This is a genomic window from Geomesophilobacter sediminis (assembly GCF_016458275.1).
In the GTDB taxonomy this organism is placed as follows: Bacteria; Desulfobacterota; Desulfuromonadia; order Geobacterales; family Geobacteraceae; genus Geomesophilobacter; species Geomesophilobacter sediminis.
In genome coordinates, this window is record NZ_JAEMHM010000013.1 from 1 (window position 1) to 115,343 (window position 115,343).

The 115,343-nt window shown below is 62.4% G+C and carries 89 protein-coding genes and 4 tRNA genes (1 of these 93 running past the window's edge); 55 read left to right on the forward strand and 38 right to left on the reverse strand.

Annotation, left to right across the window (positions count from 1 at the left end; translation table 11 throughout):
- Positions 1-508: 508 nt before the first annotated feature.
- A complete protein-coding gene (locus JFN93_RS15885) occupies positions 509-1,357 on the reverse strand; it encodes an SDR family oxidoreductase (RefSeq protein ID WP_199385089.1) in 849 nt (282 codons plus the stop codon).
- Positions 1,358-1,452: 95 nt separating this feature from the next.
- Between JFN93_RS15885 and JFN93_RS15890 the strand changes: the two genes are divergently transcribed.
- Both JFN93_RS15890 and JFN93_RS15895 read left to right on the forward strand, forming a co-directional pair.
- Entirely contained in the window at positions 1,453-1,836 is a 384-nt protein-coding gene (locus JFN93_RS15890; RefSeq protein ID WP_199385090.1) for a winged helix-turn-helix transcriptional regulator, read from the forward strand.
- Positions 1,837-2,293: 457 nt separating this feature from the next.
- The gene (locus JFN93_RS15895) at positions 2,294-2,932 is read left to right on the forward strand and encodes a hypothetical protein (protein WP_199385091.1); all 639 of its coding nucleotides are present in this window, start codon (positions 2,294-2,296) and stop codon (positions 2,930-2,932) included.
- A gap of 498 nt (positions 2,933-3,430) precedes the next feature.
- On the opposite strand, the gene JFN93_RS15900 is transcribed toward JFN93_RS15895, so the two are convergent.
- Positions 3,431-4,627 carry an N-acetylmuramoyl-L-alanine amidase gene (locus tag JFN93_RS15900; RefSeq protein ID WP_199385092.1) on the reverse strand — a complete coding sequence of 399 codons (1,197 nt, stop codon included), beginning with the start codon at positions 4,625-4,627 and terminating at the stop codon, positions 3,431-3,433.
- A 2-nt stretch (positions 4,628-4,629) separates the two neighbouring features.
- Positions 4,630-7,239 (reverse strand): DNA mismatch repair protein MutS, encoded by a 2,610-nt coding sequence (mutS, locus tag JFN93_RS15905; protein ID WP_199385093.1) that lies wholly within the window; start codon positions 7,237-7,239, stop codon positions 4,630-4,632.
- Positions 7,240-7,573: 334 nt separating this feature from the next.
- Here mutS and JFN93_RS25605 point away from each other — a divergent pair, with 334 nt between their 5' ends.
- The 4 genes from JFN93_RS25605 to JFN93_RS15925 all read left to right on the forward strand — a co-directional run bounded on the left by JFN93_RS25605 (position 7,574) and on the right by JFN93_RS15925 (position 12,460).
- Positions 7,574-8,896: a sensor histidine kinase gene (locus JFN93_RS25605; RefSeq protein WP_236021770.1), complete on the forward strand. Its 1,323-nt coding sequence runs from the start codon at positions 7,574-7,576 to the stop codon at positions 8,894-8,896.
- 3 nt (positions 8,897-8,899) lie between these two features.
- Complete coding sequence (locus JFN93_RS15915; protein ID WP_199385094.1) at positions 8,900-9,352, forward strand: response regulator; 453 nt, start codon at positions 8,900-8,902, stop codon at positions 9,350-9,352.
- Positions 9,352-10,890: a SpoIIE family protein phosphatase gene (locus JFN93_RS15920; RefSeq protein WP_236021771.1), complete on the forward strand. Its 1,539-nt coding sequence runs from the start codon at positions 9,352-9,354 to the stop codon at positions 10,888-10,890. Before JFN93_RS15915 ends, JFN93_RS15920 begins: the two co-directional genes overlap by 1 nt.
- Positions 10,891-11,098: 208 nt before the next feature.
- Positions 11,099-12,460, forward strand: a complete 1,362-nt coding sequence (locus JFN93_RS15925; protein WP_199385095.1) for a putative sensor domain DACNV-containing protein — start codon at positions 11,099-11,101, stop codon at positions 12,458-12,460.
- Positions 12,461-12,463: 3 nt separating this feature from the next.
- On the opposite strand, the gene dinB is transcribed toward JFN93_RS15925, so the two are convergent.
- Genes dinB through lexA form a run of 3 tightly spaced genes read right to left on the reverse strand, consistent with a single transcriptional unit; the run spans position 12,464 to position 14,548 of the window.
- Entirely contained in the window at positions 12,464-13,699 is a 1,236-nt protein-coding gene (gene dinB / locus JFN93_RS15930) for a DNA polymerase IV (protein WP_328754144.1), read from the reverse strand.
- Positions 13,692-13,937 carry a hypothetical protein gene (locus JFN93_RS15935; protein ID WP_199385096.1) on the reverse strand — a complete coding sequence of 82 codons (246 nt, stop codon included), beginning with the start codon at positions 13,935-13,937 and terminating at the stop codon, positions 13,692-13,694. Before JFN93_RS15935 ends, dinB begins: the two co-directional genes overlap by 8 nt.
- A gap of 5 nt (positions 13,938-13,942) precedes the next feature.
- The gene (gene lexA / locus JFN93_RS15940; RefSeq protein WP_199385097.1) at positions 13,943-14,548 is read right to left on the reverse strand and encodes a transcriptional repressor LexA; all 606 of its coding nucleotides are present in this window, start codon (positions 14,546-14,548) and stop codon (positions 13,943-13,945) included.
- Between the two features lie 219 nt (positions 14,549-14,767).
- Here lexA and JFN93_RS15945 point away from each other — a divergent pair, with 219 nt between their 5' ends.
- A complete protein-coding gene (locus tag JFN93_RS15945) occupies positions 14,768-16,069 on the forward strand; it encodes a porin (protein ID WP_199385098.1) in 1,302 nt (433 codons plus the stop codon).
- Between the two features lie 274 nt (positions 16,070-16,343).
- Complete coding sequence (locus JFN93_RS15950) at positions 16,344-16,958, forward strand: flavodoxin family protein (protein ID WP_199385099.1); 615 nt, start codon at positions 16,344-16,346, stop codon at positions 16,956-16,958.
- Between the two features lie 104 nt (positions 16,959-17,062).
- On the opposite strand, the gene JFN93_RS15955 is transcribed toward JFN93_RS15950, so the two are convergent.
- On the reverse strand, positions 17,063-18,148 hold the full coding sequence (locus JFN93_RS15955; RefSeq protein ID WP_199385100.1) for a class I SAM-dependent methyltransferase: 1,086 nt from the start codon (positions 18,146-18,148) through the stop codon (positions 17,063-17,065).
- Positions 18,149-18,733: 585 nt separating this feature from the next.
- Here JFN93_RS15955 and JFN93_RS15960 point away from each other — a divergent pair.
- The 7 genes from JFN93_RS15960 (at position 18,734) to JFN93_RS15990 (ending at position 26,116) form a co-directional block, all read left to right on the forward strand.
- Positions 18,734-19,669: a diguanylate cyclase gene (locus JFN93_RS15960; RefSeq protein WP_199385265.1), complete on the forward strand. Its 936-nt coding sequence runs from the start codon at positions 18,734-18,736 to the stop codon at positions 19,667-19,669.
- Between the two features lie 221 nt (positions 19,670-19,890).
- Positions 19,891-20,079, forward strand: a complete 189-nt coding sequence (locus JFN93_RS15965; protein WP_199385101.1) for a hypothetical protein — start codon at positions 19,891-19,893, stop codon at positions 20,077-20,079.
- Between the two features lie 200 nt (positions 20,080-20,279).
- A complete protein-coding gene (locus JFN93_RS15970) occupies positions 20,280-21,455 on the forward strand; it encodes a thiolase family protein (protein ID WP_199385102.1) in 1,176 nt (391 codons plus the stop codon).
- Positions 21,456-21,535: 80 nt separating this feature from the next.
- Positions 21,536-22,381 carry a 3-hydroxybutyryl-CoA dehydrogenase gene (locus tag JFN93_RS15975; protein ID WP_199385103.1) on the forward strand — a complete coding sequence of 282 codons (846 nt, stop codon included), beginning with the start codon at positions 21,536-21,538 and terminating at the stop codon, positions 22,379-22,381.
- A 13-nt stretch (positions 22,382-22,394) separates the two neighbouring features.
- Positions 22,395-23,177 carry an enoyl-CoA hydratase-related protein gene (locus JFN93_RS15980; RefSeq protein WP_199385104.1) on the forward strand — a complete coding sequence of 261 codons (783 nt, stop codon included), beginning with the start codon at positions 22,395-22,397 and terminating at the stop codon, positions 23,175-23,177.
- Positions 23,178-23,417: 240 nt separating this feature from the next.
- Positions 23,418-24,557, forward strand: coding sequence for an acyl-CoA dehydrogenase (locus tag JFN93_RS15985; RefSeq protein WP_199385105.1), 1,140 nt, complete (start codon positions 23,418-23,420; stop codon positions 24,555-24,557).
- 395 nt (positions 24,558-24,952) lie between these two features.
- Positions 24,953-26,116 (forward strand): acyl-CoA dehydrogenase family protein, encoded by a 1,164-nt coding sequence (locus tag JFN93_RS15990; protein ID WP_199385106.1) that lies wholly within the window; start codon positions 24,953-24,955, stop codon positions 26,114-26,116.
- 80 nt (positions 26,117-26,196) lie between these two features.
- Here JFN93_RS15990 and JFN93_RS15995 read toward each other — a convergent pair.
- The 11 genes from JFN93_RS15995 to gap all read right to left on the reverse strand — a co-directional run bounded on the left by JFN93_RS15995 (position 26,197) and on the right by gap (position 33,731).
- Positions 26,197-26,283 (reverse strand) — tRNA-Leu (locus tag JFN93_RS15995).
- A gap of 652 nt (positions 26,284-26,935) precedes the next feature.
- Positions 26,936-27,022, reverse strand: a tRNA-Leu gene (locus JFN93_RS16000).
- Positions 27,023-27,080: 58 nt separating this feature from the next.
- Positions 27,081-27,569: a ferritin-like domain-containing protein gene (locus JFN93_RS16005; protein ID WP_199385107.1), complete on the reverse strand. Its 489-nt coding sequence runs from the start codon at positions 27,567-27,569 to the stop codon at positions 27,081-27,083.
- 191 nt (positions 27,570-27,760) lie between these two features.
- Positions 27,761-28,135, reverse strand: a complete 375-nt coding sequence (locus tag JFN93_RS16010) for a response regulator transcription factor (protein ID WP_199385108.1) — start codon at positions 28,133-28,135, stop codon at positions 27,761-27,763.
- Positions 28,132-28,968 carry a sensor histidine kinase gene (locus JFN93_RS16015; RefSeq protein ID WP_199385109.1) on the reverse strand — a complete coding sequence of 279 codons (837 nt, stop codon included), beginning with the start codon at positions 28,966-28,968 and terminating at the stop codon, positions 28,132-28,134. Before JFN93_RS16015 ends, JFN93_RS16010 begins: the two co-directional genes overlap by 4 nt.
- Before the next feature lie 371 nt (positions 28,969-29,339).
- A tRNA-Leu gene (locus JFN93_RS16020) sits at positions 29,340-29,426 on the reverse strand.
- Positions 29,427-29,825: 399 nt separating this feature from the next.
- Positions 29,826-29,912, reverse strand: a tRNA-Leu gene (locus JFN93_RS16025).
- A gap of 55 nt (positions 29,913-29,967) precedes the next feature.
- Entirely contained in the window at positions 29,968-30,387 is a 420-nt protein-coding gene (gene secG, locus JFN93_RS16030) for a preprotein translocase subunit SecG (RefSeq protein ID WP_199385110.1), read from the reverse strand.
- Between the two features lie 79 nt (positions 30,388-30,466).
- A complete protein-coding gene (gene tpiA, locus JFN93_RS16035) occupies positions 30,467-31,222 on the reverse strand; it encodes a triose-phosphate isomerase (RefSeq protein WP_199385111.1) in 756 nt (251 codons plus the stop codon).
- 161 nt (positions 31,223-31,383) lie between these two features.
- The gene (locus JFN93_RS16040; protein WP_199385112.1) at positions 31,384-32,580 is read right to left on the reverse strand and encodes a phosphoglycerate kinase; all 1,197 of its coding nucleotides are present in this window, start codon (positions 32,578-32,580) and stop codon (positions 31,384-31,386) included.
- Between the two features lie 155 nt (positions 32,581-32,735).
- Positions 32,736-33,731 (reverse strand): type I glyceraldehyde-3-phosphate dehydrogenase, encoded by a 996-nt coding sequence (gap, locus tag JFN93_RS16045; protein WP_199385113.1) that lies wholly within the window; start codon positions 33,729-33,731, stop codon positions 32,736-32,738.
- A gap of 246 nt (positions 33,732-33,977) precedes the next feature.
- Between gap and JFN93_RS16050 the strand changes: the two genes are divergently transcribed.
- From JFN93_RS16050 to JFN93_RS16120, 15 genes are all read left to right on the forward strand, one after another.
- Entirely contained in the window at positions 33,978-36,035 is a 2,058-nt protein-coding gene (locus tag JFN93_RS16050; protein WP_199385114.1) for an ATP-binding protein, read from the forward strand.
- 249 nt (positions 36,036-36,284) lie between these two features.
- A complete protein-coding gene (locus JFN93_RS16055) occupies positions 36,285-37,055 on the forward strand; it encodes an MBL fold metallo-hydrolase (protein WP_199385115.1) in 771 nt (256 codons plus the stop codon).
- 84 nt (positions 37,056-37,139) lie between these two features.
- A complete protein-coding gene (purB, locus tag JFN93_RS16060) occupies positions 37,140-38,435 on the forward strand; it encodes an adenylosuccinate lyase (RefSeq protein ID WP_199385116.1) in 1,296 nt (431 codons plus the stop codon).
- Positions 38,428-39,510 (forward strand): mechanosensitive ion channel family protein, encoded by a 1,083-nt coding sequence (locus tag JFN93_RS16065; RefSeq protein ID WP_199385117.1) that lies wholly within the window; start codon positions 38,428-38,430, stop codon positions 39,508-39,510. Before purB ends, JFN93_RS16065 begins: the two co-directional genes overlap by 8 nt.
- Positions 39,494-42,484, forward strand: coding sequence for a phosphoribosylformylglycinamidine synthase subunit PurS (locus tag JFN93_RS16070; RefSeq protein WP_199385118.1), 2,991 nt, complete (start codon positions 39,494-39,496; stop codon positions 42,482-42,484). Before JFN93_RS16065 ends, JFN93_RS16070 begins: the two co-directional genes overlap by 17 nt.
- 139 nt (positions 42,485-42,623) lie before the next feature.
- Complete coding sequence (locus JFN93_RS16075) at positions 42,624-43,448, forward strand: phosphoribosylformylglycinamidine synthase subunit PurQ (RefSeq protein WP_199385119.1); 825 nt, start codon at positions 42,624-42,626, stop codon at positions 43,446-43,448.
- A gap of 113 nt (positions 43,449-43,561) precedes the next feature.
- A complete protein-coding gene (purF, locus tag JFN93_RS16080) occupies positions 43,562-44,986 on the forward strand; it encodes an amidophosphoribosyltransferase (protein WP_215907790.1) in 1,425 nt (474 codons plus the stop codon).
- Entirely contained in the window at positions 44,983-45,531 is a 549-nt protein-coding gene (gene pyrE / locus JFN93_RS16085) for an orotate phosphoribosyltransferase (protein WP_199385121.1), read from the forward strand. The genes purF and pyrE overlap by 4 nt, the downstream gene beginning before the upstream one ends.
- Positions 45,532-45,999: 468 nt before the next feature.
- The gene (locus tag JFN93_RS16090) at positions 46,000-46,668 is read left to right on the forward strand and encodes a corrinoid protein (protein WP_199385122.1); all 669 of its coding nucleotides are present in this window, start codon (positions 46,000-46,002) and stop codon (positions 46,666-46,668) included.
- Positions 46,669-46,680: 12 nt separating this feature from the next.
- A complete protein-coding gene (locus tag JFN93_RS16095) occupies positions 46,681-47,739 on the forward strand; it encodes a uroporphyrinogen decarboxylase family protein (RefSeq protein ID WP_199385123.1) in 1,059 nt (352 codons plus the stop codon).
- The gene (locus tag JFN93_RS16100) at positions 47,732-48,667 is read left to right on the forward strand and encodes a CobW family GTP-binding protein (RefSeq protein ID WP_199385124.1); all 936 of its coding nucleotides are present in this window, start codon (positions 47,732-47,734) and stop codon (positions 48,665-48,667) included. Before JFN93_RS16095 ends, JFN93_RS16100 begins: the two co-directional genes overlap by 8 nt.
- Entirely contained in the window at positions 48,664-49,677 is a 1,014-nt protein-coding gene (locus JFN93_RS16105) for a uroporphyrinogen decarboxylase family protein (RefSeq protein WP_199385125.1), read from the forward strand. Before JFN93_RS16100 ends, JFN93_RS16105 begins: the two co-directional genes overlap by 4 nt.
- Positions 49,678-49,680: 3 nt before the next feature.
- The gene (locus JFN93_RS16110) at positions 49,681-51,387 is read left to right on the forward strand and encodes an ASKHA domain-containing protein (RefSeq protein ID WP_199385126.1); all 1,707 of its coding nucleotides are present in this window, start codon (positions 49,681-49,683) and stop codon (positions 51,385-51,387) included.
- On the forward strand, positions 51,384-53,336 hold the full coding sequence (locus JFN93_RS16115; protein WP_199385127.1) for a hydantoinase/oxoprolinase family protein: 1,953 nt from the start codon (positions 51,384-51,386) through the stop codon (positions 53,334-53,336). The genes JFN93_RS16110 and JFN93_RS16115 overlap by 4 nt, the downstream gene beginning before the upstream one ends.
- A gap of 18 nt (positions 53,337-53,354) precedes the next feature.
- Positions 53,355-53,972 (forward strand): DUF1638 domain-containing protein, encoded by a 618-nt coding sequence (locus JFN93_RS16120; RefSeq protein ID WP_199385128.1) that lies wholly within the window; start codon positions 53,355-53,357, stop codon positions 53,970-53,972.
- A gap of 313 nt (positions 53,973-54,285) precedes the next feature.
- Here the strand turns inward: JFN93_RS16120 and JFN93_RS16125 are convergent, their stop codons facing one another.
- Positions 54,286-55,701, reverse strand: a complete 1,416-nt coding sequence (locus tag JFN93_RS16125) for a lipase maturation factor family protein (protein ID WP_199385129.1) — start codon at positions 55,699-55,701, stop codon at positions 54,286-54,288.
- A 286-nt stretch (positions 55,702-55,987) separates the two neighbouring features.
- Between JFN93_RS16125 and polX the strand changes: the two genes are divergently transcribed.
- Positions 55,988-57,715, forward strand: coding sequence for a DNA polymerase/3'-5' exonuclease PolX (polX, locus tag JFN93_RS16130; protein WP_199385130.1), 1,728 nt, complete (start codon positions 55,988-55,990; stop codon positions 57,713-57,715).
- A gap of 316 nt (positions 57,716-58,031) precedes the next feature.
- Here polX and JFN93_RS16135 read toward each other — a convergent pair whose 3' ends face one another.
- On the reverse strand, positions 58,032-60,935 hold the full coding sequence (locus JFN93_RS16135) for a protease pro-enzyme activation domain-containing protein (protein WP_199385131.1): 2,904 nt from the start codon (positions 60,933-60,935) through the stop codon (positions 58,032-58,034).
- A 534-nt stretch (positions 60,936-61,469) separates the two neighbouring features.
- Here JFN93_RS16135 and JFN93_RS16140 point away from each other — a divergent pair.
- Positions 61,470-62,009 carry a THUMP domain-containing protein gene (locus tag JFN93_RS16140; RefSeq protein WP_199385132.1) on the forward strand — a complete coding sequence of 180 codons (540 nt, stop codon included), beginning with the start codon at positions 61,470-61,472 and terminating at the stop codon, positions 62,007-62,009.
- A gap of 96 nt (positions 62,010-62,105) precedes the next feature.
- On the opposite strand, the gene JFN93_RS16145 is transcribed toward JFN93_RS16140, so the two are convergent.
- Entirely contained in the window at positions 62,106-62,612 is a 507-nt protein-coding gene (locus tag JFN93_RS16145; RefSeq protein WP_215907786.1) for a VOC family protein, read from the reverse strand.
- A 161-nt stretch (positions 62,613-62,773) separates the two neighbouring features.
- Here JFN93_RS16145 and JFN93_RS16150 point away from each other — a divergent pair, with 161 nt between their 5' ends.
- The 13 genes from JFN93_RS16150 (at position 62,774) to JFN93_RS16210 (ending at position 76,702) form a co-directional block, all read left to right on the forward strand.
- A complete protein-coding gene (locus tag JFN93_RS16150) occupies positions 62,774-63,079 on the forward strand; it encodes a hypothetical protein (protein WP_199385133.1) in 306 nt (101 codons plus the stop codon).
- Positions 63,073-63,447: an HVO_A0114 family putative DNA-binding protein gene (locus tag JFN93_RS16155; RefSeq protein WP_199385134.1), complete on the forward strand. Its 375-nt coding sequence runs from the start codon at positions 63,073-63,075 to the stop codon at positions 63,445-63,447. The genes JFN93_RS16150 and JFN93_RS16155 overlap by 7 nt, the downstream gene beginning before the upstream one ends.
- Before the next feature lie 91 nt (positions 63,448-63,538).
- Positions 63,539-63,883: an HIT domain-containing protein gene (locus JFN93_RS16160; RefSeq protein WP_199385135.1), complete on the forward strand. Its 345-nt coding sequence runs from the start codon at positions 63,539-63,541 to the stop codon at positions 63,881-63,883.
- 10 nt (positions 63,884-63,893) lie between these two features.
- A complete protein-coding gene (locus JFN93_RS16165) occupies positions 63,894-65,306 on the forward strand; it encodes a tetratricopeptide repeat protein (RefSeq protein WP_328754157.1) in 1,413 nt (470 codons plus the stop codon).
- Positions 65,307-65,682: 376 nt separating this feature from the next.
- Positions 65,683-66,837: a homocitrate synthase gene (gene nifV / locus JFN93_RS16170; RefSeq protein WP_199385136.1), complete on the forward strand. Its 1,155-nt coding sequence runs from the start codon at positions 65,683-65,685 to the stop codon at positions 66,835-66,837.
- Between the two features lie 385 nt (positions 66,838-67,222).
- On the forward strand, positions 67,223-68,092 hold the full coding sequence (nifH, locus tag JFN93_RS16175) for a nitrogenase iron protein (RefSeq protein WP_199385137.1): 870 nt from the start codon (positions 67,223-67,225) through the stop codon (positions 68,090-68,092).
- 92 nt (positions 68,093-68,184) lie between these two features.
- Entirely contained in the window at positions 68,185-69,630 is a 1,446-nt protein-coding gene (gene nifD, locus JFN93_RS16180; RefSeq protein WP_199385138.1) for a nitrogenase molybdenum-iron protein alpha chain, read from the forward strand.
- Positions 69,631-69,786: 156 nt separating this feature from the next.
- Positions 69,787-71,256: a nitrogenase molybdenum-iron protein subunit beta gene (gene nifK / locus JFN93_RS16185; protein WP_199385139.1), complete on the forward strand. Its 1,470-nt coding sequence runs from the start codon at positions 69,787-69,789 to the stop codon at positions 71,254-71,256.
- A 261-nt stretch (positions 71,257-71,517) separates the two neighbouring features.
- The gene (locus tag JFN93_RS16190; protein ID WP_199385140.1) at positions 71,518-74,274 is read left to right on the forward strand and encodes a bifunctional nitrogenase iron-molybdenum cofactor biosynthesis protein NifEN; all 2,757 of its coding nucleotides are present in this window, start codon (positions 71,518-71,520) and stop codon (positions 74,272-74,274) included.
- Between the two features lie 259 nt (positions 74,275-74,533).
- The gene (gene nifX / locus JFN93_RS16195; protein ID WP_199385141.1) at positions 74,534-74,920 is read left to right on the forward strand and encodes a nitrogen fixation protein NifX; all 387 of its coding nucleotides are present in this window, start codon (positions 74,534-74,536) and stop codon (positions 74,918-74,920) included.
- A 219-nt stretch (positions 74,921-75,139) separates the two neighbouring features.
- Positions 75,140-75,403: a ferredoxin III, nif-specific gene (gene fdxB, locus JFN93_RS16200; protein WP_199385142.1), complete on the forward strand. Its 264-nt coding sequence runs from the start codon at positions 75,140-75,142 to the stop codon at positions 75,401-75,403.
- Positions 75,404-75,527: 124 nt separating this feature from the next.
- The gene (locus tag JFN93_RS16205; protein WP_199385143.1) at positions 75,528-75,857 is read left to right on the forward strand and encodes a NifB/NifX family molybdenum-iron cluster-binding protein; all 330 of its coding nucleotides are present in this window, start codon (positions 75,528-75,530) and stop codon (positions 75,855-75,857) included.
- Positions 75,858-75,910: 53 nt separating this feature from the next.
- The gene (locus tag JFN93_RS16210) at positions 75,911-76,702 is read left to right on the forward strand and encodes an NAD(+)--dinitrogen-reductase ADP-D-ribosyltransferase (protein ID WP_199385144.1); all 792 of its coding nucleotides are present in this window, start codon (positions 75,911-75,913) and stop codon (positions 76,700-76,702) included.
- A gap of 46 nt (positions 76,703-76,748) precedes the next feature.
- Here the strand turns inward: JFN93_RS16210 and draG are convergent, their stop codons facing one another.
- Positions 76,749-77,645 (reverse strand): ADP-ribosyl-[dinitrogen reductase] hydrolase, encoded by an 897-nt coding sequence (gene draG / locus JFN93_RS16215; protein ID WP_199385145.1) that lies wholly within the window; start codon positions 77,643-77,645, stop codon positions 76,749-76,751.
- Between the two features lie 444 nt (positions 77,646-78,089).
- Between draG and JFN93_RS16220 the strand changes: the two genes are divergently transcribed.
- The 5 genes from JFN93_RS16220 (at position 78,090) to JFN93_RS16240 (ending at position 84,461) form a co-directional block, all read left to right on the forward strand.
- Positions 78,090-78,944, forward strand: coding sequence for a radical SAM protein (locus JFN93_RS16220; RefSeq protein ID WP_199385146.1), 855 nt, complete (start codon positions 78,090-78,092; stop codon positions 78,942-78,944).
- Position 78,945: 1 nt separating this feature from the next.
- Positions 78,946-79,749: a GNAT family N-acetyltransferase gene (locus JFN93_RS16225; RefSeq protein ID WP_199385147.1), complete on the forward strand. Its 804-nt coding sequence runs from the start codon at positions 78,946-78,948 to the stop codon at positions 79,747-79,749.
- A gap of 208 nt (positions 79,750-79,957) precedes the next feature.
- Positions 79,958-80,770 carry an electron transfer flavoprotein subunit beta/FixA family protein gene (locus JFN93_RS16230; protein ID WP_199385148.1) on the forward strand — a complete coding sequence of 271 codons (813 nt, stop codon included), beginning with the start codon at positions 79,958-79,960 and terminating at the stop codon, positions 80,768-80,770.
- A 190-nt stretch (positions 80,771-80,960) separates the two neighbouring features.
- Positions 80,961-82,274 carry an electron transfer flavoprotein subunit alpha gene (locus JFN93_RS16235; protein ID WP_199385149.1) on the forward strand — a complete coding sequence of 438 codons (1,314 nt, stop codon included), beginning with the start codon at positions 80,961-80,963 and terminating at the stop codon, positions 82,272-82,274.
- Between the two features lie 246 nt (positions 82,275-82,520).
- The gene (locus tag JFN93_RS16240; protein ID WP_199385150.1) at positions 82,521-84,461 is read left to right on the forward strand and encodes a (Fe-S)-binding protein; all 1,941 of its coding nucleotides are present in this window, start codon (positions 82,521-82,523) and stop codon (positions 84,459-84,461) included.
- A 236-nt stretch (positions 84,462-84,697) separates the two neighbouring features.
- On the opposite strand, the gene JFN93_RS16245 is transcribed toward JFN93_RS16240, so the two are convergent.
- On the reverse strand, positions 84,698-85,267 hold the full coding sequence (locus JFN93_RS16245) for a DinB family protein (RefSeq protein ID WP_199385151.1): 570 nt from the start codon (positions 85,265-85,267) through the stop codon (positions 84,698-84,700).
- 95 nt (positions 85,268-85,362) lie between these two features.
- Here JFN93_RS16245 and JFN93_RS16250 point away from each other — a divergent pair, with 95 nt between their 5' ends.
- Together JFN93_RS16250 and JFN93_RS16255 are read left to right on the forward strand one after the other, a co-directional pair.
- Entirely contained in the window at positions 85,363-85,551 is a 189-nt protein-coding gene (locus JFN93_RS16250; RefSeq protein ID WP_199385152.1) for a hypothetical protein, read from the forward strand.
- Positions 85,539-85,841 (forward strand): type II toxin-antitoxin system RelE/ParE family toxin, encoded by a 303-nt coding sequence (locus tag JFN93_RS16255; protein WP_199385153.1) that lies wholly within the window; start codon positions 85,539-85,541, stop codon positions 85,839-85,841. The genes JFN93_RS16250 and JFN93_RS16255 overlap by 13 nt, the downstream gene beginning before the upstream one ends.
- A 12-nt stretch (positions 85,842-85,853) precedes the next feature.
- Here the strand turns inward: JFN93_RS16255 and JFN93_RS16260 are convergent, their stop codons facing one another.
- The 4 genes from JFN93_RS16260 to JFN93_RS16275 all read right to left on the reverse strand — a co-directional run bounded on the left by JFN93_RS16260 (position 85,854) and on the right by JFN93_RS16275 (position 90,495).
- Positions 85,854-87,416 carry a S10 family peptidase gene (locus tag JFN93_RS16260; protein WP_199385154.1) on the reverse strand — a complete coding sequence of 521 codons (1,563 nt, stop codon included), beginning with the start codon at positions 87,414-87,416 and terminating at the stop codon, positions 85,854-85,856.
- A 264-nt stretch (positions 87,417-87,680) separates the two neighbouring features.
- Positions 87,681-89,141 carry a DUF3443 family protein gene (locus JFN93_RS16265; RefSeq protein WP_199385155.1) on the reverse strand — a complete coding sequence of 487 codons (1,461 nt, stop codon included), beginning with the start codon at positions 89,139-89,141 and terminating at the stop codon, positions 87,681-87,683.
- The gene (locus JFN93_RS16270) at positions 89,128-89,661 is read right to left on the reverse strand and encodes a DUF2844 domain-containing protein (RefSeq protein WP_199385156.1); all 534 of its coding nucleotides are present in this window, start codon (positions 89,659-89,661) and stop codon (positions 89,128-89,130) included. Before JFN93_RS16270 ends, JFN93_RS16265 begins: the two co-directional genes overlap by 14 nt.
- A 132-nt stretch (positions 89,662-89,793) precedes the next feature.
- Positions 89,794-90,495 carry an OmpH family outer membrane protein gene (locus tag JFN93_RS16275; protein ID WP_236021772.1) on the reverse strand — a complete coding sequence of 234 codons (702 nt, stop codon included), beginning with the start codon at positions 90,493-90,495 and terminating at the stop codon, positions 89,794-89,796.
- 133 nt (positions 90,496-90,628) lie between these two features.
- On the opposite strand from JFN93_RS16275, the gene JFN93_RS16280 reads away from it, so the two are divergent.
- Both JFN93_RS16280 and JFN93_RS16285 read left to right on the forward strand, forming a co-directional pair.
- Positions 90,629-90,922: a hypothetical protein gene (locus JFN93_RS16280; protein WP_199385157.1), complete on the forward strand. Its 294-nt coding sequence runs from the start codon at positions 90,629-90,631 to the stop codon at positions 90,920-90,922.
- Between the two features lie 23 nt (positions 90,923-90,945).
- The gene (locus tag JFN93_RS16285; RefSeq protein ID WP_199385158.1) at positions 90,946-91,212 is read left to right on the forward strand and encodes a hypothetical protein; all 267 of its coding nucleotides are present in this window, start codon (positions 90,946-90,948) and stop codon (positions 91,210-91,212) included.
- 232 nt (positions 91,213-91,444) lie between these two features.
- On the opposite strand, the gene JFN93_RS16290 is transcribed toward JFN93_RS16285, so the two are convergent.
- From JFN93_RS16290 to JFN93_RS16340, 11 genes are all read right to left on the reverse strand, one after another.
- The gene (locus tag JFN93_RS16290; RefSeq protein WP_328754165.1) at positions 91,445-92,122 is read right to left on the reverse strand and encodes a 4'-phosphopantetheinyl transferase family protein; all 678 of its coding nucleotides are present in this window, start codon (positions 92,120-92,122) and stop codon (positions 91,445-91,447) included.
- 29 nt (positions 92,123-92,151) lie between these two features.
- Positions 92,152-93,147 (reverse strand): NAD-dependent epimerase/dehydratase family protein, encoded by a 996-nt coding sequence (locus tag JFN93_RS16295; protein ID WP_199385160.1) that lies wholly within the window; start codon positions 93,145-93,147, stop codon positions 92,152-92,154.
- Complete coding sequence (locus JFN93_RS16300) at positions 93,144-94,784, reverse strand: fatty acid CoA ligase family protein (RefSeq protein WP_199385161.1); 1,641 nt, start codon at positions 94,782-94,784, stop codon at positions 93,144-93,146. Before JFN93_RS16300 ends, JFN93_RS16295 begins: the two co-directional genes overlap by 4 nt.
- Positions 94,775-95,722, reverse strand: coding sequence for an alpha/beta fold hydrolase (locus tag JFN93_RS16305; protein WP_199385162.1), 948 nt, complete (start codon positions 95,720-95,722; stop codon positions 94,775-94,777). The genes JFN93_RS16300 and JFN93_RS16305 overlap by 10 nt, the downstream gene beginning before the upstream one ends.
- A gap of 64 nt (positions 95,723-95,786) precedes the next feature.
- A complete protein-coding gene (locus JFN93_RS16310) occupies positions 95,787-96,053 on the reverse strand; it encodes a Txe/YoeB family addiction module toxin (RefSeq protein ID WP_199385163.1) in 267 nt (88 codons plus the stop codon).
- Entirely contained in the window at positions 96,047-96,289 is a 243-nt protein-coding gene (locus JFN93_RS16315) for a type II toxin-antitoxin system Phd/YefM family antitoxin (protein ID WP_199385165.1), read from the reverse strand. Before JFN93_RS16315 ends, JFN93_RS16310 begins: the two co-directional genes overlap by 7 nt.
- A gap of 55 nt (positions 96,290-96,344) precedes the next feature.
- Entirely contained in the window at positions 96,345-97,388 is a 1,044-nt protein-coding gene (locus JFN93_RS16320) for a 3-oxoacyl-ACP synthase III (protein ID WP_199385167.1), read from the reverse strand.
- A 129-nt stretch (positions 97,389-97,517) separates the two neighbouring features.
- Positions 97,518-105,053, reverse strand: coding sequence for a polyketide synthase (locus JFN93_RS16325; protein ID WP_199385168.1), 7,536 nt, complete (start codon positions 105,051-105,053; stop codon positions 97,518-97,520).
- Between the two features lie 2 nt (positions 105,054-105,055).
- Positions 105,056-112,306 (reverse strand): type I polyketide synthase, encoded by a 7,251-nt coding sequence (locus tag JFN93_RS16330; protein WP_199385169.1) that lies wholly within the window; start codon positions 112,304-112,306, stop codon positions 105,056-105,058.
- On the reverse strand, positions 112,303-113,967 hold the full coding sequence (locus JFN93_RS16335; protein WP_199385171.1) for a PfaD family polyunsaturated fatty acid/polyketide biosynthesis protein: 1,665 nt from the start codon (positions 113,965-113,967) through the stop codon (positions 112,303-112,305). Before JFN93_RS16335 ends, JFN93_RS16330 begins: the two co-directional genes overlap by 4 nt.
- Positions 113,968-114,227: 260 nt before the next feature.
- Positions 114,228-114,893, reverse strand: coding sequence for an arylesterase (locus tag JFN93_RS16340; protein ID WP_199385173.1), 666 nt, complete (start codon positions 114,891-114,893; stop codon positions 114,228-114,230).
- Between the two features lie 444 nt (positions 114,894-115,337).
- On the opposite strand from JFN93_RS16340, the gene JFN93_RS16345 reads away from it, so the two are divergent.
- On the forward strand, positions 115,338-115,343 hold the beginning of the coding sequence (locus JFN93_RS16345) for a DegQ family serine endoprotease (protein ID WP_199385175.1). Its footprint extends 1,416 nt past the window's final position; the window shows 6 of its 1,422 coding nt (coding positions 1-6); it begins with the start codon at positions 115,338-115,340; its stop codon lies beyond the right edge, outside the window.

The window sequence follows — 115,343 nt, forward strand, 5'->3', positions numbered from 1 at the left end:
CGTTTTCTTCCTCTATGCCTTGCGACGGGTCAACTGTCCCAGTTGCGGGGTGAAAGTCGAACGGATTCCTTGGACAGGAGAGGGGCCGAAGTGTCAGGTCTGGACATGGACAAAAGGGAGGGGGTGCAGGGGAGGGGCAGGATTCTCTCCCATTCATATAGAAACGTGAGATCACACATCACTTGGGCTTTCAACAAAAACGGCCGACCAGGGTTGCAACCTTGGTCGGCCTTCCGTTTTCCAGTCCTCAATCAGAAGCGGCGGCACACTGAAAAGCTCGAACCGCAGGTGACGCGGGGGACACGGAGAAAAAAGGTTTTCTGGTATGAAAGGGGATGAAAGTCGGGCCTGTCAATCTGATTGTGTAAATGACTTTTCGGTTTTCTGAAGTTCAGCATTATTCCAACGTGCATGAAGTTGACCGGGCCGGTTTACGGCCCGGTCTAACTTTCTGGTTGGAATCATTCCTTTTAAATCTGATTCCAGAAAAAATGTTCTTGGTTCGATCCTACATCACCGCCGCAATTGCTGTTGCCAATGATGTCGTGGGCCTACCGATCAGTGTGCTGAGCTGACGGCTGTCATCAAACAAAGCGTCTTTGGAAGCTCCCGTGTCAGAATTGGCAAGCAATTCGGCGATAACTTCCGGCAGCCCCACCTTAATAAGAACGCCTTTGTACTCGGCTTCCGGCAGGTTCACATACCCTATGGTCTTGCCGGACTGGCGTGAGATTTCTGCGGCCAGCTCTGCCAGGGTGTAGGAGGTGTCGCCAGCCAGTTCATACACACGGCCCGCCTGGTTGTCCGAGGACAACACCGCAGCCGCAGCTTCTGCGTAGTCGGCACGCGCAGCAGATGAGATGCGGCCATCGCCGGCACAGCCATACACGCCACCGTGAGCCAGTGCGGCAGGTACCCCGGCGGTGTAGTTCTCGGTATACCAGCCATTGCGCAACAGCACAAAAGGAACTCCGGAAGCGCTGAGTAATGCTTCGGTTTCCCTATGCTCGGCAGCAAGTCCAAGCGGTGATGTCCCGGCGTGCAGTACGCTGGTGTACGCCAGCAACTTCACTCCGGCACGTTTAGCCGCGTCGATGACGGTACGATGCTGGTTCACACGCTGCCCGATCTCGCTGGAAGAAATCAGCAGCACCTTGTCAGCGCCTTTGAGCGCTTCATCCCACGAAGCAGGCTGGCTGTAGTCTGCATAACGCACCTGTATACCCGACTCTGCAAGCTCTTTAGCTTTCTCCACATTGCGCACTGCTGCGACGATTGCTGCGGCGGGTACTTTTTTCAGCAGCGCTGCGATGACCAAGCGACCCAATTGTCCTGTCGCTCCTGTTACGACGATCATGATAAAACTCCTTTCAAACCTGATTGAGATGTTGTGTAAAAAAACCATATCAGCTATGCTTACAAAAAGTAAGTACGCACAAAAAGGTAAGTGTAATGCCCAACACCAAAGCAGCAACATTATCCGAGCTAATGCGCCGCGGGGAACTATTTTCAGTTAAATGTCCATCGCGAGAGATACTCAAGCATGTTACCAGCCGCTGGGGAGTGCTTGTCCTGGTGGCCCTGATGGAAGGGACGCACCGCTTCAGCGATTTGCGGCGCAAGGTTGGCGGGGTCAGCGAGAAAATGCTGGCGCAAACGCTGCAATGTCTGGAGAAAGATGGTTTCGTCAATCGGGTGTCATTGCCGGTTGTGCCGCCGCATGTGGAATACACTCTGACACCGTTGGGAGAAGAGGTCGGCCATAAAGTCGAGTCGTTGGCTGATTGGATAGAAGATAATTTGCCCAGGATCATGAAGGTGCAGCAGAAAAGTTAACTCGTTATTGACCGGTCAGCTCAAGAAGAAGGCCGAAGTGTCAGGTCTGGACATGGACAAAAGGGAGGGGTTGCAGGGGAGGGGGGGCAGGATTCTCTCCCATTAATATAGGAACGTGAGCTCACACATCACTTGGGCTTTCAACGAAGAACGGCCGACCAGGGTTTGCAACCTTGGCCGGCCTTTCGTTTTCCAGTCCTCAATCAGAAGCGGCGGCACACTGAAACGCTCGAACCGCTGGTGACGCGGGGGACACGAGGAAAAAAGGTTTTCTGGTATGAAAGGGGATGAAAGTCGGGGCGAAATCTTAGATTTTTGAAAATACTGCGACGTAGAGCCTTCCTCTTCGACTCGAGAGCGATCTCTCTTCGGCTTCAGAATCTCCCTCTGCTGCTTCAGATCCACCCTCTGCGGCTTGAGAGCCACCCTCTGCGGCTTCGGAGCCACCCTCTGCGGCTTGAGAGCCACCCTCTGCGGTTTCGGAGCCACCCTCTGCGGCTTCGGAACCACCCTCTGCAGCTTCGGAGCCACCCTCTGCGGCTTCGGAGCCACCCTCTGCGGCTTCGGAGCCACCCTCTGCGGCTTCGGAGCCACCTTCTGCGGCTTTGGAGCCACCCTCTGCAGCTTCGGAGCCACCCTCTGCGGCTTCGGAGCCACCCTCTGCAGCTTCGGAGCCACCCTCTGCGGCTTCGTAGCCACCCTCTGCGGCTTCGGAACCACCCTCCACAGCTTCGGAACCACCCTCCGCAGCTTCGGAACGACCCTCCGCGGCTTCGGAACCACCCTCTGCGGCTTCGGAGCCACCCTCTGCGGCTTCGGAGCCACCCTCTGCGGCTTCGGAGCCACCCTCCGCGGCTTCGGAGCCACCCTCCGCGGCTTGAGAGCCACCCTCTGCGGCTTCGGAGCCACCCTCTGCGGCTTCGGAACCACCCTCTGCGGCTTCGGAGCCACCCTCTGCAGCTTCGGAGCCACCCTCCGCGGCTTGAGAGCCATCCTCTGCCGCCTTAAGGGCTTCCATTTTAGCCCTCGTTCCCAAGGTTCACCTTGGGAACTCAATTATTGTCAAAGCTCAAGCTTTGGAACCAACGGTGGGTGAAGCGGGAGCTTCGGGAGGTCTTAACGTTCCCAAGCTGGAGCTAGGGAACGAGATGGAACGTTACCGCCTCCGGCGGATCGCGCCTGGAAAGGCGCTCCTACAGTGAAGATGACCTCCATCTGTAATGCCAGGTGGGCCCTTCGCGATTCTGCCTGCCCGAATGCAAAGGGGACAGGCACCGCAGTGCCCGTCCCACTTTCAGCCTCGTTCCCAAGGTCCGCCTTGGGAACGCAATGATTGTCAAAGCTCCAGCTTTGGAACCAACGGTGGGTGAAGCTGGTGCTTGGGAACGAGATGGAACGTTGCCGCCTCCGGCGGATCGCGCCTGGAAAGGCGCTCCCACAGTAAAAAGAACCTTCATCCGTAATGCCAGTCGGTCCTTTTCTTTTGGGATTATGCTTGGCCCAACGCAAAAGGGACTGGCAGCTGCGGCGCCAGTCCCTTGGAAAAAAGAGGGGGACAGGCACCTGCGGAGCCAGTCCCCTTCAGCTACTTCTGCTACTTCAGCGAGGAGATGTATGCCTTGATCCCCTGCATCACACCTTCCGCCGTCGCCTCCTGGTAAGTCCCGTCCTTCAGCTTCTGCTCGTCCTTTTCATTGGTGACAAAAGCCGTCTCCACCAGGATGCTCGGCATGGTCGCCCCCACCAGCACGTAGAACGGTCCCTGCTTCACCCCGAGGTTCTTCAGCCCCGGGTATTCCGCCTTCGCCCGCTTGTACACCGCCTTCTGGACGAAGTCGGCGAGGTGCGCCGAGTCGTTGAGCTTGTAGTTCGCCATCAGGTCGAAGAGAACCGCCTGGAGCACGCTCACCTTTTCGATCGAGGTCCCGTTCTCCTTGGCCGCGAGCTGGGCCACCTTCTCGGTCTTGGCCAGGTTCAGATAATAGGTCTCGACCCCGCTGGCCCCCCGGTTGAGCGAGGCGTTGGCGTGAATGGAGACGAAGAGATCGGCGCCCACCTTGTTGGCCAGGGCGGTCCGCTCCTGCAGCTCCAGGAAGACGTCGGTGGAGCGGGTCATCACCACCTCGATCCCCAACTCCTCGCGGATCTTCTGGGCCAGCTTCAGCCCGATGGCGAGCACCACGTCTTTTTCGCGGGTACCGGAGACGCTCATCGCGCCGGGATCGTGTCCGCCGTGCCCCGGGTCCACCACGATGCGCCGGATTCGGCCCGGTTTGAAGGTGGTGGCCGGCTTCTCCTTGACCACCTCCGGTTTCGGCTTGGACGGCTCGGCCGCTTTCGGTTCCGGCTTGGCGGTCTCGATCACTTCCTTCACCGCCGAGATCTCCTCGCGGCGCTGCCCCTTCACGTCGACGATGATGCGGAAGGGATCGGAGAAGGTGAAGACCTTGTAGTCCTTGATGCTGTCCAGGTCGAGCACCACCCGCACTGTCGCGGCGGAGAACTGCGCCACCCGGACGCTCTTCAAAAGGCCGTCGCCGACCGGAAAATCCTTGATCCCCGGCCTGAGGTGGCCGCCGGAAATGTCGATGTACAGGCGGTTGGGAAGCTTGTGGTACTCGAACTTGGCTTCCTTTTCCAAGGTGATGGCAACCCGCGTGTAGTCCGGGGTGGACCAGTGCTTGAGCTCGGTCACCCCGATCTGTCCCTCGCGGGCCAGCGAGAGCTGCGGCAGGCCGAGCAGCGGGATCGCCAGGAAAAGGAGCAGGGATAGATATTTCCTTAGGGACATTGCTAAAGCATCCTCTTGAGTTGGTCCAACACGTTCAGCGCTTCCAGCGGGGTGAGGGTGCTCACCTCGATGTCGCGCAGCCGCTGCCGGATCTGGTCGTCGTCACCGGCAAAGAGGGAGAGCTGGGGGGAGGGGGCCTGCGCCTTCTTGCCGCGCGAGATGCGCGGTACTCCCCCCTCGGAGTACTCCCCTTTCTCCAGGTTGAGCAGGATCTCCTTGGCGCGGTCGATCACCTCGACCGGAAGCCCGGCCAGCCGCGCCACCTGGATCCCGTAGGAGTGCGAGGCGCCCCCCGGGACGATCTTGCGCAAGAAGATGATCCGGTCGTTCCACTCGCGGACCGCGATGTTGAAGTTCTTGACTCCGGGGCGGGTCACCGCGAGCTCGGTGAGCTCGTGGTAGTGGGTGGCAAAGAGGGTCTTGGCCGCATGGAGCTTGTTGTCGTGGAGGAATTCGGCGACCGCCCAGGCGATGGAGACCCCGTCGAAGGTCGAGGTGCCGCGGCCGATCTCGTCCAGGACCACCAGGCTCTTGGGCGTCGCTCCGCGCAGGATCGCGGCGCTTTCCATCATCTCCACCATGAAGGTCGACTGGCCCCGGGCGAGGTTGTCGGAGGCCCCGACCCGGGTGAAGATCCGGTCCACCAGCGGGATCCGCGCCTGGGACGCCGGGACGAAGCTTCCCATCTGGGCCATCAGGGTGATGAGCGCCACCTGGCGCATGAAGGTCGATTTACCGGCCATGTTCGGGCCGGTGATGATGACGAGCTGGTTCTCGCCGTTGTCGAGCAGGGTGTCGTTGGGGACGAAGCGCTCGGTGGCGTAGATCTCCTCGATGACCGGGTGGCGCCCCTCGGTGATCGAGAGCTCGTCCCCTTCGTGGATCTCGGGGCGGCAGTAGGCACGGTCGTGGGCCAGTTCCGCCAGAGACGCCAGGACGTCGAGGGTGGCCAGACGGTCCGCGCTGCGGGCGATCCGCTCCCCTTCGGCGGCGGCCGCTTCGCGCACCTTCTGGAACAGGGAGAACTCGATCTCGCGGATCCGGTCCTCGGCCCCCAGCACCTTCTCCTCGTACTCCTTGAGCTCCGGGGTGACGTAGCGCTCGGCGTTGGCGAGCGTCTGGCGCCGGATGTAGTCCTCGGGGATCATGGCGACGTTCGCCTTGGTCACCTCGATGTAGTAGCCGAACACCTTGTTGTAGCGGATCTTGAGGGAGCTGATCCCGGTGCGCGCCTTTTCCTGGGCCTCGAGCCGGGCGATGAACCCTTTCCCCTCGCGGCTGATCGAGCGCAGTTCATCGAGTTCGGGATCGTAGCCGTCGGCGATGATGCCGCCGTCGCGCAGCACGAAGGGGGGATCCTCTACGATGGCGGCCGCGATCAGGTCGCGGATCTCCTCCAGCGGATCGATACCGCCGTCCAGGTCCGCGAGCAGCCCCGAGCCGAGCAGGCTCACCTGCTCCTTGATGGCCGGGATGCGGGAGAGGGATCCCTTGAGCGCGACCAGGTCCTTGGCCGAGGCCGAGGCGAGACTGATCCGGCCGTTCAACCGCTCCAGGTCGTAGACGCCGGAGAGGAGCGCCCGGATTTCGGTGCGCACCCCCGGATCGCGCATGAGCGCCTCCACGGCGTCCTGGCGCTCCACGATCCGCTTTTGGTCCATGAGCGGATAGTTGATCCACTGGCGGAGCTTTCTTCCCCCCATGGCGGTGACGGTCCGGTCCATGAGCCCCAAAAGCGATCCCTTGCGCTTGCCGTCGGCGATGGTGGCGGTCAGTTCCAGGTTGCGCCGGGTCGACTCGTCCAGGACCAGGTGCTCGGTCTGGGCGTAGGGGGTGAGCGAGGTGACGTGGGGGGCCTGCCCCTTCTGCGTTTCCAAAAGGTAATGGAGCACCGCGCCGGCGGCCAAAACGGCGAACGGGAGACCGTCGCAGCCAAGGGTTGCCGGGGTGGCGCCGTTGAACTGGTTGCCGATCAGGCGCTTGCAGTAGTCGGCATCGTAAACCCACTCCTCGAAATAGGTGACGGTGCGGTCGCTGGTGACCGCGGCCAGTGCCTTGGCCTGGGCCGGGTCCCGGAACGCGGCGGGGAGGATGATCTCCCGCGGTGCGATGCAGGCGGTCTCGGCGACCGCGGCCTGCAGGTCGGCCAGCTCGGTCACCCGGAACTCTCCGGTGGAGAGGTCCAGGTAGGAAAGACCCCAGCGCCCGCCGTCGGTGAAAAGGGCGAGGAGGTAGTTGTTTTCCTTCGGCGAAAGGGAGGCGTCGTCGATCACGAGGCCTGGGGTGACCACCTTCACCACCTCGCGCTTGACGATCCCCTTCACCAGCTTGGGATCCTCGACCTGCTCGCAGATGGCGACCTTTTCCCCCGCCTCGACGAGTTTCGCGAGGTACGGGGCGCTCGAGTGGTAGGGGATGCCGCAGAGCGGGACCTCGTTGCCATCGGCGTTCTTGTTGCGGGAGGTGAGCGTGATGCCGAGGATGCGGGAGGCCTTCACCGCATCGTCGAGGAACATTTCATAGAAGTCGCCGAGCCTGAAGAAGAGGATCGTGTCCGGGTAGTCGGCCTTGATCTCCAGGTACTGGCGCATCATCGGGGTGATTTCTGACATGTATCTAAAAGCCCTTCTTTCCTGGGGATAAGCGGCGGCCATCTTAACAAAATCGGCCCCCCCTGTAAAGCAATCCGCAGGTTCCGAGGCGGCCGAAAGGTCGGAATTCTGCGTCAGTAAACGGCTATGAGAGTGCTTTCATGATGCGGCAGCCTCAGGGCGTTTTTTGAGAGACATTTCCCGGCAAAAGGTGTCCAATAAATGAGACCCTTTGTCTGACACAGGGGTGGTTTTCTTGCCGGTGCGACAAAAAATGATATGGTTTTACCCGTCCTTTTAATCAGAAAGGATGCCCCTGAATCCTCAGGGAATGCCAGCCGAGTGGGGCCTGCGGATGGGAGAGAAGAAAAAGATCGAGGAACTTGAGACCCAACTGGCCCAGAGCAAGCTCTCCGACGAGCAGGCACGCCGGAAAGTGGTGCTTCTTTCGGCCATGATCAGGATTTTTCGCGAGACCGCTTCCTGCGAGACCGAAGAAGACGTGGCTCAGGTCTGCCTGAAGGTGGCCCAGGAACTTACCGGAAGCGCCTATGGATTCATCGGCGAGCTCAACGCCGAAGGGCGCTTTGATACCACGACGCTGAGCCGGTCGGGATGGGATGCCTGCCAGGTCCCGATGCCGGGCGCGGCGCAGCTTCTCAAGAGCATGCCCAACCGGGGGATCAACCGCGCCGGCCTCAGGGACCGCAAGTCCTGGATCATCAACGACCCGGAACATCACCCGGACCGGGTGCAAAAGCCGGAGGGACACCCGCCGATCACCTCCTTTCTGGGGGTGCCGATCCGTTACGCGGGCGGAATCACCGGGATGATCGCCCTGGCGAGCAAGGAGTCGGGGTACACCCGTGACGACCAGGACGACGTCGAGGCCCTTTCGGTGGCATTCGTGGAGTCGCTCAACCGCCGTCGTGCCGAGCGCCGGATCAACGAACTGAACCTGGAGCTCAACCGGCACGTCCTGCAGCTGGAGAGCGCCAACAAGGAGCTGGAGGCGTTCAGTTACACCGTCTCCCACGACCTGAGAGCGCCGATCCGGCACATCACCGGCTACGTGGAGCTTCTGGAAAAACGGGACCTATCCGGTCTGGACGAAAAGAGTCTCCATTACCTGCAGGTGATCTCGGAGGCGGCCCAACGGATGGGGGTGCTGATCGACGACCTGCTCTCCTTCTCCCGGATGGGGCGGGCCGAGATGACCAGGTCGCCGGTCGACATGGCGGCGCTGGTGCGGGAGGTGGTAAACGAGCTGACCGCGGACCTGCCGGAGCGCGACGTTGCGGTCGAGGTCGCGCCGCTGCCGGTGGTGACCGGCGACCGGGCCATGCTGCGCCAGGTGCTGGTAAACCTGATCGGAAACGCAGTGAAGTTCACCCAGCCCCGCCCGCAAAGCCGCATTCAGGTCGGGGCGGTTGCCGAGACCGGGGAAACCGCCTTTTTCGTCCGGGACAACGGGGTGGGTTTCGATATGCGGTACCAGGACAAGCTTTTCGGCCTCTTCCAGAGGCTCCACTCCCTGGAGGAGTTCGAGGGGACCGGGGTGGGGCTCGCCAACGTGCAGCGGATCGTGCACCGGCACGGTGGCAGGGTGTGGGCCGAAGGGGAGCTGGAGCACGGGGCCACCTTCTGGTTCACGCTCCCCAGGCACGAGGAGGTGTAATTCATGTTGCAGCTTAAACGGATTCTCCTGGTGGAGGACAACCCAAACGACGCCGAGCTCACCATGGAGGCCCTTTCCGAACATAACCTCGCCAACGAGGTGGATTTGGTTCGCGACGGTGCCGAGGCCCTCGACTACCTGAAACGCCAGGGCGCCTGGGCCGGCAGGGACAACGGCAACCTTGCCGTGATCCTCCTGGACCTGAAGCTTCCCAAGGTGGACGGGCTCGAGGTGCTGCGCATCATCAAGTCCGACCCGCACCTGCGCTTCATCCCCGTGGTGGTCCTCACCTCCTCGCGCGAGGAGAAGGACCTGATCGAGAGCTACCGGCTCGGGGTCAACGCCTACGTGGTCAAGCCGGTCAATTTCGGCGAATTCATCGATGCCGTGAAGGAACTCGGCGTTTTCTGGGCCATCGTCAACGAGCCGCCACCGGCCAACAAGGGTGCTTACTGATGCAGCGACTGCGCATTCTCCACCTCGAAGACGACCCGATGGACGCCGAACTGGTCCTGGCGACCCTGTCGGCCGCAGGGCTCGAGGTCGACGTGCATCTGGTCTCCCAGCGGGAGGAATTCGTCCTGGCCCTTTCCCGCGGCGGCATCGACCTCATCCTCGCCGACTTCGCGCTCCCTTCCTTCGACGGGATGAGCGCGCTCCTGATCGTCCGGGGGCAGTATCCGGACCTGCCGTTCGTCTTCGTTTCCGGGAAACTGGGGGAGGAGGCGGCCATCGAATCGCTGAAAAGCGGCGCCACCGACTACGTCCTGAAAAACCGGCTTTCCCGGCTGGTGCCGGCGGTGCAGCGGGCCCTGACCGAAGCTAAGGAGCGGGCCAAGCAGCGCAAGATGGAAAAGGAGCTGGAACGCGCCTACACCGAGATCCAGAAACGGGCCGAGGACTACCGAAACCTCTTCAACAGTATCCGGGACGTCATCGTGGTCACCGACCACAAGGGGAAGATCCTCCACGTGAACCAGCCCGCGCTGCAGGAGACCTTCGGCTATCTCCCCGAGGAGGTCGTCGAACAGAACATCGGGATCCTCTTTACCGACGACGACCGGGCCATCGGGCTGGAGCTCTTCGAATCGAAGGGGGGGGCGCAGGGACGTCTGATCGAACTGGACTTCCGGCGTAAAAACGGTGAGAGCTATGATGGCGAGCTCTACGCGTTGAAGCGGCTGGACCGCAACGGGGTCCCTACCGGCAACATCGGCATCTTCCGCGATATCAGCGAGCGCAAGAAAACGGAGGAGGCGCTGCGGGAAAGCGAGCTGCGCCACTACCAGTTCCAGCTGGAGCTGAAATACGCCGCCGAGATCCAGGCCCGGCTTTTGCCGCGCAGCTATCCCCAGATCCCCTGCTTCGACATCGCCGCCCGCTGCATACCGGCCAAGCAGGTGGGGGGGGACTTCTTCGACTGGCAGGTGGTCTCGCCGACCGTGGTGAACCTGACTTTAGGGGACGTGATGGGGAAGGGGATGGCGGCCGCGATGCTGATGGCGACGGTCCGTGCCTCGCTGCATGCGGTGACCATGTACAACGCGCCCGCCCAGGCGGTGCGCCTGGCCGAGCAGGCCCTGGGGCTCGACCTGGAGAATTCCGAGAGCTTCGTGACCCTTTTCCACGGGCAGCTCAACGCGGTGCGGCGCTCCTTGACCTTCGTCGACTGCGGGCACGGCTTCGTTTTCGTAAGGCGGGCCGACGGCACCGTGGAAGACCTTTCACCGCGCGGGCTGCCGCTTGGGGTCCCCGGGGACAAGCTCTACCAGGAAGGGGTGGTCGATTTCGGCAAGGACGACGCCCTGATCCTTTTCAGCGACGGTCTGATCGACGCGCGTCCCGAGCTCTCCCTGAACAACCAGCGCATCGCCCAGCAGATCGCCGAACTCCCCAGCGCCGAAGCCATGGTGGAGCGGCTGGTGGCCCTGACCGCCCAGACCGATCCGCAGCCGGACGACATCACCATCCTCGTGGTTCGCTGTACCGCCTGATCGCGCCTCGCCGTCTCCGGACGCACTCATTCCCGCCGATCCTGTTGCACCGCCTCCGCGTGGTTCCCTTGCCTTGCCGATCCCGGATCGGGTCGTTGACCGGTGGTTCAACCCGCTGAATCATTTGGGGATTGACATTAAACCGGTCGGCGGGCGATCATGGACGAAAGGCTTCAGGTAGGCCGGCCGGAGCCGGTGGAGTTCCCTCATGAGCAAGATGACTGGATGCAAAAAAAGCGACCGACATGCCTATCCCCGGGAGTTGGTCGATTTCATCTATGAGCAGTGGCAAAATCCCTCCTTTCTGGAGAAGATCGGCGGCGAGGGGGATACCGCATCCCTGCAGCTCCCGGAATGCCGCCAGTTGGAGCAGGTAATCTCCATCTGCTACCAGGCAAGCCTGATGCGCGAGGAAGAACGTCCGGTGATGTTCCGCCTCATCATCAGGGAGCCGCGGCTTTTCCCCGCCGAAGACGGTCCCCCCACCGGTCTGCACCGTCTTCTCTTCACCCGGCCCCGCCCGTTCAACGAGTACGAGCTGCATCGCCTGGCCCCTGCCGCCGATTTTTACCGGACCCTGATCGGGCTCACCATCGATCCGGTGCACGGCACCCAGATCTGGGGTCTGGTCCACTCGGGTACCCGCTGGATGCACTCGGTGTACGGGGGGCGCAAGACCTTTCCCCCGCTCCCCCGAAGCCTGGTGGTGTACGTAACCGGCCCGGGCCAGATCTCGGTCTGTCTCGGGGAGGAGATCATCGCGTCGCTCAACGGCGGCGACATCAACTGTCCTACCCTCGACGTCTTCAACTCCAGCTGGATCGCCCACAGTCTCGCGGCGGTGCGGACCGAAACCTGGGAGTTGCACCAGGCGGCCCGGGCGCGGGCCGAAAAACCGTGGGCCCTGCTCGACCCGGAGTTCGGAAAAAGCGTCGGGCAGCAGGTGATGCGCCGGTTGATCAGCGTGATCCGCAACGCCGGCCACGGCGGGATGCTGGTGTATCTGCCGACCGAGATGACCGAGGAGATCCTGGCGGAAAACCGGTACATGACCATCAAGTACCAGTTCTTGGAGTACGAGTCGCGGCAGCGCTTCAGAAACCTCACCCTGCGCATCATGAACACCCTCGCCGAGATCTACGGTGATCCGGAGGATCCGCACAAGCGGGTAGGGTGGCTGGAGTACGTCAACAGCAAGCACGAGGCGATTGCCCTTTTAGACGAGGCGATCTTCGACGTGGCCCATCTGCTGGCGGTTCTGGCCGGGATCGACGGTGCGGTGGTGTTGACCAAAAGGCAGGAACTGCTGGGGTTCGGCGGGGTGATCCTGGGGGACATCGACAACGTCGGGATGGTCGCCCATGCGCTCGACACCGAGGGGACCCGGACCGAGCCGGTGTTAAGCGAAGGGGTCGGGACCCGGCATCGGGCCGCGTATCGTCTCTGCCAGAAGCTGCACGACGCCATCGCCATCGTGATCTCGCAGGACAAGTCGGTGCAGATCGTCAAGTGGCACAACGGCTTTGTCACCTATTGGGACCAGGTGCCCACCGGGGTGCCCGGGTTTTGACCCTTACTCCACATCCACGTTGCGCAGCCCCTCCGGACGCCAGGCGGGGGAGATGACCTTCGCCCCGCTCGCAGTTCCCACCAGCGTGCCAAAAGTCACCGAAAATTCCCCGAAACGGTCGTTCACCTGGTCCATCGCCCCGGCCAGGAGCGCCTTCTTGCGGTCCTGCTCCAAAAGCGACAACTGTTCCCCCTGTTGGCTGAGCTTGCTGAGCCGCACCCCCAAAAGGCGCACCGGCTGTTCGAGCTCGATGCCGTCCAGGATGCGCACCGCGTCCTGGTAGATCTCCTCGGAGCTGTTGGTTGCCGAAGCGCGGGATTCCTGCCGGGAAAAGGTCGTGAAGTCGGGGTAGCGGACCGTCACGGTGATCGTTTTCCCGGCGACGCCGTAGCGCCGGGCGCGCCGTCCCACCATTTCGGAGAGCTGCAGCATGATCTTCAGGATTTCGCCGCGGTCGCTCAGGTCCTTGTCCAGGGTGGTGCTGTGGCCGACGGTCTTGACCTCGTCGGCCTCCTCCTCGGGGACCACCGGTGAGTCGTCCTCCCCAAGCCCCATGTAATGGAGCTTTTCTCCCACCACGCCAAACTTCCGCTTCAGGATCGGTACCGGAAAACGCCCCAGGTCGCCGCAGCTGCGGATCCCCAGGGTGGTGAGCTGCTTTTGCAGCTTGGGCCCGATACCGCAGAGGTCCTTGATCGGCACCCGTTCCAGGACGGTCGCAACCTCCTCGGGACGAATCACGGTGAGTCCGTCCGGCTTTTGCATGTCCGAGGCGAGTTTGGCCAAAAGCTTGTTCGGCGCGACCCCGACCGAGCAGGTAAGCCCGAAGCGTTCCCGGATGCGCTGCTTGATCTGGCGGGCGATTTCTTCCGGGGGGCCGAAAAGGGCGCGGCTGCCGGTTACGTCCAAAAAGGCCTCGTCGATGGAGAACACCTCGACCTGCGGGGTGAACTCCCGCATGATTCCGATGATCTGGGTCGAGGTCCAGGTGTACTTGCGGTTGTTGCCGACCACGAAGATGAGCTGGGGGCACATCTTCTGCGCCTCCCAGCTGTTCATGCCGGTCCGGACTCCGAAGGCGCGCGCCTCGTAGGAGCAGGTGGTCACCACGGTCCGCTTGGCCGCGCCAATCACCGCAATCGGCTTGCCGCGCAGCTCCGGGTTGGCCTGCTGCTCCACCGAGGCAAAAAAGGCATTCATGTCGATATGCATGATGGTGCGCGAAGCGCCCCTAGTCACCGTCGATCCCTCCCAGGGTCCAGTTCTGGTCCCGTACGTGATAGATGAGCTCGAAAAGGTTGTTGCCGTCGCTGACCGCAAAGTGCAGGCGCGGCGCGTTCCCCACCTGGTCCTGCCAAACGTAGGAAAGTTCCCGAACCGCGTGCTTCTCCCGGCGCCATTCGAACCAGACCGGCTTGACGCCCTGGCCGGGAGCGAAAATCGCCGCCACTCTGACCTGTTCCGTAGCCGTGGGCATCTCTTTTACTCCAATTGCCGGTAGATGCCAACGACTTTTCCGACGATCGTGACGTCCGCCTCGCCGCTGCGGACGATGATGGCATCGTAGTTGGGATTTTCCGGCTGGAGCCGGATCCGGTCCTTTTCCCGGTAGAACCTTTTCAGGGTGGCCTCGCCCCCCACCATGGCCACCACGATGTCGCGGTTCTCCGCGGTCGGCTGGGGACGGACCAGGGCCAGGTCCCCCTCGGCGATGAGGGCGTGGATCATGGAATCGCCCCGCACCCGCAGAAAAAACATCCCCTCGGAGCGGAGCTGCGACCGGTCGATGCTGAAATGCCCCTCGATGTCCTCCATGGCATGGGTAAGGACGCCCGCCCGGACCACGCCGACGATGGGGAGACTCGCCCCTTCCGCCTGGTGCACCAGGGTTATCCCGCGGGAGCTCCCCTCGCTGCGCCGCAGATACCCCTTCTTTTCCAGAGCGTCCAGGTGCTTTAACACCCCCAGGGTCCCCTTCACCTTGAGCCGGCCGCCGATCTCCCTGAGGCTCGGGGGATAGCCGTGATCCCGGATGTAGCTGCTGACGATCTCCAGGACCTCTCTTTGCCGCTCGGTTAGCTCTTCCATAATGCCTCCATAGGTTATCGTATGAAAACTTTATCAAATGGTAACCATGGCCTGTCAAGCGGGATTTGAAGAAATCTCCGGACCAGTCTTTCCCCGGTACGGCAATGAGAAAAGAAAGGGCACCGGCCGTGAATTGGAAAACCCACATTATAATTGGTGCTGCTTTTCCGGCCCCAAAGCTGTGGGCCACCGATTCCGCTGTCCGAAAGGACCGACGCCATGCCCACGTTGCGCCTCTTCCTTGCCTGGCTTGTTCTGGCCCAGCTCCTGCCGGCGGTAGCAACCGGTCCCGCTCGGGCCGAGGGGCCCCCCACCGGGATTCAGGTGGCGCCGGCCGTCCCGGCCCCGTTTGCCGAGACCCCGGGGACCCCCATGGCCGGAGCGCCGGGGCGCAAGGTCATCTTCGGGCACGAGGTGGAGATCCCGGCCTGGGACCGGAGCCGGGTGACCGCGCTCACCTTCGGGGGGAGCGGGTTCTTCCCGCCGCAGGGGCGCACCGACCTCTTCCCCCTCGCCGCGCTCTATTTCCGAAGGGGATCGGAAGAGGGGCGGGGGCGAGGCATCGTTGCGATCTTCATGAATGAACTGGAGTTCGACCGTTATTGGCATCCCTGGGAATGGATCGCCACCTTCGACAGTTCCACGCTTCCCTACGGCCAAACGGTGGTGACCGACGGTCGTGAGATCGGCAAGACGGCGGTCTTTTGGGGGACGGCGCTGGGGGGGCTCGGGCTCGGGTACCGGATCCCGGTCGCCCCCTTGGAGGTGGACAACGATCTGCGGCTGCAGCTTATGGGGCGGGCCGGCTATTTCTTCGCCCGCCGCAACGATTCCACCGGTGCCAGCCAAATCATCCCTCCGGACACCCCGCTGTACGGGGCCAGGTTGCGCGGTCGTTACGACGGCTTGCGCCGCAACATCCTTGAGCTGCCGCACCGCGGCATCGCCGCCGGCTTTGATCTCGACTACCTGCACCGCTCCCATTGGCGCGCCGTCTCCGACGAGGCGAGGGCCAACCGGGACTTCTTGCAGGGCACCGGGTATCTGGTCACGGCGGCGGACCTGCCGGGGCTGTCCGAAAAGAACCGGCTGTTGCTGGGAGGCTACGCCGGAACCACCCTGGGAGAGGGGCGCGGCGACCGCTATAACGCCTTTCGGATCAACGGCAGCCCGTTGCCGGGGGAGTCCGACGAACTGGCTCATCCCCGCTTCCAGGCCGCAGTGTTCGATGATGCCCTGGTTACCGACTATCTGCTCGCGTCCATCGCCTACCGCAGGGAGCTCCTCTTTTTCCTGTACCTGACCCTGGAAGGGTCCTTTATCCGCGCCAACCGGGCCACCATTGCCGGAGACGACCAGGTGGTGTTTCGCCGCACCGATGCCTTTGCCGGAACCATCGCCCTGGACAGCGCCTTCTTCTGGAATTCCGCCCTCTATCTGGCCTACGCATGGGATTCCGGGTTCATCCGCGGCGGAAAGCCCGGAAGCGGCGTCATTCTGACCTGGACCTTCGCTTTTTGAGGTCCACCTGCCGCGACGGGAGCGGCTGCCCCTCCGTGACCGCGAACCTGCGCTTATGTTAAAAACGTCGAATCAGCCGTGAGGATGTGGTATCACTGCGAGCGTGGGAGGATGGTGTGATCGATACTGCGGCGGTCGCCCTGGCCGCGGTCGACGTCATTTAGGTAAGCACGAGAACCATCGCCCCGGTATACCTGCTCGATGCTCTGGTCGAGGCGGTCCTGGCGGGGGGGTGGGCGATCGGCCTGGCTTTTCTAGGCAACGGGGGGAGAGGATGAAGATTACCGCAGTCGTCGGGAGTTACCGCAAGGGTGGGATCGTCGAGCAGACCGTAGATGAACTGCTGGCGGCCGCTGCCGCGGGCGGGGCCGAGGTGAGGAAGGTCTGGCTGCCGGACCGGCATCTGGAATTTTGCAACAATTGCCGCAGCTGCACCCAGAGCCGGGAGGGGCGCCGCGGCGTCTGTCCCATCGAGGACGATCTGGCGGCGCTTTTGGATGAGCTCGAAGCCTGCGACGCGATCATCCTCGCCTCCCCGGTAAACTTCGGCACCGTTACCGCGGTGATGAAGCGGTTCCTGGAGCGCTTCGTCTGCTACGCCTACTGGCCCTGGGGAGCCCGCGGCCCTGCGGCACGCGCCGGTCGGAAAACGGCGTCGGCGGTGCTGATCGCCGCCGCATCTCCTCCCTCACTGCTGGCCCGGCTCTTTTTCCCGGTTTTCAAGCCGATGCAAGCCGCGGCCGACGCCTTCGGGGCAAAGGTCGTCGGGACCGTTATGGTGGGGGGGGCGTCCGCTGCGCCGGACCAGAGGTTGGACGCCGGGAGCGCTGCCAAGGCCCGCCGTCTGGGAAAACGCCTGGCTGCCGGGGACGTCGGGGGAAAGCGCTGAAACGATTGGCTCGATGTGGGCGCTGAAAGGAAAGGGAAGGGCGGTTTCCGCGGGGAAGCGGAAGACCGCCCTTTTGCGTTGGGAACCAGGGGAGGCTTATGGCATCAGAGCGGGCGGTGGCGCAGCAGGAACAGCCGCTCGGCGTACCGATCGGCGCGCTCCAGATCCGTTCCCGAGAGCTCCGTGGCGGGAACGCCTTTCCGGAAGCGGCGCAGGAAGCAGCGTTCCTCCCGGTCCAGCGGAGGATTGGGCGACCCCAGGCGTCCGGCGATCCGGACCGGTCCTCTCCGAAAGAAGGAAACCGCTTGCCCGAGGCAGGGATTGAGGGTGAAGACGGCGGTGCCTTCCGGGCAGGGGCCGTGCACCCCCTTGCCGAGATAGACGACGAAATTTCCCGGCGCGCTCCGTCGGGTCTCGAGTTCCCGGATCCGCTCCACCTCCTGGTTCACCTCGGCAAGCGCCCCCGGGTGCGCGAAGAGCAGCGGTTCCAGCCCGCTGGAGCGGACCAGCTCCAGAAACGGCTCGATCCGGTACGTCTGCACGCAGGGATGGAGCAGGGCGTCGGCAATCCCGGCGCGAAAGCTCATCTCGTCGGAGGCGTCGAAAAAGCGGCGCAGCCGTGAGCCGGGCTTGCTGCGGCGGACCAGGTCCCGCACCTGTTCCGGCCGGTCGATCTTGAGCAGGCGCAGGGCGCGCCGGATCGACTCCTCCTCGCTGCGGGCATACCTGCTGTAGACCATCACCCTGAGAATCCCACCTTCGGTCAGCCGCGCCGCCAGCGCCCGCAATCCCACCTCCGGGTGCTCCAGGTGGTGCAGCACCCCATAGGCATCGATGAAACCATAGGGGCCGGGAGCAACCGTCTGGTCCAAAAGGTCGCCGGGGACGAACTCCACCGAACTGAGCCGGTGCAGCAGGCAGTGCAGCCGCGCCCGGCGCAGGCTGCGCTGGGAAAGGTCCAAGGCGGTGATCGGAGTGCCGGCGTTGGCCAGCGCGAAAGGGTAGGGGGAGAAGCTGCCGCAGCCGGCAATGAGCATGCGCCGTGCCGGCCCGGCCGGAAGCTCACCGTTGAACCGGGCCCAGAGCGCGGAGAGGTTCAGGGCATAGGTGTCGCACCGGCGCACCGAGGCGAGGAGCGGGTAGCTCGGGTAGGGGTACAGTTCGTAGTGCTGGCGGACCGTTGCGGGCATGGCGCCACCTTAGCAGGTAAAGCGGTGCCATGGCAAGGCGCGTTAGGGGGCAACCGCCACCGGGTGGGCGGGGTCGGCTCGGCCGGTACGGAAACGTGGCCGTCGGTGCTACGTGAAATAGCGATGCGTCCGAACGTGTGATCGCGTATTTAGCCCCACATGGTGCGTGAAATGACTTGGTGGTGCCGGAGGCGAATGCTTCGTCACCTGAATTTAGCTGGACAAAATCGACGCCATTTGGGTACTATCCGCCCATGAGTAAACCAGCCGCCTACCTGATGATCGTATACGTCCTTTCGGTAATAACCTTCGGCACTTGGCAGATGTTTGCCGGAAACCTCGAAGCGGCGTTTTCTTCCTTCCCATTTCTGCTAATTGCCTATGTCTTCGCAAGAAATGTCCGAAACAAACGCAGTTAGCCCGCTTTAGCCAAAGGGCGGAATTCCGGTCTTCCCGCGACCGCGGAAAACCGCTTTTTTCGCACCGGCACCGCTTCCCGACGGAGTGTGGTACGTGTGTTGCAGCGGGTGAGGCATGCAATGCAGGGGATCTTCCCCTTACATCTTGGGTCCACGGAGATCGATGATGTCTGCCAGTGTGCTTGTCATAGACGATTCACCGAAAGTTCGCGACAAGGTTATCCGCACCCTCAAGGATGTCAGCCTCTTCAGTCACTACCGCGAGGCCAACGACGGGTTGGAGGGTTTCAAGTCGCTGATGGATTCTCCCTCGGACCTGGTGCTGTGCGACGTGGAAATGCCGCGCATGGACGGATTCCGCTTTCTGCAGATGGTGAACTCCCGCCAGGAGCTCCAGGGGATCCCGATCATCATGCTGACCGGGATCCTGGACTTCGGGTCCAAGATCAAGGGACTGAACCTCGGCGCCATCGACTACCTCACCAAGCCTTTCGATGCGGGAGAGCTGGTGGCCCGGGTCAGGGTCCAACTCAAGATCAAGACGCTGCAGGATGAGCTGCGACGGGCCAACGAGCAGTTGACCCGGCTTACCAACACCGACGATCTGACCGGCCTTTTCAACCGCCGCTACCTCACCGATTCCCTCTCCAACGAGTTCATCCGCGCCCAGCGCTACCAGGACAACCTGACCCTGGTCATCTTCGATATCGACCACTTCAAGGTGATCAACGACAACTACGGGCACCAAAACGGAGACCACGTCCTGGCGGCGGTCGCCGCGGCGGCCCAGCAGGGGCTGCGTCCCTATGACGTGGCGGCGCGCTACGGCGGCGAGGAGTTCGTCATGGTCATTCCCGGCGCGACCCTGGCCGAAGGGGTGGCCGTTGCCGAGCGGCTGCGGGTTGCGGTGCAGAACCTGAGCTTTCCCGCTCCCATGGAGGGGGTGAAGGTCACCATCAGCCTCGGTGTGGCGAACTATCCCGCAGCGCCGGTCAGCGACATCGCTTCCCTGTTCCATCTTGCGGACCAGGCCCTCTACCGCGCCAAGCAGACCGGGCGCAACCGCGTCGAGGTGATGGCCCACTCCGATTACTCCTGCTGATCCCGCCAACTCCCTGCCGTTCGCCCTGGCAGCGCTCCCGATGCGGCGCCTTGGGCGCCGTTTTCTTTTCCTTCTCCTGCCATCTTTCCCGCCGCTTCGACCCGTGTGCCCCCCCTGCGTCCAGTAACCGCTTCAGGATAAATTAAGTTGAAAAAAATTTAATTTGCATTTATAAATGAGCCCGTCGTCCGCTCGCGCCGGACCCCAAAAAGGAGCTCGCCATGTCAGAATTCGACACCGTCTACCACGAATACCAGCGCGTCCTGGCGCAGTTGAGCAACGCCGGGGACATCCGCACCAAGAACGAACTTTTCCAACAATTGACTGACCTTTTGTCACGCATGGAAGAACTGATCGTTTCCCAGACTCCGGGCAAAATCCTGAGCGGACGGCATGACATGGGATCGTGAACGATGCATCGGCGCCGGTCCGGTCTCCATGGAATGGGTTGTGGGTCTCCCACAACCCTTTTTTGTTGCCTTTTTTCGCCGCTAAAGGAAGAAATAGAGGGATAACTCTGGTATGATGGATGATAATATAAAACCGTTTTAAAAGAAGTTGACTTGAACGTAAGGCGCCACTAAGATGCACGGCCAAGGAGCATGCAGCCATGAAAGAGGTCCTGATCATAGACGCACTGAGAACCCCCATCGGTTCCCTTAACGGGGTGCTGGCCGACCAGCCGGCGCACCGCCTCGCCGCCACGATCATCAAGCGGCTTGTGGCCGAGCACGGTCTTGCCGGTGACGCCATCGACGAGGTCATCATCGGCCAGGTGTTGTCCGGAGGCTGCGGCCAGGCACCGGCCCGGCAGGCGATGCGGGAGGCGGGACTTCCCGACGCGGTGCATGCCATGACCATCAACAAGGTATGCGGCAGCGGGCTGAAGGCCATCATGCTCGGGGCCGACAGCATCCGGCTCGACGAGTCCTCGCTGGTCCTTGCCGGGGGGATGGAGAGCATGTCCCAGGCCCCCTATATCATCAAGAAGGCCCGCACCGGGCTGCGGATGGGGCACGGGGAGCTCCTGGACCTGATGATCTACGACGGGCTCCAGGATCCTTACACCGGTCGTCACATGGGGATGATCGGCGACGACAGTGCGCGGCGCAACGGGATCAGCCGCGAGGAACAGGACGAATTTGCCGGCCGCTCCTACCGGCTCGCCCAGAATGCGGTGCGGGAAGGGATCTTCGCCGGCGAGATCGTTCCGGTGGTCAAGCAGGGGCGCAAAGGGGAGGAGCGCGTCGAGCAGGACGAGGAGCCGTTCAAGGCCGACTACACCAAGCTCGCCCAGCTGCGTCCGGTTTTCAGCGCCGACGGCACGGTCACCGCCGGGAACGCCTCGACGATCAACGACGGCGCTGCCATGGCGCTTTTGGCCGGCCCGGAGGCGGCGCAACGCTTCGGATTGGCCCCCAAGGCGCGCCTGGTGGCCCATGCCACGGCGAGCTTTCACCCGGATCACTTTCCCGAGGCCCCAGTTGCGGCGATCGAGGCGGTCTGCCGCCGGGCCGACGTACCCATCGACCGGATCGACCTTTTCGAAATCAACGAGGCGTTCGCGAACGTGCCGCTCATCGCCATCAAGAAGCTCGCTCTTCCCCTGGAGAAGGTGAACGTCAACGGCGGTGCCTGTGCCATCGGGCATCCGATCGGCGCGAGCGGAGCCCGGCTGTTGGCGACCCTGGTGCGCGAGCTGGGGCGGCGCCAGGCCCGGTACGGTCTTGCCACGCTCTGCATCGGCGGCGGTGAGGCGGTTGCGGCCATTATCGAGCGGATCTGAACCGTGGGATTTGAACCGGTGGCATTTCGAAGGAGTGACGATCGCGACCGGAAGGTGGCTTTTCCGGGCCAGGAGGGAACATGATCAGAAATATCGGCGTCCTCGGAGCAGGGCAGATGGGAAACGGCATCGCCCATGTTTTCGCCCAAAAGGGGTACCACGTCTCGCTCTACGACATCTCGGAGCCCCAGTTGAGAAAGGCGGTGGCAACGGTCCGGCAAAACCTGGAGCGCCAGGCGAAGAAAGGCGCTTTCCCGGAGAACGAAATCGACTCCACCGTGGCGCGGATCGTCCCCACCCGGGAGTTTTCCCGGCTCGGTTCCTGCGATTTTCTCATCGAGGCCGTGGCCGAGAACGAGACCGTGAAACTCGAACTTTTCCGGCAACTCGATGAGGTCGCGCCGGCCGGAGCCATTCTGGCTTCGAACACCTCATCCATCCCCATTACCAAGATCGCTTCGGCTACCCGACGGCCGGAACAGGTCATCGGCATGCACTTCATGAACCCGGTACCGGTGATGAAGCTGGCCGAGGTGATCCGCGGTCACGCGACCAGCGACGACACGTTCCGCCAGACTGCGGCGCTGGTCGCCGAATTGGACAAGGAGTTCGCGGTTTCCCAGGACTATCCCGGCTTCATCGTGAACCGGATCTTGATCCCGATGATCAACGAAGCGATCTTCGCTTTGTACGAGGGGGTTGCTTCGGCGGAGGACATCGACCGGGGGATGAAACTGGGGACCAACCAGCCGATGGGGCCGCTTACCCTTGCCGATTTCATCGGCCTGGACACCCTCCTCGCCATCGTCAACGTGCTGTACGACGGATTCAAGGACCCGAAGTACCGTCCCTGTCCGCTGTTGGTGAAGATGGTGAACGCCGGGCACCTGGGGCGCAAGTCCGGAAGAGGGTTCTACAGCTATTAAACGGGAGGGGACAATGGCATATCGGCATCTTCTGGTGGAAACCAACGAAGGGGTGGCAACGCTTACGGTGAACCGTCCGCAGAGCCTGAACGCGCTGAACAGCGAGGTTCTCGATGAGCTGCAGGCGGCACTGGACACCTTGGAGGCGGACCGTACCGTGAAAGCGGTGGTCCTGACCGGGGCCGGAGAAAAGGCGTTCGTCGCCGGTGCGGATATCAAGGAGATGGCGGCGATGACTTCCCACCAGGCCCACACCTTTGCCGCGAAGGGGCAGAAGGTGATGCTGACCCTGGAGCGGATGACGACGCCGGTGATCGCCGCGGTGAACGGCTTTGCCCTCGGGGGTGGTCTGGAACTTGCCCTGGGTTGCGATTTCATCTATGCGTCCGAAAAGGCGAAGGTCGGTTTTCCCGAGGTGACCCTGGGCATCATGCCCGGTTTCGGTGGCACCCAGAACTTGTCCCGGCTGATCGGCGCCAACAAGGCCAAGGAGTTGATCTTCACCGGCAAGATGATCGCCGCGGATCAGGCCCTGGCCTGGGGGATCGTCAACCAGCTCTGCGCCGCAGAAGATTTGGTTCCCAAGGCACTGGAGACCGCCCGGGGTATCGCCCGGGTGGGAACCCTCGGGGTCGCCTATGCCAAGGATGCCATCGGGAGCGGTCTCGACATGAGCCGCGAGGACGGGTTTCGCTACGAGGCTTCCCTCTTCGGCGTCCTGTTCGCAACCCAGGACCAGCGTGAGGGGATGGCCGCCTTCGTCGAGAAGCGCAAGGCGGAGTTCAAAGGAGCGTAGCGGGAGCCGTTCTCATAGCCGGAAACGTCGCTCCTTGCAGCTGCCGGGGACCGTTTTACTGTGGGAGCGCCTTTCCAGGCGCGATCCGCCGATTGCGGTGACGACGATCGCGGTAAAATCGCGCCCGGGGAGGCGCTCCCACAGGGTAAGCGCCTCCCGGGTTTTTCAAAGAGACTCGGCTGCGGCATGATTCACTCCCCAGATGATGTGGGCTGCAGAGTAGCAAGTCAGGAGGACGGTATGGACTTCGAACTGAGCCAGGACCACAAGGTATTGCGGGACAGCGTGCGGGATTTCGTGGAGAAGGAGATCAAGCCGATCGCGCGCAAGATCGACGAGGAGCACATGATCCCGGACGCCCTGGTCGCCAAGATGGGGGAGATGGGGCTTTTGGGGAGTTATTTCCCCGATGAATACGGCGGGGCCGGTCTGGACATGCTTTCTTATGCCATCGTCGTTGAGGAGGTGTCCAAGGCGTGCGGTTCGTCGGGGGTGCTGATTTCCGCCCATACCTCGCTTTGCTGCGGGCCGATCTACACCTTCGGGAGCGAGGAGCAGAAAAAGAAATGGCTCCCCGATCTGAATACCGGCAAGATCCTCGGTTGTTTCCTCCTCACCGAACCGGAGGCGGGCAGCGATGCCGGCTCTCTTACCACGAGCTATCGCAAAGAGGGGGATGAATACGTCATCAACGGCTCGAAGATATTCATTACCAACGGCGGTTATCGCGGCACCGGCGTCATCTTCGCCACCTCCGACCGGAGTTTGAAACATAAGGGGATCTCCGCCTTCATCGTCGACCTCAAGAGTCCGGGGGTGGAGATCCTCAGAAACGAAAACAAGATGGGGATCCGCGGCAGCTACACTACGGCTTTTGCCTTTGACGGGGTGCGGGTGCCGGCAGAAAACCTCCTGGGGAAGGAAGGGGAGGGATTCAAGATCGCTATGGATACCCTGAACGGGGGCAGGATCGGCATCGCCGCCCAAGCGCTGGGAATCGCCGAGGGTGCCTTCGAGCGGGCCCTGGCCTACTCCCGGGAGCGGAAGCAGTTCGGGCATCCCATCTGCGAGAACCAGGCGATCCAGTTCAAGCTGGCCGACATGTACGCCAAGATCGAGACCAGCAAGTTGATGACCTACAAGGCGGCCTGCCTGAAGGACCAGAAGAAGAGCTACACCATGGAGAGCGCCCTGTGCAAGATGCTTGCTTCCGAGGCGGCGACCTACGTCACCAAGGAGGCGCTGCAGATCCACGGAGGGTACGGCTTCATCTGCGACTACGAGGTGGAACGGATGTACCGGGATGCGAAGATCACCGAGATCTACGAGGGGACCAACGAGGTGCAGCGGGTGATCATCTCGAAGATGTTGCTGCAGTAAGGGGTTGTGGTTACCCCGGCTGCGCCGGGGTTCGCGCCAGGAATGGCGCTCCCACAGTAAATGGTGCACTCACAGTTAGATAGTGCTTCCACAGTAACTGGTGCTTCCACAGTAACTGGTGCATTCATAGTAACTGGTGCATTCATAGTAACTGGTGCATTCATAGTAGTTGGTGCTTCCACAGTAGTTGGTGCCGGTTTTCTATCTGCACTGCGGCCTGACCCTGTGGGAGCGCCATTCCTGGCGCGAATGAGCAGCCGGTTATCTGAGCGGGAGGCGCCACCCCTGGTAGGAGCGGCATTCCTGCCGCGATTGTCGAGCGCTGATCGCGACAAGAATGTCGCTCCTACGGGGAGAGAACGACTGCACCCAACCACGGGGATCTGAGAGTAGCCATGGATTTCGAGCTGTCTCAAGAACAGAAACTGATCCGGGATACCGCGCGGGCCTTCGCCCGGGAACACCTGGAGCCGGTGGCGGCCCGGCTGGATAGGGAAGGGGATCGCTCCGCCTTTCTGGCCAATCTCAAGAGCCTGGCGCAGCTTGGTTTCATGGGGTTGAACGTGCCCGATGGCTGCGGCGGCGCTGGGGCGGGAGTCGTCGCCTTCGCGCTTGCCATCACCGAGATCGCTCGCGCCTGCGCCTCCACCGCGGTCACGGTTTCGGTCACTAACATGGTGAACGAGGTCATTCTCGCCGTCGGTTCGGAGGAGCAGAAGTCGAGATACCTTCCCTTGCTCTGTTCGGGCGAGTATTCCGCCGGAGCTTTTGCCCTTACCGAGGCCGCAGCCGGCTCCGACCCCTCCGCCATGACCACCCGGGCAGTCCGCGATCAGGATGGGTGGCTGCTGAACGGCTCGAAGGTCTTCATCACCAGCGCCCCCTATGCCGGAGTTTTCGTGGTCTGGGCGGTAACCGATCCGGCCGCTCCCAAAGGGAAGGGGATCAGTTGCTTTCTGGTGGAGGCGGGGACCCCCGGCCTGATCGTCGGCAAGGAAGAGCACAAGACCGGGCAGCGCGGTTCGGCAACGAACGAGGTGCTCTTTCAGGACTGCCGGATTCCGGAAGCGGCGCTGATGGGGAAATTAAATGACGGTTTCCGGGTCGCCGTCGGAGAGCTCGCGGGCGGCCGGATCGGCATCGCCGCCCTGGCCCTGGGGGTCGGGCTCGCGGCGATGAACTATGCCACTGCTTACGCCGCTGAGCGGGTGCAGTTCGGCCAGAAGATCGCTGCATTCGAAGGGGTGCAATGGAAGATCGCCGATGCCTACACCGAGCTGGAGGCCGCGCGGCTGTTGACCCTCTCGGCAGCGGCCCGAAAGGAGCAGGGAAAGCCATACGCCAAGCAAGCCTCCATGGCCAAGATGTTTGCCAGCGAAGCGGCCAACCGTGCCTGCTACAGCGCCGTCCAGATCCTCGGCGGCTACGGCTATCTGCAGGACTTCCCCGTCGAACGCTATGCCCGGGACGCACGGGTGACCACCATCTATGAGGGAACCAACGAAATCCAGAGGGTTATTGTCGCGAGGGAGATACTTAAAGCCTTCGGAAGTGACTAGGTCGGTCGTTGCCACCTCTCTATCAGGCGTCAGACGCAAAAAAGGGTTACGGTGTAAACCGTAACCCTTTTGCTTTCAAGTGGTGCCGAAGACTGGAATCGAACCAGCACACCCTTGCGAGTACTAGAACCTGAATCTAGCGCGTCTACCAATTCCGCCACTTCGGCAATTGAGACCCAATATCTAGCATCGAATTGATCCGATTGCAAGCAAAAAGTGTATGCCGGCTGTCTGAGACTTTGACTGACTCATCAACCGCAGGTAAAAGAAAGGTCCCGCCTCCTTCTTGTGTGACTGAAGCGGAGGTGGGACCTTATTCTTCTTTGGCTGATACAGTGTCGCTAGACGTTAGTCCATGTCGGGCCCTTCAGCAGGGTCGCGCCAGTAGGTCCCCTGTTCCCATCGTTCATGGGTCGGCGTACCCATGTCCAGGGCCGGCCCTTCCGCGGGTGCCCGACCTGGTGCTCTCGGTGCATCGAATCCAGCTTGCCGTTGCCGCTCGCTCTTACTTTCCTTTTGAACCTTGCCGTGTTGTTCCTGTCTGTGTTTGCTCATAACCACATCCCCTTGTATGGCCATAACCGCCGCCGATGAGGTGTGGCAGCGGGAATCCTGGCGGGATCATCGATTGAGAAGGAATAACTCCTGTCGTTTCAATCATTTTACTCCCATTCGGAGTTCCGGGTTCCGCCAATTGTCACCTTGGCGCAGGAGGATATTACGGCGGGCACGGTTTTGATCGCGACAGGAATGTCGCTCCAAGGGGGGATGAGGAAACAAAAAAGGGTTACGGTCTGGACCGTAACCCTTTTGATCTTGTGGTGCCGAAGACTGGAATCGAACCAGCACACCCTTTCGAGTACTAGAACCTGAATCTAGCGCGTCTACCAATTCCGCCACTTCGGCAGCGAGACACCTTTTATAGCATCTTCAGGCCGGATTGACAACCAGTTTTAGCGAAAAATCACTCTCTGACGTAGGTGTCCATGTCGGACTCGTCGACCATCGCCATCACCCGGGCGTACTCGGCCTCGATGGTCAGGTAGTGGTTGCGGGTTTCCCGAGCGTTGAGATCGAAAACTTCCTTGACCGCGGGATCGCTGAGACGGTTGGCGGTCTCGATCAGCTTTTTCTCCAGTTCTCCTTCTTTCTGAAGGGCCGCTTCCAGCGCCGTCTGCTCGTTGAAGTCGGCGAGAATGAGTCCTTCGAGGGTTCCTACCCAGGTTGCTCCTTCAAGATTCGGTGCGGCCATGAACTCTTCGAAAGTTCCTACGTCGGCACGATTGTAAGCCTTGAAGAAGTGCATCGCATGCTCTCTTTCTTCTTTGGCCAACTGTTGAAACAGTTTCTTTGCACCAGGATCTGTCATCTTGGAGGCGCCCAGCTCATAAAACTTCATTGCGTCCTTTTCCGTCTGCATAGCTACCTTGATCGCTTCCTGAACGTCGCCCATTTCCCCCCTCCTTTTGCTGCCTTAGACAATATATGTTTTGTTAGGGGATATGGTACATACTCTCTGCTGCTTGTCAATGAGAGGAGGTTTGGACTGTTGCATTATAGTTTTATAGTGTCAATTTTATGGCAACAGGTGTTGTGAACGTCTAATACACTGCGAGGTATAACATCTTGTTTCTGCGCTGTTTGCTACTTCTGAAGGATGTCGTTGAGCGCGGAGAATATGTCGGACAGGTTCACTGGCTTCGTGAAGTAGTGGTCGAAGGAAACAGGGCGGATGCCGGAAGAGGTGGTCAGCCGCTCCAGGTTTGCGCTCATCGCGATCAGGCGCGTCTCCGGACTGAGGGCGCCGATGCGGTGGGCCATCTGGAGCCCGTTCATTTCCGGCATGGTGATGTCGGTAATGACCACCTCGGGGAAGAACTGGAGGAATGCCTCAAGCCCTTTGCGCCCGTTGGCTGCGGAATAGACCGAGGTGGCGGGATACCTGCGCGATATCATTCGGGCCAGCAGGCCGCTGGCGTCCCGGTCGTCTTCGACGATGAGGATGCCGTTGCCTTTCATGTCCCCACCTCGATCCGGAACTCAGCGCCGTCACTGGTGTTGCGCACGGTCAGCCGGCCCCCCATGTTGCGTTCGATGCTGGTCTTGGACATGAACAGACCGACGCCGGTCCCGGCTTGGGCTCCCTTGGTCGTGAAGTAGGGGGCGAAGATGCGCCCCATGATTTCCGGAGCGATACCGCCGGCGTTGTCCGTGATCTTCACCGTGGCGCGGCTGCCCGATCCGGAGGAGGCGATCCGGACCCACGGCCTGCGGATCTTGCGTTCCACCAAGGCATCCCGGGCATTGAGGAGGATATTGAGCAGCACCTGGGAAAATTCGTTGCGGTAGCCATGGAGCGCCGGCTGTCCCCGCAATTTCACCTCGATCGCGATGCATTGCTGGGCGAAACCACCCTCGATCAGCTGCAGGGTCCTTTGCACCTCGTCGTGGACCTTAAAGGTGGCTTTCTCCGTGTCCGGTTGAAAATAGTTCTTGAAGTCGTCGATGGTCCGCGACAGGTACCGGATGATCTCCATCGACTTCGCCACGTTATCGCCCAGAAAGTCGCGGTTGAAGTCGCCCATGTCGTAGAAAAGGGGTAGTTGCTGGATGGTAAGCCCCAAGCGGTTCAGAGGCTGGCGCCACTGATGGGCGATGGTCCGGATCATCTCCCCCATCGCCGCAATACGGCTGTGGTGGATGAGCAGGTGTTCCTGCTGGCGCAGCGTTTCCAGCGTGCGGAGCCGCTCGGCATGCTCTCCGCGCAGTTTGCCATCAACATCCCGGCGCCGGGCCTCCTGTTCCAGCCCCCCCAGGATCAGCGAAAGGTCGTCGGAAAGTTGCTCCAGCAAGTGGGCGTGTGCCGGATCGCACGCAAGGCAGCGGTGCCCTCGGAGTCGGTGTACGCTTCTTTGCGCGCTCCTAAGTCTTAACCGGAGCTGCTGACTCTCATTGATGACCATTCCGCGGTACCTCCCACGATTGGGATTGGCATAGGGGCCGGGAGCAGACTTGCTGTGAGTATGATGTGAGGCGGTTAATTTGTATCACATAATTTTAGAAAGTCATAATTTTTTTACTGCTGACATAAAAAATGAAGGAGAAGCTGTCAGAATGGGCCAAGAGAGGGGAGAACTGTCACAGGGGAGGAAATGATGCGGGGAGGCGGTCAGAGATGAAAAAAGGCGACCAGCCATGAGGCGGTCGCCTTTTATATTGATTGTGGTGCCGAAGACGAGACTCGAACTCGTACAGGCTGTCGCCCGCCACCCCCTCAAGATGGTGTGTCTACCAATTCCACCACTTCGGCAAAGAGACAAACCTTATAACATCGACTGTATCTTCTGTCAAGAATTTTGGCCCTTTGACTGTGTGTAATGGAATCTGTGAGTGAATGAGCTTGTCAGGATCAAGGCCTACCTGTATCTGACCAAGGCCTACCTGTATCTGACCAAGGCCATTTACTGTAGGCGGTCACTATCGAACGTTATCTGTGTGGGGTTTTGCGTCGGCTTACACTGTGGGAACATCGATTAAACCCGTTGGCACCGCCTTCGGCGGATCGCGCCAGGGATGGCGCTCCCACAGGGAAAACGGCTTCCTTCCGCGGCGGCATTTTCACTCACGGACGGTTCGGTGGAGGTGAGGGGGGCTTGCAAAACGAAAAAAGCGCCCGGTCCGGAAGGACGGGCGCTTTTTCAAATTTGCTTGGTGCCGAAGACGAGACTCGAACTCGTACAGGCTGTCGCCCGCCACCCCCTCAAGATGGTGTGTCTACCAATTCCACCACTTCGGCAAGAAGAACCACTCTTTTAGCATGTGGCTTTCTGAAGGTCAACAGAATTCTTCAACTATTTTTTCGCCGGAGCCGCCGGTGCAGCCGGTGCAGCACCCTGCGGACCCGGAGCCACGTCCTTCGGTGCGGCCGGAGTGGAGGGGCTGAACCCGCCGACCTTGCCCGGGGCCTGCAGCGGCATGCCGCCCATCGGGGCCGGTTTGCCTGCCTTGGGACGCTTCGAGGACATGATGGAGGAGCCGCCACCCTTGCTGGATACGAAGGCCAGGGAGAGCGAGGTGAGCATGAAGATGATCGCCGCGCTGGTGGTGAGTTTGCTCATGAAGGTATTGCCGCCGCCTGCGCCGAAGACCGACTGGCTGCCGCTGGCACCGAAGGAGGCACCCATCTCGGCACCTTTGCCGGACTGGAGCAGGACCACGATGATGAGCGCGATGCAGACGAGGACGTGCAGGGTTACCAATAGGATAGTCATTACAGCAGTTACCTCCGAAAATGTTCAAAGCGCATCTTTTACCACATTCCGTATCAAAAACAAAGCTATTAATTAGCTCCTACGCGCCGAAGCGGACGATGGAGGCGAAGGAGTCCGCCTTGAGGCTCGCGCCCCCTACCAGGGCGCCGTCGATGTCCGGGCGGGACATGAGTCCCTTGACGTTGTCGGGCTTGACGCTGCCGCCGTAGAGGATGCGGGTGCGCTCTGCGGTCCCCTGGTCGAACATCTTGGCCAGGACGCCGCGCACGAAGGCGTGTGCTTCCTGCGCCTGGTCGTCGGTCGCGGTCTTGCCGGTCCCGATCGCCCAGACCGGCTCGTAGGCGACGATCAGCGGGCCGAGCTGGTCCGAGGTGAACCCTTCCAGACCGCCGCGCACCTGGCGCTCCAGGACGTCGAAGGTCTTGCCGGCTTCGCGCTCGGCGAGGGTCTCTCCGATGCAGAAGATCGGTACCAGTTCGCCGTTCAAAGCCGCGCGGATCTTGCGGTTGACGGTGGTGTCGGTCTCCCCGAAGTACTGGCGGCGCTCCGAGTGCCCGATGATGACGTGGCTGCAGCCGACGTCGAGGAGCATCCGCGGCGAGACCTCGCCGGTGAAGGCACCTTCCTCTTCCCAGAAGACGTTCTGGGCGGCCAGGGAGATGTTGGTGCCGGCGATGGCACGCTGCACGGAGGAAAGGACGGTGAAGACCGGCGCCACGACGATTTCGACGTTGTCGACGGTGCCGACCAGCGGGGCGAGTTCGGTAACGAGGGCGATGGCCTCGGTGGTGGTCTTGAAAAGCTTCCAGTTTCCGGCGATGACCGGTTTGCGCATGGGTAACCTCCTTTTAGATCTGGGGTCGGGGGTCTGGGGTCGGGGATCGGGGGAAAAACAAAAGGGATTGGAGATCGGGGAGGGGTGCCGCGGCAAAGGGCGGTTCAGAAAAAATACCGACCTTTGCCCCAGGCCCCGGCCCCCCGACCCCAGATCCCGGTTTATTTGCCCCTCTCCTCCAAGGCCTTGACGCCGGGGAGCTTCTTACCTTCGAGGAGTTCCAGGAAGGCGCCGCCGCCGGTGGAGATGTAGCTCATCTTGTCGGCCTTGCCGGCCTTGTTGACCGCCACGTCGGTGTCGCCGCCGCCCAGGATGGTCAGCGCGTTGGAGCTCGCCACCGCATCGCACAGGCCGAAGGTCCCCTTGGCGTAGGCGTCCATCTCGAAAACTCCCATCGGCCCGTTCCAGACGATGGTCTTGGCGTCGGTGAGCGCGTCGGCGAAGAGCTTCACCGACTGCGGCCCGATGTCGAGCGCCATCCAGTCGGCCGGGATCTCCTTGATGCTCACGGTCTTGGTGGCCGCGGTCGCGCTGAACTGGTCGGCAACGATGCAGTCGACCGGGAGGTAGAATTTCACCCCTTTCGCTTCGGCCTTCTTGAGGGTCTTGGTCGCGGTCTCGATCAGGTCGTCCTCGACCAGGGATTTCCCCACGTTGTACCCCTGGGCCTTGAGGAAGGTGAAAGCCATGCCGCCGCCGACGATGATCTTGTCGACCTTGTCGACGAACGCCTCGAGGACCTCGATCTTGCCGGAGACCTTGGCGCCGCCCAGGATCGCCACCAGCGGGCGGACCGGGTTGGTCATCGACTTGTCGAAGTAGTTCATCTCGTTTTTCATCAAGAAGCCGGCAGCCACCACCGGGAAGAGCTTGGTAATCGCCTCAACGGAGGCGTGGGCGCGGTGGGAGACGGCGAAGGCGTCGTTTACGTAGATCTCGCAGCCGTTCACCAGCCCCTTGGCGAACTCCGCGTCGTTTTTCTCCTCACCGGGGTAGAAACGGACGTTCTCCAGCATGACGATCTGGCCCGGGGCCATCGCGTCGATCATCTTCTTTACCTCGTCGCCGAGGCAATCCGGGGCGAGCTTCACTTCCTTGCCGAGGAGCTCGGAGAGACGCTTGGCCGCCGGGGCCATGGAGTATTTCGGCTTCTTCTCACCCTTGGGGCGCCCCAGGTGCGAGGCGAGGACCAGCTTCGCCCCTTTTTCCAGGGCGTAATTGATGGTCGGGAGCACCGCGCGGATGCGGGTGTCTTCGGTGATGTTCTGGTTGTCGTCCAGCGGCACGTTGAAATCCACCCGCATGAAGAGCTTCTTGCCGGATAGATTCTCAATTTCATCGATGTAGCGAATTGCCATGGTACTCCTCCTTGCTTCAGTGCATTTAATAAATAGCAGGCTGGTGCCGCTTATTTTTCTAATGACAGATCGTTACTTGAGAGAAACACCGGGGAACGGCAAAAAGACGGCGGGAGTACCGCTTCCCGCCGTCTTGTTCCGTATGTCGGATGGTGTTAGAGAAGTTTCTTGATCAGGCCGACCACCCTCTGGGAGAAACCGGTCTCGTTGTCGTACCAGGAGATGACCTTCACCATGTTGCCGTCGATCACCTTGGTGGAGGGGGCGTCGACGATGGAGGAAAGCGGGTTGCCGTTGAAGTCGATGGAGACGAGCTGCTCGGTGCAGAACCCGAGGATCCCCTTGAGCGGGCCTTCGGCGGCCGCCTTCAGCGCGGCGTTGACTTCCTCGGCGCTGGTCTTCTTGTTCAGGGTCGCGACGAGGTCGACCACCGAGACGTTCGGGGTCGGGACCCGGATCGCCATCCCGTCCAGTTTCCCCTTCAGCTCCGGGAGGACCAGGGCGACCGCCTTGGCGGCGCCGGTGGTGGTCGGGATCATGGAGAGGGCGGCGGCGCGGGCGCGGCGCAGGTCGCGGTGCGGCAGGTCGAGGATGTTCTGGTCGTTGGTGTAGGAGTGAACCGTGGTGACCAGGCCGCGCTCGATGCCGAAGCTGTCGTGGAGCACCTTGGCGACCGGGGCCAGGCAGTTCGTGGTGCACGACGCGTTGGAGATGATGTGGTGCTTTTCCTTGTCGTAGGCGGCGTCGTTGACGCCGAGAACGATGGTCAGGTCCGGGTCGGTCGCCGGCGCGGAGATGATGACCTTGGAGGCGCCGGCCTGGAGGTGCAGCGCCGCCTTATCGCGGGCGGTGAAAAGGCCGGTGGCCTCGAGGACCACGTTCACGTTGAGGGATTTCCAGGGAAGTTCGGCCGGATTCTTGATCGCCAGGATCTTGATCGCCTTGCCGTCGATGACGATTTCGTCGCCACGGGCCTCGACTTCACTGGGATAGATGCCGTGAACCGAATCGTACTTCAACAGATGGGCCAACGTCTTGGCGTCGGTCAGATCATTGATCGCCACGAATTCGATCGACGGGTCTTTCGCCGCTGCTCTAAGTACCGAACGACCGATTCTGCCGAACCCATTAATCGCTACTCTTAAAGCCATGGTTCTCCCTCCTAAAGAATAAGATTTTGTTCACGAACGGCATAGTAACGGACTGCCCAAGCATCGTCAACATTTTTATTTAAGGTTTGTGTTTCCGCGCCGATACGGGATTTAGCTAGGCTGGCGGGGGGCGTGCGCCTCCTTTTTTTGCGTCGATCATTAAAACGATTGACTTGCCTTCGCCCCTATATTAATGCTGTGCTCGCGTTTATTTTCCCTGTGTCCCGAGGCTGGAATCACCCTTTGATGAAGATGACCCTCGAAAAACGGATCACCCTGTTTTCCTTCCTCATCCTGTTCGTCACGATGTTCGCCGGCTCCGGCATGGACATCATGGCGTTGCAGAGGGACCACGTCAATTCGCTGAACCTCCGTTCCCAAAGCCTCGCCACCGCGCTTAAAGCCAGCATCGAAAAGGTCCTCAACCTCGGCCTCGAATTGAAGGACATGGGGGGGCTCTCCGAAAAGTGCCGCGAGATCATGGAGGGGAACCCCGACATCGCCTACTGCGTCGTGACCGATGCCAACGGCGTCCCCATCTTCGCCAGCGATCCCCGCTTCCAGAACTTCCCGATCCGCTCCATCGCCGGGCCTGACGTCGCCCGCAACCGGATGGATCTCAAGGAGCCGCGCGGCACCAGCTACTTCTACGACACCTCGGTGCTGATCAAGACGCCGGACGGGCGCAACGTCGGGCGCGCCCACATCGGGTTTGCCGAGGCGGTGGTCACCGAGAAGGTGAGGGGGATGATCTTCAAGAACCTCTCCCTCCTCATCCTGGCGCTGATCCTCTCCTTCTCCCTGGTGGTCTTCTTCGTGAAGCGCTACGTGATGCGGCCGATTTCCACGCTGTTGACGGGGGTGAAGCAGATCTCGGAAGGGGGCTTCGACATCCAGATCGGCGAGGTCGACGTGTTCGAGTTTAATGAACTTGCGCGGAACGTCAACCTCATGGCGCGATTTTTAAAAAACCGCGACGAGGAAATCAAGAACAACTACCAGGAGATGCAGCGCACCCTCGACGAGCTGCACGACTCCTACCTGAAGCTGGAGCGGCTGAGTTCCGACCTGGAGCGCTCGGAGAACCTCTACAAGTCGCTCATGGAAGACGCAAGCGACGCCATCGTGGTGATCGGCTCCGACGAGTCGGTCCGCATGGTGAACAAGATGGCGGAGGAGTTCTTCGGCTACGAGGCGAAGGAACTGCTCGGGCTGCCGCTCACCAAGATGCTCCTTTTGCTGAACATCGGCAACATCCCGAAGCTGCAGCGGATCTTCCAGAACGCGGCGGGGGGGGCCCACATGGCCGACGAGATGCAGCTCCTCAAGAAGGGGGGCGGGATCATGGTCGCCCTGGTGCACGCTTCGAGCATCCGGAGCGGCGACGAGGTGCTGGTGCAGGCGATCTTCCGCGACGTCACCCGGGAGCGCGAGATCATCGCCAACCTGGAGAAGAGCTCCGCCGACCTGGCCCGGCTGAACCGGATGAAGGACTCCTTCCTGGGGCTCGCCTCCCACGAACTCAAGACCCCGCTCACCGTCATCATGGGCTACTCCGAGCTGATCACCTCCGACATGGCGGACAAGGTCGATCCCACCGTCCTGGAGATGGTCTCCAACATCGCCAACGCCGCCGCGCGGCTGGACAACATCGTCAAGGACATGGTCGACGTCTCGATGATCGACGAGAAAAGGCTCCAGCTCAAGATGGAGGAGGTGCAGTTGAACCGCCTGATCGAGGCGACCGTGAACGAGATGCGCTTTTTCTTCTCCATGCGCAAGCAAGAGGTGGAGGTCCATCTCGACGAGTCGATCCCCCCGGTCCGCGGCGACTCGGTCCGCCTGATGCAGCTTCTTTCCAACATCGTGGGAAACGCGATCAAGTTCACCCCCGACGGCGGCAAGATCACCATCTCAAGCTCGGCCAAGTACCTCTTGCGCGGCATTCCGTCCGGAACCGGGAGCTCCGAGCAGGCCAAGGAGCACCACCTGTTTCTCGAGATCACCGTCGCCGACACCGGCATCGGCATCGATCGCGAGGATCAGCTCCGCATCTTCGATAAGTTCTACGAGGTCGGCAACATCCAGGAACACTCCTCAGGCAAGGTCGCCTTCAAGGCGAAGGGGGCGGGGCTCGGCCTTTCCATCGCCAAGGGGATCGTCGACATGCACGGCGGCGAGATCTGGGTCGAGTCGACCGGCTACAATCCGGAGCGCTTCCCCGGCTCCATTTTCCACATTCTCCTTCCGGTAAACCCGGTCCTCAGCGAGACTCTCACCGACTACGCCCGACTCCTTCGTTAACCTAAACTCACTTGAATCTCCCCGGCTATTCCTGTATAAAAGTCGGGTTTTACCGGCGCCCGAATGGGCGTGTTCAACGTTCCAGGCCCGACGTTTCCCGTTGAAACCCAAAATGTTGAAGTTATCACTGTTTTCTGTGTCAGTCTCTCTTGCATAGGCCCGGGCTTTTGAAGAGAGATCTTAGTTTCTGGCCTCAACGTTGAACCTTGAACGTGGCACGTTGAACCGGTTTTTCACGGAGGGATCACAATGAAGCTCTGTCTTCTTGCCAGTGGCAGCAAGGGGAACTCCCTCTACGTTGAGGCGGGCGACTGCAAGCTTCTGATCGATTCCGGGCTTTCGGCGCGCGAGACCCAGCTCCGGCTGGCCGGCATCGGGGTGAAAGGGGAGGAGCTGGACGGCATCCTGGTCACCCACGAGCACTCCGACCACGTCGGCGGCGTGGGCCCCCTGGCCCGCAAACTCAAGATACCGGTCTTCGCTTCCGCCAAGACCCACCGCGCCGCGGCGCACCAGGTGAAGAAGGTGGAGGCGGTCGAATTCGAACCGGGCACTCCGTTCACCCTGAAGGGGGTCCACATCGACCCTTTCCCGGTCACCCACGATGCCTGCGATCCCTGTGGCTTCCGGATCCGGGCCGGGGAAGGGGACATCGGTTTTGCCACCGACCTCGGCATCGTGACCCGGCTGGTCCTGGAGAAGCTCAAAGGGTGCCGCGCCCTGGTGCTGGAGTTCAACCACGACGAGGAGATGCTGCAAAACGGCCCCTATCCCTGGCACCTCAAGCAGCGCATCCGGAGCCGTCACGGACATCTCTCCAATGCCGAAGCGACCGTGCTTCTGGAGGAACTCCTCCACGACCGGCTCGACGGCGTATTTCTTTCTCACCTCTCCGAGGTCAACAACGCACCCGATCTGGCTTTGGCCTCCGCGCAAGGGCTGATCGGCGGGCAGAACAGCTGCGCTCCCTCCATCTTCGTGGGGAACCAGTACGTGGCCAGCGGCGTACTCGACATCTAAAGCGGATTCCTGTAGCATGAGGGGTTGCTCCGCGCATCAATAATTAAATCAACGCGAACAGCAAGATAGTTAAGGGGGAAAGTCGTGATCGAACGTTACAGCCGTCCTGAAATGGCCCGCATCTGGGAGCCGCAAAACCGCTATGCCAAGTGGCTCGAGATCGAGATCTACGCCTGCGAGGCGCACGCCGAAATGGGGCGCATCCCCGCCGACGCGGTGGATCGCATCAAGGCCAAGGCCTCCTTCGACGTCGAGCGCATCGACGAGATCGAACGGACCGTCAAGCACGACGTCATCGCCTTTCTGACCTCGGTCGCCGACTACATCGGGGAAGACTCCCGTCACATGCACCTGGGCCTTACCTCCTCGGACGTCCTGGACACCTCCTTTGCCATGCTCCTGAAGGAAGCCGGCGAGCTGATCATCGCCGACGTGAAGCGCCTGATGGAAGTCATCAAGAAGCGCGCCTACGAGCACAAGATGACCCCGATGATGGGGCGCTCCCACGGCATCCACGCCGAGCCGGTCACCTTCGGGATCAAGATGGCCCTCTGGTACGACGAGATGGCCAGAAACCTCAAGCGCCTTCAGGCGGCGCTTGAAACCATCTCCTACGGCAAGCTCTCCGGCGCGGTCGGGACCTTCGCCAACATCGACCCCAAGGTCGAGGCCTACGTCTGCAAGAAGGCCGGGCTGAAGCCGGCTCCCTGCTCCACCCAGGTCCTGCAGCGCGACCGTCACGCCGAATACTTCTCCACCCTGGCCATCGTCGCCTCCTCCATCGAGAAGTTCGCCGTCGAGATCCGCCACCTGCAGCGCACCGAGGTGCTCGAGGCCGAGGAATTCTTCAGCAAGGGGCAGAAGGGCTCTTCCGCCATGCCGCACAAGAGAAACCCGGTCCTCTCGGAGAACCTCACCGGCCTGGCCCGCCTGATCCGCGGCTACGCCGTCTCCGCCATGGAGAACCTCGCCCTTTGGCACGAGCGTGACATCTCGCACTCCTCGGTGGAGCGCATCATCGGGCCGGACGCCACCATCCTGATGGACTTCATGCTCAACCGCGCCATCGGCCTGATCGAGAACCTGGTCGTCTACCCGGAAAACATGATGCGCAACCTGAACCAGATGCGCGGGCTGATCTTCTCGCAGCGGGTGCTCCTGAAGCTCGCCGAAGCCGGCGCTTCCCGCGAGGCGGCCTACGCCATGGTGCAGAGAAACGCGATGAAGGTCTGGGAAGAAGGGAAGGACTTCCTCACCGAGGTTCTGGCCGACGCCGACGTCACCGCGCTCCTTCCGGAGGCGGAGATCCGCGAGGCGTTCGACCTGGGGTACCACCTCAAACACGTAGACACCATCTTCACGAGGGTCTTTGGTGGATAGACTGCTGTATTACCTGGAGCTGGGGGAGGAGGACGGGTTCCTCCTCTTCTGGTCCAAGGAAATCATCGTCGCGACCGCGATCATCCTGCTCTGCTACGCGCTGTCGCAGGTTCTCGGTCGCGCCCTGCTCCGGATCGCCGGGAGGCTCAATGCCTCCCGTGCGTTCGACAGCCGGATGCTCGAGCGCTCCACCCCGCCGATCCAGTTCCTGGTGAACTGCACCGGCTGGTACCTGGCCATCAGCCGGCTGCACATCCCGGAAAAACTCCACCTGGTCGCCTCGGGGGCGCTTTTCGTGGCGATCGTGGTGGTCCTCACCAACATCGCCTACCGGATCGCCGACGAGGCCCTTTTGCGTTACGGGGCCCGGGTGGCCGGCGAAGAGATGAGCCGCCAGCTCATGCCGCTGGTGCAGAAGCTGGTGAGCATCTTCTTGATCGGCACCGCCCTGATCATCACCCTCAAGCATTTCAACTACGACATCCTCTCCCTGGTCACCGCCTTGGGGGTCGGCTCCCTCGCCATCGGGCTTGCCGCCAAGGACACCCTTGCCAACATGGTTTCCGGCTTCACCTTGATGCTGGACCGGCCGTTTCGGATCGGGGACGTGATCGAGCTCGGCAACAAGAGCGGCGAGGTGATCGACATCGGCCTGCGCTCCACCAAGATCAAGGGGGCGGACAGCACCTACCTGATCATCCCGAACTCCGAGCTTTGCAATACCACCTTGGTCAACATGGCCCTTCCCGACAGCAGGGTGAAGGTCAAGGTCCCCCTCGGGGTGGCCTACGGGACCGACGTCGCCGCGGCCAAGGAGCTCCTGGTGCAAACCGCGCTTGCGGTACCCGGGGTGGTCGCCGAGCCGGGGCCGGAAGTCTACTTCACGAACTTTGGCGAGAGCGCGCTCAATTTGAACCTCTTCTTCTGGGTCGCCGACTACCGGCAGCAGGCGGTGGTTGTGGACCGGATCAACAGCGCCATCGCCGGCGCGTTTATCACCCACGGAATAATCATGCCGTTCCCCACCCGGACGGTCTTCATCGAAAAGGACGCCAACCATGCCCCACAGGATTGAAATCACCCTCAAGGACCAGGTCCGCGACCCGCGCGGCGAGCGTATCAAAAGGGAAATCGAGCACTTCCTCCACCTGGAGGTCGCCGAGGTCCGCACCATCGACGTCTACACCGTCGACGCGGCGCTCACCGCCGAGCAGCTGGAAGCCGCCGCGGCGGGACCGTTCTGCGACCCGGTGATCCAGGAATACTCCATCGACCAGGCCGCCGCCAAGGATTTCGACTACGTGATCGAAGTCGGCTTCCGTCCCGGCGTCACCGATAACGTCGGCCGCACCGCCGCCGAGGCGATCGGCTACCTGATCGGCAAGCCGCTTGCCGCCGGCGAGGCGGTCTACACCTCGGTGCAGTACCTCTTGAAGGGGGCGCTCTCCGAGGCGGACGCGAAGAAGATCGCCACCGGGCTTCTGTGCAACACGCTGATCCAGCGCTACCAGATCGTCGATGCCGCCACCTTCGCCGCCCAGGGCGGGATTGCCGCTTTTGTCCCCAAGGTCTCCGGAGAAACCAAGGCCGCGGTGAACGAGATCGAGCTGGAGGTGTCCGACGAGGAACTGATGCGGATCAGCCGCGACGGCGTGCTGGCGCTCACCCTCGACGAGATGAAGATCATCCAGGCGCACTACCGCGACCCGGAGGTCCGCAAGGTCCGTGCTGAAGTCGGCCTGGGTGCCCGTCCCACCGACGTGGAACTCGAGGCGCTGGCCCAGACCTGGTCCGAGCACTGCAAGCACAAGATCTTCTCCGCCGACGTCGAGTACGTCGACGAGAACGGGAACAAGGAAGAGATCAAGTCGCTCTTCAAAAGCTTCATCCAGCGCACCACTGCCGACGTCCGCAAGGCGCTCGGGGAGAAGGATTACTGCCTCTCCGTCTTCAAGGACAACGCCGGGGTCATCCGCTTCAACGACGACTGGTCGCTCGTTTTCAAGGTCGAGACCCACAACTCACCCTCCGCGCTCGATCCCTACGGCGGGGCGCTCACCGGCATCGTCGGGGTCAACCGCGATCCGTTCGGCACCGGCATGGGGGCGAAGCTCATCTTCAACACCGACGTCTTCTGCTTCGCCGACCCGTTCTATGACAAGGAACTCCCGTCCCGCCTGCTGCACCCGCGCCGCATCTACGAAGGTGTCGTCGAAGGGGTCGAGCACGGCGGCAACAAGAGCGGCATCCCGACCGTGAACGGCTCGCTGGTTTTTGACGAGCGTTTCGCCGGCAAGCCCCTGGTCTTCTGTGGCACCGCCGGGATCATGCCCGCCAAGATCCAGGGCGAGCCGTCCCACGAGAAGAAGATCCTCCCCGGGGACGTCATCGTCATGACCGGCGGCCGGATCGGCAAGGACGGCATCCACGGTGCCACCTTCTCCTCCGAGGAGCTGAACGAGAACTCCCCGGTCTCCGCGGTCCAGATCGGCGACCCGATCACCCAGAAGCGGATGTTCGACTTTTTGATCCGGGCCCGCGACAAGCGGCTCTATCGCTTCATCACCGACAACGGGGCCGGGGGCCTTTCCTCCTCCATCGGCGAGATGAGCGAGGAGTGCGGCGGCTGCAAGCTCGACCTCGCCCTGGCGCCGCTCAAGTACCCGGGGCTCAATCCCTGGGAGATCCTGATCTCCGAGGCGCAGGAGCGGATGAGCCTTGCCATTCCGCCCGCGTGTCTGGACGAGTTTTTGGCGATGGCCAAGCGCTTCGGCGTCGAGGCGACCGTGCTCGGTACCTTCACCGATTCCGGCGTCTTCCACATCCTTTACGGCGACAAGACCGTGGCCTACCTGCCGCTTTCCTTCATGCATGCGGGGCTGCCGCCGATGCGGATCCCGGCACGCTGGGAGCCGCCCAAAAACGCCGAGCCGAAATTGGAACCCGCCGCCGACTACACCGGCGACCTGAACGCGCTCCTCTCCTCGCTCAACATCTGCTCCAAGGAGAGCGTGGTGCGCCGCTACGACCACGAGGTCCAGGGGGGGAGCGTGGTGAAGCCGTTCACCGGCGTTGCCAACGACGGCCCGTCCGATGCGGCGGTGCACCGTCCGATCCTCGACTCCTTCGAGGCGGTGGTGGTGGGGCACGGCATCGTGCCGCGCTACAGCGACATCGACGCCTACCACATGGCGGCCAATGCCATCGACGAGGGGCTGCGTAACTACGTCGCCGTGGGGGGCTCGCTGGATCTGGTCGCCGGTCTGGACAACTTCTGCTGGTGCGATCCGGTCCTCTCCGAGCGCACCCCGGACGGTCCCTACAAGATGGCGCAGCTGGTCCGCGCCAACAAGGCGCTCTACGACTACTGCCTCGCGTTTTCCCTGCCGCTCATCTCCGGCAAGGACTCGATGAAGAACGACTTCTACGACGGCAACGTCAAGATCTCCATCCCCCCCACGCTGCTTTTCTCGGTGATCGGCAAGATGGAAGACGCCCGCAAGGCGGTCACCATGGACGTCAAGCGCCCGGGCGACCTGGTCTACCTCCTCGGCGCCACTGCCGACGAGCTGGGGGGCTCCGAATACTACGCGCTCAAGGGGGCGGTGGGGAACCACGTCCCGAAGGTCGACGCCCAGGCGGCGCTGGCCACCTACAGTGGGTACCACGCCGCCCTGGAACAGGGTCTGGTGGCATCCTGCCACGACCTCTCCGACGGCGGCCTGGCGGTTGCCGCGGCCGAGTCCGCCTTTGCCGGCGGCTTTGGTGTTGCCATTGACCTGTGCCAGGTGCCGTTCAAAGGCGACAAGGCCGGGCGCAGCGATGCGGTGCTCCTCTTCTCCGAGTCCGCCTCCCGTCTTTTGGTCACCGTCCGCCCGGAAAAAGCGGCCTCCTTCGAGGCCTGCCTGAAGGGGACCACCTTCGCCAAGATCGGCGAGGTGAGCGTCGACCCGATCGTGACCATGGAAGGGATCAACGGTGGCATCGTGGTGAGCGCGGACCTCGACCAGCTGAAGGAAAGCTGGCAGTCCCCGCTGCGGGAGCTGTGAGGCGGCCTTCGATCCGACGGATCGGACCGATCGGACCGATCCGTCGGAATGTAACTTCTCCGTGATTTTTTCAACGGGTTCGTGTCATAATGTGGCGATTGCCTCTCATGAGGGGCCAACTACTGCAAAGGATTGATTGATGACAAAGGCTAAAGCTCTGGTCATAACCGGAAACGGCACCAACTGCGAGAACGAGGCGGCGCACGCCTGCCGGCTCGGCGGCTTCGACGAGGCCCGCATCGCGCATATCTCGGAACTCATGTCGGGCGAGGTGCGGCTGGACGACTACCACTTCTTGAACCTCACCGGCGGCTTTTTGGACGGCGACGACTTGGGCAGCGCCAAGGCCCAGGCGAACCGCCTGAAAAATGCGACCGTAGAAGGGAAAAGCGAACGGCTGGTCGAGCAGATCTCCCGCTTCATCGCCGACGGCAAGCTGATCCTCGGGGTATGCAACGGCTTCCAGCTCCTGGTCAAGATGGGGATGCTCCCGGCCCTGGGCGGCGACTACCTCAAGCAGAGCGTGACCCTCACCTACAACAACGCCGGGCGCTTCCAGGACCGCTGGTGCTACCTCAAGTGCGACGCCTCCTCCCCCTCCCTCTACACCGCGGGCATCTCCCAGGGGATCTACCTTCCGGTCCGCCACGGGGAAGGGAAGTTCCTGGTCGATACCCAGGCCACCCTCGACGCCATCGAATCCAAGCACCTTGCCTGCCTGAAATATTCCGACAGCCAGTACACCGCCCCCACCATGGAATTCCCGGAAAACCCGAACGGGTCGGTGAACGCCATCGCCGGCATCTGCGACGAGACCGGGCGCATCATGGGGCTCATGCCGCACCCGGAGGCGTTCGTGCACCGCACCCAGCACCCCCGCTGGACCCGCGAGGAACTCCCGGAAGAAGGTGACGGCCTGATCTTCTTCCGAAACGCGGCTCAGTACATCAAGAAGACGTTCTAACTGCCGTTCGGCGTTCGACGTTGAACCCACGGTTTCGGCGACTCGATTGGCTGAGCTCTGATCCACCACCTCCTGGCCGCCAGTCTTTTAACAAGGAGCAATTTGTGGAAGAAATGCATCTCCATAGACCTGAAGAAGAGTGTGGGATTTTCGGTGTCTTCAATCACCCGGAGGCATCCAACCTCACCTACCTCGGGCTCTACGCCCTGCAGCACCGCGGGCAGGAAAGCTGCGGCATCGTCTCCTCGGACGGCAGCACCCTGCACGCCCACAAGAGCATGGGGCTCGTCGCCGACGTCTTCGGCAACCAGGAAATCTTCAAATCCCTCCCGGGTAAATCCGCCATCGGGCACGTCCGCTACTCCACCACCGGCTCCTCGGTGATCAAGAACGTGCAGCCGATCATGGTCGACTACTCCCGCGGCTCCATCGCCGTCGCCCACAACGGCAACATCGTCAACGCCCAGATCATCAAGGACGAGCTCGAGGCCTACGGTTCCATCTTCCAGACCACGATGGACACCGAGATCATCGTGCACCTTCTGGCCACTTCCAAGGCGAACTCGCTCCTGGACCGGCTCACCGACGCGCTGAACCGGATCATGGGGGCCTACTGCCTCCTCTTCCTTACCGAGACCCGGATGGTCGCGGTCCGCGATCCCAACGGTTTCCGTCCCTTGTGCCTGGGCCGCCTGGGCGGTGCCTACGTGATCGCCTCGGAAAGCTGCGCGCTGGACCTGATCGATGCCGAGTTCATCCGCGAGGTCGAGCCGGGCGAGGTGATCGTCATCGACAAGAACGGGATGAGCTCCTACTTCCCCTTCAAGCGGGTCGATCCCACCCCCTGCATCTTCGAATTCGTCTATTTCGCCCGTCCCGATTCCCATATCTTCGGCAAAAACGTCTACCAGGTCCGCAAGGAGCAGGGGCGTCAGTTGGCCCGCGAGCACCGGGTCGATGCGGACATCGTGATTCCGATCCCGGATTCCGGCGTTCCCGCGGCAATCGGCTACGCCGAGGAATCGGGGATCCCGTTCGAGCTGGGGCTGATCCGCAACCACTACGTCGGCCGGACCTTCATCGAACCGCAGCAGGCGATCCGCCACTTCGGGGTGAAGATCAAGCTGAACCCGGTCCGCGAAGTCCTCAAAGGGAAAAGGGTCGTGGTCATCGACGACTCCATCGTCCGCGGCACCACCTCGCGCAAGATCGTCAAGATGGTGCGCAACGCCGGCGCCGCCGAGGTCCACGTCCGGATTTCCTCGCCGCCGACCAGCTACCCCTGCTACTACGGCATCGACACCCCCAACCGCAAGGAGCTGATCTCCTCGTCCCATTCCGTCGACGAGATCCGGCGCTACATCACCGCGGACTCGCTCGGCTATCTCTCCGAGGAGGGCCTGATGCGCTCGGTCGGCGCCTCTACCGGCGGATTCTGCACGGCCTGTTTCACCGGGGGGTACCCCGTTAAATTTCCGCGTCTCAGTGTTGATGAGCCGCAAATGGACTTATTTGATAAGGAGGTTGTGCAGAAATGACGGAGCGCGACAGGCTGAAAAAGATCATCATCGAGCTTTCCTACGAGAAGAGGAAGGTCACCCTTGCTTCCGGGCGGGAGAGCGACTTCTACTTCGACGGCAAGCAGACCACGCTGCACCCGGAAGGGGGCTACCTCACCGGCAAGCTCTTCTTTGACGCGATCAAGGACGTGGAAAACGTGGAAGGGGTAGGGGGGCTCACCCTGGGCGCCGATCCGATCGCCACCGCAACCTCCGTGGTGAGCTTTCTGGAAGGGCGTCCCATCCCCGGCTTCATCATCCGCAAGGAGCCCAAGGGGCACGGCACCGGCGCCTGGCTGGAAGGGCGCAAGAACCTGAAGCCCGGCTCCCGCGTGGTCATCGTGGAAGACGTCGTCACCTCCGGCGGCTCATCCATGAAGGCGATCAAGCGCGCCGAAGAGGAAGGGCTGAAGGTCCTCGGCGTGGTGACCCTGGTGGACCGCGAAGAAGGCGGCCGCGAGAACATCGAGAAGGAAGGCTACTGGCTCCGCTCCATCTTCACCAAGTCGCAGATCCTGGCCTAGGGAGATACTGGCCTAGCAATAGCGGTAACCGTTAGAGACCAAAAAGGCGGCAACGTGCATTCACGTTGCCGCCTTTTCTGTTTTAGATAGTGGGGTATCAGCTCCCGCTCAACCCTTGCCTTGAGCCGGTGCCCCTCCCTCGTACCAGGAGGTTGTAGAGACCAGCGCAAGTGGCAACGTGCATCCCGTTGCCGCCGGTTCTTGTTCCGACGGATGAGTAGCTGCCTACCCTGTGGTAACACCTTTCCCTGCCAATTTCCCGCTGCCCGTGGTCCGACTTCGGCGGATCGCGCCTGGTAAGGCGCTCCCACCGGGTGACCTCGCCCATTTTGAACGTGTAATCGGTTTTAGCGATTTGTTCCAGTCAAATCATCAATATTATCAATTTGACGGTCCGTCCCCCGTCAGGCATATTCGTCCGGCTCTAAGCTTATGGAATTACATTGGTAAATGTTCAAGGGAGATGCTATGGCGCGCGAGAGAGAGGAGATCCTTCAGGACCTGGCGAACGGAGTCCTGAATCTGGACGAGGAGTTGGCGGTAAGTGCGGCCCACGAGGCAATCGCGGTGGGGCTGAATGCCTTCGACGCGATCAGTAACGGCCTCGTCGTCGGGATGAACCAGGCTGGCGAGCTCTACGACCAGGAGGAGTACTTCGTTCCGGAACTGCTCATCTGCTCGGACGCGATGTACGCCGCGCTGGAGATCCTCCGGCCCCACCTGCAGAAATCCGACGTCACCGAAAAAATTGCCTGCGTCATCGGGGTGGTGGAGGGTGACACCCATGATATCGGGAAAAACCTGGTGAAGATCCTGCTCGATGTCGCCGGCTTCGAGATGCACGACCTCGGGCGCAACGTCCCGCTGGCGGATTTCGTGGAGAAGGCCAAGGAGGTGAACGCCCGGCTGATCTGCCTCTCCACCCTGATGACGACCACCATGGACGGCATGGCCTCGGTAATCGAAATGCTCAAGGAGGAAGGGATCCGGGACCGGTTTCGGGTGCTCATCGGCGGCGGCCCCATTTCCAAGGCTTTCGCCGATCGGATCGGTGCCGATGGCTATGCCGACAACGCCGCCAGCGCGGTCAAGGTGGCCAAGGAACTCTGCGCCGGCTTTGCCGCCGCTCGCGCCTGAAAGGAGAAGACCATGCCGGCATCTGACATTCCGCAGGATACCCAGACCTCCCTGGAGCGTGTCCTTAGTTACCTCCAGGGCGTAAACCCGCAGCGGGTTGCCTGCTTTCCCCTGATTCTCAACCACGCCGCCCGCGTGCTCGGCGTTCCGGTCGGCAAGTACAACCGAAACGGTGAAACCATGGGCAAGGCGCATGTGGCGGCCTTTCGCCGCTACGGCAACGACCTCGTCTCCATCTTCTCCACCACCTCCACCCTCGCCGAGGCGATGGGGACCACCATGGAATTTTTCGACGAGGACGCCCCGCAGATCGCCGGACAGCCGATCCAGGAGTACGACGACATCAAGAAGATCAACGTCCCGGATTTCCGGCGGGACGGGCGGCTTCCGGTCTACCTCGATGCGACCGAACTGGCCGTCTCCGAAGTCGGCAGCGAGGTGGTCGTGGGGACAATTCTGGCCGGGCCTTTCACGACGGCGGCGGCACTGCGCCCGCTCGACTTCTTTGTCAAGGACCTCTACAAGAACCCCGAGTGGGTTCACCAGCTCCTGGAAATCTGCTGCCAGGCCGGGATCGCCTTCATCGACCAGATCCTGGCGCGCCGGGCGTTGCCGATCATCGTCGAGCCGATCGGATCGGGGAGCCTGGTAAGCCCGCGCCACTTCAAGACCTTCGTCGCCCCGTACCTCAAACGGATGGCGGCGCATATTCATGAAAACGGGGGAGGGCTTCCGGCCGCCCTGCACATCTGCGGCAAGACCAAGCCCAACCTGGAGGCGATGCTCGGGGCGGATTTCGACCTCTGGAGCCTCGACGCCGTGGACCTTGGTGAGGCGCGGCAGATCGCAGGGGAGCGGGTCACCCTGATCGGGAACGTCTCCCCGGCGAACCTGCTGAAAAACAGTCCCGAAGAGATTGATGCCGAGGCGCGGGAGGTCTGCGCCAAGGCGATGGGAAATCCGCGCGGCTTCATCCTCGGTTCCGGGTGCGAAGTCCCGATCAACACCCCGCCGGCGAACATCGATGCCCTGATCAACGCCGCCCGGAAGTACGGCAGATTCGATGGCTGAGCAAGGGCCTGCTACCGATAGACAACCGGTGCGGACCTGGCTGATCGGAGGTTTCCTGGGCGCCGGCAAGACGACCTTCATCCTGGAGCATCTGCGCCATGCACCGGGAAAAGTCGCCGTCCTGGTGAACGAGTTCGGCAAACTGGGACTGGACGGGGACCTGATCCGGCTGGAAGGGGGACTCGAGGTCGTCGAGCTGCCGGGAGGGTGCATCTGTTGCAGCCAAAAGGAAGGGCTCAGGGAGCGGGTCCGGGACATCGCGCGGCGGCTTGCCCCCGACCTGCTCCTGATCGAGCCGAGCGGCGTGGCGGAAACCTCGGAGCTGATGCAGGCGCTTGAGGACCCGGCGCGGGAAGGGGTGATCCGGATCGAACTTGCGATCACCCTGCTCGATGCCGAGACCTTCCTCGAGTATGCCGAGCCGGATGCGTTCGGCCTCTTTTTCCTGGACCAGGTAAGCTGTGCCGATCTGATCCTGATCAACAAAAGCGACCTGGTTTCGCCCGACCTTCTCCGGCGGATCGAGGAGCGGGTCGACGCGATCCACCCCGGGGTGCCGGTCTTCCGTACCGAGCACGGCCGGCTCCCGGCGGTCCTTCCGGAACCCGGCTCCTCGCGGGGAGCCGGCGCCCCGGTTTCCTCACGCGGCTTCCGGGTCGAGGCGGCCAGTTGTGTGCCCGCACCGATTACCCGGGAAGGGCTCGCCCAGTTCCTGGGAGAGGTCCGGATCGGCGCGTTCGGGAAGGTACTGCGCGGGAAGGGGGTTCTTGCCGTGTCCGAACTGGGTCCGATGAATCTTCAGATCGTGGGGCCGAAGGTGAACCTGACCCCCGTGACCGGGGAGCTGGCGCCGCGGCTGACCCTGCTCGGGTTCGGGCTGAACCACGACCGGATCCACCGGTTTTTCGAGGAGAGGGGTGGCGTATGATGCAACGTGAACGTCTGCTGCGCAGCCTGGCGCGCGAGAGCGTCGACCGGCCTCCGTTCATCTGCCCCGGCGGGATGATGTCCATGATCGTCACCGAGGTGATGGATCGCTGCGGCTGTTCCTGGCCCGAAGCGCACTCCGATGCGGCCCTGATGGCCCGGCTGACCGCTCAAACCAGCCTGGTCGCCGGGGTGGAGAACGTCGGGGTCCCCTTCTGCATGACGGTGGAAGCGGAGGGAATGGGGGGGACCGTCGACCTGGGGAGCCGGGAGAACGAACCGCGCATCGTCGCCTATGCCATGGAAAAGCTCTCCGACCTGGACCGGATCACGGCGCTCAATCCCGCTGAGGGGCGGGCCAAGGTCTGTGTCGACGCCGTACGGCTTTTGAAACGGGAGGTGCCCCAGCTCCCGATCGTCGCCAACCTGACCGGCCCGGTCAGTCTCGCCACCTCCCTGGTAGACCCGCTCCTTTATTACCGGGCCTTGCGGCGCGACCCGGAGGGTGCCCGCAGACTTACCGAAATCGCGACCGAAAATGCCATCGTCTTCGGGGACGCACTCATCGAGGCCGGCGCGGACGCCGTCTGTATTGCAGATCCGAGCGCTACCGGCGAACTGATCGGCGGGAAGGCCTTTGCCGACTTCGTGCTGCCGCAGCTGAACCGGATGACCGGGCATTTCCGCAGCTGGGGGATACCTTCCATCGTGCACATCTGCGGCGACGTGAAGGCCCTCGGCACCGTGCTTGCCGCCCTCGAGGCCGAGGCGGTCAGCGTGGATGCCATGGTCGGCATCCCGCAGCTGAAGGAACTGGCCTGCGGCAAGGTCACCATGGGGAACGTGAGCACCTTTCTGCTGGAAAAACGCGATCCGGACGCGGTCCGGCGGGCCGGAAACGACTGTCTGGAAAAGGGGGTCGACATCCTGGCCCCCGCCTGCGGGATCGGACCCCGGACCCCGATCGAGAACATCAGGGCGCTCGCCGAGAGCGTTCGGAAGGACGGGTAAGCCGTGCCCCTCATTACCTTTTCCTCCTTGGATCTGGCGGTGGAGGTCCCGGTGGGGACGACACTTCTTGAAGCCGCACGCCACCTGGGAATCCCGCTGGAAGCTCCCTGCAGCGGCGCCGCTACCTGCGGCAAATGCGCGGTCCAGCTCGAACCCGGCTCCCTGTCCAACGTGGCCGGCGGCGGCTTACATCGTCTATCCCCTGGCGATGAGGCGCGCGGAATGGTGCTCTCCTGTACGGCGGCGGTGACCGGAGACGTCGCCGTTCGGGATCTGCCGCGTCCGGCGAGCGCCTCCCTGAAGGTGCTGGACCGCGGGGTGGGGAGTGCGGTCGAACTCGATCCGTTCCTGTCCAAGGTGTACGACGCGGAGAACCGGCTGACCCGGATCAGAGCCGGGGCAGACGAGGTCGGCGTCGAGCCGGGAGATACCCGGCAAAAGTTCTATGGCGTCGTGGTCGACATCGGCACCACGACCCTGGCCGTCTCGCTCACCGACCTCGGCACCGGGGCGGAAATCGCCAGCGCGGGCACCCTGAACCCCCAGTCCCGCCACGCCCAGGACGTCCTTTCCCGCATCCGCCTCGCCTCCCGGCCGGAGGGGCTCCAGGAGATGCACGTCATCCTCATCGAGGCGATCGCCGGGCTGATCTGCCAACTGGCGGGGGAGGCGAAGGTAGATCCCGCTGCGGTCTACGAGGTCGTTTTTTCCGGGAACACCGGCATGCTGCATCTGGCGGTTGCGGAAAACCCCGCTTCGCTCGGCAAGTACCCCTTCCTGCCGGTGGTCCGGGGCAACGAGTACCGCTCGGCCCACCGGCTCAACCTTCCGGTCGCGCCCTGTGCGCCGGTCTATCTTCCCCCCGTCATTTCCGGCTACGTTGGGGCCGACATTACCTGCGGCATCGTCGCGACCGGTCTGCACCGGGACCCCGGCGTGACCCTTTTGATCGACATCGGGACCAACGGCGAGATGGTCATCGGCTGCCGGGGACGCCTCTACGCCACCTCGACCGCCGCCGGGCCCGCTTTCGAGGGGATGAACATCAGCTGCGGCATGCGGGCCAGCGCCGGTGCGGTCGAGGCGGTCACGATCGATGCCTCCGGGGGCGTAGCACTTACAACCGTCGCCGGTGCCGAACCGGTTGGGATCTGCGGCAGCGGCCTCATCGACCTGGTGGCGCTGTTAGTCTCCTGCGGCATCATCGGTGCCAACGGCAGGCTTCTGGAGCCTGCCGACCTTCCTTCCGGCCTGACGGCCCGTTTGGAGCAGACCGAAGGAAAGACCTCGTTCCGGCTGACCGAGCGGGTCCACCTTACCCAGAAGGATGTCCGCCAGGTGCAGCTCGCCAAAGGTGCGGTCCGCGCCGGGATCGAGTTGTTGCTGCAAAGCCTCGACATCGAGGCCCAGGAGGTGGGGCGCGTGCTGATTGCCGGTTCCTTCGGGTATCATCTGCGTGCCGAAAGTCTCCTGGTCATCGGTCTGCTCCCCCATGAATTCGCCGGCAAGGTGGAATTCGTCGGCAACACCGCCAAAAGCGGCGGCGAGGCGCTCTTGAAAAGCCGTGCCGCGCGCGAGGAAATCGCCGAAGTGGTTTGCGGGATCGAGGTCGTGGAACTCGCCAACCATGCCGATTTCGACCGCTGCTTCGTCGAGTCTCTGAAGTTCCCGAGCGCCGGAGCAGCTGAGCACGGGAGTCGTCACCGGTGAAACTCGGGTTGGGCATCGATACCGGGGGGACTTTCACCGACAGCGTGATCGTCGACCTCGGCTCCGGCAGGATTCTTTCCAAGTCCAAGGCACCCACCACGCGCGAAGACCTGAAAGTTGGGGTAGAGGCGTCCTTTTGCGGGCTGGATCACCTCCTTTTTTCCCAAGTGAGCCTGGTCTCGCTCTCCACCACCCTTGCCACGAACAGCATCGTCGAGGGGAAGGGAGCGCGGGTCGCCCTGTTGGCCGCGGTCCCGAAGCCGGAGACCTTCGCCTTCCCGGGGAAGCTTCCGGCCGAGAGCGTCGCCATTTTCTCCGGCGCCCACGATACCCGAGGTTGCTGCAGCGTGCCGCTCGATCTGGCGGCCGCCCGCGAGGCGGTGCGTGGTCTGGAGGGAAAGGTCGAGGCGGTGGCGGTCTCCTCGTACTTCAGCATCTACAACGCCGAGCACGAGTTGAGGCTCAGGGAACTGGTCCTCGCCGAGACGTCGCTCCCGGTGGTTTGCGGCCATGAGCTTTCCGGAGCGGTGGGGATGGTGGAGCGGGCGGTGACCGCAACGCTCAACGCGCGGCTGCTGCCGGTGATCCGGGAACTCCTCGATGCGGTCGGGGCCATCCTGCGGTCCCGCGGCATCCAGGCACCGCTCATGGTGGTCAAGGGGGACGGTTCGCTGATCAGCGAGGAGGGAGTGCGGCTGCGGCCGGTGGAAACCCTGCTCTCCGGGCCCGCCGCCAGCATCGCCGGCGCCTGCCGCCTGAGCGGCCTGGACGACGCGATCGTCGTCGACATGGGGGGGACCACCACCGACATCGGCATCGTCAAGGGTGGTGTCGTTGCCACCGGCGACGACGGCGCCGTGGTCGGGGGATGGCAGACCCGGGTGCGCGCGGTCGACATGTGGACCGTCGGCTTGGGCGGCGACAGCAAGATTCAGGTCGACGGGGGAAGAGTGACCATCGGCCCACGGCGGTCGATCCCGCTTTGCACCGCGGCGGTTGCCGACCCCGGGCTTTTGCCGACGCTGGATGCCCTGCTGGCAGGGGGGGCGTCTCCGGGATCCCTTGAGATCCTCACCGCGGTCCGGCGTCCGGCTTTTCCCCTTTCCCGGCACGAAGGCCGGCTTTTCGAGCTGCTTGCAGGGCGGATGGTACCCCGATCGGTCGTGGATCGGGAAATCGGTCCCTTTGTCGACCTGGATCGCTTCCAGGAACTCGGGTATCTCATCGAGGTCGGCTTCACCCCGACCGATTTCATGCACCTGAACCGTGAGTTCGAGGTGTGGGACCGGGAGGCTTCCGTTTGCGGAGCCGCAATTCTGGCGCGGCAGATGGGTGGATCGGTCGAGGACTTTCTGGGCGAGCTCAAGCGGGAGATCTCCAATTCCCTTTCGCTGCAGATTGCGGCGAAGGCCCTGCACGAGGAGCCCGAGCTGGCTTCATCCTGGTCGCCGGCACACGCGGAGTTTTTGGGGCGCCTGCTGCAGCTTTCCGGTGAACGAGGTATTTCTGCTGCCGTACGACTATCCCGGCCGGTGATCGCGGTGGGTGCTCCGGTCCGCGCGTTTCTCCCGGCGGCGGCCGCCATCCTCGGGGCGCAGCTGGTCATCCCCGAGCACGCCGAGGTCGCCAACGCCTTCGGAGCGGTAACGGGGCGGGTGGTGGAAAAAGTGGCGGTCCACGTCCGCCCTGGCAAGCCGGACGGGTTCGTGGTGGTCTCGGCCGACGTGCAGCAGGCGTTCGTGACCATTGAGGATGCCATTGCCTTTGCTGAGGCCCATGCCCGCGAGGTTGCCCTGGCCCATGCGGCGGCCCGGGGCGGCATGGACCTGGAGGTGCGGCTGGAGCGCGAAGAGACCTCGCTTCCGTTGAAGAGCGGGTGGGGGGACCAGGTTTTCATCGAGGTGCGAGTGACTGCCACCGCGGTCGGGACACCCCCGGTCTCCCCGTAGAAGCAATAAGGAGTTTTCATGCGTATCGGCGTTGTAGCGTGCCGGGTTCTTCAGCGCGAGCTGGAACAGATCCTGGCGGAAATCCCCGGAGTGGAGTCGGTCGTCTACCTTGAGGCTGCGCTTCACGTACATCCCTTGAAAATGAAGGAGGCGATCCGCGAAGAGGTGAACGCCATGAAGGGGAAGGTTGACGTCGTTTTCCTCGGCTACGGCTATTGCCAGTCGCTGCAGGGGCTCGATCAGGAATTCGACTTTCCGGTGGTGTTGCCGCAGGTGGATGATTGCATAGCGCTCCTTTTGACTCCGGAACGCTACGCCGAGGAGATCAAGAAAGAGGTCGGCACCTGGTTCATGACCCCGGGGTGGACCAAGATCGGCGCGGAAATGGTCATCAAGGAGCTCAAGCTGGAGCGGGCCGCCAAATACGGCAAGGATCCGCTGGAAATGGCACGCCGGCTCTTCACCCACTACCGGCGCGGCCTCTATGTCGATACCGGAGTGGGAAACGAGGAGGACCTGGTAAATGCTCAAAAGTTTTGCAGCGATTTCACCCTGACCCTGGAAACGAGCACGACGCGGCCGACCCTGCTTCGGGAATGGGTGGACCAGGCGCTTCGGGTCGCCCGGGGAAAGTAAAAACGTTGGCTGCCACATGATAAGAAGGCGGACCCTGCCGAGGGTGCCGCCTTTTTATTGCTCACCTCCCGGGAGATGAGCAGGGGGTGAAACCCAAGTGTTGCCGATCCTGTGGGAGCGCCTTTCCAGGCGCGATTAACCGCAGCCCGTTGTCACGCCAACGGGGCCTCAATGCGTCCCCTCTCCTCAAGGAGAGGGACAGGGTGAGGATGGGTTTTCTCGTCCAAGGTCCACCTTGGGAACGTTTCCTTTTTCCAAAGCCCCAGCTTTGCAAATATTCACGAGCCGCCGCGGGGGCACGGGGGGCCCACCCCTACCGTTCTTCCTCGTTCTCCTCCTTGAAAGTGATCGGCCGATACCTTGCCACCAGGGTCCGGTCCCACCAGTTGCCGGTTTCCTTGCGCTCCTGCGAGGTTGTGAAACGGTAGCGCCAGACGACGAGCCTCAGGTATTTCGGCGGCTGTTCCGGAAACGGGTTGTTTCGGAACAGCCCCAGGACCGTTGGCGACCCCTCCAGTAATCGCACGATCATATTCCCCATCCACCCCTCGATCTTGCGCGGACTGAGCGCGGCGAACCACATCTGCCAGTCCAGGCGCGGCTGGTGCGGCGCGGCCTGCGCCGGTGCCCGATTCGGCTCGCCCGGTTTGAAATGGAAATCGTAGCCGCGCCAGTGCTCTACATCGTCACTCCCCTCGATCTCGAACTCCAGCCGATCCGTCGTCATCACCGCAAAGAGCCCGTAGTTATTGGAAATCATCCAGGGCGAGAGGTGGAAGAACATCCGCCGCAACCAGTGGGGACGGTAAAAAAGGGCGACCAACTGGCAGATGTTGAGACCCAGGAAAATTCCGAAGATGATGTTGACCGTCATCTCCCGGGTCGGGTCCAGGATACCGCTGGGGGGATCGATGTATCGGCCGATAAACTGGTCGTCCAGAAGCGGGACGAGCATTACCAGCGTCAGGATGTTGAAGAACCCGTAACTGCCGGTGGCCAGGATGAGGAGCTGGAAAGCGAACAAAAGGGCAAAGCCCCAAAGCCGTGGCGGGTTCGGCGTCAGAGCGAGAAATGGCACGATCAATTCCAGGACCAGCGTCGCTAACGTCGACAGCTTTTGAAACCAGAGCGGCAGGTTATGGGCATACCATGCGATGCGGTTCGGCAACGGCTGCGTCTGGTAGTGATAGGTCATTGCGGTCAGGCCGCGCCAGGTGGGGTCTCCGCTTAAAAGCTTCACCGCTCCCGAGGAAAACATGAACCGGAACAGGAGGAACCGGTAGGCCAGCACCGCCAGGGGAGGGGCCGGATCGGCCAGGGGGAGGAAGATGGTCATGAATCCGACCTCCAGGAGAAGGGTGTCCCATTGGTAGGAAAGGAATTCCTGGCCCACGGAGACATAAGATAGGTAGAGAAGCCAGAGTAATAACAGCAGGGGAACCGGCGTCACTCCGACCATGAGGGCGATAGACAGCAGGACACCCGCGACGCAGGCGCCGACCAGGGCACGGTCGCTGCTGTTGAGCCAGAATACGGTGGGGCAGAGGCGGTAGGCTTTCCGACCGAAGGCTTGCTTGTATTCGGTGAGGTAGACGGAGATGGGAAGAATGCCATTGGCGCCAAATAGTCCCAAGACTTGGACCAGCAGGCTTCCGAACGCGATCAGGTAGACCACGCCCAGCAGACGGGGGAACACCCAGGGGAGAAATTCTTGGTAGGGAGTGGTCATGGTGAAACCATCTTGAGGGGTGAGCGCGATTTAACTTACTTCATCATCCTCCAACAGAGGCCTGTGTTTCAAGTCGTAGGTCGCGTTGAGGCACGAAACGCGACGGACCGGCGGTCATGGATTAGCGGGAGCATCATTCCTGATGCGATCGGCAGAGGTTATTCGCGCCAGGAATGGCGCTCCCACAGGGGTTGGCTGCGGCCGGGAAGTCCACCACCGCCTGCCGCCGAATGCGGCTCCGCTACCATGCGAAAGTCTTATAATGGGGGCATCGGAGGAATTAGCCATGATCAACACCGAGCTGGCGCAGATCTTTTCCGAGATTGCCGACATCCTGGAGATCAAGCAGGACAATCCCTTCAAGGTCAGGGCCTACCGCAAGGCGGCGCTGAACGTGGAGAGCTATCCGCGCAGCGTCGACGATCTCACTCATAAGGAACTGCTGGAGATTCCCGGCGTCGGGGCGGATATCGCGGCGAAGATCGAGGAGTACCGGGAAACGGGGCAGATAAAGGCTTACGAGAAGCTCAAGAGCGAGGTTCCTCCGGGAATCCATGCCATAATGTCGATCCCGGACATCGGTCCCAAGACCGCCCTGCTGATCCACGAGCAACTGGGCATCGAGAGCCTGGAGGATCTGGAGCAGGCGGCGGTGGAGCACCGGCTGGCCGGACTGCGCGGCATCCAGCAAAAGACCGAAGATAACATCCTCAAGGGGATCGCCGCGGTGAAGCGGGGGCGGGAGCGCCAACCGCTGGGACGGATGTTGCCGGTTGCCATGGAGATCGTCGAGGCGTTGCAAGCTCAGGCACGGGTGAACCGGATCGAAATCGCCGGCAGCCTGCGTCGGCGCAAGGAGACCGTCAAGGATATCGATCTCGTCGCCACCGCACCGGACCCCTTCGCGGTGATGTCGGCGTTTGTTTCCCTGCCCCGGGTAGACCGGGTGCTGATGCGGGGACGGACCAGGTCCAGCATCACTCTGCGCGACGGCGTCCAGGTGGATTTGCGGGTCGTGGAGCCGGAATCCTTCGGCGCCGCGATGGCCTATTTCACCGGCAGCAAGCAGCACAACGTGCGGCTGCGGGAGATGGCGGTCAAGCGCGGCATGAAGATTAACGAGTACGGGATCTTCAGCAAGGACGACAAGTTGCTCGGTGGCAGTGAGGAAGAAGACGTCTACCGGCTGCTCGATCTCCCTTTCATTCCGGCGGTCCTGAGGGAAGACCAGGGTGAAATCGAGGCGGCCCAGGCGGGAATCCTGCCGGTCCTGGTGGAACTCTCCGATATCCGCGGCGATCTCCATGTTCATTCCCGGGCCAGTGACGGCGCGCACCCTCTGGAAGAGATAGCGGCCTTTGCCCAGCAGCGCGGCTTATCCTATGTCGCGATAACCGACCATTCCGTGGGGCGTCCCGGCTATGCCAGGGGGCTGACGGTCGAGCGGCTGGCGGCCCAGCTCAAGGAGATCGACGCTTTCAACGCGAGTCACGCCTGCTTCCGGTTTCTCAGCGGAACCGAAATGGATATCCAACCGGATGGCTCGCTTGATTACCCCGATGCGGTCCTTCGGGAATTGGACGTGGTAGTGGCCGCCATCCATTCCGCGTTCAAGCAGACCCGGGAGCAGATAACCTCACGGATCGTCGCCGCAATGCGCAATCCCTACGTTTCCATCATCGCCCATCCCACCGGACGGGTCATCGGCGAGCGGGAGGCCTACGAGGTGGACATGGAGCAGGTGCTTCAGGTGGCGGCGGAGACCGGGACCGCGCTGGAAATAAACTCCTATCCGCTGCGTCTGGATGTGAGCGATACGGTCGCCAAGCGTGCCAAGGAACTGGGCGTTCCCATTGCAATCAACACGGATATGCATGTGCTGAGCATGTTCGAGACCCTTCCGTATGGGATCAGCGTGGCGCAAAGGGGCTGGCTGGAAAAGGGGGATGTCTTGAACACCCTGGAGCCGGATGAGTTGCTGCAGCGGTTGAGGAAGAAGCGGGGGAAACGATGAATCGGATTTGATGGGCGTAGCATGCGCCCCTAGTCCATGATCCCCCCTTTGACAAAGGGGGGCGAGGGGGGATTTGGTTTTGAGGTTTTACGTCGCGTTCCCAAGGTGGACCTTGGGAAAGAGGGTAAGCAGGATGATGGGCGCAGCATGCGAGTGAAAGGACAGGCACAAGAAAGCCCCCTGAGGTCGAACTCAGGGGGCTTTCTTAATAGCGATAATCGCGCTTGTAGCCGTGGGAGCGCCATTCCTGGCGCGATCAGCAATGCCAATTCGCGCCAAGAATGGTGCTCCCACCAGGATTTTCGCCGGATGAATCCTACTTCACCGTCACGCTCAGATCATCCAGATACATGTTGTACCCGGCGGCGCTGGTCCCCAGGAAGCCGAGGTAGACGCTCTTGCCGATGTAGGAGGAGATATCCACGCTGACCTGCGTCCAGCCTGCGGTGGCGGCGTAGCGGGCAACGGCGGCGCCGACGTTGGCCCAGGTGGAGCCGTTGGTGGAGAGCTGCGCCTGCACCGTGTCATTCTTCGTGGGGCGGTTCGGGTCGTGATACATCCAGAAGGAAAGCGTCGCCGATTTCGCGGTGCTCGGAATGGTGAGCCGCCCGGAGGTGAAGAGCCGGGCCGAATTGCCGCTGGTCGCTGAGTAGGAGTTGAACTGCGCCATAGCGGTGCCGGTGTGCGGGGTGACGGTCGGATAGGTGCCGCTGCTCGCCAGATACCATCTCGCGCTGCGCCCGCTGACCGAGGTGGTCAGCCAGTTGTCGGTGAAACTGCTGCTGTACAGGGCACCCGACTGGATGGTCAGGGCGAAGGTCGTGGTATGGGTGATGCCGCCGCCGGTGGCGGTAATGGTAAGCGTGCTCGTCCCCGCGGTCGCGGTGGATGCGACGGTAAGGGTGAGGACGGAAGTCCCGCTGCCGGGTGCGGCGATGGTCGTGGGGGCGAAGCTTGCCGTCACCCCGGAAGGAAGTCCGGAGACGGCAAGGGCTACCGAGGAACTGAAACCGCCGGAGACGGCAGTGGCGACGCTGAGCGTCCCGCTGTTGCCGACCAGAATGGAGCCGGAGCTGGGCGCGCTCAAGGAGAAATCGGGACCGGCAAGCACCGTGAGCGAAAAGCTCTGGGTGCGGGTGATCCCGCCGCCCGTCGCGGTAACGGTAACGGTGCGGGTCCCGACGGTAACGGTGGAGGCTACGTTAAGAGAGAGCGTCGTGGTGCCGGATCCGGGAGCGGCAAGGGATGCCGGGGTGAAGGTCCCGGTTACGCCGCTCGGGAGCCCGGAAACGGAGAAGGTTACCGAGGAGTTGAAGCCGTTTGCCACGCTGACCTGCACCGAAACCGATCCGGACTTGCCTGCGGTGATGCTGACCGGGGAGACCGCCGCCAGGGAGAACGAAGGCGAGCTGGTCGTGCTGCCGGTGGCGCCCCAGTTGGTGACCAGGGCATTGGCGTCGACCGACCCCAACCCGGTCGCCTGGTCGTAGCCGCTTGCGGCGCTGTAGCCGGTGACGCCGGGAACGCTGTTGCTGCCGGAAGTCACGTCATGGAAGACGCTGGCCCCGTTGGCGCCGTACTGGAGATTCGCCAGTTGATACAGCCCGACATTGGCATTGCCGATCCGCTGTCCGGTCTTCTGGAGCAGGAGCGCCACGATCCCGGCAAAGGAAGGGGTACCGGCCGAGGTCCCGGAGACCGCGGAAAGGGAACCGCCCGTAACGATGAGATAGGAGTCGTGCCCGGCGCCGGAAAGGGAGACGTCGGGAATGTCGCGGCTGCCGTCCTGCGGCACGCCGGTAGCGACCTGCCAAGAGGGTTTGCTGTAGATCTGGGATGCGCCGCCGCCGGTGGCCCAGAGTCCCGACCCGCCCGAGACGGAGCCGCTTTCGTTCCAGACCACTTCCGGAATGTAGCCAAGGGCCGAGGTCATGGAGGTGGTGCTGACCGAGTTCCAGTACTGGGTGCTCCCCTCGTTGAACTGGGTGCCGCCGACGGCGATATTGTACGGCGTGGAGGCAAGGCCGTTGACCGCCTTGCCGGAACCGGTAGCTCCGCTCGGATCGCTGCAGCCGGCGGCGCCGGAGTCTCCGGCCGCCACCAGGACGGTCTGTCCTTGGGCCGCGGCCTGGGCCCAGAGGTTGTTGTAGAAGGTGTTTTCCGTAGCGCCCATGTCGGATTCGCAGCTGCCGAAGCTCAGGCTGACGATCGGCGCTACGTTGTTGGCTACGATGTACTGGGCCGAGAGGTCGACACCGTCGGTCGTGTTGGTCGACTGGGAGGTGACGAATTTGATGGTGGCATTCTTCGCGACTGCTCCGGCCCACTCGACGTCGAGGTTCGCCTCGGTGTCCTCGTTGGCGCCCAAGTCGCCGGGATCGGTGCCGTTGACGATGACCTGAGGTGCGTTGGCGGGAAGCCCCATTTTACTCCGGAAGGTAGACCAGTTGGTGGCGGCGGGGTGGGTGCGCCCGACGATGGCGATGCTCTGACCGGTTCCGTCGAGCCCGGCATTGTAAAGCGGGTTCACGTTATAGATGGTGGCGAAATCTCCCGGCGCCAGGTAGTGGTAGGAGCCGGAGGTATAGTTGGGCACCGCCTGGTTGGAAGGAAAGGCGGTAGCCCCGTTGTGCTTCGGTTTGCGCGGGATGTTATGCAGGGTGACCACCCCGGAGACGACGTCGGAAAGGGCACGCGGGATGGAAGGATCGGTGGTGTTGGCGTGGTAGCTCTTGCCGTCGACGGTCACCGTGGAGATCTGGGTCCGGAAGGCCTGTTCGACGTGGTTCACGTCACCGGAGAAGTTGATCCACATCCGGCTTTTGGCAACCTCGTCGATCTTGAAGCCATGGGAGGTGAGCCAGGTGGTGATGTCGGCGACGTCGGCCGCCGAAGGACCGAACTGCGCGGCGAACTGGTCCGGAGTCAGCCATTTGTGGTAATTGGGCGAGGTCGGATCGTGCTGCTGCTTCAGGAAGGTGCTCAGCGCTGCCTGCTTTGCCGCCGAAATCTGCAGGGCCATTACCATGTGGTCCATGCGCAGGCTCGTGTCGGCGGCACTTTTGGCCATGGCGCGGTGGGCCAGCGGGTGGGTGTTGCCCTGGAGCGTGACCGTGTCGTTGTCGTCGATGAACCGGCCGCCGGCAAACGCCTGCACCGCCAGCAGTGACAGGAGAAGCGTTAAGAACGTAAGCCGTGACATGAATGCTCTGGTAGACATGTTTTCTCCTTGATCTCGTCGGGAAACAGTTGGAGCGATCCGAGCGGTACGATCTGAACCGCTTAGATCGCTTTTCGGTAAAAGGTGCGGAAACTTGAGAGATGGATCTGGAAAAAAGTATTAAAAATTAATTGCTTACGTTTTGGTAAGCTGCATTGGTGGCAGGAAAATGCGGCACGTTTAGTGAGAACGTATGACTGTGGAATTGGTTTACTTGTGGTGCCGTATACATAGGAATACCGGCTGGACCATGAGAAGGTATACTTCAGCACTTGGCGTTTTGGTGGGCCAGTGAGGGGGCAGGTGAGGAAGGGGATTGGAGTCCGCCCGCTTACCTACTTCGGTAAGGGCGGTAACCCGGTAGGAGCGTCATTCTTGTCGCGATTTCAGCTGAAGGTTTCGACAGAAATGTCGCTTGGTTACCGCCTTCAGAATCGCGCCTGGAAAGGCGCTCCCACAGGGTTGGGCGCTTAAGGGATTGGATTGCGACAGGAATGTCGCTCCTACAGACAGCCACGGTGGCGAGGAGGCGTTATGAACGACTGGAACGTTGTGGTCACGGTCTACGACGGCGGTTACCACCCGGCGCGGCGTTTCTTGCGCCGGTTCGGCCCGGTTGAGCAGACCGAATACTTCAACATCCTGCTGATGCGGGTTCCCCACCCAAGGCAGCTGCTGGAACTCCTTCTTGAAGAAGGGGAGCGGGACCCGCATGGCTTTGCGGCGCTGGCACGGGTAATGCCGATAGATGCTGCCTTTTCTTTTATGTCGGCGGCGGAATTCGAGGAGACTGCGAAGGAAGTGGTGGCGCCCTGGGTGCCGAGACTTTGCGGGAAGCGTTTCCATGTGAGGATGCACCGGCGCGGTTTCAAAGGGAGGATGTCCAGTCTTGATGAGGAGAGGTTCCTCGATACCTGGCTGTTGGAGGCGACCGAGGCGGCGGGAGACCCGGCACGGATGGCTTTCGAGGATCCGGACCTGATCATCGCCGTGGAAACCATGGGGCCCAGGGCAGGGGTATCCATTTGGAGCGATGAGGAGCTGAAACGTTTCAAACTGCTCCACCTGGACTAGCACCGGTGCGCGCTTTGGCTGACGCCGGAACCATCACTGTGGGAGCGCCATTTTGGGCGCAAGATATCTCCAACGGCTTTTCCCTTGGAGGGCCTGTTATTCGACTCTTACGCTCTCGAACGCCTTCTGCATCACGGTCATATCGAGCTTTTTCATGCGCAGCACCGCTTTCATTACATGGCTTGCCCGTTCCGGGTCATTGAGCCATTCCCCCAGCATCGACGGCACGATCTGCCAGGAAACACCGAACTTATCCTTCAGCCAGCCACACATCTGCGCGTTGGGATCGCCACCTTCCGATAACTGGTTCCAGTAGTGGTCTATCTCTTCCTGGGAATCGCAGTTAACCACGAAAGAGATAGCTTCGGTGAATTTGAAAGACGGACCGCCGTTCAGAGCTACGAACTGCTGTCCTGCCAGTTGGAATTCCACCGTCATGACGGTCCCTTTCGGAATGCCACTGGCTTCGGCCCCTTCGGCGCCGTACCTCGTTGTTATGGTCGCTTTCGAATCAGGGAAGATGGAGGTATAGAATTCGACCGCCTCCTCGGCCTGATTGTTGAACCACAAGAACGGGGTGATCTTCTGTATCTTTCTTTCCATGTGATACCCCCAGGTTGGCTGCGCTATGCACCTGATACTTCTTTTTTTATAGTTTCAACCTTTGTGGCTAATTTCTCAATCTGTATTCAGCGGGAGTAGCATGAACGGAATGGGGCGGCATTTTCTCTTTTTATTCTGTCTCAGCGGTGATATGTTACGTCATGGCTGAAAGGAAAATTATCGACGCAAGATTCCTGATTGCCAAGAAGAAGGGCAACGGGCAGATCCGCCGTGAGGTTTGGCTCGACGACGGAGTCGTGGTCCGATACAACCTTGCCTTCATAAATCACCACTTGTTTTCTGGGGATAACGGCCGAGTGCTAGGCTATGACAAGCAACATGGCAACCACCACAAGCACTACATGGGTCAGGTTCTGCCCGTCGTATTTCTTTCCTTTGAGGAGTTGGAAGACAGGTTCACAGCGGAATGGAATATGCTTTTGGAGACGTGGAGAAATCGATGCTGAATCTACTTATCACAACGGGGAGTATCGAAGAATTCCAGGACCAGGGGAAAACGCTTGCGCGGGCTCTTGATCAAGGTCAGGAAGTGGAACCGAGAACGGTAATCATGTTCGAGGATCCGGAAGAGTTGCTGGAAATTTTGAGCAACGCTCGGCTGTCGGTGTTTCGTTCGGTCAAGCAAGAGCCTGGCTCAATAACGGATGTGGCAAGACGGCTGGGTCGTGACCGGAGTGCAGTAAAACGGGATGTCGATGTACTTGTTCGGGCGGGCCTTTTGGAGATGGAAGAGGTCCGACATCCGGGACACGGCAGGAAGAAGTACCTAAAGGCCGCGGCGAGTGAGCTTAAACTCGTTGCCCACCTGGGGTAAAAAGCTGCGGAAGGGCACAGGTAGGTGATCAAAATATGCCTCTTTCAGATTCTCTGCCAGCTTATATTCAACAACCAAAAGGAAAGAATCAATGACCACTCCCATCGGTGATTTCTACTGCGACAAGATCCTGAGCCGGGCGCTGGACGTTCGGATCTACTTTGAGAACGACGATGTCTTTGCCTTTCACCACAGCAACCCGATCTGGGAGGAGCACGTGGTGCTTTTGCCCAAGAAGCATCTTGAATCGCTGCTTTCCTTGGAAGAGGCGGACAACGACTTGCTCCTGGAACTGATGCGGACCGCGAAGATGATCGCCGGTGATTTCATGGCCCGATACGGTGCCGCCCGGGTCTATACCAACCTGGGGGACTACCAGTCCTCCAAGCATCTTCATTGGCATATTGGCAGCGGCAAACAGTTGCGTCCCTATTGAGGAGCGATCGGTGCGTAACGAGAGTTCATCTGCCGAATCTCTTTATAACGAAGGCTGCCGCCTGATGGAGTCCGGTGATGCCGACGCCGCGGAGTTATCTTTCCGAAAGGCCATCGCCATCAATCCCGGTCTCGCCGCCGCCCACACCAATCTCGGTCTACTGTTGGAACAAAAGGGAAACCTCGCTGAGGCGGAAAAGGAGTACCGGCTTTCCCTCTCGCTCAACCCGGAAGGGGGGCGGACCTGGCTCAATCTGGGCGTCCTCCTGCTCGGCCAGAAGCGTTTGGCGGAGGCTGAGGAAGCCTACCGGAAATCGATCGCGCTGCTCCCCGATTTTCCCCCGGCCTGGACCAACCTCGGCACCCTGCTGGCCTCGCTGCGTAGGGACGATGAGGCCGAGGTCTGCCTGCGCCAGGCCATCGAGCTGGACCCGCAGTACCGGTCCGGCTATTTCAACCTCAGCTATCTCCTGCTGCGCCAAGGGCGGTTCGAGGAGGGGTGGGAATGCTTCGAGAAACGGGACTGGTACCGGCATTTCGAGGCGCGGATTCCCTGCCCGCGCTGGCGGGGTGAGTCGGTGGCCGGAAAGGCGCTGCTCCTGGTATTCGATGCCGGGAACGGCGACATGATCCAGTTCTGCCGCTATGCATCCGTGCTCAAGGAACGGGGGGCGAAGCTGGTCACGGTGATTGGTCATCCCCCCCTGAAGCGTCTGTTTCGGACCATGGACGGCGTTGATTTTGCCTATGGCTTTGACGAAGAGATCCTGCATGTGGAAGCCGATTACTGGACCCCGCCACTCAGTATCCCTTATTACTGCCGGACCCGGCTCGACAGTATTCCCGCCCGGATTCCTTATCTGCACGCCGACCCGGAACTGGTTAAAAAGTGGGCGAAGCGGCTGTCGGATCTGTCTGCCCCAGGAGACCTTCGGGTCGGGCTGGTATGGCAGGGGAGCCGAAACTTCGAAAACGATGCCGACCGTTCCCTTCCCGGGCTTTCAACGTTGGAGCCGCTGGGCGGGGTAGGTGGGGTACGCTTTCTCAGCTTGCAAAAAGGAGCTGGTGAGGATGATGCGGCGTTGCCGCCGGCCGGTCTGCCGGTAGTGAACCTCGCTTCCGAGATCGAGGATTTCGCCGATTCTGCCGCAATAGTAAGCAATCTCGACTTGGTGATCAGCGTCGACACCGCGATGGCCCACCTGACCGGGGCGCTCGGAAAACCGTGCTGGCTCCTGCTTCCCGACTACAAGACCGACTGGCGCTGGCTGGACGGGCGCAGCGACTCGCCCTGGTATCCCGGGGTGATGCGCCTATTCCGGCAGCACCGGATGGGAGAGTGGGTCAAGGTGGTTGAGGAAGTACGGGAGGTGCTGGAGACGCTAGTTGTCTCATCACCGGGCCGCGGTAACTCCCCCCTTTGACAAAGGGGGACTTCAAACCAGTCGATACGAGTCTCTTTTACCCCGAAGCCTTCATCCGCTAACATTCCTTCTCTCCCTTTCCGTCTCACCCTACTGCCTCCCGGATTTGCTTCTGCTTCTTATTTAGGCGCGCCGTTTTCTCCTTGGTGATCTATTCCTTGCCTGCTCTCCCGCTTCTTTCCCGTACCCAACCTTCTGGCTAACCTGCAGAAACAACGGCATTTATCACGCAGGGCCAACGGTCATCTCCGGGCCCTGTGCCGCCTATGGCACGCCTTGTGCTCTACCCCCTTCGTCTGGCAACACTAACCAGCAGGGCAACGGCGCCCCGACGGAAGTTTCGGTCGGGGCGTTTGTGCTCCCGGGGGAGGACGACATGGGAAATACCCTTAACAAATCTGTCTTCATCGGTGACACCACGCTGCGCGACGGCGAACAGACCGCCGGGGTTGTCTTCAGCGCCCGGGAAAAAATCGCCATCGCCCGTGCCCTCGACGCGATGGGGGTGCACGAACTGGAGTGCGGCATCCCCGCCATGGGGAAGGAAGAGCAGGCGGCGATCCGCAGCCTGGTGAACCTCGGGCTTTCCGCCCGTCTCATTACCTGGAACCGGGCCGTCATCTCGGACATCGACGCGAGCATCGCCTGCGGCATCGAGGCCGTCGACATCTCGCTTACGGTATCGGACCTGATGATCCGCAACAAGATCGACAAAAGCCGCGAGTGGGTGAAGGAACAGCTCAAGCGGTCCCTCGGCTACTGCAAGGACCACGGATTGTACGTATCGGTCGGCGGCGAGGATGCCAGCCGCGCCGACATCGGGTTCCTGATCGAGCTGATGGGCATCGCCGCGGAAATGGGCGCCGACCGCTTCCGGTTCTGCGACACCCTCGGCATCCTAGACCCGTTCACCATGTTCGAAAAGGTGCGCCTTTTGACCTCGGCGGTTCCGGCCCTGGAGATCGAGGTCCACACCCACAACGACCTCGGGATGGCCACCGCCAACGCGGTCGCCGGCGTGAAAGCAGGTGCCACCTACGTAAGCACCACGGTGAACGGACTCGGCGAGCGCGCCGGGAACGCGGCCCTGGAAGAGGTGGTCATGGCGCTCAAGGTCGCCTGCGGCGTCGATCTCGGCATCGACACCCGCCGGCTCTCCTCGGTCTCCCGCATGGTGGGGAAGGCGTCCAACCGGGACGTCCCGGCCTGGAAGGCGGTGGTGGGGGAGAAGGTCTTTTCGCACGAGTCCGGCCTGCATGCCGACGGCGTCCTCAAGAACCCGAGCAACTACGAAGGATTCCGCCCGGAAGAGGTGGGGCTGAAGCGGCACATCGTGGCGGGGAAGCATTCCGGCACCAACGGCATCGTGGAGAGCTACCGGCAGATCGGGATCCCGCTCTCCCGCGAGGAGGCGAACCTGCTCATCGCCCGGGTGCGGAGCACCGCGCAGAAGCTCAAGCGCCCCCTGGAGAAGAGCGAGCTCCTCTCGCTGCACGAGACGCTGGGCTGCCGGGGCTTGGTGGCCGCGTAGGTTGCCTCGCCGATCGCTTCCTTCCCGGGAAAACCTGATGATTAAATGTTAGGCAGCTGCCGCCCCAGGATGCGGAATAGAACAAGAAAGAACTGCAAAAGGCTGCAAAACCCGATAGATACGAATTGGCACGGTAGCTGCTAAAGAGAATAACAAAACAGAAAAGGGTACACCGCGGTACCCGTCCTCGAAAGTTTGGCAAAGGCGCCTCCCGGAAATATCGGAGCGCCTTTTTTGTTAAGGCCTCAATAAACAAACAGCCCTGCACCGAGAAGCGACCCAACGGAGGTATGCATAGGTGGCGGGCTCGTCAGAGAGGCTGACGAGGTTACCAAGCGGTTCCGTGAGCTGCGGAAACGGTCGGCGGGGCAAAAGGAGATTGGAAATGAGACAGATCGCAATTTACGGCAAAGGCGGCATCGGCAAATCCACCACCACCCAGAACACCGTGGCAGGGCTCGCGTCCCTGGGCAAGAAGGTCATGATCGTCGGCTGCGACCCGAAGGCGGACTCCACCCGACTTATCCTCCACGCGAAGGCGCAGGCAACCGTCATGGATATGGTGCGGGAACTGGGCACGGTCGAAGACCTGGAACTCGACGACGTCCTCAAGGTCGGCTACGGCGACGTCAAGTGCGTCGAGTCCGGCGGTCCGGAGCCGGGCGTTGGCTGTGCCGGCCGCGGCGTCATCACCGCCATCAACTTCCTCGAAGAAAACGGCGCCTACACCCCCGACCTCGACTTCGTCTTCTATGACGTTCTCGGCGACGTCGTCTGCGGCGGGTTCGCCATGCCGATCCGGGAAAACAAGGCGGAAGAGATCTACATCGTCTGCTCCGGCGAGATGATGGCCATGTACGCCGCCAACAACATCGCCAAGGGGATTCTCAAGTACGCCACCTCCGGCAAGGTCCGCCTCGGCGGCCTGATCTGCAACTCCCGTAACACCGACAAGGAATCCAACCTGATCGAGGCGCTCGCCGCCAAGCTCGGGACCCAGATGATCCACTTCGTTCCCCGCGACAACCAGGTCCAAAGAGCCGAGCTGCGCAGGATGACCGTCATCGAGTACTCCCCGGAGCACAAGCAGGCTCAGGAATATCGCGACCTCGCCAAAAAGATCTCCGAAAACAAGATGCTCGTCGTCCCCAGCCCGCTGACCATGGACGAGCTTGAAGAGCTCCTCATGGAGTTCGGGATCATGGAAGCCGAAGACGAGGAGATTGTCGGTGTGGCCGAGGCCGCGTCGAAGTAAGGATCCCATCACCCTCTCCCCCCGCACAGGGATATTCGAATGCGAACTGATGGTGGTGTGACGGATGAGTCTCCCACCCATAGGAGTTCTTTATGTCTCATGAGATTAAAACGGTTGAAGGAATAACTAAAGAGTCGACCCAGGAGATGATCGACCACGCCCTGGATGCGTATCCCGAGAAAGCGAAAAAGAAACGCTCTCCGCATCTGGCCCCGAACGATCAGGCCTCGGGCAGCGCGTGCGTCAAGTCCAACAAGAAAACCGTCCCCGGCGTGATGAGCGCCCGCGGCTGCGCTTATGCAGGAGCCAAAGGGGTCGTCTGGGGCCCGATCCGCGACATGGTCCACGTGTCGCACGGCCCGGTCGGCTGCGGCTGGTACTCCTGGGGAACCCGGCGCAACCTGATGAGCGGCATCACCGGCGTGACCAACTTTGCCATGCAGTTCACTTCGGACTTCCAGGAGAAGGACGTCGTCTACGGCGGCGACAAGAAGCTCGCCGTGCTCCTGCGCGAGGCGAAGGAGCTTTTCCCGCTCGCCAAAGGGATTTCGGTCCTCTCCGAGTGCCCGGTCGGCCTGATCGGCGACGACATCAACGCCGTCGCCAAAGAGTCCTCCAAAGAGCTGGACATGCCGATCATCCCCTGCAACTGCGAAGGTTTCCGCGGGGTTTCCCAGTCGCTGGGTCACCACATCTCCAACGACACGATCCGCGACTACATCATCGAGACCCGTGAATTCCCGGATCCGATCGGCCCCTACGACATCGCCCTGATCGGCGAGTACAACATCGGCGGTGACGCCTGGTCCACCAAGCCGCTCCTCGAGGAGTGCGGCTTCAACGTCAAGTCGGTCTGGACCGGCGACGGCGAGATGGAAAAGATCGCGGCGACCCACCAGGTGAAGCTGAACGTCATCCACTGCTACCGCTCCATGAACTACATGTGCAAGGTCATGGAAGAGAAGTACGGCATCCCCTGGATCGAGCTCAACTTCTTCGGCCCGACCAAGATCAAGGAAAGCCTGCGCAAGCTGGCCGAGCTCTTCGACGACAACATCAAGGCCAAGGTGGAGGAGGTGATCGCCAAGTACGATCCCCAGATGCAGGCTGTCATCGAACAGTACAAGCCGCGCCTGGAAGGGAAGAAGGTCATGCTGTACGTCGGCGGCCTCCGTCCCCGCCACACCATCAACGCCTATGAAGACCTCGGCATGACCTGCGTCGGCTCCGGCTATGAGTTCGCCCACACCGACGACTACGACCGGACCGCTCCGGAAATGCCGGATGCCACCGTGGTGTACGACGACGCCTCCGAATTCGAGATGGAACATTTCGCCAACGTCCTCAAGCCCGACCTGATCGGCTCCGGGATCAAGGAGAAGTACCTGTTCCAGAAGATGGGGATCCCTTTCCGGCAGATGCACAGCTGGGACTACTCCGGCCCCTATCACGGCTACAAAGGTTTCCCGACGTTTGCGCGTGATATCGACATGGCGATCAACAGCCCGACCTGGAAACTCGTCAAGTCCCCGTTCTAGGCAGACGCTCCCCCCTTTGAAAAGGGGGGCCGGGGGGGATTTGCCGTTACCGCAACCTCAAAAGCAAATCCCCCTAAATCCCCCATTTCCCGAGGGGGACTTCTTCAAACGACATGGTGGTGTGACGGATGAGTCTCCCACCAAAGGAGATACACAATGGCAAACAATCTTGGACTCAAAGTTAAGCCGGTTACCGAGACTCCCCAGTCGGAGATCGATCGGGTTTCGGCTTGGATCAATACCGACGATTACAAGGAAAAGAACTTCGCCCGCACCTCGCTGGTGATCAACCCGGCCCACGCCTGCCAGCCGCTGGGCGCCGAGCTTGCGGCGCACGCCTTCGAGGGGAGCCTTCCCTTCGTGCACGGCTCGCAGGGGTGCGCTTCCTACTACCGCTCCACCTTGAACCGCCACTTCCGCGAGCCGGCTCCCGCGGTCTCCGACGCGATGACCGAGGACGGCGCGGTGTTCGGCGGCCAGAACAACCTGCACGAGGCGCTTGAGAATGCCTACACGCTCTACAAGCCGAAGATGATCGCCGTCTTCACCTCGTGCATGCCGGAGATCATCGGGGACGACCTGACCGCGTTCATCAAGAACGCCCGCAACAAGGGGATCGTCCCGAAGGATTTCCCGGTCCCCTACGCCAACACGCCGAGCTTCAACGGCTCCCACGTGCACGGCTACGACTCGATGCTGCTCTCCATCCTGCAGACCCTGACCGACGGGAAGCAGGTGGAAGGGCGCTGCACCGGCAAGCTGAACCTGATCCCGGGCTTTGACGCCAACACCGGCAACTACCGCGAGTACAAGCGGATCCTCGAGGCCTTCGGCATCCCCTACACCGTGCTGGCCGACATCTCCGACGTCTTCGACTCCGTCAACGACGGCACCTACCGTCCGTATCCGGGGGGGACCAAGCTGGACGACGCCGCCGATTCCATCAACGGCAAGGCGACCATCGCCCTGGGGACCTACTCGACCTCCAAGACCTTCAGCTGGGTCAAGGACAACTATTCCGGCAAGCACGCCGCCCTCCCGATGCCCTTCGGCATCGCCAAGACCGACGCCTTCCTGATGAAGATCGCCGAGCTCTTCGGCAAGGAAGTCCCGGCGTCGCTGAAGGAAGAGCGCGGGCGCGCCGTCGACCTCATGACCGACGCCCACCAGTACATCCACGGCAAGAAATTCGCCGTGTACGGGGACCCCGACTACCTGCTCGGTTACGTTTCCTTCCTGCTGGAAATGGGGGCGAAGCCGCATCACATCCTTTGCTCCAAGGGGACCAAGAAGCTGGAGAAGGAGCTGCAGGCGCTGCTCGATGCCTCCCCGGACGGCAAGGAGTCGAAGATCTACATCAACAAGGACCTCTGGCACCTCCGGAGCCTGTTGATGACCGATCCGGTCGACGCCATCATCGGCGACAGCCACGGCAAGTTCGATGCCCGCGACGCGAAGATCCCCCTGTTCCGTTTCGGCTTCCCGGTCTTCGACCGGGTCAACCTGCACCGCGAACCGCTGGTCGGCTACCAGGGCGTGACGCACATGCTTTCCACCATCTGCAACAAGTTCATCGACATCGTCGACGACACCTGCGATGACCGGCACTTCGAGTTGATGAGGTAAAACCGGGGTCGGGGGTCCGGGATCGGGGATCGGGGATCGGGAAAACCGGTTTCGCCGGTCCCGGACCTGCCTCCCCCAAAGCGGCATCTTCCCAACTTTTGCCCGAACCATCCCCCTCCCTAGGTGGGAGGGGGACCTTACATAGCAGCAAGCTGGTTGAGCGGCGAGCAGGAGCAATGGGCTGCCGGGAGCGGTGCCTGACCCGGACCCCCGATCCCAGACCCCCTATCCCCGCTTCTACCCCTCAAAGGAGAGGAGCTCATGGCAAAACCGGATTGGTACGACACTACAGATTGTGAAACTCACGACGCGGGGGCTCCCAAGTTCTGCAAGAAGTCCGAGCCCGGCGAGGGGACCGAAAGAAGCTGCGCCTACGACGGCGCGCGCGTGGTCCTGATGCCGATCACGGACGTCATTCACCTGGTCCATGGGCCGATCGCCTGTGCCGGCAACTCCTGGGACAACCGGGGCGCACGCTCCAGCGACTCCCAGCTCTTCCGGCGCGGTTTCACCACCGAAATGCTGCAAAACGACGTCGTCTTCGGCGGCGAGAAGAAGCTTTACAAGGCAATCCAGGAACTGGCAGCACGTTATCCCGAGGCGAAGGCAATCTTCGTCTACGCCACCTGCGTCACCTCGATGACCGGCGACGACATCGAGGCGGTCTGCAAGGCGGCCCAGGAGAAGGTCTCCGTCCCGGTGATCCCGGTGAACACCCCCGGCTTCATCGGCGACAAGAACATCGGCAACCGGCTGGCCGGCGAGACCCTCTTCAAATACGTGATCGGGACGGCTGAGCCCCCGTTCACCACCGACTACGACATCAATCTGATCGGCGAGTACAACATCGCGGGCGACCTCTGGGGGATGCTCCCGCTGTTCGAAAAGGTCGGCATCAGGGTACTTTCCTGCATCAGCGGCGACGCCAAGTTCGAGGAGCTGCGCTACGCCCACCGGGCCAAGCTCAACGTCATCGTCTGCTCCAAGAGCCTCACCAATCTCGCCAAGAAGATGCAGAAGAATTACGGCATCCCGTACCTGGAGGAATCCTTCTACGGGATGACCGACGTGGCCAAGGCGCTGCGCGACATCGCCCGCGAGCTGGACGACCGGGTGAACGGCCTGGAAAAACGGGTCATGCAGGACCGGGTGGAACGCCTGATCTCGGAGAGCGAGCTGAAATACCGGGAGCGGCTGGCGCCGTACCGGGCGCGGCTGGTCGGCAAGCGGGCGGTCCTTTTCACCGGCGGGGTCAAGACCTGGTCCATGGTCAACGCCCTGGCCGAACTCGGCGTCGAGATCCTCGCCGCCGGGACCCAGAATTCAACGCTCGAGGACTTCTACCGGATGAAGGCGCTCATGCACGAAGACGCCTCCATCATCGCCGACACCAGCACCGCCGGGCTCCTTTCGGTCATGTACGAGAAGATGCCCGACCTGATCGTCGCCGGCGGCAAGACCAAGTTCCTCGCGCTCAAGACCAAGACCCCGTTCCTTGATATCAACCATGGCCGGTCCCATCCCTATGCGGGCTACGAGGGGATGGTCACCTTCGCCAAGCAGCTCGATCTCACCGTCAACAACCCGATCTGGCCGGTGCTGAACGGCCAGGCTCCCTGGGAGCTGGCGGATGCGGAGCGCGACGAGCTGCTCGCGCTGGTCGCCGGTCATGCGGAGCGGCTCAACGCGGAAGATATGAAGGGCTCGCGGGTGAAGGTCTCGACCAAGAACGCGACGGTCAATCCCCAGAAGAACTCCCCGGCGCTCGGGGCGACCCTGGCGTACCTCGGGATCGACGGGATGCTCGGGCTCTTGCACGGTGCCCAGGGGTGTTCGACCTTCATCCGGCTGCAGCTCTCGCGGCACTTCAAAGAATCGATCGCCCTCAACTCCACCAGCATGAGCGAGGAGACCGCGATCTTCGGCGGCTGGGAGAACCTGAAGCAGGGGATCAAGCGGGTCATCGAGAAGTTCCACCCGACGGTGGTTGGTGTTATGACCAGCGGGCTCACCGAGACCATGGGGGACGACGTAAGAAGCGCCATCGTGCACTTCCGGAAGGAAAACCCCGAGCATGACAGTGTCCCGGTGATCCACGCCTCGACCCCGGACTACTGCGGTTCGATGCAGGAAGGGTACGCCGCCGCCGTCGAGGCGATCATCGTCGGCGTGCCCGAAGGCGGCGAGAAGATCCCCGGGCAGGTGAACATCCTTCCCGGGTGCCAGCTCACCCCGGCCGAGGTGGAGCAGATCGCCGAGACCTGCCAGGCTTTCGGGCTGGATCCGGTGGTGATTCCGGACATATCCAACGCCCTGGACGGGCACATCGATGCCACGGTTTCCGCCCTTTCCGTGGGCGGCATCCCGGTCGAGCGGATCAAGCTCGCCGGGCGCAGCGTGGCAACCCTGTATTTCGGCGATTCCCTGGGTGATGCCGCGAACATCCTGAAGAGCAAGTTCGGCATCCCCGCCTACGGCTTCACCTCGATTACCGGCCTCGCTGAGAACGATGCGCTGATGACCACGCTGAGCGCGGTCTCCGGCACGGCGGTTCCCGAGAAGTACCGGCGCTGGAGAAGCCGGCTCATGGACGCCATGGTCGACTGCCATTACCAGTTCGGCTTGAAGAAAGTTGCCATCGCCCTGGAGGCGGACCATTTGAAAGGGATGACCAACTTCCTCGCCGGCCTTGGGTGCGACATCCAGGTGGCGATTGCCGCGACCCGGACCCGGGGACTGGACCGGCTCCCGGTCGCGAACCTGTTCGTCGGCGACCTGGAGGATCTGGAGCAGACGGCAGGGGGAGCGGACCTTTTGGTGGCCAATTCCAACGGGCGCCAGGCCGCCAACCGGCTGGGCATCAAGTCGCACCTGCGCACCGGGATGCCGGTCTTCGACCGCCTCGGGTCGCACCAGAAAATGTGGGTCGGCTACCAGGGAACGATGAACCTGATCTTCGAGCTGGCCAACATCTTCCAGTCCAACGCGAAGGAAGCGCAGAAGCTGGCGCACAACTAAAGTGGATGTTGCATTGAACCGAGGCATTTTCGACATCTGACGACAGGGCTCCCTCTCCCTTCGGGAGAGGGTTGGGGTGAGGGGGGAGCTGCCAGGAATTTCGCCGGCGCATCAGCGGAAGAAACAATGACGACGGAAGCTATGGCACCTTCCCCCAACCCCCAAGCGTCACAAGTTCGCGCTATCGGCCGCGCCCCCGCAAGGGGAAGGGCGGAAAAGGTAAGAGCCCAGAAGACCTAAGCGGCAAAAGGAGTTCAACATGAAAATCGCGTTTACCAGCAGCACCGGGGAAATGATCGACCAGCATTTCGGCATGACCTCAGCTTTCACGGTTTGGGAAGTCGAGGCGGACAAGGCCGAGTACCTCAAGACGATTGCCGTCGAGGACAACGACTCGGACGAGGAGGACCGGATCATGTCGAAGGCCGAGGCGATTGCCGACTGCGCCATCGTCTACACGGTCCGGATCGGCGGGCCGGCTGCGGCGAAGCTGGTGGCAAAGAAGATCCACCCGATGAAGACCAACGAGCCGGTTCCGGTGAGCGACGCGGTGGCGAGGCTCCAGGAGGTTCTCCAGGGGAACCCGCCGCCGTGGCTGAGAAAGGCACTGAACAAAGGGAACACCCCCTCCTTTCTGGAAGACTAGCGGCTGAGGGCATCTCACCCGGGTTTGGGGCAGATTTTGTAGGAGCGACATTTCTGTCGCGATTACCATCGTCGATCGCGACAAGAATGTCGCTCCTACAGTACGGTTTCCGACGATAAATCGCGCCCGGAAGGGCGCTCCCACCGAAGCAATCCCTCAGAATAACCGGCGCTTGCGCCCCAACTACATCAGCTTCAGCTGAACAAAAGAGGTGACACAATGGCTTACATTACCGGCTTGACCAAGGACAAACACGAGTGGACCCCGCAGTTCATCAAATCCATCGACGACGAGACCTGCATCGGTTGCGGGCGTTGCTTCAAGGTCTGCGCTCATGACGTTCTCAACTTCGAGGAAGTTGACGAGGATGACTCCGCCAAGATGTTCATGAAAGTAGAGAATCCGGGCAACTGCATCGGTTGCCAGGCCTGCGGCCGGACCTGCTCCAAGAAGTGCTTCACTTTCGAGCCGGTAGTCGCCTAAACCGTCCCTGCAGAACATAAAGCCCCCTCCCGCCACGGGAGGGGGCGTGAACTAACAGAATTCCCAAAGTTTTCCTCCGCGTTCCTCAGCGTCCTCTGCGGTGAGCTTTAAAAGGAGGTGCACCATGCTTTTTGCCGTTGCGACCAAAGATGGAAAGGAAGTGAATCAACACTTCGGCCATGCCGAGCGCTTTCTGATCTACGACGTTGAAGAAGAGCGGGTCCGCCTGGTCGACGAGCGCGCCGTCGAGCGGTACTGCACCTTCGATCCGGACCACCCGATGCGTTCGCACACGCTGCAAGGCACCGCCGACGTCTTGAGAGACTGCCAGGCGGTCGTTTGCGCCATGATCGGGGAAGCTCCCCAGATCGAGCTGGCTCGTATCGGCGTCCAGGCCTTCGCCGTCGAAGGCGAGATCAAGTCGGTGCTGCAGGCCCTGGTGAAAGTGATTTGATCCCGAAAGGGAGAAAAGCCAAAGACGGTATGCCCATCACAATGAGGTGATCCATGGAGAATTCGTTCAATCAATGCAACCTCCCTCCGTGGGTCATCGCATCCCGTCATTTCAACGACAACCCGCAGCCCCTGCATATCCAGGGGGTGCGTCTCGCCAACCGTTTTCTCTTCGACCGGCTCGACTCGATTGCTTCAGCAGTGGAGCGCGCCGAGATCTTCGACGGCTACATGTCCGTCAAATTCCAACTGCACCAATGGCAGGACCAGACGCCGACCGCGCGCAAAAGCTTGAAGAACAGCTACCTGCGTTTTCTGCGCGGCTGGATGATGGATTCCAATTCCGTTGAGGGGGCGGTACTGAAAGGTTGGGTGGAAAGCCGGATCGGGCTGCCGCCGACGTTTCACAACGAACGCATACCCGACTCCCACAGCGAACAGTACATGAAGTACGCCGTGGACCGGACCAAGGGGAGCGCACGGACTTCCGCGATCAACTCGCAACTGGATTTACTGTACGAGTACTGTCAGTACGAGCTCCAAAAGAGATATCCCGACCGGAAGACGCTGACGCTGTATCGTGGGACGTTTGAGAGAAGCGAACACGATGTGCTTGAGGTGGTGTCGAAGAGGGAAGAGATCGTACGGCTGAACAACCTGAACTCCTTTACCACCGACGAGGAGCGGGCCTGGGAGTTCGGTTTCATCGTATGGAAAGTCGAGGTGCCGCTGGAAAAGATCTTCTTCTTTTCCGAACTGTTGCCGACCTCGATCCTGAAAGGAGAGGGGGAGTGCCTGGTGATCGGCGGCGATTACCGGGTAAGGAAGGTCGCCTGCACGATCTAAGGCAGGGTCTGAAGTCCTCCCTCGCTCAAGGGTGGGAAGTGGACACTCACCGTTCCATCGCTGTCACCACCAGCCGCTCCGCCAATTCTTCTATCTCCGCCAGCACCTTCTTATCCAACTTCTTCCGCCAGCGCTGGGGGATCTCTTTCTCCCCATAGTACGCCCCCGCCAGTGCGCCGGCTATGGCTCCGGTCGTGTCGGCATCCCCTCCCTGGTTCACCGTCTCGATCACACAAGCCTCAAAAGATCTGGTCCGGAAAAAGCAGTGGAAGACCGTCTGCATGGTGTCCACCACATACCCCGTAGCCAGTCCCTTGTAGGGATCAAAGCCAAAGTTCGGGAAACGAGCGATGAAATCCTCAGTCTCACGGCGCAGCCCCGACAGCGACCGACCGGTCAGGGCAAGGTGGATGAGCTTTCCGAAGTGAACGGTGGCCGCGTCGGAAAGGGCGTGGTTGTGGGTGATATGGGCCTGCTGCACCGAGTAGTTTCGGAGCAGTTCCTCGTCGCCGAGGGTGTAAAGCGCCACCGGGAGGGTACGCATTGCGGCGCCATTGCCGCCGTCCCACTCGTTGGGAGGGGTTTCGAGGATCCCCCGCAGCATGAAGTTCCGGACCCCGCGCCGGCAGGTGTCGCCGACGTCGATGGGTTTGCCTTTCAACCAGGCAGCCAGGTTCCCCGCGATCGCCTCCAGCGACCAGGTACCGGCGCCGACGATGCCGCGTGCAATACAGAGCGACATCTCGGTATCGTCGGTCACCTGGCCCGGCTTGAGGCGCAGCCAGCCGCCCCCGACCATCTCCTTCAAGACGCCGTACTTGGTCTTGATCTCCCCGCGGGTCATGAATTCCACCGGCGCGCCGAGCGCATCGCCGATCGCCAGGCCGACGAAGGCGGCCCGGGCCCGGGAGATTATGTCCTGTGGTGAGAAGTCGTGGTCCATGGCTTTTGCCGATGCAATAAGCACTCCTTTACGTGGAGGCCGGATTTGGGCCGGTTTGAAACCGAGTGCCGCCGGAAACTGCACAAAAAATAATCGCCGGTTCAGTATACAAAGCAGCCACCTCCGGGAACCGGATCGGGCGAAACAGGCTAACGCCACAGTTTGTCAGCCATTTACGTCAATAATGAGAAGCTGGCACGCAACCTGCTGTAGGGGTGGGTAACGGATACATCGCTCCTTGCAGAGAATTCGAACAAGCTAGATACATCGTTGTATCGACGTGACAGGCAATGAAGCCCGACGGGATATGGTTCCCGGCGGGCTTTTTTCGTTTCGGAAACGGCGCAGCCCCGATGGGGTGTCCACCGGCTACGGACGAGCGAATGGACATCAACGGCGCTGAACCATCAAGCTGAACTGCCGCAGGGCAGAAAGGAGTCAATCATGGCAACTGCATGCAAAGGATTCGAAAAAATTCAGGGTCATCCCTGCTTCGGCGGGAACCACCATAAAAACGGCAGAATGCACCTCGCCGTCGCCCCCAAATGCAATATCAAGTGCGGTTACTGCACTCGTAAGCATGACTGCGCCAACGAGTCGCGTCCCGGCGTTACCAGCCGCGTGCTGACTCCGGCCGACGCGATCATCCGGGTAAGAGAAGTCATGGCCAACCCGATCACCGGGCCGATGGTGAAGGTGATCGGCATCGCGGGACCCGGCGACCCGCTCTTCAACGAGGAGACCTTCGAGACCTTCCGCCTGATCGACGGCGAGTTTCCCGAACTGATCAAGTGCCTGAGCACCAACGGCCTGCTTCTCCCCGACAAGATGGCGACCCTCGCCGACATCGGGCTGCACAGCCTCACCGTCACCCTGAACGCCCTCGATCCGAAGGTGGGCGCGAAGATTTACAGCCACGTCCGCTACGATGGGCGCACCTTGCGCGGCGAGGAGGGGGCGGCGCTTCTGGTCGCCAATCAGCTCGAAGGGATTCGCCTGGCAGCCGAGCTGGGGTTGACCATCAAGATCAATACCGTCTGCATCCCGGGGGTCAACGAGGACGAGATCCCGAAGATTTCCCAGAAAGTACGCGAGCTCGGGGCCTTCGTCATGAACATCATGCCGCTCATTCCGCAGGCCGATTTCGCCCACGTCGAGCCCCCCTCCGCCGAGAAACTCGACGCCTTGCGCCGGGAAAACGAAAAGACCATCGGCCAGTTCAAACACTGCAAGCAGTGCCGGGCCGACGCGATCGGGCTCATCGGGCAGGACCTGGAACCGCTGCGTCTTCCGGCCTGATATGGGAATCGCGCCCTTCACCACCGACGAGATTGTGCCCTTCCTGGCGCTGGCCACGGAGGAGGGATGGCTCTGCGACCGCTGGGAGTTCGACTTCCTGCTGCACAAGTACCCGCAGGGATGTTTCGTCTGGCGGGAGAACGGCGAGAGCGCCGGCTACGTGACCTCGGTCCGGTACGGCGCCAGTGGTTGGATCGGGAACCTGCTGGTCCCGGCAAAGTTCCGGCGCAAAGGGATCGGCAGGGTTCTCATGGAGCAGGCGGTGGCGACGCTGCTCAAGGACGGGGCCGAAACCGTCTGGCTGACGGCGTCGGCCGACGGTGCCGGTCTCTACCGGAAGCTCGGTTTCGTCGAGATCGACACCATTCGGCGCTGGGGCGGACTCGGCGGGATGAACGGCGCGCAGCGATGCGGCGGCTCCGACTTTCTGGCGATGCGCGAAATCGACCGGGTCGGCTGGGGGGACAAGAGGGATTTGATCCTCAAGCTGAGTCTGAACCGGGGCACGCTCTTTACCACCTCGGCCGGATATCTCTGCTGTCAGAGCTGGAAGAACGGAATCCAGGTGGGCCCTTGGGGATGCCTGGTCGGTCCCCAGGCCGGGCCGTTGCTGGACCAGGCGATCGGGGAGGGGAGGGAGCAGGTGTTCCTCGACGTACCGGCCCGCAATCACACGGCTGCCCACCTGTTGCAGGAGAAGGGCTTCGAGGTGCGGGGGACGAACCTCCTCATGTACCTGGGTGCGGAGCCGGAGTACCGCCCGGAAACGATCTTCGCCCTGGCGAGCATGGGAAGCATGGGATGAGGTGTAGCAGAGCGCCCTTCTGCGGTGCCCCTCTCCTGTGAAGCCGTAACCTCCCTCTCCCTCTGGGAGAGGGGCGGGGTGAGGGGGCGTTGCCCGAAGTACCTTCCCTCACCCGCCCTTCGGGCACCCTCTCCCTCTGGGAGTGGGAAGATGGAATGGGTCGACACGAATAAAGTCATGACGTTTGCATTCAAAAGGAGGTCTCACCATGTTGGCGATTGCCTGCATAAAACAGGTTCCCGACACCACGCAAGTCCAGATCGACCCGGTTACCAACACCCTCATCCGGGACGGCATCCCCTTCATCATCAATCCCTACGACGCCCATGCCCTGGAGGAGAGTCTTCGGCTCAAGGACAGCCACGGCTTCAAGGCGGTGGCCCTTTCCATGGGACCGCCCAACGCGGAAGCTACCTTGAGAAAGGCAATTGCCCTGGGCGTAGACCGGGCTGTCCTTCTCTCCGACCGCGTCTTCGGCGGCGCCGACACCCTTTCCACCAGTAACGTTCTCTCCGCGGCGATCAAGAAACTGAGCGAGAGCGACGAGATCGGCATCGTCTTCTGCGGCAAGCAGACCATCGACGGAGACACTGCCCAGGTGGGGCCGGGGATCGCGGTGCGGCTCGGTTTCTCCCAGCTCACCCTGGTGGACCGAATCCTCGCCATCGACACCGAGGCGAAAACGATCCGGGTGCGGCGCAAGCTGGAGGGGCGCTACGAGATCGTCGAGGCGCGGCTTCCGGCGATGATCACCGTGGTGCGGGAGCTGAACCGTCCCCGTTACCCGACGGTGCCGATGCGGCTGCGTTCGGTGAACGGGGAACTCGAGGTGTGGGGCAACAGCGAGTTGAAGCTCGATACCGCCACCGTTGGCCTGAAAGGGTCCCCGACCTGCGTGAGCCGGATCTTCTCGCCGGAGCGGACCAAAGGGGAGATCCTCGGCGACGGCATGGGGGATCCGATCGGCGCGGCGCACCTGCTGCTGGACCGGCTCATTGGCGGGGACCTGCTGGCGGTGTGAGTCAATCATGAATCAAGTTGGCGGTTTGAAGTCCCCCTTCGAAAAGGGGGATTTAGGAGGCTTTGCCTTTCCGGTCTGCAATTGATAGAGGCAAATCCCCCCCGTTCCCCCTTTTCCAGAGCAAAAAGGGCTTGCGACGCCTGAAACGAATGTATTCGCTACTGTTGAGATAAGAAAAAGGACTCAATCCATGGAAAAACAAACCAAGGTGAAAAAACCGCGGGGGCGGGCCCGCCTGATAGCCGGCAAATGCATTGCTTGCGGCGCCCGCTGCCAGAGCACCTGCCCGGTCAACTGCATCGATATGTCCGAACAGGGGGAGCCGATCGTCCTCGAGGAAAAATGCATCGGCTGCGTGAAGTGCGTCAAGGCCTGCCCGGGAAGCGCCCTGGAAATCGTTTTCACCCCCGAGGAGCAGGCCATCCTGGCGACCCTGTCGGGGCCGGCGGAGCCGGAAGTCGACGAGGAAGAACTGGAGCGGCAGCGGCTGATTGCCTCCTATTCCGGCGTCTGGGTCTTCATCGAACAGACCGAAGGTGAACCGGCCCGCGTATCGTGGGAGCTTTCCGGTTCCGGCCGCGGGCTCGCCGACACCCTGGGCGTCCCTTTAAGCGCCGTCATCATCGGCCATGATGTAGGTCATCTGGCCGACGAGGCTTTCCGTTACGGCGCCGACCAGGTCTACATCATCGACCAGGAGGTCTACGCCCGCTACCGCACCGAGGCCTACCTGGAGGCGATGTGCTACCTGATCGAGAAGTACCGCCCCGAGATCGTCCTGATGGGCGCGACCGGCATGGGGCGCGATCTTGCCGGGGCGGTGGCGACCCGTGTCAAAACCGGATTGACCGCGGACTGCACCGGACTCGACATCGACGCCCGACGCAACCTCATGCAGACCCGTCCCGCCTTCGGCGGCAACATCATGGCCACCATCCTCTGCGAGAGATGCCGCCCCCAGATGGCGACGGTCCGGCCGCATGTCATGCCGCTTCCCGAGAGAAAAGAGCTCAAGCCGGGCAAGGTGATCGTCGAGACCCTGCCGCTCAACGAAGCCGATATCTTCACCCGGGTGCTGGAGATCATCAAGGACAAGGGGGGCAAGGACAAGGTCGACGTGGCCGGCGCGGAATTCATCGTCTCCGGCGGCCGCGGACTCATGGCCAAGGAGAACTTCTACCTCTTGGAAGAGCTGGCCGAGGAGGTCGGCGGCGTGGTCGGCGGCTCCCGCAGCGCGGTCGACGCGGGGTGGCTTCCTCCCGAGCGCCAGGTGGGGCAGACCGGCAAGACGGTTCGCCCGAAGATATACATTGCCTGCGGCATTTCCGGGGCGATCCAGCACCTGGTCGGGATGCAGGACTCCGACGTCATCATCGCCATCAACCGGGACCGCGAGGCCCCGATCTTCGAGGTGGCGACCTTCGGGATCGTCGGTGACCTGTTCCAGGTGGTGCCGGCACTGACCTCCAAGCTCAGGGAGATGAAACGGGCGCGGGCGCACTGATCCCGCTTACGCCATTGCCGAAACATTGAACCGGCAATCGCGGCTGGAAAGCCGCTCCTACAGTTACCTAAGCCTAACGACGCCAGAATCGCCGGGCGAATGGGTAGGGGCGGCTTTCCTCCACCTAGCAACCCTCCCTCTGGGAGAGGTTGGCCGGAGGCCGGTTGAGGGAAGCCTCCATCTCCCGCAGGATCCCCTCACCCCGACCCTCTCCCGGAGGGAGAGGGTGTAAAAAAAGGAGTTGTTATGCAGATCGTCTTTCCCGTGATCCTGACGCTGTCTCTTATCTTCTTCGCCTTCAGCTGTTACCGCAGGCTCAGCCTGGTAACGATGGGGACTTGGACCGGCCGGATGGATCGCCCATTCCAGCGGATTGCCGACACCCTCGTGTACGCCATCGGGCAGAAACGGGTGATGAAGCGGGTCTTCGGCCTGAACCACGTGGTGATCTTCTGGGCGTTCCTGGTTCTGGTCCTGGCCAACGGAGAGTTCCTGGTCCAGAAAATGGTGCCATCGCTCAGCTTTGCCAATCTTCCCGGCCCCCTTTACCTGCTGCTTCTGTTCAGCTTCGATATCTGCTCGCTGGCCGCCTTGGTCGCGGTAGGCGTGGCGGCGCTCCGCCGCGCGGTCAGTCCCCCCTTTGAAGAAGCCCGGACCGTCGAGGCCTATTTCATTCTTTCCATGATTGCCGTGCTCATGGTTGCCTACTTTGTCATGCACGGTGCCGAGATCGCGCTGGGAAGCCAGCCAGCGGGGTTGTACGCCCCGGTTTCCCTGATGACGGCGAAGATACTTTTGAGTGCCGGGATGGGAACCCATCTCGCCACGGTGGCAGCGTTTGCCTGGTGGATTCACGCGGTGGCGCTGCTGAGCTTCATGAACTTCCTCCCTTACAGCAAGCACATGCATATCCTGACCGCGATCCCCAATGTCTTCTTCCGGAGCATCGAAAAGCCGAATACCCAGCCCCGGGAGGAATTTGTTCCCTATGGCGTTTTCGGTGCCGACAGCGTGGAGAAACTGAGCTGGAAGGACCTTCTGGATTCCTTCTCCTGCACCGAGTGCGGCCGCTGCCAGGATTCCTGCCCCGGCGTTGCGACGGGCAAGGCGTTGAACCCGAGGCTCCTGGTTCATTCCATCAAGATGAACCTGCTGGCCGCTAACTCCCGTACCGGCACCGCCGGTTCCCTGATCGGTACCGGGGAGGAGCGGGTGAAGGAGGAAGCCCTTTGGAACTGCACCTCCTGCGGCGCCTGCATGGAGGCCTGCCCGGTCTTCATCGAACACCTCCCGAAGGTGGTCAAGATGCGGCGCCACCTGGTGGAGATGGAGGCGAAATTCCCGGAAGAACTGCTCAACCTCTTCGAGAACATGGAACAGCGCTCCAACCCCTGGGGGATGGCACCGTCCGAGCGGAGCAAGTGGAGCGCCAACCTGGATGTCATGCCGTTCGAACAGGGACAGGCCGAATATCTTCTCTTCGTCGGCTGCGCCGGGGCGTTCGACGCCCGCAGCAAACAGGTTACGGTGGCCCTGACCAAGGTATTGGATGCGGCCGGCGTATCCTATGGCGTCTTGGGGAAAGAGGAGAAGTGCTGCGGGGAGAGCGTGCGGCGGCTCGGGAACGAGTACCTGTTCGAAAAGATGGCGCTGGAGAGCGTGCAGCAGTTCCAGTCCAAAGGGGTGCAGAAGGTCATCACCCAGTGCCCGCACTGCTTCAACACGCTGAAAAACGACTTCCGCCAGTACGGTCTGGAACTGCAGGTGGTGCACCACAGCGAGCTGATCGACGACCTGATGAAGCAAGGGAAGCTCAAGCCGGTGCAATCAACTGGCGAAGAGCGGGTCGTAGTGCACGATTCCTGCTATCTGGGCAGGCACAACGGCGTTTTTGATGCGCCGCGTGAGGTTATTCGTCAGGCAACCGGTGCGGCACCGGTAGAGTTCGGAAGGAAGGGGGAGAATGCCTTCTGTTGCGGCGCCGGCGGCGGGAGGATGTGGCTCGAAGAGCATGAAGGGACCCCGATCAACGTGAACCGGGTGAAGGAAGCCGTGGCGACCAACGCCTCCACCGTCTGCGTCAGCTGCCCGTTCTGCATGACCATGTTCGAAGACGGGTTGAAGGCGATCGACGGGACGACGGTGCGGGTGAAGGATATTGCCGAGGTGGTTGCGGAAGCTATCTGATCCGTGAGGGTTGGGGATGGCGTAGGAGCGACATTCTGGTTGCGATCTTTATGACGAAACCCCATCCTCACATCCTGTCCGTCGCAGGCCGTGCTCCCACAGTAAAATTCACCTTTCATCAGTTACCAGACGTTTAACTTCGTTCCCAAGGTCCACCTTGAGAACGTGACCTCCCCGGAAGCTCCAGCTTCCACGCTGCAATATAAAAAGCGATTCCCGAACTCGGGAAACGCCTTTTATATTTGAGGACCCTGATTGCGGAGCCGGAACTCTTCCTTGCGTCTCTCAATCAACACCAGATGGTACCTGGCATGCTGGATCAAAAAGTAGATCCACTGGTACATGTCCAGTCGTCCCAGGTTGTTGACCGACATGCGGATGTTGTAGAGGCGCCCCTCGCCGTTCGGCATGCCGTACAAAAGCTCCAGGCAACGCTCTTTCTGCTGGCGCAGCAGTGACTTAGTCTCCGAGAGTTCCACCATCCCCGAAGGTATCATGTGCGCCGGCGGCGGCCATTCAAAGGCCTCGGGCCGGGCCACCGGATCCAGGATCGCCAGGTCTGACTCCTCCGGAGGCGGCTGGTGCAACTGCGCCCGTTTCAGTGCCGTCCGACACCCCTTGCCAATGGTGAGCAGCAAAAAATGGTTCACCAGCGAGACATGCTCCAAATGCTCCGCAATGGTCCACGCCCCGTCGTAGTCGGGGCGAAAAGACATCGCGCCCGGACCAATTTCAAATACATCGTCCAAGAGCGCAAAGGCTTCATTCAACGCATTCTGAACGAACTGAACGGCTGGAAGTTCCATTGACAGCCCGCCCTCCTCAGGAGGTGAATTTGCAATTGTCGCCGCTGAGAAATCCTTCTATACTACGTATGTCCTGAACATGAGGTGAATCAAAAATGAACATTAAAAAGAGCGAGTTACAGGCGTTTTTAGCAGATATGCCCGACGTTGTTGATGCCGATGAGGTAATGCATCGGGTTTATCTCCTTCAAAAGATCGAAGCAGGCGAGGCTGATATCGTCTCTGGCAAAGTTGTCTCTCATGCGGATGCGGTTGAACGGCTATCGCAGAAATGGCGCGACTGATCTGGACTGAAAAAGCAGTCACTGATCTTGAAAATATCTACGATTTCATCGCAGCAGACTCTCCGTTTTATGCAAAAGTCCAAGTACAAAAAGTAATAGCCGCTGCGGAACGTTTGATTCTGTTTCCTGAATCGGGGCGGCCGTTGCCAGAATTACCTCAACTTCCCCACCACGAGCTAATCTGTGGTTCTTACCGTATTATCTTCCGACATGATCCCGCAGCCGAGACGGTCTCCATCGTAACCATCGTCCATGCTGCCCGGTTTATGGATGAGGAGCTATTGAAGTAACGATTTAGCGATTCACTCCTTCCTTCTGGCGTCCTGCCCTGATTGTTTCATTGTCACATTGCCGAAGAACTCCTTCACATCCTCCTTCAGCTTAGCCAGCGATCCTTTTTCCAGATACATCATGTGTCCGGCGTTGTAGCGTTTCTGGGTGATGTTCCCCTTGAGCCGGTCGGTCAGTCCGAGATGGCTCATCGTGTACTCGCTGGCGAGGTGCGGCGTGGCGAGGTCGAACACTCCCGAGGCCACGAACACCTTCAGGTACGGGTTCTTCGCCATGCTGTTGCGCAGGTTGTCGCTGGTGTCTGCATAGCTGTTTTTCGAATCCCAGTCCCACGAAGGTATCCCCCCGCCCAAGGTGTAGTACTCAAGCTCCGACTCGAACTTCAGTTCTTTCCTCACGTAATCCAGAAAGGTTGCCGTGAACGGCGGACGGATGTTGGCGACCGTCGGGTCGAACCCCGAGGGGGCCGCCGGGTCGACGTTTTCCGCGGTGAACCGGGTATCCATGTAACCGGCCACCTGGGAGCGGTCGGCAAGGAGCTCCCGCACGAAGTTGCGTGCATCGATGCGGAGATTTCTCTCCTCGATGAACTTTGTGGAGAGCCCGGTGTAACGGGAGAGCTTTTCGGCCACCGCGTGCCGCTCGCCCGGGGAGAGCCGGTCGCCCCGGTTCAGCGCCACGAGGTAATCGGTCGAGGCCCATTGCTCGACCTCGGCGAGGGTCCGGTTCAGGTCCTGCAGCAACTCCGGCGCCAGCTTGCCGTGATACCAGGCGGTGGCGGTGTAGCTCGGGAGGAAGAGCTGGTAAGGGAGCTCGTTTCCGTTGTCGAAGCGGAGCGTCTGCATGTTGAGGACGGTCGAGATGAGGACGATGCCGCTGGGGGCGATCCCTTCTTCCAGAAGGTGCTCGGACAGCCCCGCCGCCCGGAAGGTCCCGTAGCTTTCGCCGACCAGAAAGAGCGGTGCGTCCCATCGGTTGTTGAGGGTGAGGTAGAGGCGGATGAACTTTCCTACCGAGTCGATGTCCCCGCGCACCGAGGCGTAGCTCTTGGCCGACTCCGGCTTTGCCGCACGGCTGTACCCGGTTCCCACCGGATCGATGAAGACGAGATCGCCGAGATCGAGCCAGGACCAGTCGTTGTCCACCAGGTGGAAGGGAGGCTTGGGCATCCGGCCGTCGGCAAGCATCTCGACGCGGCGCGGCCCGAGCGCCCCGAGATGGAGCCAGACCGATGCCGCACCGGGGCCGCCGTTGAAGACGAAGAGGAGAGGGCGGGGGGGCGCGCCGGGCGCGGGGGTGACGGTGTAGGCGGTGTAGAAGATCCGCGCCTCCGGCTCTCCCGCTTCGTTTTGCAAAGGCATCTCGGCGGCGGTTGCGGTGTAGGAAAAGGATTTCCCGCCGATGGCAACGGTATGTTTGGTTACCGAAGTCCTTGTCGGTCTGGCAGGGGGGGCTTCCTTTTCTGGTTGCGGCGCTTTCTCAGGGGCTGAGGCGTGCGGGTGTTCCGATGCGGTAAGGGCCAGGTGGGGTGTTGCTATCAAAAGCGTGGCGATAAGAAGTGCTTTGTAGAGCAAGATCCGGTACCTCCTGAAGTCATAACATGGGTAACATGGATCATCTTAGCGACCTCACACTGAGATTGCCACCCTTTTCGTAGGTCGCGTTGAGGAACGAAACGCGACATTTCCCGGTGATGGCAAACGTTGCGTTTCCCGATGAAGGCGTTCGACGCAACCCACGATGATCCTTTGAGGGACAAGCAGACTGTGGGAGCGCCATTTTGGGCGCGACTGACCATCGCCAATCGCGCCTGGAAAGGCGCTCCCCCATTCATGACCTCAATATGCCCAGAACGGCCCGGTCCCGATCGGGGTGGTTCTTCCCGAGATGCCGACGAAAATCGGCCGTCCATAGAAAAACGGCAATCCCCAGTCGAACGTCCCGGACGGTGCCGGCCCGCCGATCTCCTCGAAGACGTTGTTTCCCGTTGCCAGTAGGCTGTTGAAGTTGCCGATGGTGAAGGGGATCGCCTGGCTGGGCGCACCGGTTGCTCCCACCGTGGTCGCGGTGAGCGATACCGGGTTCGGTGGACAGTACCAGCTCGTGCTGGGGGAACAAAGGGGCAGCCCGGTGTTCGTGCTGTTGCCGAAGAAGATCCCGTTGGAGCCCGTGTCGATGAAGCTGTCGGAGAAGGTCAGGCCGTTGAAGGTGGTGGTAAAGACCGCATTGGCGCTTGCCGGGAACGTGGTCACGCTGGAGGGGGCGTTGTTGGGCTGCGTGCCGATACCGAGGATCAGATTTCCGTTCAGGGACGGCAACCCGCCAAGCGGCACGCTGGGCAGGCTCACCAGTACCCCGTTGTTGTCCTGAGGCAGGCTTGCCACCGGATTTTGGACCTGGCCTGCCTGCGCCACCGTCACACCGGTGCAGGAGGAACTGGTGCAGCTGAAATACAGGCCGTTCAGCTCCTTGCTCGCGCAGCCGGTGCCGCAATCCTGCGGGAACAAGCCGACTCCGAGGATCGCGGTGAAGCCGGCTGCGACCGGCGTCGCCTCCGGGGTTTGGCAGGTCGTCAAGCCGGCCCGATTGCCAAAACTCGCGTCGATGACCTGGATCGGAATCTGGACCGCCGGTTCCGTCCCCAGCACGACGTCGGCAATCTGGACCGGTCCCCACAGTGAAGACAGATCGGCAAACTGCACGCATTCTGCCAAGTTGCCGTTGCCGCTGGATACCGGCGTCGGCACCACTGCTCCCAGCGCACTTCGAAAGACACGCAACCCAATGCTGCCGGTGTCCACCAGCACGTCGGTAAGCGTGGTGCAGGTGGAAGTTCCCGGGGTGCAGATAACGAGGCTTACGCACGGTTTATTGAAGTAGTTGCCCGAGGTGGCGGCTGAGCAGAGGGAACCGTTGACGGTGATCGGGACAACATTGGCTGCTACCGAGGTTACGGTGAGGACGCGGGTTCCGGCGATCGATCCGAGCGTTGCGGTGATGGTAATCGTTCCGGTGGCGGTCGCGGTGAGAAGGCCTGAGGAGGTGATGCTTTGAGATGTCGCTCCGGTGGAGGTCCAGGTAACGGAGGAGGTGATGTTTTTGGTCGAGTTGTCCGAGTAGGTGCCGGTGGCGACAAATTGCTGGGTCGTGCCGAGTGGGAGGGACGATATGGCTGGCGTAATCGTGATGGACACCAACTGGGGCTGAGTTCCTCCGCCACCTCCGCCACCGCCGCCTCCACCGCAGGCTGCCAGGAAAACGATCAGAAAGATGGTAACGAACAGGTTATTTGATCTCATCGGCGGTCACCCCCTGTGGCATCAGGGCCGGCAGATAAGCTCGTCCCTGCAGGTTGCGCATCAGTCCCCAGGTCTCCACCACCACGTTGCTTCCGGTTACCCGCAGCTGACGCTGCCCACGGGTCCGGGGAAGAGTGTTCTTGGTCTTCTTGAACTCGGGGGCATACGTGCCGAGGAGCTGGTTGAGGTCCGGGTGGGCCAGGCCGTTCCAGGCCACGGCGAAGACGATCCCTGACGTGTCGACGTACTCGCGGACCGAGGTGGCGTCCGAAACCTCTTCATACACGGTGTACCGTTTCTTGATCGTGGTTCCTTTGTGGACCGCTGCGAGGGCCTTCCGGTCCTTGGCAATGGACGAGAGGGGTTCTCCCAGCACCGCATGAACCGTGGACGGAGCGCCGGCCGAAAAGAGCAGGGCCAGCACCAAGCAGGCTGTCGACCCCTTCAGGGTACGCCAGCAGATTCCTGCGAGCCGGCCTCCAGTGGAATTGCTGATGACAGAACGTGAGGTGGTGGGCATAAGTACCTCCCTGTAAACAGCGCGGTACTTCTTTTGGGGATATCCTGCACGCGGCAGGTAGGTGAGGCGGGTGAAAGGGGGGGCGCAGTGGGCTGCGCCCCGGCAGAGGTGGGAATCCGGAACAGCTTTTAGCTATTTGGTCTTCTTGCGCTTATCGAGTTCCGCGACAATCTCGTCGGTCAGGTCCTTGGTGTCGACCCCGGGGCTCAGGTAAAGTGCTTCCTTTTTGGCGACAATCGCGTCGTAGCCGTGGGTGACGGCATACTGGGACACGATGTCCTTTATCTTTTCGAAGAGCGTTTCCGTGTACTTATCCTGCATGTTACGCATCTCTTCTTCGCTGGAACGCACCAGTTTCTGGTACTCCTCGACCTTCTTCTGGAACTCCTTTGACTTCGCCGCCTTTTCCTTAGCAGTCATGGTTTCGATCTTCGCCTCGATGGCCGCCTTTTGTTTCTCGAGCGACTTTTGACGCGCTTCGATCTTGGCGCGGAGCTTTTCCGATCTGGCCTTCAACTGGACGATGGCGGTCTTGCCTTCCTTCGATTCCTCGCCGACCTTGGCAAGATCGACATAGCCGATTTTGAGACGCAGCGCCGGCGCGGCGCTCGTTGCGGTCGTGGCACCGGCCGGGGCGGTCGACGGAGCAGACGCTGCCGGTCCCGGAGCAGGGACGGCCGGAGCAGGGGCGTTAGGTGCGGCAGCAGCGGTCGGAGCGGCGACCGGCGCGGTATTGGTCGCCGATCCCTTGGCGGCCGTATCGGCAGCCTGAACCGGGAGGGAAAGCATGACGGCGATCAGTGCGGTGGTTGAGAGTGATGCGATCTTCTTCATTAGGCCCTCTTTGTATTGGATTTTGAATCAGCAATGTAGGATAGATGCTTCATTGCTTTTTGGCAAATAAAAGAACCCGATTGACCCGGCCTGAGACCGCTGGTAGGATGCAGCACCCAAAAAGGAGGGGACCATGTCAAACCTGACGGAACGACTGAAGGCATGCCTGGAGAGCGAGGGGAAGGCCGATCGGGAACTCCTGGTGGAAACCCTTGAGGAAATCAATGATCTGCGGGAAAAGCGGGACCAGATGGAAGAGATCCTGATTCTTTTGGTCCGGACCGGGTTTCCTTGGGATGAGGCGGGGCAGCCGGACGAGCGTTTCGAAGCTTTTCGGAGCCGGTATGAAAATGCCATGCACGAGGCGGCCCACCTGCTCGGCCTGGACCTGCGCAGCATGATAACCCGTACCGAACCGCGTACCTAGTGCAAAGAGAAAGGAAATAAACGATGTCCGAGAAGGTCCTCGAGATCCTGTTCGTCCTGGTTTTCTTTGTGGTGCCGGGGGTAGTCGGTGCGCGCCAGGCTTGGAGCAAGGGGCGGAACTGGCTGGTCTGGCTGGTGCTCTGTTTCTGCTTTCCGCCGACCCTGATGGTGTGCCTGTTCCAGTCGCCGGTGAAAGAGGTGCCGGGGCAGTACCGGAAATGTCCCAAGTGCGGCGAATTCCTCAAATGGCGCGAGCCGAGCTGCAAGTACTGCCAAGCGGAAATCAGTTAGCCCTTTTATCCTCGTTCCCAAGCTCCAGCTTGGGAACGGCCCACTGCTCAGGAAGCTCCAGCTTCTCAATTCTTACCATGGGGGAGCTTTACCAGACATTGCGTTCCCAACATTGCGTTCCCAAGGTGGACCTTGGGAACGAGAGGGACGACACGGAAGGCAGCGGCCTACCCTGTGGGAGCGCCTTTCCAGGCGCGAATAACATCCGATAATCGCGACAAAAATGTCGCTCCTACACTCCAACCAGCCGCACGCTCGGTTTTTCCCCTTGGTACGCCAGTGCCGCCGCATATCCGTCAGGAACCGGGATGTCGATGAGACTCCACCTTTTTGCTGCCTCCGGCGCATCCCGATCGGCAATAATCCGGGCCTCTTTACCGGAGAGGCCCACATCGAAGCCATCCGAACGCCGCGAAAAGCCGCTCCCCAATCCCTTCAGATACGCTTCTTTCCGGGTCCAGCAGCGATAGAACGCTGGCAACTGCTCGGCCACCGGCAGCGCGGATAGCTCCGCGCGTTCCGCTGCCGAAAAATATCTCTCCGCCATCCCCCGAAACTCCAGCTGCGGACCCACCGCTTCCACGTCGACACCGATTTCCCGCCCCAGCGTCACCGCCAGCAAAAGCAAATCCCCGGCGTGCGACACGTTGAATCGCAACGACGGGGATGTTGTTTCCCATGCAAGGTACGGCTTGCCGAACTCACCGTTATCCAGCTCGATCCGTTCCGGCTCGATCTGCAGGTAACGCCCCAGCGTCTCCCTGACAAAGCCACGCCCGGCGGCAAAACCGATCCGTTTCGCAGGATCGATCAGACGCTCGCTGCGCAGCCGCTCCGATGGTGACAGGTGCCGCTCCAGCCGCTCCACTTCGGAGGTCAGGGCACCCAAAGAAGCGATGAACAGATCCACCACTCCCGCTTCCGGTCGGGGCGCACCGGTCAAACCGCTTCCCCCTGGAGCCAGACCCGGAGCCGTTTGAGCCCCTCGTCGATGGAGACCTCCGGCTGGTAACCCAGGTCGTTTCGGGCCGCCGAGATGTCGAACCAGTGCGCCGTCGCCAACTCCCGCGCCACAAACCGCGTCATGGGCGGCTCTCCCGACAGCTTGAGGAGGTTCCAGATCCCCTCGCAGATGGTCCCCACGGCGTAGGCGACGCCGGGCGGGACGCTGCGCTGGACCGGCGGCAGGTCCGCGGCGGCCAGGATCCGGTTCACCATATCCCAAAGCGGGAGCGGTTCTCCATTGGAAATGAAATAGGCTTTGCCGGCGATGGGGCTGCCCGGCGTCAGGCGGTCGGCGGCATGGAGGTGCGCCTGCGCCGCGTTGTCGACGTAGACGGTGTCGACGAGGCAGGGGCGGTCGCCGATCCGGCGCAGCTTCCCGGCCCGCGCCTTCGCGACGATTCGCGGGACCAGGTGGTTATCGCCCGGTCCCCAGATCAGGTGCGGACGGAGCGACACCGTGGCCAAGGCAGGAGAGTTTGCCGCCAGTACTAGCTGTTCCGCTATTGCTTTTGTTTTCGGGTAGTTTGCCTCGAAGTGGGCAGGGTAGGGGAGCGACTCGTTGCCCCCTTCCACATCGCTGCCGTCGAAGACGACACTCGGCGATCCGGTGTAGACCAGACGGGAAATCCCGTTGCTCCGGCACGCCTGCAGCACGTTCTCGGTCCCGGTCACGTTGGCGTCGAAGTATTCGGCGAAGCTCCCCCAGATGCCGGCTTTGGCCGCCACGTGGAAGACCACGTCGCACCCTTTGGCCGCGGCAACGACGGCATCGCGGTTGGAGAGGTCACCGCGGAGCTGCTCCACTCCGAGGTTTGCCAGGGGCTGATATTCGCCGCGGGAAAAGCTGCGGACCGATGCCCCCCGCGCGACCAGCTGCTTGACGAGGGAGAACCCGAGAAACCCACCGCCACCGGTGACCAGTGCCCTCACGAAAGCCTCCGCGCCGCCCATACCGCGAGTTTTTCGCGGAAGATCTTGGCGTTGTGGCGGATGTCCACCGGGAAGGCGGGATGGAAAAGGATGGTTTCGATGGCGTGGGTGTGGATGTGGCCCCGGGCGATTTCCATCAGTTCCTCGCGGAGCTTGTCCTTGTCGACCCTCACTCCCTTTTCCAGCTCGATGCAGATCACCGGCCGCTGTGACCCTAGGGGCCCGATCCCGACCAGTGCCGAGCGAAACACCATCGGGTGCGTGTTGAAGACCGCCTCGCACGGGATGGTGAAAAGGGTGCCTTCCACGGTTTCCACGCGGTGCGACTTGCGGCCGCAGAACCAGACCCGGCCGTCATCGTCCATGCCGCCGAGATCGCCCATCCGGTGGAAGAATCCGCCGGTTTCCGGGTCGGCGATTTTCGAGACGACGTCGGCTTCGGGGCGGTTGAAATATCCCCGGGTTACCTGTGCTCCCTGGACGATGATCTCGCCGATCTTTCCGACCGGGACGCGCAGGTCCGGATGCCACTGGTAGATCGGCTCGTCGGTGATTTCGATGACTTCCAGGCGGATCCCCTCCACCGGTTTGCCGACGCAGACGCCGCCTCCCGCTTCGGTGATCTGCCTGGTGGTCCCGAGGATCTCGGAGCTGCCGATGGAACAGACCGGGAGCGCCTCGGTCGCGCCGTAGGGGGTGAAGACTTCGACGCCGCGGTTGAGCATGCCGCAGAAACGTTCCAGGACCGCCGCCGGAACCGGGGCTCCGGCCGAGATGGCGCGTCTCAAGGTCGGCAGCATGATCTTGTGTCGCGTGCCGTAGCGGCTGACCCGGTTGATCAGCGCGGGGGAGCCGAACATCGTGGTGACGTTGTAAGCGTTGATGGTTTCGATGATTCGTCTGGGGTTGACCGAGCCGGGGCGGGTGAAGTCCATTTCCGGGATCACCGCGGTCATGCCGAGGGCCGGGGCGAATAGTGCGAAGAGGGGGAAGGTGGGGAGATCGATCTCGCCCGGCTCGATGCCGTACACCTGGCGCAGCGCCTCGACCTGCGCGGCGAAGTTGCCGTGGGTGTAGACGGCCCCCTTGGGGGCGCCGGTGCTGCCGCTGGTGAAGAGGATGGCGGCGGTATCGTCGGCTTCGGTCGGCGCCAGCGGGGAGGGGAGTTCCAGCGCGTTCTGGGCGATGATTTCGGAGAGCGTCGTCCCGCCCCAGAAGAGGCGTTTGCCGACCGTCACCAGGGTCCGCAGGCTCTTTTTGCCCCAGCCGAAGAGGCAGCGCGCGACGTGTGCCTTGGGGATGCCGATGAACGCCGACGGTTCCGCCTCGTCGAGGCATTTTCTCAGGTTCTTGATCCCGAGCCCCGGGTCGATGAGGACCGGCACCGCGCCGACCTTGAAAATGGCGAAGGTGAGGGCGAAGAATTCAGGGCTCGGGGTGACCATGAGCACCGTGCGCACGCCCCGCCCGATACCCAGGGCGAGCAGCCCGTGGGCGATCCGGTCGCTCATGGCATTGAGCTTGGCGAAGCTCAGCGTCTCGTTCCGCTTGGGAAAGATGATGGCCGGCGTGTTGGGCTGCCGGGCCGCCATGGCCGGAAGGTGCGCCGCGATGTTGACGGTCTCGATCATCGGCATCCGTCTCCGTTCGATGTCCGGCGTTCGACGACCTGCGCCGTTTTGTCCGGCAAATCGGTACGGGCCAGGAATTCGGCGATCAGCGGGATTACTTCTCCCTTCTTGTCTTCCAGGATGTAGTGGCCGCCGTCCGGGAAGCGCTGGACCTCCGCGTCGGGGAACCTTCTCAGCCACTCGGCCAGGAAGTGCTTATCGAAGACGAAATCCAGCTCGCCCCAGAAGATCGTCATCGGAAGGTGCTGGAACTGCTCTAGGTTCTGCGCAACTTCCATGACTTGCTGATAGGCACGATCTTCTGCCGTCAGCGGGATGTCCTGTACGAAGCGCAAGGTGGCGATCCGGTTTTTCCACGAGTCGTACGGGGCGCGGTACGCCAGGCGCAATTCCTTGGGCATCGGGTTTGCCTTGCAGCCGACGATGGATGCTCCGAGGCTGAAGGCGTTGAAGCCGCGCACCAGCAGCGTTCCCAGGCCGGTTTCCCGGCAGATCTTCAGCCCAAGCGGAAGCGGTTTCTCCTTCGGAAGGGGGAAGGCCCCGGTGTTCAGGAGCACCAGACGCTTGATCCGCTCCGGGTGGCGGGTGGCGTAGGCCATGCCGATCATCCCGCCCCAGTCGTGGAGCACCAGCGTGATCTTTGAGGTGATACCGAGGTGATCGAGGAGCCGTTCCAGGTCGTTGACGCGGGAGGCCAGGGTGTACTGGTAGCGGTCGTCACCGGGCTTGTCGGAAAATCCGCAGCCGATGTGGTCCGGCACGATGCAGCGGTAGTGGCCGCGCAGGGCGAGGACGAGGTTGCGGTAATAGAAGGACCAGGAAGGGTTCCCGTGGACCATGACCACCGGCTCCCCCTGACCCTCGTCGAGGTAGTGATAGGAAAGCCCGTCGAGATCGAGGGTGTGTCCGGTGAAGGGGTAATGCTTCTTAAAAGTATCGTTCATCAAATAGGCACCACGTTAATAGAAGAGAGTGAAAGAGCCTCTGATTTAAGAGCAGACATGGTGACTATTCATAATGGGTCCACATGCGGATGACCTTTACCGTGTTTTGATCCTCAATCACTTGGTACACCAAGCGATTGAGGATGTTGATCCTTCGCGAGAAGGTTCCGGAAAGATCACCTATGAGTTTCTCAAAGGGGGGAGGCGTCTGAAATGGGTTAGTTCGTAGTAGTTCCAACAGCCGCTCAGCTTGGGGCCGCAAGCCCGCTTGAGCGAGTTTTTTCGCATCTTTTTGGGCTTGCTTTGTGAATACAAGAGACCAACTCACCACTCCAGTTCCTTGTCACACTCCTCAACCGGTGTTTCCAGCCCTGCTTTGATGGACTCCCTCATTCCCGGGATCGACATCAGATACAGTGTTTCCTGGATGGCCTGCCAGTCTTCCTCGGAAATGAGCACAGCAGAGCTTCGCTTACCAAGTATCTTGACGGGGTGATGAGATTCGGCTACCGCGTCGACAAGGCTGTACAGCCTTTTCCTGGCTTCCGTGGCTGAAAGAGTTGTCATAGATTACCTCCTGCGTACGCTTTATCGTACGTTTTGGGTCTGCCGGTGTCAACCCTTACCAATCCACCCCGAGCATCATGCAATTGAGGCCGCTACCGATGCCGAGCATCGCCACCTTGTCTCCCGGCGCCAGGATGTCGCGCTCGTCGGCCAGCGCCGCGGTCAGCGGCAGCGACACGGTCCCGATATTGCCCAGGTATTCGAAGGTGGTGAAATCCTTATCCTGCGGGATGCCGAGCGTCTTCAGGATCGCGGCCTGGTGGGCGCTTCCCACCTGGTGGCAGACCACTCGGTCCACCTCGGCGGTGGTCCAGCCCACTTCGGGGAGAAAGGCGGCCCAAGTCTTTTCGCCCAGCTCAACACCGTAATTCATGACACTTACCGCGTCGGTGCTCATGGACTGGATGAACTTGCCGTGGCCGTCCGGGGCCACTCCCCACAGGCAGAGGCCGTGGTGTTCGGGAGCTGCCATGGTAATGCCGCCGCGGAGCCTGCGCCGGGTGGCGCCCGAAAAGGAGCCGTCGGTGAGAAGGACCGCGACCGCCCCGGAGCCGCCGGTGAGCGTGGCCAGAGAGCTGGTGAAGGTCTCCATGCTCCGGTCGGCGAGCATCTTCTCGATCATGATGTCGTTGATGTCGCGGGCGCTCTCGCAGGAGACCACGAGCCCGGCCCGGATCTGTCCCAGCTCGATCCGGTTGGCGACTTCGAGGATGCCGTTGATGACACCGAGGCAGGCGTTGGAAACATCGAAGACCGCGGCGTTGCCGCCGATCTTGAGCCCCGCCGCGACGCGGCAGGCGGTTGCCGGTTCGAACCGCTCCCGGCATACGCCGGCGTAGACTAAGGCACCAATGTCCTTGGGAGAGATGTTGGCAGCTGCCAGCGCCTTTTTCCCGGCCGCGGTGGCACCGCGCGACACCGGATACCCCGGTTCCCACCAGCGGCGCTCACGGATGCCGGTCAGGACCTGGAGCTGTCCCGGTGCGAAGTGAAGGGCTTTGTAAAGCGGCTCCAGGCGTGCCTCCAGTTCGGTCGAAGTGACCACAACCGGAGCGAGCTCATAGCCGAAAGATTCGATATGTACCTTGGAATACTTCATGTGGCACCCTATGTTTTGTTCATCCCTCTCCCTCCGGGAGAGGGTGGCCGGAGGCCGGGTGAGGGAGGGGGCAATCTTTAACAGGCTCCCCTCACCCCAGCCCTTTCCCAAGGGGAGAGGGGGGCTAGGTTATCTGTTTAGCCGCACGGTAAATCCATTCATCCGGTAAATCGGCCTGCCATCGACGGCCAGATACCCATCCGCGGTAAGGATCCGCTCGCTATCGTCGGCTGCGGTAATCCAAGCCTCGATGGTCACCTGGTGGTTGGTCGGCACCACCTGCCCGCGGTACATCCAGACGTGCTTTTTCTCCAACGCCAACGCGGATAAGACGTCACCCGCCTGCCATCCCCAACGCTCGATGGCCGCGACTTTCACCAACTGCAGGAAGGATTCCAGCCCGAGCGAGCCGGGCGTCACCGGGTCCTGGTAGAAATGCGCCTTGAAGAACCACTCATCGGGATCGACGACTTTGATGCCTTTCAGATAGCCGAGTCCTTTGGGCCCGCCGTCTTTTACGAAGAGCTCCACCTGGTCCACCATCCGGAGCGCTTTCTCCGGGAACGGCGCGTTTTCCGGGTAGGCGAACGTCACACCGCGCCCCGCTTCCTCGGCAGACGGCTGGTAGGGGACGAAATCCCGGATCCCGATCTGGTTGGCAAGCGCCGCCGCGGCGAAGAACCCGAACATCGTCTCGCCTTCATAGACGACCCCGGCAGGGTCGGAGACCCGGAAATCGAACTCCTGGATGATCATCCCGCCACTGCTGGAGACCTTTTTCAGGTGCGCGGTCGCAGTCAGGGTGCCGGTCTGTGGCGTCACCTGCCGGTGCTGGACGGCGGCGCCGCCGAGGTTTCGGTAACAGATGTCTTCCGGGGTGGTCAGGGCCGATCCGACGTAGGCAGAGAGCCAGCCGCAGGGTTGGAGCGCCGCTTCGAGGAGCACCGAGAACGGCATGCAGGGCTGGCGCTCGGCGGTGAAGTACCAGGCATCGACCGGCACGTCGTATTGGGACTCGACCCACGCTCCCGCCACCATCTGCCACGGTTCGCCCTTGACGCCGGTAATCCGGTCCATGAACTGGAAGGGCGGCCCGGGAAGCCGCGCGATCTTCCGCTCGGAATCGAAGACCCGGTAGCGGTCGCCGAAGCCTTCCGAAGGGTTGCCGTTGCTGTAGGCAAGGATCTGGTCCTTGGTATAGATCGCCGGCTTTACCACGTAGACGGGGGCGCTGGTAGATTGCCCCTCCGGGGATCCCGACAGGAATGTCGCTCCTACAGGAATCGGTCCGTTAACTTGAATACCCGCGCCATCACTGTGGGAGCGCCTTTCCAAGCGCGAATCCGCGCCGCTGGCTGCGCTTGCCCTCCACAGCGACTGGAGCTTCTCCAGGTTCGTCCCGGTCAGCCGTGCCGACATGTTGGTGATCTCGACGATCGGCTTGCCATCGGCATACATCAGGGCATCCACGATGGCGTACGGCTCCGGACGGTATCCCAGTTCGCGGATGCTCACTTCGTAGGTCACCACCTTGGTCGTCTCGAGCACCTGGCCGCGGCAGCAGAGGCGGCTCGCCACGTCCGGAACCGGTTGCCACACCGCTTGTTCACCTTCGGCAATCCACCCCATCCGCATCAGGAAGATGCGCAGGGTATGCATGCAGCACTCGTACATAAGCGTCCCCGGCATGACCCGGTCGTCCACGAAGTGGCAGGTGATGAACCAGTCGTCGGGGTGGATGTCGGCCTCGGCCTGGATGAAACCCATGCTATATCTGCCGCCATCGGGGACGAGGTCGGTTACCCGGTGTACCAGGCGCATTTTCCCGCCGGGGATGGTCAGCGGCGCACGCAGCGTGAGGCCCGCGAATTCGGCGCCGAAGCAGCCGGCGAGGTCGCCGGCACGCAGACGCTCCAGTTGCTCGGAGGTCAGCGCCTGGCGCGACATCGGTACCAGGTCCACCCAGTCGGCGGGTTTCACGCCGGTCTTCGGACGCAGATCCAGTCCGCCGCGGACGATACCTTTGCCGGCGGCGAGTTCCTGTTCCGAGAAGAAACCGGCGCAGCCGTCGCGCATGGTGAGGAGCGGCTCGCCGTTCACCGTCGCGTCGAACCGGAAGCGGAAGAGGTAGGTGTCGCCCTGGCGGAAGAAGCGCTCGATCTTGATGTCGTAATTGATCGTCTCGCCGGGGCCGGGGAGCTCGCGGTGGAAGATGACGGCGGCATCCAGGAGGCGGTAGACGGCGTGCCCCTTGGTGATGAAGTCGATTCCCAGGTAGCCCGAGAGGAAGAGGTCGGCCTGGCCCGCTTCGACCGCGATGCAGGTCGGGATGCGCCCGCCGTCCAGGTACCAGGCGCCGGGATGGACGTCATGCTCGGTCACCACCCGGCCGTGGGTCATCGACTTCGGTTCGCCCTCCAGCGCCACGATCCGGTCCACCAGCATGAGCGGCGCGTCGGGGAGCCGGACGCGGGTAGGGTAGGTATCCGCCTCGGCGAAGGCCGGCCCGAGCATGCGCGCCACCGAACCGATGGCGAACTCCAGGCACATGTCGCGGTCGAAGACGGGGACGGCTCTCGGGGGCGACGGAGGGGACTGGCTCCGAAGGTGCCTGTCCCCCTCGCTCTGTACCGGAGTGATGACGGGGACTGGCTCCGAAGGTGCCTGTCCCCCTCGCGCAATCGGAGTGATGACGGGGACTGGCTCCGAAGGTGCCTGTCCCCCTCGCGCAATCGAAGTGCTGACGGGGACTGGCTCCGAAGGTGCCTGTCCCCCTCGCTCAATCTCCGCAGGTGCTGAGGGGAGCGGGATCCCCTCAGCCAGCATCTGCTCCTGCAACGAGATCTGCCACGAGAGCGTGTCGGCCATGGTGCGGGTCAGGTTTTCGGCGACCCGCAGGTATGCCTCGTGGGCCTGGATTGCCGCATCCTGGGCCGCGGCGAAGTCGCGGATGAGGGGATCGGCGATGGGACCCGGGGCGGATGTGGCGGTGGCAGCGGTTGTCGCTGACGCCGGGGTGGTCGGTGCCGGTTCAACGTTTTCCGTAGTTCCTGATGCAGCTGCCGTCTTGGTAACGGCGGCTTCCAGAATAGCGCCCTCTCCCTTCCGGTCACCATTGAGGGGTACCGATGAGTGGATGGTTGCCCCATCCTCACCCTGTCCCTCTCCTTGAAGGAGAGGGGACGCTTGAGCAGATTTTTCTGAAGGTACCATCTGCTCATTGCTCATCGCTCTTTGCTCTTTGCCCTGAAGGAGAGGGGACGCCTCGGCGAGATTCGTAGCAGTAGGCAAAACATGCTCACTGCTCGTTGTTCTTTGCTCTTTGCGCTCCGCTCTTTGCTCTTTGCCCTCAAACCCTTCGCAGCCGATTGCCACCTTCACCATCGGCTTGGAATGCGCGGCCGCCGCTTCCGCCGCAATGCTGTACCTGCCGCGGTCGAACAACGGCTGGAGGTCGACGGCCACCCGCTCGGAGGTGAGCTGCGCCAGGAAGCGGAGCAGGGCCGAGTACGGATCGCCGACCGCGGGGCAGGCCGAGCGGGCGATGTGCGGACGACCGGCGAGAATGCGACCGATCATCCGGGTGCAGGAGGCACCGGGGCCCATTTCGAGGAAGCAGCGGACGCCGTCCTGGTAGGCGGACTCGATCACCTGCGGGAAGTCGATTCCCTCTATGGCGTTGGCGACGATCGATTCGGCGGCATTGCGCCGGTTGAGCTCGAAGGAAGCCCCCTTGGCGCCGCTGTAGTAGGTAACGCCCGGCGGCGGGGCGGTCGGGAACAGGTGCAGTTCGCGGTAGGCGTCCTCGACTGCGCGGGCCACCTCGCAATGCACCGTGGTCACCCCTTTGAGGGGGAAGAAGTTGCACCCGAGCACCGCTACCAGGTGCTTCACCCACTTCACGTCGCCGCCGACGACGCACTCGTCCGGGGTGTTCACGATCAGCAGGTAAACACGGGAGATCTTCTTCAGGTGGCGACGCACCTCGCGTGCGGAGGCGTCGACGACCCCGATGCTCCAATGCACCGGTTTTCCTTCCGGCTCCTCCCAGGTACGCTGGGCGGCGCGGCATTCACCGGCGAGGTCCCGGGTGAAGAGGGTGGAGGCCCGCATCCGCGACAGCATGAGGTCGCGGTCCTTCCAGGCCCGCTGCGAGAAGAGCCCGGCGGATTCGCCGAGGCTGTAGCCGATCACCGCCTGGGGCTGGATCCCGAAGCCGCGCACGAGATCGCTGGTCGCGCAGCCGGCGGCCACCTGCCCGAAGATCACCGCCAGGTGGTTTTCATCCACGTCCCCGGCGTGCGGCCCGTTCCAGAATTCCTCGGGCTGGAACTGGTCGCGCAGGTATTGGTTTTCCGCGTCCTGGCGCCGGTAGACCTCGGGCCAGCGGGCGGAAAGCTCCATTCCCATGCCGGCAAAATGGTTCCCGGAACCGGGGAAGACAAAGCCGATCTTGCCTTTGCGGCCGATCGGTCTGGTCGTATAGAAGAGCCGGTCACGCAGCGACGGGTGGCACGGGATCTCTTCATCGTCCCCCTGGAGCACCCGCTTCGCGCCCAGGTCCACCAGGGCAATGGCATCCTCGCGGCTGCGGGCGACGAAGGATACCGCCAGGGCCTTGGCGGACCGGGGCTGTTCGCTTTCCTGCCAACCACGGGCCAGTGCCGGGAGGTCGGCCGCAGAGCTTACCGAAAGTTTTTCCCGCAGGGCCTTGAGCCGCTCCTGCAGCTCGGCGCTGTCGGCCCCGGAAATGGTGAAGAGGAATTCGCTCCCCGGTCCCAGCGGGGCGACCCGCTCCTCGACGCTGCGCTCCGGATTGGCATCGCACCCTTCCAAAACGACATGGGCGCAGTTGCCGTCGACCGAGAAGACGCTGACCCCGGCGTGGCGCGGCCCTTCGACCCGGTTACGCAGCCAGTAGCGCGGTGTGCGGGGGAGGTACAGGGGCCCGTCGCCGTTCATTGCGGGGACCGGCCTCTCGATCTGCCGGTTGGCCGGGATGATTTCCTGGTACAGGGCCAGGCAGCCGCGGACCAGCGAGGCCAGCCCCGAGGCGGCGCCGCTGTGGCCGATCTCGCCTTTGACGCTGGCGACGGCGCAGCGCCTCTGGTAATTGGGAGGCGGATTCCCGGCTGCGGCGACCGACGAAGGCGCGCCCAGAACGGTTGCCGCCCGGGGCGCAAAGAAGCGCTCAAGAACGGCCGTCTCCATCCGGTCTTCGGCGGGGTGGCCGCTGCCGTGCGCTTCGATGTACGAGACGGCATCGGGAGCGATGCCCGCCTCGCCGTACGCCCTTTCCAATGCCCTGCCGTAGGCTTCCTTTCCCGGCAAGACCGGATCTCCCCCCGATGCCCCGATCCCCTTGATGACCGCGTAGATCCGGTCCCCGGCCGACTGGGCATCCTCCAGGCGCTTCAGCACCACGCTGGCGGCACCTTCGCCGATCAGGCTGCCGTCGGCGGTGAGGTCAAACGGCGTCGCCATGCCCGAGGCGGAGAAAGGGCGGGCCATGTGGTGGCCGAGGGCGGCGCGCAGGTCACCGGCGAGATCGACGGCGCCCACCAGGGCGTGCTCGATCTCGCCGTTTTGCAGCAGGCGGACCGCCGTCTCCAGGGCGCGCACCCCGGAGTTTTCCTCGTTGGAGATGGTGAAGCTCGGCCCGCCGACCCGGAACTCGCGGGCGACCCGGCTGGCAACGACGCTCCCCAAGGCCCCCATGGTGCGGTTGGCGGTGAGGGGAGGTCCGGCCTGCTCGCGCAGGGATTCAACCCAGGTAGCGAGCTCTTCTTCGGTAACGTCGCGCCCGAGTTCCCTGGCCCAGGCCCCAGCTTTCTCCTTGATCGACCAGCGGAAGCTGAAGTTGGTGCTGTTGAGGTCCAGCGCGATGCCGACGAAGACCCCGGCCTTCTCGTTGTCCTGGCGGGAAAGCCCGGCGTCGGCCATGGCCGCCGCCGCCGATTGCAGCATCAGGAGCTGCTGCGGGAGCATCTCCTCCATTTCCTTGGGCGGAATCCGGAAGGCGTCGGTGGCGACGGCGCATTCGCCGAGGTAATAACCGGCAAAGGGCGTCTCCGCGAGATGTTCGTCCTTGAACCACTGCTGTTTTTGGGCGCCCCACCAGTGCTTGGGGCGCTTCGGTGCGGTTTCGGTGTCGCCGCCCAGCACCCTTCTTTGGAAGTCGGCGAGGTTTTTCCAGGGGCCGAACCGGGCATCGAGGCCGACGACGGCGATGTCGCAGGGCTTAGCTTTGGCCGCTGCGGAGGCAACGGGAGCGGTGGCGGCGATTTCGACTGCTTCCGAACCTTCCTGAGGCTGCTGGGGAAGATATTCCTCGACCAAAAGATGCGCGTTGATGCCGCCAAAACCAAACGCGCTCACCGCGGCGCGGCGCGGAACTCCATCAGCCCGCCGCGACCAGGGACGCGCTTCCTGCAGCACTGCGAACGGGCTCTTCTCCAGGTCGAATCCCTTCTGCGGCGTGGTGAACCCTGCCGTTGGGGGGAGGATCTCGTTAGCCATGGAAAGGAGGACCTTGGTGAGCGCGGCGGAGCCGGCGGCGGTCAGCAGATGGCCGATGTTGGATTTGACCGAGCCGATGATGCATTTCTCGCCCGGCTTGCCGTTTTCCCCCCAGAGTTCCTTGAGACTGGCGACCTCGGTGGCGTCGCCGACCGGAGTTCCGGTCGCGTGGCATTCGACGAGGTCGGCGTCCTGCGGCTCCCATCCCGCCTGGCGGTAGGCGTCGCGCATGGCGCGGAGCTGCCCTTCGGACATCGGGGCCAGAAGGCTCCCGCCGATGTCGTTGGAAAGGCCGATGCCGCGGATGATGCCGTAGATCCGGTCGCCCTGGGCGATCGCGTCCTCGGTCCGCTTGAGCAGGAAAATGCCGGCCCCTTCGCCGACGACGAGACCGTCCCCGGCGGCGTCGAAGGGGGAACAGATGCCGCGGCGCGACAGGGCGCGCAGTTGGGAGAAGCCCATCTGGGTATAGAGGGGATCGGGGCGGGAAAGCCCGCCGGCCAGCATGGCGTCGGCCCGGCCGGAGAGTAGCTCGTCGGCGGCCAGCTTGATGGCGTAAAGCGAGGAGGCGCAGGCGGCGTCGACGGTGCAGCTGCCACCCCCCAGGCCGAGCGCGGCGGCGAGGATCCCCCCGGGCAGGCCGGCGACGTAGCGGTTGAGCGGGTTGGTCCCCGGGACCTCCAGGGCGCGCCCGAGAAGCTGCTCTTCGAAGGTGCGGCCGAGCCACTCGCGGGTGAGCGCGCCGGATTTTTCGCTGGGAAGGGCGAGGTTGCCGATGATCACGCCGACGCGGGAGCGATCCAGAGCCTCGGTGACACCGGCATCGAAGGCGCGTTTTCCGGCGTGCAGCAGGAGATGGATCTGGGGGTCGAGCCCTTCGAGCTGGTCGGTGTCGAGGGCCAGACCGGTGAGCTCATTGAGCGGGGGGATGGCATCGATGAAGCAGCCGCGCTTGGAATAGACGCGGTCGGGAGCGCCGACCTCGGGGGAATAGGCGGCGTCAGCGGAAATGAGCCACCGCCCGGCGGGTACTTCCCGGGCGGCGGATTGGGCAAGGCGGATGTTTTCCCAGAAACGGGTGAGGTCGGGGGCATCGGGGAAGATCCCGCCGATGCCGACAATAGCGACCGATGCGGATTGCGGCATGATCAGGCGGCCCCCACTGCTACCGAGAGGCGGTTACGCCGGAAAGCCTGCTGCAGCGAGGGATCGATCACGCATTCGTAATCTTCCAGGCGCGCCACCAGTTTGCCGGTGTTGCGGTCCAAAAACTCCATGTCCGCGGTGGCGCCGTGGGCGCTCTCCCCGGTGACCCGGACCACCACCTGCACCCCTTCTTTGGGGAAGGTGTCCTGGAACTGCCGGTATTTTCCGGCAAAGCAGGGGAGGGAACCGGAGCCGAAGCGTTCGAAGCTCCAGAGGATCATCAGCTGAAAGGCGCTGTCCAGGGCGAGCGGGTCGGTGAGCCACGAGCTGCGCAGCGGCTGCTTGATCCAGTTCCCCGGTGCCGGGGCCCCCTTGACGGCCGCGGCGATCCCCTTGGCGGAGCAGCCGTCGACTTTTTCGATGCCGTGCAGGTCCGGGCCGTGGAAGAGGCGGTCCGTCTTGTAGATCAGGCTGTCGTCGGGCTGGTAAGGAGTCGACGGGATTTCGGTGATGGAACGGATACCTTCCGGCAGCCGGCCGGCGAGCACGATCTCGGCGCGGGCGTGGCAGATGCGGCGTCCGTTGGCGCCTTCGCTGGCCAGCTCCACCGGGACCACGAAGAAGGAATCGCGCTTCACCGCGCGCCCGGCGAGGACGCTCACCCCGAACGGGGTGTGCTCTTCGAAGACGACCCCTTTGCAGATGCGGAGGTCGTTGAAACCATGGAACCGGAATCCGGGGTTGCCGTGCAGCGCGCCGTGGGCGAGCCATTCCACGATCACCGCCATCGGCAGGACCGCTTTGCCGTCCAGGACGTGCGAGCGGAGGAACGGGTAATCCATGACGGTGAGGTTGAGCCCGAACGCTTCGGAGAGCTGGAGGTCGCCAGCGGGTTTCTTGACGACGCCCTTTTCCATGCTGGCGATGGCGACGATCTCGACCGGAGCGTCGGTGGCGGCGATCTCACGGACCAGGAACGAGGCGCCCTGGGCGAGGTCGATCACCCCGACCCCTTCCTCGGCGAAGATCTTCTTGAGGGCGGCGTTGACCATCCCGCCGTCCCACGGGCCCCAGTTGATGCTCACCGCGCGGCAACCCTCGCGGCGGCGCGCTTCCGCCTGGGCGGTCTTGTTGAGGACTTCGTTGGCGACCGCGTAGTCGGCCTGACCGACCCGGCCGAAACGGCCGGTGCTCGAAGAGAAGAGGGCGATGAACCGGAGCGGGTCGTCGGCGGTGGCGCAAAGGAGCGCCCGCAGCCCGGCCACCTTGGTGGCGTAGACCTCTTCGAACTGCTCGGCGGTCTTGTCGACGATGAGGCGGTCGGCGAGGACCCCGGCACCATGGACCACGCCGCGGATCGGACCGAATTCGGCACGGATGCCGGCGAGGAGGATGGTCATCGCATTGGTGTCGCGGATGTCGACGGAGCGGTAGACCGCTTTGGCGCCGGTTGCAGCGATCTGGGCCAGGGTCCCCCGCAGTTCGCGGGCCGCAAGGGCGGCGCGGTAGCGGACCTCGATCTCACGCGGATGGAGCTTGCCGGGAGCGTTCTGCATGATGGCCCGTTTCATCTCGCTTTCCTGGGAGAGTCCGGAGAGCCATTCCGGCTCGGCGGCCGGCTCCGGGGTCCGACCGAGGAGCACCAGGGTCGGGTGGAAGCTCTGTGCCAGGGCGACCGCCGCCGCGGCGGTGACGCCGCGTCCGCCGCCGGTGATCACCACGACGTCCCCTTCGTTGACGGGAGCGGCGGTGGGAGCCGGTGCGGTTTCCAGGGTGGCAAGGTTCAGTCCGTAGCGGCCGGCCGGGGTGAGGGCGACCTCGACGGGACCTCCCTGGAAAATCTCCAGCACGACGTTCTGGGCCGCCTCGATCGGGGTCGGGAAGCTGGCGAGGTCGATCGCCTTGCATGCCACTTCCGGCCATTCGCGTGCCGCGGTCTTTGCCAGACCGGCAAGGCCGCCGGAAAGGGGATCGGCAATGGCGCCGGTGCCGAAACCGAAGGCGCCGTCCAGACGGGAGATGGTAACGCAGACGGCGGAGTTTCCTTCTTCCTGTTTCACCAGGTGTGCCGCGGCGTTTTTGAAAAGGAGGAACGCGTTTTTCAGGAAGGCATCGTCGGTGCCTGCCTCCGGGGCGCAGACGACCAGTCCGGACATGGCGCCGGAGGGGGCGACGTTGGCGTCCGTGGCGGGATCGATGCGGCGGACGTTGCAGCCGTGGTTCTCCAGGATGTCACAGAGGGCAGCGCTGAAAGGCGCGCCGTCGACGGTTACCCAGATCTCGCCCTCATTGGCAAGGACGAGTTCGGCGGCTTCCGGGTCCTCTTCCAAAAGAACGGGGACCGCGGCGCTACGGGTAATGCCGGTCGGCTCGGGAAGGGGCGCCGGAGGGGCGACCGCAACCGGAGCGGCGCCGGCGGCCGGGGCTTCGGCTACCGGCGTGGCGGCAGCAGTCACGGCCGGGGCGGCCGAGGAGGCCGGTCCGCCGAGAAACGCGGCAATGTCACCGAGGGTGGCAAGGGTGCCAAGGTGCTCCGGCCCGATGGTCGGGGCACCGGGGAGCCGCTCCTGGAGCGCGGAAAGGATCTCGACCCGCTTGATGGAGTCGATGCCGAGGTCAGAATCCATCCCCATGGTGAGTTCCAGCATCTCGGTAGGGTAGCCGGTCTTCTCGCTCACGACCTCCAGGAGGACGGCGGCGACATCTATCTTGCTTGCCGCGGCAACCGGGGCGGCGGTCGGCACGGCCTGCGCTGCCGGAGCAGGGGCCGCAGTCGGGGCTGAGGCCGCACCAGCCGAGAGATGACTCGCGATATCCCCCAGGGTGGCCAGGGTGCCGAGGTGCTCAGGCCCGATGGTAGGCGAGCCCGGGAGCCGCTCCTGGAGCGCGGAGAGGATCTCGACCCGCTTGATCGAATCGATCCCGAGGTCGGAGTCCATACCCATGGTGAGTTCGAGCATCTCGGTCGGGTAGCCGGTTTTCTCGCTTACCACTTCCAGCAGGACCGCGGCAACGTCGGCCTGATTGGCGGCCGGGACGGCCGGGTGGGTGGCAGCGGCCGTCGGAGCCGATACCGGAGCCGATGCGCCGGCGGCTAAATGCCCTGCGATGTCGCCAAGGGTGGCCAGGGTGCCCAGATGTTCCGGGCCGATGGCCGGGGAGCCGGGAAGCCGCTCCTGCAGCGCGGAAAGGATTTCGACCCGCTTGATGGAGTCGATCCCGAGGTCGGAATCCATTCCCATGGAGAGTTCCAGCATCTCAGTGGGATAGCCGGTCTTCTCGCTCACCACCGCCAGCAACGTGGCGGTAATCTCCGCCGCGGAGCCTGCGGGAGCCTGGGCGGCAGGCGCAGTTACCGCGCTCGCTGCCGTTGCCGGGGTGGCCGGTGCTGCTTCGACCGTCATTCCGGCGGATAGGTGCTTGGCGATGTCGCCGAGGGTGGCCAGGGTCCCCAAGTGTTCGGGGCCGATGATCGGGGCGCCGGGAAGCCGTTCCTGGAGCGCGGAAAGGATTTCGACCCGCTTGATGGAATCGATGCCGAGGTCGGAGTCCATTCCCATGTCGAGTTCCAGCATCTCCATGGGATAGCCGGTTTTCTCGCTGATGACCGTGAGGAGCGTCTCTACGACGGGAGCCGCGGTAGCCGTGGCCGGAGCGGTAGTGGCGGCAGCCGGGGCGGATGCGGCGGCAGTAGCGGAACCGGCGCCGAGGAAGTCGGCGATCTGGCCCAAGGTGGTCAGCGATCCGAGATGTTCCGGGCCGATCACCGGGGAACCGGGAAGCCGCTCCTGGAGGGCGGAAAGGATCTCGACCCGTTTGATCGAGTCGATGCCGAGGTCGGCATCCATCCCCATGTCGAGTTCCAGCATCTCCAGGGGATAGCCGGTCTTCTCGCTGATCACCGTGAGGAGGGTGTCCACCACTTGGTTACTCGCCGGTGCTGCCGGTGCTGCGGCCACGGGGGCCGGCGCCGGGGCCGCGGCGACCGGGGCCGCCGGTGCGGCAATGATGGGTGCCTCCGGTGACGGAGCGGCAGCCGGCATCGGTGCCGGGATGGCAAAGCCGCCGGCAGCGAGGCGCTGTTGCTCGATGAGGGCGCGCAGTGTGTTGCTGGCGGCCTCCTGGCCTTCCAGGAAGCGCAGATGGAGCTTCGCGGTATCCTCCTGCATTTTCTGGAGCAGAGCCATGCTTTCGCGGGTGGCGTTCAGGGAGGCGGTGAGGGCGTCCGGGGAGGCCGGGGCGGCGAAAACGGACGGGGTTGCAACTGCCGCCGCAGGAGCGGCTGCGGTTGATCGCGCCTGGAAAGGCGCTCCCACCGGGTTGGCGCTTGCGGCAGAGATCGGGGCTGCCGGTGCTGCCGGCGCGATCGGGGCAACCGTGGCCTGAGCTGCCGGGGCCTGCGCGGCCATCCTCTGGACCGGGGACGCGGCCGGTTTCTTCGGGCGCGGCTTTACGTAGTTGGCGCCGCAGAGCGGAATGGTCATAAGCGGCTTCTTCGCGGACGGCGGGGCCGGGCGGTAGTCGGCATCCCAGGCGGTCAGGCGGAGCTCGAAACCGAGCACGCTCAGCTGGGCCAGGGTGCGCGCCAGGTCGGCTACACCGGAACGCTTGCCGGAGGAGGCATCGACGGCCAGGGCGACGTGGTCGCGGCCGGAAAGGATCGCCTGCACCAGCCCGGTCAGCCGGGCCCCGGGACCGACCTCGACGAAGGTCCGTACCCCGGCGGCGTACATCGCCTCGATCTCGGCGACGAAGTGGACCGGGCGGGCGAGCTGGTCAGCGAGGAGCGCCTTGGCCTCGGCCGGTGCCGCCGGATAGAGGTCGGCGCTGGAGTTGGCATAAACAGGGATGGCGCTTTCGCGCAAAGGAACTTTTTTCAGCGCGGCACCAAACGGTGCGGCGGCGTCGGCGACCAGCTCGCTATGGAAGGCGGCGGCCACCGGAAGCTCCTTGCAGGTAAGCCCGCGGGCCTTGAAAACGGCGGCGGCGCGGGTGATCTCCTCGGTCTTGCCGGAAAGTACCGACTGGGTCGGGGCATTGCGGTTGGCGATCACCAGGTCGAGCTTCTCCTCGGCCAGGACCGCCTCCACCGCGGCGAGCTCGGCGGAAACGGCGAGCATCCCCCCCTTGCCGCGGGACATGAGCGAGCCGCGCAGCCGGGAGAGTTCATGCAGTACCGGCTCTTCGATCCGGCCGGCGGCGCACAGGGCGGTGAGTTCGCCGTAAGAGTGGCCGGCAACCGCCTCCGGGGCGACCCCGAATCCGGCGAGCACCTTCAATGCTCCGAGGCTCACGGCGCCGATGGCGGGCTGGGCCACCCGGGTGGCGCGCAGCTCGGCCTCCTGGTTGGTGCGGGTCTCGGCGTCGAAGGCGGACGGCGGGTAGATCAGGTCGGAGAGCTGCGCCCCTTCCGGGTGTTCGAAGCCGAGGTTGGCTGCCGCCAGGGTGTCGATCAGTTCCGGAAAGGTGCAGGCGAGATCGCGCAGCATGCCGGTGTACTGCGATCCCTGGCCGGGGAAGAGCATGCCGATCTTGCCCGGCTTGGCGCCGGTCGCATAGTAAGCCCCGTCCGGGGTCTGCCAGCTCCCGGTGCCGTTTTTCGCCAGCATGGCCTGGGCGTTCTTTTTCACTGCGCCCAGGTTGGCGCGGGAGCGCTCCGCTACCAGGACGAGTCGGCAGGAGTCCGCCGGATTGAATTTCTGGCGGGAAGCGCAGGCGAGGTCGCGGATCGCCTGCCAGGATGCTTCGGCGGGGACGGCCTCCAGGGCTGCGCCCACGGCGGCGGCGTCCGGGCCGGAAAAGGAGATGATCTGGACGTCGCCATTCCAGCCGGTCTGCTCCTTTTCCGGGCGGTACTCTTCGAGCACCACGTGGAAGTTGGAGCCGCCGAAGCCGAAGGCGCTGACCCCGGCGCGGCGCGGGGTGCCGGCGGGGGTCAGCCAGGGGCGCTTGTCGGTGGCGAGGTAGAAGGGGCTTCCGCCGGAGACGACCTCGGGCTGGGGCTGCTGGACCTTGATCGTCGGCGGGATCACCCGGTGGTGCAGTGCCAGGGCCGCCTTGATGAGGCCCGCGGCGCCGGCGGCGGCCTTGGTGTGGCCGATCTGCGACTTCACCGATCCGAGGCAGCACCAGGGGCGCTCCGCGTTTCCGTACACCTCGCGCAGCGCGCTTATTTCCACCGCGTCGCCGACCTTGGTCCCGGTCCCGTGTGCCTCCAGAAGGCCAATCGATTCCGGGGTGACGTCGGCATTGCGGTATGCGTTGAGGAGGGCCTTCTTCTGGCCCGCGGAGCTGGGGGCGTAGATGGCGTCACCCTTGCCGTCGCTGGAGGAGCCGACGCCGCGGATGACGGCATAGATCCGGTCGCCGTCCCGCTCGGCGTCTTCCAGGCGCTTGAGGACCACGAGCCCCAGTCCTTCGCCGAGGATGGTGCCGTCCGCGGAGGTGTCGAACGGTTTAGCGTTGCCGGTCGGGGAGAGGGCCGGGGTCTTGGAAAAGCACATGTACATGAAGATGTCGTTGAAGGTGTCGACACCCCCGGTCACGACGATGTCCGACTTGCCCGAGGCGAGCTCCATGGTGGCGAGGTGCATCGCGGAGAACGAGCTGGCGCAGGCGGCGTCGACGACGCAGTTGGTCCCGCCCAGGTCGTACTGTTTGCTGATCCGGCCGGCGACGACGTTGCCGAGCAGGCCGGGGAAGGAGTTTTCCTGCCAGGGGACGTAGGAGTCGGAGATCCGCTCGACGACGTCGTTGGCGACGGCCGGGTCGACGCCGGCATCCTTGAGCGCCTTGCGCCAGATCGGATGCCCGAGCCGGGCGCCCAAAGGTATCACCAGCTCCAGCGTGCCGGTGACGCCGAGGATGACGCTCGCCTTGCTCCGGTCGAAACTGCGGTCCGGCCCGTAGCCGGCGTCTTTCAGCGCCTGCCCGGCGGCGACGAGACCCAAAAGCTGCGAGGTGTCGATCGCCTCCAGCACGTTGGGGGGGATGTTGTACTCCATCGGATTGAAGTCGACCGCGGAGAGGAACCCGCCGCGGCGGCCGTAGGTGCGGTCCGGGCTCGTCTTGTCGGCGTCATAGTACTCGTCGACCGGCCAGTGGGTCTCGGGAACCTCGCTGATGGCGTCGATGCCTTCGGCGATGTTGGTCCAGTAGGCTTCCTTGTTGTCCGCCTTGGGGAAGAGACAGCCGATGCCGATGATCGCCAGGCGCGCTGCGCTGGGGGAGACGTTCAGATCCGAATTTTTCAACAAAGGTACTCCTTGATTTTGGCAAGTTCGAGCGGTTCCGCGGCGAGCGCGGCCTCGGGCAGGTTGATCCCCTGGCAGCGCAGGAAGTTGACCCGGTTCACGAGGCTCGCCCCGAAAAGGATGTTCATGGCGACCGTGGCGGCCTTGCGCTGGGCGGCCGGCTCCAGAAAGGTGCCGGAGGCCCACTCGTTGAAGGCGCCCATGGCGGGGCCGCACCAGACCTGGTAATCCATCCGGCGGGAGGGATCGCCGTCTTTGGCCCAGTGCGCGGCCATCCCCAGGTACCAGCGGAAGACCAGCGCCATGCGGTGCTTGGGATCCCGCTCGGCCCGCTCGACCTGGGCAGGATCACGTTTCAGGAAGAATTCGCGGGTGGAGCTCCAGATCTGCTCCAGCGGCGCGAGGAAAAAGGTCTTCTCGATCTTTTCGCGCTCGGCGGCCGGGATCTCTTCGATCGAGGCGTGGCTGCGGTACATCTCGAAGAGTTTCGCGGCCCGCATCGGGAACATGGTGCCCCGCTTGAGCACCTGGACGGTGACCCCCATCTCGAACATGTCGGCCGCCGGCGCCATGGTGACGTCGGCCTGCCGGGTCTCGGCCAGAAGGGCGCGCACCGGCTCCGAGGTCCCCGACTCGACGCAGGCCTGGTGCACCGACCCGGTCATGATGTAGGCGGCGCCCATGGCGAAGGCGGCCGCCGCGGATGCCGGGGTGGAGATGCCGCCCCCCAGGCCGACGCGGAGCTTCTCGCGGTAGCCGTACTGCTTCTGGAGCCGCGCGGCGAGCGAGCTGATGGTCGGGAAGAGGGCGATGGCGGGGCGGTTGTCGGTATGGCCGCCGGAGTCGGCTTCGGCGGTGACATCCTGCGCCAGCGGGATCTGGGCGGCGAGTTCGGCCTGTTCAGCGGTGATCTTCCCGGCGGCGACCAGTTCGCGCAGCAGTTTCTCCGGAGGGGGGGCGAAGAACTTCGCGGCCAGCTCCTCGCGGGAGACCTTGGCCATGATCCGGTTCGGGGTGACGATGCTCCCGTCGGCGCCGCGGGCGATGCCGGCGGTCCGGTAGCGGACCAGCGGCAGGGTGATGGAAAGGAAGGCCGAGGCCTCGACCAGGCGCACCCCTTTTTCGAGGTAGAGCTCGACCAGGTCGCGTTCCAGGTCCGGCTCGTGGGGGGAATGGATCAGGTTGAAACCGAAGGGGAGTCCCTTGAGCGAAGCGGAGAGGCGGTCGATCGCCTCCTCGACCTGGCGCAGCGGAAGACCGGCGGCGCCGAAAAAGCCGAGCATGCCGTTGCGCCCCAGCTCCTCGGCGAGGTGGGCGGAGCTGATCCCCTTGGCCATGGAGCCGCCCACGTAGGCGTACTTGAGACCGAGTTCGCTGCGGAAGGTGGGATCGCCCAGTTCTTCGGGAAGGCTCGCGGGCGCGTACCCGACCAGCGGCAGCCCGTCTTCGGCGGCGGAGCCGAGCTCGGCGCAGCCGTCGGTGCGGGGGACCAGCAGGCCGTCGTGGCGTACCAGGTAAAGCGGGCGTCCCAGGGTGCGGAGCGCCTCGATGATAGAGCAATCGGAGTGGGAGCCGGAGGAGGTGTCGGGTCTCCAGACGCCGATGCCTTCTTTTGAGGCAGGGCGAACGGCCACGACATTCCCGGGTGCGTGTTGATTCAAACGGATCTCCTGTTCCGGCGAATTAGGCGGAAGTTCAGTTGGCCTGGCGGTAATTTGCTGCGATAGGACACGGACTTAGGTCTAAAAAGGCAGGTGCGTCAGGAACTTCTATCGAATGCGTGGAAGGCCCACAATTGCATATGTCCGTTGGTGCCCAATAAAACGGAACATTTTTACTTGAAACGATCGAAAAAAGCAAGAAAAGAGGGGGCCTTCAGGCTGATTTTTCCACCCTGCAGTCACAGGGCAAAATCACTGGTCTATTTCGCATCGCGTGCCTTTTCAATCGCTTGAACCACATAGGGATAAACCGTCTCCGTGACAATGCGGTATCCGGCCGCGGTGGGATGGACCAGGTCTCCCTGATTGAGAGCGGGATCTCCGGCAACGCGTTTGAGGAAGAACGGGATGACGATGATACGGTGTTTTTCGGCGACCCTGCGGTAGGCCGCTGCAAAGCTCCCTGCGTAATCCCTTCCCAGCGCCGGAAACATCTCCATTCCCGCCAAAACCACGACCACATGATCTTTTTGCAGCCGGGTGACGATGGTGTCGAGGTTGTTTTCGATCAGCTGCGGGTCGCTGCCGCGCATGCCGTCGTTGGCGCCCGATTCCAGGATCACGATCTCCGGGTGGAGTTTCAGGATCGAGTCGATCCGGGAGAGGGCGCCCCGGGTCGTCTCACCGCTCACCCCGGCATTGACGACCCGATACCGGTAGCCGGCCTGGCGCAGTTTCTTTTCCAAAAGGGCAGGATAGGCATCTTCTTTGGCGACCCCGAAACCGGCGGTCAGCGAGTCGCCGACCGCCACGATGGTCGGCTCGGCGGCCGCGCCCGCCTCCGGAAACGAGACGGAGAGGCATAGAAAAAGGGAGGTAACGAGGCGAAATACCTCGCAGTTTGCGGTCAAATTCATCGTCGGCATGATTGCTCCTTCCTTGCAGCCCGCTCCTTGGGGGCCTTTTTCCCTCCTCAGCGTCATAAGCGCCGGTTCGGTTTACAACCATTAAAAAATTATTACAATGGCCTGATCAAAATTTCCGAGGTTAACCATGACTACAGGACATGAGCTCCAGGAAAAGGTGGAACCCGACATCGCGCTCTGCCGTACGCAGCCGCTCGGAGTCCGGGTTCCGGGAAGTGATCAGGAAGTTTACTACTGCCTCATCGAGTTCCTCGATTGCAAATACATCAGGCCCTTCGGGTTTGATTGCCTTTGCCGGCATCCGGAGGCGGCGGCGTTTTGCCAGCGCGCGAGCCCGGTGTCTGCTTGATCCATCGGCCGCAACGGCCAACGGCGCGGATTGCAATAATAACAACCTACGGTACCCTACGACAGTGCCTGCTGAAGTAATTAAAGGAGAGCATGATGGCT

Coding starts and splice junctions, on each gene's coding strand:
- nifX (WP_199385141.1), top strand. CDS start 74,534: ATGAAAATCGCGTTTACCAGCAGCACCGGGGAAATGATCGACCAGCAT.
- JFN93_RS16275 (WP_236021772.1), bottom strand. CDS start 90,495: ATGAAGAAGATCGCATCACTCTCAACCACCGCACTGATCGCCGTCATG.
- polX (WP_199385130.1), top strand. CDS start 55,988: ATGATCAACACCGAGCTGGCGCAGATCTTTTCCGAGATTGCCGACATC.
- JFN93_RS16150 (WP_199385133.1), top strand. CDS start 62,774: ATGGCTGAAAGGAAAATTATCGACGCAAGATTCCTGATTGCCAAGAAG.
- JFN93_RS16305 (WP_199385162.1), bottom strand. CDS start 95,722: ATGAACGATACTTTTAAGAAGCATTACCCCTTCACCGGACACACCCTC.
- JFN93_RS16265 (WP_199385155.1), bottom strand. CDS start 89,141: ATGAGATCAAATAACCTGTTCGTTACCATCTTTCTGATCGTTTTCCTG.
- nifK (WP_199385139.1), top strand. CDS start 69,787: ATGGCAAACAATCTTGGACTCAAAGTTAAGCCGGTTACCGAGACTCCC.
- JFN93_RS15950 (WP_199385099.1), top strand. CDS start 16,344: ATGAAGATTACCGCAGTCGTCGGGAGTTACCGCAAGGGTGGGATCGTC.
- JFN93_RS16230 (WP_199385148.1), top strand. CDS start 79,958: ATGTTGGCGATTGCCTGCATAAAACAGGTTCCCGACACCACGCAAGTC.
- JFN93_RS15935 (WP_199385096.1), bottom strand. CDS start 13,937: ATGCCCACGGCTACGGAACAGGTCAGAGTGGCGGCGATTTTCGCTCCC.
- JFN93_RS16145 (WP_215907786.1), bottom strand. CDS start 62,612: ATGGAAAGAAAGATACAGAAGATCACCCCGTTCTTGTGGTTCAACAAT.
- JFN93_RS15960 (WP_199385265.1), top strand. CDS start 18,734: ATGTCTGCCAGTGTGCTTGTCATAGACGATTCACCGAAAGTTCGCGAC.
- JFN93_RS16075 (WP_199385119.1), top strand. CDS start 42,624: ATGACAAAGGCTAAAGCTCTGGTCATAACCGGAAACGGCACCAACTGC.
- JFN93_RS16255 (WP_199385153.1), top strand. CDS start 85,539: ATGGCGCGACTGATCTGGACTGAAAAAGCAGTCACTGATCTTGAAAAT.
- JFN93_RS15985 (WP_199385105.1), top strand. CDS start 23,418: ATGGACTTCGAACTGAGCCAGGACCACAAGGTATTGCGGGACAGCGTG.
- JFN93_RS16245 (WP_199385151.1), bottom strand. CDS start 85,267: ATGGAACTTCCAGCCGTTCAGTTCGTTCAGAATGCGTTGAATGAAGCC.
- draG (WP_199385145.1), bottom strand. CDS start 77,645: ATGGACCACGACTTCTCACCACAGGACATAATCTCCCGGGCCCGGGCC.
- JFN93_RS16270 (WP_199385156.1), bottom strand. CDS start 89,661: ATGCCCACCACCTCACGTTCTGTCATCAGCAATTCCACTGGAGGCCGG.
- mutS (WP_199385093.1), bottom strand. CDS start 7,239: ATGTCAGAAATCACCCCGATGATGCGCCAGTACCTGGAGATCAAGGCC.
- gap (WP_199385113.1), bottom strand. CDS start 33,731: ATGGCTTTAAGAGTAGCGATTAATGGGTTCGGCAGAATCGGTCGTTCG.
- JFN93_RS16320 (WP_199385167.1), bottom strand. CDS start 97,388: ATGAAGTATTCCAAGGTACATATCGAATCTTTCGGCTATGAGCTCGCT.
- fdxB (WP_199385142.1), top strand. CDS start 75,140: ATGGCTTACATTACCGGCTTGACCAAGGACAAACACGAGTGGACCCCG.
- JFN93_RS16105 (WP_199385125.1), top strand. CDS start 48,664: ATGATGCAACGTGAACGTCTGCTGCGCAGCCTGGCGCGCGAGAGCGTC.
- JFN93_RS16190 (WP_199385140.1), top strand. CDS start 71,518: ATGGCAAAACCGGATTGGTACGACACTACAGATTGTGAAACTCACGAC.
- JFN93_RS16155 (WP_199385134.1), top strand. CDS start 63,073: ATGCTGAATCTACTTATCACAACGGGGAGTATCGAAGAATTCCAGGAC.
- purF (WP_215907790.1), top strand. CDS start 43,562: ATGCATCTCCATAGACCTGAAGAAGAGTGTGGGATTTTCGGTGTCTTC.
- JFN93_RS16250 (WP_199385152.1), top strand. CDS start 85,363: ATGAACATTAAAAAGAGCGAGTTACAGGCGTTTTTAGCAGATATGCCC.
- JFN93_RS16100 (WP_199385124.1), top strand. CDS start 47,732: ATGGCTGAGCAAGGGCCTGCTACCGATAGACAACCGGTGCGGACCTGG.
- JFN93_RS16340 (WP_199385173.1), bottom strand. CDS start 114,893: ATGCCGACGATGAATTTGACCGCAAACTGCGAGGTATTTCGCCTCGTT.
- JFN93_RS16120 (WP_199385128.1), top strand. CDS start 53,355: ATGCGTATCGGCGTTGTAGCGTGCCGGGTTCTTCAGCGCGAGCTGGAA.
- JFN93_RS16315 (WP_199385165.1), bottom strand. CDS start 96,289: ATGACAACTCTTTCAGCCACGGAAGCCAGGAAAAGGCTGTACAGCCTT.
- JFN93_RS25605 (WP_236021770.1), top strand. CDS start 7,574: ATGGGAGAGAAGAAAAAGATCGAGGAACTTGAGACCCAACTGGCCCAG.
- JFN93_RS16010 (WP_199385108.1), bottom strand. CDS start 28,135: ATGAAAGGCAACGGCATCCTCATCGTCGAAGACGACCGGGACGCCAGC.
- JFN93_RS15965 (WP_199385101.1), top strand. CDS start 19,891: ATGTCAGAATTCGACACCGTCTACCACGAATACCAGCGCGTCCTGGCG.
- tpiA (WP_199385111.1), bottom strand. CDS start 31,222: ATGCGCAAACCGGTCATCGCCGGAAACTGGAAGCTTTTCAAGACCACC.
- JFN93_RS16055 (WP_199385115.1), top strand. CDS start 36,285: ATGAAGCTCTGTCTTCTTGCCAGTGGCAGCAAGGGGAACTCCCTCTAC.
- JFN93_RS15920 (WP_236021771.1), top strand. CDS start 9,352: ATGCAGCGACTGCGCATTCTCCACCTCGAAGACGACCCGATGGACGCC.
- JFN93_RS16125 (WP_199385129.1), bottom strand. CDS start 55,701: ATGACCACTCCCTACCAAGAATTTCTCCCCTGGGTGTTCCCCCGTCTG.
- JFN93_RS15925 (WP_199385095.1), top strand. CDS start 11,099: ATGAGCAAGATGACTGGATGCAAAAAAAGCGACCGACATGCCTATCCC.
- JFN93_RS16140 (WP_199385132.1), top strand. CDS start 61,470: ATGAACGACTGGAACGTTGTGGTCACGGTCTACGACGGCGGTTACCAC.
- nifV (WP_199385136.1), top strand. CDS start 65,683: ATGGGAAATACCCTTAACAAATCTGTCTTCATCGGTGACACCACGCTG.
- JFN93_RS16090 (WP_199385122.1), top strand. CDS start 46,000: ATGGCGCGCGAGAGAGAGGAGATCCTTCAGGACCTGGCGAACGGAGTC.
- JFN93_RS16160 (WP_199385135.1), top strand. CDS start 63,539: ATGACCACTCCCATCGGTGATTTCTACTGCGACAAGATCCTGAGCCGG.
- JFN93_RS16235 (WP_199385149.1), top strand. CDS start 80,961: ATGGAAAAACAAACCAAGGTGAAAAAACCGCGGGGGCGGGCCCGCCTG.
- JFN93_RS16325 (WP_199385168.1), bottom strand. CDS start 105,053: ATGCCGCAATCCGCATCGGTCGCTATTGTCGGCATCGGCGGGATCTTC.
- JFN93_RS16005 (WP_199385107.1), bottom strand. CDS start 27,569: ATGGGCGACGTTCAGGAAGCGATCAAGGTAGCTATGCAGACGGAAAAG.
- JFN93_RS16205 (WP_199385143.1), top strand. CDS start 75,528: ATGCTTTTTGCCGTTGCGACCAAAGATGGAAAGGAAGTGAATCAACAC.
- JFN93_RS16240 (WP_199385150.1), top strand. CDS start 82,521: ATGCAGATCGTCTTTCCCGTGATCCTGACGCTGTCTCTTATCTTCTTC.
- JFN93_RS16220 (WP_199385146.1), top strand. CDS start 78,090: ATGGCAACTGCATGCAAAGGATTCGAAAAAATTCAGGGTCATCCCTGC.
- JFN93_RS16070 (WP_199385118.1), top strand. CDS start 39,494: ATGCCCCACAGGATTGAAATCACCCTCAAGGACCAGGTCCGCGACCCG.
- JFN93_RS16300 (WP_199385161.1), bottom strand. CDS start 94,784: ATGCCGATGATCGAGACCGTCAACATCGCGGCGCACCTTCCGGCCATG.
- JFN93_RS15980 (WP_199385104.1), top strand. CDS start 22,395: ATGGCATATCGGCATCTTCTGGTGGAAACCAACGAAGGGGTGGCAACG.
- JFN93_RS15915 (WP_199385094.1), top strand. CDS start 8,900: ATGTTGCAGCTTAAACGGATTCTCCTGGTGGAGGACAACCCAAACGAC.
- JFN93_RS15945 (WP_199385098.1), top strand. CDS start 14,768: ATGCCCACGTTGCGCCTCTTCCTTGCCTGGCTTGTTCTGGCCCAGCTC.
- JFN93_RS15955 (WP_199385100.1), bottom strand. CDS start 18,148: ATGCCCGCAACGGTCCGCCAGCACTACGAACTGTACCCCTACCCGAGC.
- JFN93_RS16040 (WP_199385112.1), bottom strand. CDS start 32,580: ATGGCAATTCGCTACATCGATGAAATTGAGAATCTATCCGGCAAGAAG.
- lexA (WP_199385097.1), bottom strand. CDS start 14,548: ATGGAAGAGCTAACCGAGCGGCAAAGAGAGGTCCTGGAGATCGTCAGC.
- JFN93_RS15990 (WP_199385106.1), top strand. CDS start 24,953: ATGGATTTCGAGCTGTCTCAAGAACAGAAACTGATCCGGGATACCGCG.
- nifD (WP_199385138.1), top strand. CDS start 68,185: ATGTCTCATGAGATTAAAACGGTTGAAGGAATAACTAAAGAGTCGACC.
- JFN93_RS16135 (WP_199385131.1), bottom strand. CDS start 60,935: ATGTCTACCAGAGCATTCATGTCACGGCTTACGTTCTTAACGCTTCTC.
- JFN93_RS15970 (WP_199385102.1), top strand. CDS start 20,280: ATGAAAGAGGTCCTGATCATAGACGCACTGAGAACCCCCATCGGTTCC.
- secG (WP_199385110.1), bottom strand. CDS start 30,387: ATGACTATCCTATTGGTAACCCTGCACGTCCTCGTCTGCATCGCGCTC.
- JFN93_RS15975 (WP_199385103.1), top strand. CDS start 21,536: ATGATCAGAAATATCGGCGTCCTCGGAGCAGGGCAGATGGGAAACGGC.
- JFN93_RS16285 (WP_199385158.1), top strand. CDS start 90,946: ATGTCCGAGAAGGTCCTCGAGATCCTGTTCGTCCTGGTTTTCTTTGTG.
- JFN93_RS15890 (WP_199385090.1), top strand. CDS start 1,453: ATGCCCAACACCAAAGCAGCAACATTATCCGAGCTAATGCGCCGCGGG.
- JFN93_RS16225 (WP_199385147.1), top strand. CDS start 78,946: ATGGGAATCGCGCCCTTCACCACCGACGAGATTGTGCCCTTCCTGGCG.
- JFN93_RS16280 (WP_199385157.1), top strand. CDS start 90,629: ATGTCAAACCTGACGGAACGACTGAAGGCATGCCTGGAGAGCGAGGGG.
- pyrE (WP_199385121.1), top strand. CDS start 44,983: ATGACGGAGCGCGACAGGCTGAAAAAGATCATCATCGAGCTTTCCTAC.
- JFN93_RS16210 (WP_199385144.1), top strand. CDS start 75,911: ATGGAGAATTCGTTCAATCAATGCAACCTCCCTCCGTGGGTCATCGCA.
- nifH (WP_199385137.1), top strand. CDS start 67,223: ATGAGACAGATCGCAATTTACGGCAAAGGCGGCATCGGCAAATCCACC.
- JFN93_RS16050 (WP_199385114.1), top strand. CDS start 33,978: ATGAAGATGACCCTCGAAAAACGGATCACCCTGTTTTCCTTCCTCATC.
- JFN93_RS15885 (WP_199385089.1), bottom strand. CDS start 1,357: ATGATCGTCGTAACAGGAGCGACAGGACAATTGGGTCGCTTGGTCATC.
- JFN93_RS16095 (WP_199385123.1), top strand. CDS start 46,681: ATGCCGGCATCTGACATTCCGCAGGATACCCAGACCTCCCTGGAGCGT.
- JFN93_RS15900 (WP_199385092.1), bottom strand. CDS start 4,627: ATGTCCCTAAGGAAATATCTATCCCTGCTCCTTTTCCTGGCGATCCCG.